The following is a 112313-nucleotide window of genomic DNA, read 5'->3' as shown; positions in this document are numbered from 1 at the left end:
CGGGCACTTTCCGTGTCGTGTTCGACCTTGCCGAATCGGTGGCGCCGTTCCGCCCGCAGATGCAGCGCGAGGGCAATGAATCCAAGCTGGTGATCGAATGGCCGGGTGATGGCCCTGCCGTGGCCACAACCAGCCGCCCGGCGACGCCACCGGCGGTGCAGCCGCAGGCGGCCGCTGCGGGGGGCTCAGTCGCGCCCACGCCGGCCGAGAACGCGCAGTCACGCACCGATGCTGCGCGGGCCACCGCCCTGCTGACCGCACAGGTGCAGCAGCAGGCCAGCGCCAGCGCCGCCGCACCCGCCACGCCGACCCCCGCACCGACCAGCGCGCCGGCCCAGGTTGCTGCGGCAGGCGTCGCGGCCAGCAGCACGCCCTCATCCTCGCCGGCTGCAATCCTCGCCGGCCAGCGCACTGCTGCGGTGGTGACCACGCCGCCGGCAACGGCCCCTACACCGGCGCCGACGCCGGCCGAGCCGCCGCGTCCGGCCATGCCCAGCGATGCATCGCGCATCCGCATGCAGCCCGGCATGCGCCATCTTGTGGTGGCGATCGATCCTGGTCATGGTGGCCAGGACCCGGGTGCGATCGGCCCGACCGGCAAGCGCGAGAAGGATGTCACCCTGGCCGTGGCGCGTGAGCTGGCCCGCCAGGTCAACGCCACGCCGGGCCTGAAGGCCTACCTGACGCGCGACAGCGACGTGTTCATCCCGCTGCCGATGCGTGCGCAGAAGGCGCGTGCGAACAAGGCGGACATCTTCATTTCGATCCATGCCGACGCGGCCGAGAACCGTTCGGCCACGGGTTCGTCGGTGTACGTGCTGTCGACCAAGGGTGCCTCTTCGCAGCGCGCCCGCTGGCTGGCAGACAAGGAAAACGCGGCCGATCTGGTCGGTGGCGTTCGCCTGCAGCAGACCGAGGGCACGCTTGCCAATGTGCTGTTGGACCTGGCGCAGAGCGGCTACATGAAGGCGTCCGAAGACGCCGCCGGCCACGTGCTGGGCGGCCTGAAGCGGATCGGCAACAACCACAAGCCGAACATCGAGCGCGCCAACTTCGCGGTGCTGCGCACGTCGGACATGCCAGCGATGCTGGTGGAAACGGCGTTCATTTCCAATCCGGATGAAGAGCGCCGCCTGACGGACCCGGCTTACCAGCGCAAGGTCGCTGGCGCTGTGCTGGATGGTGTGCACACCTTCTTCAGCCGCCAACCGCCGCCGGGCACGTTGTATGCCGCCCGCGCGCAGGCCGAGATCGACGCCGCAGCCACCATGGCCGGCGGCAGCAAATAACCCGCCGAAGGCGGGTTTCTGCTTTCTGCAGAGTCGAGCCGCGCTCGACTGGGCCTTGCGGGTAGCCCGTCAGTCGAGCATGGCTCGACTCTACCCTCGGCCGCTCCGTTATCATCCCCGCATGACGTCTGCTACCCATCCGCGCCCGATCCGGCCGTTGCCGGAGATCCTGATCAACCAGATCGCCGCCGGCGAAGTGGTCGAACGACCCGCGTCGGTGGTCAAGGAGCTGGTCGAGAACGCGATCGACGCCGGCGCCAGCCGCGTTGATATCGATCTTGAAGAGGGCGGCGTGCGCCTGATCCGCATCCGCGACAACGGCAGTGGCATCGCGCCCGAGCAGTTGCCACTGGCAGTGTCGCGCCATGCCACCAGCAAGATCGCCGATCTTGACGATCTCGAATCGGTGGCCACGCTCGGTTTCCGGGGAGAAGCGCTGCCGTCGATCGCATCGGTCAGCCGCTTCACCCTGTGCTCGCGGCGCGCGCACGACGAGCACGGTTCGGCACTGCAGATCGAAGGCGGCAAGATCGGCGAGGTGACCCCGCGCGCGCATGCGCCGGGCACCACGGTGGAAGTGCGTGAGTTGTTCTACAACGTGCCGGCGCGGCGCAAGTTCCTGCGCGCCGAGCGTACCGAACTGGGCCATATCGAAGAGTGGCTGCGTTCGCTGGCGCTGGCACGGCCGGATGTCGAGCTGCGCGTGTCGCACAACGGCAAGGCCTCGCGGCGCTACAAGCCAGGCGATCTGTATTCCGATGCACGCCTTGCCGAAACGCTGGGCGAGGATTTCGCCAACCAGGCCGTGCGCGTGGACCACAGCGGCGCCGGCCTGCGCCTGCATGGCTGGATTGCGCAGCCGCATTATTCGCGCGCGAGCGCCGACCAGCAGTACCTGTACGTCAACGGTCGCTCAGTGCGTGACCGCAGCGTCGCCCACGCAGTGAAGATGGCCTACGGCGACGTGCTGTATCACGGCCGCCAGCCGGCCTATGTGCTGTTCCTCGAACTGGATCCGACCCGTGTCGACGTCAACGTGCATCCGGCCAAGCACGAGGTGCGCTTCCGCGATTCGCGGCTGGTCCACGATTTCGTCTATCGCACGTTGAAGGATGCGCTGGCCGATACCCGTGCCGGCATGTCGGCGCAGGAGATCGGTGCCGGCCCCGCACATCCGGCGGACGCCGCCGCCGTCCCGACGGCATCGAGCGCCGGCGCGTCGGGGTTCGGGCTGGTGCGTGGGGCTGCGCCCGGCTCGGGAGGTGGTGGTGGCGGATTTTCAGGCTGGCGTCCGCAGCAGCCGCTGGGCCTGCAGGTGGCCGATGCACCGGCCGCCTACGCCGCGCTGTATGCCACGCCGGCCGGTGCCGAACGCGCAGCGGCGTTGCCGCCGATGCCGAGCGAGAACGGGTTGCCGGTAACCAGTGCCGACGCGGGTGTACCGCCGCTGGGCTACGCGATCGCGCAGCTGCATGGCATCTACATCCTGGCCGAGAACGCTGAAGGCCTGATCGTGGTCGACATGCATGCGGCCCACGAACGCATCGGCTACGAGCGCCTGAAGAATGCGCACGATGGCATCGGCCTGCAGTCGCAGCCGTTGCTGGTGCCGATCACGCTGGCGGTGGGCGAGCGCGAGGCCGACACCGCCGAAAGCGAAGCCGACACACTGGCGGCGCTCGGCTTCGAGGTGACTCGGGCCGGCCCCGGGTCGCTGCACGTGCGCAGCATTCCGGCACTGCTGGCGCATGCCGAACCGGAAGGACTGCTGCGCGACGTGCTGACCGACCTGCGCGAGCACGGCCAGAGCCGCCGCGTGGCCAGTGCACGCGACGAGCTGCTGTCGACCATGGCCTGCCATGGCGCGGTGCGTGCCAACCGGCGCCTGACCGTGCCGGAAATGAACGCGCTGCTGCGCGACATGGAAATCACCGAACGGTCCGGCCAGTGCAACCACGGCCGACCGACCTGGGCCCGTTTTTCGCTGGCGGAGATCGACCGCTGGTTCCTGCGCGGACGTTGAGGGGAGCATCGATGCGTTATCGGGGAGTGGCGGGCCTGCTGGCCGCCGTGGTGTTGGCCGCCTGCAGCCCGGCAACTCCGCCGGCGCCGACGGTCGCTGAAGATCCGGCCTACGCGGCCGCGCAGCAGCAATGGCGTGTAGCGCGCTACCAGGACCTGACCCGGCCCGATGGCTGGACGGCCCTGGTCGGCCTGCACTGGCTGCAGAACAAATCCCATTTCGTTGGCAGCGGCGCCACCAACGGCATCCGCCTGTCGGTCGGCCCGGACAGGCTGGGACTCCTGCGTCGCGACGGGACGCAGTGGTGGTTCACGCCTGAAGCCGGTGTCGATGTCAGCCACGACGGCCAGCCGGTGCGTGGCCGCATCCGCGTCGACACCGACAAGGACACGCAGCCGACGCTGCTGGCCTTCGATGGCGGCAAGGGCCAGCTCAGCATCATCCGCCGGGGGCCACGGGACGCGCTGCGGGTCAAGCATGCCGAGGCACCGGCGCGGCGTGATTTCGCCGGCCTGCGGTACTGGCCGGGCGGCGCGGACTGGCAGGTGCAGGCGCGCTTCATCGCGCATCCGCCGGGGAAGACCTTGCCGATCGTCGACATCACTGGCCTGACCACCGAGATGCCCAATGCCGGTGCGGTGGAGTTCGAACGTGATGGCCGCAGCTGGCGCCTGGAGGCGATCGGTGCGCCCGGGCAGCCACTGTTCCTGATCTTCGCCGACCGCACCAGCGGCCGCGGCAGCTATCCGGCCGGGCGCTATCTGGATACCGAGGCCCCCGCTGCAGACGGCACGGTGCGCATCGATTTCAACCATGCCTACAACCCACCGTGCGCGTTCACCGCCTACGCGACCTGCCCGCTGGCGCCGCCGGAAAACCGGTTGGACCTGCGCGTGGAAGCCGGCGAGAAGGCCTACCACCTGCCTGAAGGAGAAGGCTGACCATGCCGATCAAACACCTGTTCCGTACCGCGCTGTTGCTGGCGGCCTGCGCAGTGGCGCCACTGGCCACGGCCCGCGATGGCCAGGCCAGCCCTGCCGCGGCCGCGGCAGCAACGGCGGCCAAGCCGCCGGTACCCCTGTTGTGGAAAGTCACCGGCCCGGGCGATGCACGCGTGTACCTGCTGGGATCGTTCCATCTGCTGAAGCCACAGGACTACCCGCTGTCGCCCGATGTCGAGCAGGCGTTCGAAGCCTCGCAGCGGGTGGTGTTCGAACTGTCGCCGGAAGACATGCAATCGCCCCAGCTGGCCAGCCGCATGGTGCAGGCTGCGACCCGCACCGATGGCAGCGAGCTGAAGCGTGATCTGGATGCGGCCACCTGGCAGAAGCTGCAGGCCTTTGCTGCCCAGAACCAGTTGCCGCTGGCGCAGATGCAGGGCATGAAGCCGTGGTTCGTCGGTCTGAGCATTTCGATCGGGCAGATGCAGAAGCTGGGCCTGGACCCGGCGCTGGGCCTGGACCGCCACTTCATGGAACGCGCGCAGAAGACCGGCCGCAAGACCGCGGGACTGGAAGATATCGATACCCAGATCGGCATGCTGGACGGGATGACGGTGCAGGAACAGCGGCAGATGCTGGCCGAAGCACTGGACCAGGCCGGCAAGGCCGATGAGCAGGCGCGGCTGCTGCATGATGCATGGCGTCGCGGCGACGAGCGCCTGCTGTGGACCAAGATGGCGGCAGAGATGCGCCAGCAGTATCCGCAGCTGTACCAGCGCATCAACACCGGTCGCAACGATGCCTGGGTGCCGAAGCTGCAGCCGTACCTGCAGGCCGGGCAGGGCGGTACGCTGGTGGTGGTCGGCACGCTGCACCTGCTGGGCAGTGATGGCGTGGTCGAGAAGCTGAGGGCGAAGGGCTACAAGGTCGAGCGCGTGTGCACGGGGTGCAAGGCCAAACGCTGACGCACGGTTGGCGCGATGCCAAACAAGACGGCGCGCCAGGGGCGCGCCGTTTCCGTATCAGCCGTTGCTGCAGCTCAGCGGCGGGTCTTGCCGCCGGTGCCGGTACCGGTGCCGGGTTCGCCGGGCCTGTTGCCGGTTCCCGTTCCGGTGCCGCCCGGGCGCGGGCCACCGAAGCCGCTGCCCATGCTGCGCTGGAATTCCTGCCACAGCTCCAGGTTGCGCTCGGTCAGCTGGTTCATCATCGCCCACGGGGTCTGGCCCAGCAGGTTGCCCATCTGCTGGCGGAACTGCTGCTGCTGGTCGAGGAAGACCTGCATGCTGCGCTCCAGGTAGTTGCCCATGAAGCCCTGCAGGGAATCGCCGTAGAAGCGGATCAGCTGGCTCAGCAGCTGGGTCGAGAGCATCGGTTCGCCGTCCTGTTCCTGGTCGGCGATGATCTGCAGCAGGACCGAACGGGTGAGGTCGTCGCCGCTCTTGGCGTCGCGGACTTCGAAGTCTTCACCGTCCAGGATCAGCTGGCGCACGTCCTCGATGGTGATGTAGCTGGAGATCTCGGTGTCGTAGAGACGGCGGTTCGGATACTTCTTGATGATGCGGGTCGCAGCCATGAAGCGGTACTCGTCACAGTAGACGCGCAGCATGGCGCAGTGCAGCAGCGGTTGCAACCGCCCCAGCCCCCGCCAGGCTTGGCTTTCAGCAGCGATCATGTTGCGCAGCAAGGGTTTGCGTGCTGCGCAGCATGACCATCGGCAGGGGCCGTCAGCGCATGCCGCAGCGGCCCCTGCGCGGCTTACCAGCCCATGTGGTGGCCGCCGTTGATGTCCAAGTTGCTGCCGGTGATCCATGAGGCTTCCTCGGCCACCAGGAAGGACACGCCATAGGCGATTTCCTCCGGCCTGCCGAGGCGCCCGGTGGGGATGTCGGCGATGATCTTGGCGCGTACGTCCTCCGGAACCGCCATCACCATGTCGGTGGCGACGTAGCCGGGCGAAATGGTGTTCACGGTGATGCCGAAGCCGGCGTTCTCGCGGGCCAGCGAAATGGTGAAGCCGTGCATGCCGGCCTTGGCTGCGGCGTAGTTGGCCTGGCCGTACTGGCCCTTCAGGCCGTTGATCGAGCTGATCTGGATGACCCGGCCCCAGCAGCGGCGCCGCATGCCTTCGATCACCGGACGGGTGACGTTGAACACCGAATTGAGGTTGGTGTTGATCACATCGTGCCACTGGTCCGCGCGCATGCGGTGGAACGTCGTGTCGCGGGTGATGCCGGCATTGTTGACCAGGATCTCGACCGGGCCCAGCTCGGCCTCGACCGCACGCACCAGCGCCTCGGCGCTGCCTGGATCGGAGACATCGCCCGGGAAGATCGACACGTTGTAGCCGCGCTCGGTCATCGCCTGCTGCCATGCGCGGGCCTTGCCCTCGTCGCGGTAGTTGGTGGCGACCCGGTGGCCCTGGTCGGCCAGGCGTTGGCAGATGGCGGTACCGATGCCGCCGGTTCCGCCGGTGACCAGTGCGACGCGAGATGTCATGGAATGCTGTCCGGGAATCAGGTGGGGGAAGGGGGATTCTGCAACATCGGCGCGGAAAGTGCGCCGGCCGGCAACAGGATGTCGGTCCGCGGCAGTCGAACCGGGTCGAATGCCCGTTGCGCAGTGTGCAGCAGCGCATCCCGGTCATCGGCGCCGTCCAGTGCGGCAGGGGCCTGGCCCAGCAGCTGCCAGAGCGCGCGCAGTACCGGCACCGGCCGTGTACTGTCCACCGGCAGCGACGCCAGCGACTTGGACAGTTTGTGGCCGGGGGCGTCGAGCAGCAGCGGCAGGTGCCAGTAGCGCGGCACCGCCAGGCCCAGCGCCTGCTGCAGCAGGATCTGCCGCGCGGTGGAATCGAGCAGATCGGCGCCGCGCACCACTTCGGTCACCCCCTGCGCGGCGTCATCGACCACCACCGCCAGCTGGTAGGCCCAGCAGCCGTCGGCACGGCGCAGCACGAAGTCGCCGACTTCGGCATGCACGTCCTGCTGCTGCGGGCCACGCAGCCCATCGTCGAAGTGCACGACGCTGCCCGGTGGCACGCGGAAGCGGACGGCGGGGTCCGGTCGCGGTTGCCGCGCAACGCAGCGGTGGTGGATGCCGCCGCTGGCAGCCAGTTCGCTGCGGCTGCAGTGGCAGATGAAGGCCTGGTCGCTGGCCAGCAGCACGTCCAGCGCGGCCTGGTAGGCCTCGCCTCGAGCGCTCTGCCACAGGACCGGGCCGTCGTGGACCAGGCCGAACGCAGCCAGTGCCTGCAGCTGTGACTGCGCGGCGCCGGGCACGGTACGCGGCGGGTCAACGTCTTCGATGCGCAGCCGCCACAGGCCGCCGTGGTGGCGGGCCAGCAGCCAGCTGCCGAAGGCGGCAAGCAGGGATCCGGGGTGGAGCAGGCCGGTCGGCGAGGGCGCGAAGCGGCCGCAGGGAACAATGGCGGTCATGCAGGCTGAATCGTCGGTCAGGTTGGCGCTTGAATTCAAGCTGAGCGCACCGCAAATTGACGGATATCGACCCCTTCCGAGCCGGATTTTCCCATGTTCACCCGTATTGCCCTGTTCCTGGCGACCAACCTCGCGGTCCTGATCCTGGCCGGCATCGTCATGTCGATCCTGGGCGTGGACGCGCGTTCGATGAGCGGCCTGCTGGTGATGGCCGGCATCTTCGGTTTCGGTGGCTCCTTCATCTCGCTGCTGCTGTCCAAGTGGATGGCCAAGCGCTCCACCGGTGCGGTGGTGATCACCGAGCCGCGCAACCAGACCGAGCGCTGGCTGCTGGCCACGGTCGAGCGCCAGGCCAAGGCCGCCGGCATCGGCATGCCGGAAGTGGCCGTCTATGACGGCCCGGAGATCAATGCCTTCGCCACCGGTGCCAACCGCAACAACGCGCTGGTGGCGGTGTCCACCGGCCTGCTGCACAACATGAGCGAAGACGAGGCCGAAGCGGTGCTGGGCCACGAGATCGCCCACGTCGCCAACGGTGACATGATTACCATGGCGCTGCTGCAGGGTGTGCTGAACACCTTCGTGATCGTGCTGGCCCGCGTGGTCGGCGGCATCATCGACAGCGCGCTGTCGGGCAACCGCGAAGGCGGCGGCCGTGGGTTCGCCTACTACATCATCGTGTTCGTGCTGGAGATGGTGTTCGGCCTGTTCGCCACGATGATCTCGATGTGGTTCTCGCGCCACCGCGAGTTCCGCGCCGATGCCGGCGGTGCCTCGCTGGCCGGTCGCCAGAAGATGATCGCCGCGCTGGAGCGCCTGCAGCTCAACCATGGCCAGAGCACGCTGCCGACCCAGATTGCCGCCTTCGGCATTTCCGGTTCGACGGCCAAGAAGCTGTTCATGAGCCACCCGCCGCTGGAAGAGCGCATCGCCGCGCTGCGGGCGTCGACGGTGGCGTAAGCTTCTGCTTTCAAGGTAGTGCAGGAACGCCTGGCCGCGCGCCGGGCGTTTTTGTTGGCGCGCCGACGCATCTGTGGCGCCGGGTACGACCCGGCGAGAGTCATTTCCGCGACCGCGGAGGGGTGTCACTTTCTTTGCTCCTGCAAAGAAAGTAACCAAAGAAACACGCCGCCGGGGCGCGAGCCGTCGCTACGCGCCGGTACCCTGCGCTTCTCGGCGAATCAGGGGACGGCGCCGAACTCGCTGCGCTCAGACATCGGCGCCTCTTCGCCCCTGATTCCCCTGCGATGCTCTGCTCGCTCAAGGCGGACTGAAAGGTCAAGATCAAGATCAAGAACAACAGCATCCCCCGTCGCGAAGATGTACTGGGTGCAGCTGTGGCATTTGACCTTGGGTCCGCCTTGAGCGAGCCGAGCACCGCAGGTCCGGCGAGGGCGAAGAGGTGCGGGTGTCTGAGCGCAGCGAGTTCCCGCACCGTCCCTCGGCGGGCCGAGGAGCGCAGGGCACCGGCGTGCGCAGCACGTCGGCTCGCGCCCTGGCGGAGCGTTTCTTTGGTTACTTTCTTTGCGCGCAAAGAAAGTGACACCCCCCGCGGTCGCGGAAACGAATCTCCGTGCGCACAAACGAAAACGGCACCCTCGCAGGCGCCGTCTCCATGAACCGCTTTACGCAAAACCTCAGAACTTCGCGTCGAACTCGGCGGCGTAGCCGGTGTTCACCAGCACCTTCTGCAGCGACTCGGCCACCTTCAGGTTGCCGGCCACGATCTGGTGGGTCTCCGGGCCACGGTTGTCCATGCGGCCCAGGGTCGCGCCCTTGAAGTCACAGACCTTGCCGCCCGCCTCGCGGACCAGCAGCAGGCCGGCGGCGATGTCCCACGCCTTCACACCGGCCTCGAAGTAGGCGTCGGCACGGCCGCAGGCCACGTAGGCCAGGTCCAGTGCCGCCGAACCGGTGCGGCGGATGTCCTCACCGTGCACCAGCAGGGCGTCGACCGCCTTCAGCTGGGCGCTGGCGCGGCTGCGCTCGCGCGGGGCGAAACCGGTGTGGATCATCGTGCCTTCCAGATCCTTGCGCTCGGCCACGCGGATGCGGCGGTCGTTCAGCACGGCGCCGGCACCCCGGCTGGCGGTGAACAGCTCATTGCGCAGCGGGTCGAAGATGACCGCGTCGGTCGGCTCGCCGTTCTCTACCAGCGCGATCGACACGCAGTAGTGCGGCACGCCACGCAGGTAGTTGCTGGTGCCGTCCAGCGGGTCGATGACCCACATCTGGCGGCGCTCGCCCTGCACGCCACCTTCTTCGCCGAAGATGCCGTAGTCCGGGTAAGCGCGCTTGAGTTCCTTGACGATGACCTTTTCCGCGTCCGCATCCACTTCGCTGGCGTAGTCCATCCGGCCCTTCTGCACCACGTTCAGTGCCTCGAGCTTGTTGATGTTGCGCAACAGGACGTTGCCGGCGAGGCGGGCGGCCTTGACCATGACGGTGACGGCGGGTTTCTGCATGGCGTGGGCTCCCGGAAAGGCAGAAGAGATGGACTGGCGGGGGAAAAGAGCGGGTCCGGCGCAGTGGCCGGCCGCACAGTTTACCATTGGTCATCGTCCAGCTCGACCTTTTCCCTGTTCATGTCCCAGTTTCCTGCCACCACCCGCCTCCGATTCGTCCTGGTCGGTACCCAGCACCCCGGCAACATGGGGGCCGCCGCCCGTGCCCTGAAGACCATGGGCCTGGCCCGCCTGGTGCTGGTCGCCCCCGAGAAACCGCTGGACGAGGAGGCCTTCCGCCGCTCTGCCGGTGCCGAAGATGTGCTGGGGGACGCCCCGGTGGTCGCCACCCTGGCCGAGGCCGTGGCCGATTGCCGCCTGGTGCTGGGCTGCACCGCGCGTGCCCGCCGCGTGCAGCTGGAGGAGTACCTGCCGGCCGATGCCGCCGCTCGTGCGGTGGCCAAGGCGGGCGAGGGCGCCGAGGTGGCGCTGGTGTTCGGCCGTGAGCGCACTGGCCTGACCAACGAAGAACTGCAGCTGTGCCACGCGGCGGTGCACATCCCGTCCGATCCGGCGTTCAGCTCGCTCAACCTGGCTGCCGCCGTGCAGGTGCTGGCCTATGAGACACGCATGCAGCTGCTGGGCGCGCAGCCGGCCGCGGACGCCGAGCCCGGTTTCCGCGAACAGGCAGCAAGCCATGAACAGATGGAGAGTTTCTTCGCCCAGCTTGGCGACACCCTGGACGAGATCGATTTCCACAAGGGCCGCGCGCCGGAATCGGCGATGCGCAAGCTGCGCCGGCTGTTCCTGCGCAGCGAGCCGAGCGAGCAGGAAGTGCGCCTGTTGCGCGGCATCCTTGCCGACACCCAGCGGATGGCGCGGCTGGCGCAGGCGGGCAACAAGGACAGCTGACGACGTTCTCATTTTTTCGGGTAGTCTGTCCGGATACCCAGGGGGGATGAAGCCTGTGTCGGGTCTGCGAAGGGCAGTGCAGAGGGGACTGCTGAGCCTGGTCATGATCCTGCTGGCCGGGACGGTGCATGCAGCACCGGACCGGGTGCTGGTGCTGGGCCGGATCAGCGATGATCCCAAGGCCCATCACGAGCAGCTGCAACCGTTGCTGGACTATGTAGTGGCACGCATGCACGACGTCGGCATCACCGAAGGGCGGATCCTGATGGCACGCGACCCGCAGCAGATGGCCAGCTATCTGCGGCGGGGGCGGGTCGACTGGGTCACGGAAACGTCGGGTACGGCGGTGGCACTGGGCCAGCGCAGTGGCGCGCGGCCGCTGCTGCTGACCGAGCGCAATGGCGTGCGTGAGTACCAGACCGTGTTCTTCGTGCGTCGCGACAGTCCGATCCAGCGGATCCAGGACCTGCGTGGGCATCGCCTGGCGCTGCAGAACACGGCGTCCACCAGTGCCTACCTGGTGCCGGTGATGACACTGCTGCAGGAAGGGCTGGCGCCGCAGATCCTGGCCGGTGTGTGGGACGTGCCGGGCCGGGACAGCGTGGGGTACGTGTTCGCACGTAGCGAGTTGAACATCGCCACGTTCGTGCACAAGGGCATGGTCGAAGTGGGGGCGGTGAGCAGCGTGGACTGGAATGACGAGCGACGGATGCCTGCAGCATTCCGGCGCGACTTCCGCGAACTGCTGCGCACCGAACCCTACCCACGGGCGGTGGAAATGGTTCGCGCCGACCTTGACCCGCGGGTGCGTGACCGGCTGCAGGACGTCCTGCTGCAGGCGGCCAGCGACCCGCAGGCACAGGGGGCGCTGCATCGGTTTTTCGGCACTTCCGGTTTCCACCGCGTCGATGCGCATGCGCAGCAGCGGCTGGATGAATTGAAACAAGGATTGACGCGCGTGCGGATGGAAGTGGAATGAAGTGGCTCGGCTCGGGAATGCAGGCCCGGTTCCTGCTGGCGATGGGCGGGGCGATGGTCGTGGTGGTGGCGATCCTGGCGGTGTTGCTGGGGCGGCAGGCGGCGATGCAGCGCGAGGTGCGCAACCTCAGTGGTGGCGTCATCCATGAACTGTTCGACCGCAGCGTGCGCAGCCGCGGCGAAGCAATGGCGCGCGAGCTGTCCGACGCGCTGGCCAACCCGTTGTACTACCGCGACCTGGACCAGGTCGGTGCGCTTGTGCGCAGCACCGCACGGCAACCGGTCGTGCGCTATGTGCTGGTGTTCGACGAACGCGGCCGGCTGGTGCATGACGGCTCGATAGAGGTGTCCGGCTTCGGCCAGCCGATGACCGACCCGCTGGCCCCCAAGGCCGCGGTGGCGCAGGCGCTGGTGGTGCAGGAATCGCCCAAGGTGCTCGACAACACCATGCCGATCATGGTCGGCAACCAGCGCATCGGCGGCGTCCGCGTCGGCATGGCGCTGGACGAGGTGCAGCAGCGCGAACAGGCCGCCAATGCCACGCTCGGCGAGCGCCTGCAGCAGGTCGGCAGCCGCCACCTGGGCTGGCTGCTGCTGATGCTGGGCCTGCTGGTGGTGATCGGCGTGGTGGTGATCCTGTACGTGCAGCGCACCCTGGTGGCGCCGATCCGGGACCTGGCCGCTGCGGCGCGCCGCATCGAGGCTGGCGACTACCAGGCGCCGCTGGCCGAGAACACCCGCGACGACGAAGTCGGCGAGCTGGTGCGCGGCTTCGCCCGCATGCGCGATGCCATCGCCCGCCATGACCGCGAGGTGCGGCGCATGGCCTATACCGATGCGCTGACCGGGCTGACCAACCGGCTGGCATTCCGGGAAGCGCTGGACCATCGCCTGATGGCCGCGCGCGCATCCAATCATCGGCTGGGCCTGCTGTTTGCCGATATCGACGACTTCAAGCGCGTCAACGACACCCTGGGCCATGAGGCCGGTGACGAAGCGCTGTTGCAGTTCGCGCAGCGCATCGGCAGTGCGGTTACCGAAGCCGGTGGCGATGAAGCGCTGCTGGCCCGCTTTGGCGGCGACGAGTTTGTGATCCTGGTCGGTGATGGCGACGTGGCGGCCAACGCACGGCTGCTGGCCGAAGTGCTGGTGCGCGAGCTGGGCAAGCCGCTGGTGGTGCAGGGCCGGGAACTGTTCCTGGGCACTTCGATCGGCGTGACCCTGTTCCCGGACGATGCCGCTGATGCGACCACGCTGCTGAAGAACGGCGACATCGCCATGTACCAGGCCAAGATGGCCGGCAAGAACTGCTACCGCTATTACAGCCGTGCGATGGACCACGCGGTCGAGCGCCGCGTGCACATGGAGCAGGAGCTGCGCGGGGCCTGGGAGCGCGGCGAGCTGCGCCTGGCCTACCAGCCCATCTTCCGCATGCGCGACCGGCGCATGGTCGGCGTGGAAGTGCTGCTGCGCTGGCAGCATCCGACCCTGGGAACGATTCCGCCGTCGGTGTTCATCGAAGTGGCCGAGCAGAGCGGGTTGATCGAGCTCATCGGCCCGAAGGTGCTGCGTGCGGCCTGCATGGAAGCCTCGCAGTGGCCACGCGGGGCGGGCGGCGATGATCTGTTCGTGTCGGTGAATGTGTCGCCGCGGCAGCTGCGCGGCGGTGAACTGCCGGCATTGGTCGCGCAGTGCCTGCACGAGTCGGGGCTGCCGGCGTCGCGCCTGCACCTGGAACTGACCGAAACTGCGGTGATCGGCGACGAAATGGTTGCCGCGCAGCTGCTGGACAAGCTGCACCGCACCGGCGTGAAGGTCTGGCTGGACGATTTCGGTACCGGCTTCTCCGGTCTCAGCCATCTTCGCCAGGTGCCGGTGGACGGCGTGAAGATCGACAAGAGCTTCGTGGCCGACATGCAGCGCGATCCCGACGATCTGGCGCTGACCACGGCGATCATCGCCATGGCCCACGCACTGGGCATCACCGTGGTGGCCGAGGGCATCGAGCAGCAGGCGCAGTTCGAACTGCTGGTGCAGCGCGGCTGCGATCTCGGCCAGGGCTACTGGCTGAGCCACCCGGTGACCGCCACCGAAGTGGTGCGGATGATCGAGTCGGGCCTCTGACCGACACAAAAGGGGACGGAGGGGATTAAGTCGCTTATGCATTTGCGACTTAATCCCCTCCGTCCCTTTTTTTACAGCGGGCGCTTGCTCGGGTCGCCGGGCAGTTCGCGCACCAGTTTCGGGATCAGATAACCGGACAGGCGTGCGGTCAGGCCGGCAATCAGTGCCTTGGCCTGGGCATCATCCACTTCGAAGTGGGCCACGCCTTCGACCCGGTCCAGCTGGTGCAGGTAGTAGGGCAGCACGCCGGCGGCGAAGCTGCGCTCGCTCAGGTCCTGCAGGGCCTGCACGCTGTCGTTGACCCCGCGCAGCAGTACCGCCTGGTTCAGCAGCTGGGCGCCGACGCCGCGCAGGCGGGCCATCGCCGCGTCCACGCTGGCGTCGAATTCATTGGCGTGATTGGCGTGGACCACGATCGCCAGCGGCCATGGCAGGCTGCCCAGCCAGCACACCAGTTCATCGTCCACGCGTTCCGGCAGCACGATCGGCAGCCGGGTATGGATGCGCAGGCGGCGGATATGCGGAATCGCGCGCAGGGCGTCGGTCAGCTCGACCAGCTTGTGCGTGGCCAGTGACAACGGGTCACCGCCGGACAGGATCACCTCATCGATGTCCGGGTCGGCCGCGATGGCGGCTACGGCCTCCTGCCAGCCACCCTTGGCGGCGTTCTCCGCGGCATAGTCGAAGTGGCGGCGGAAGCAGTAGCGGCAGTTGATCGCGCAGCTGCCCGTGGCGACCAGCAGGGCGCGGCCACGGTACTTCTGGATGACGCCGGTGGCCTTCCTGGCGGCACCATCGCCCACCGCGTCGAAGCTGAACCCGGGCGCCGGGCGCATTTCCTCGTCGATCGGCAGCACCTGGCGCAGCAGCGGGTCGGCCGCATCGCCCACACGCATGCGGGCCACGAAGCCCTCGGGCACGCGCAGTGCGAACTGGTTCATGGCCGCCTCCGAGACACCCAGCGCCGCCGGGTCCAGCTGCAGCCGGGCCAGCAGGGCGTGGGGGTCGCGCAGCGCCTGGCGCCAGAGCTGCTGCCAGCGCACGGGCGCGCCTGGCGACTGGGGCCGGGGGAAGGCGGAAAGCTGCATGGAGAGGGGGCCTGCGGTTATCATGGGGGCAGAAAAACAGTCGCCCACCGGCATCCGGTGGGCTTTCCATTCTAACGGCTCGCCGCACCCGCGGCGTTTCTGCCACTCAGGAGTTTACGCATGGCCAGCTACGGCATGAACGACGTCAAGAACGGGATGAAGATCCTGGTCAACAACCAACCGGCCGTCATCATCGACACCGAATACGTCAAGCCGGGCAAGGGCCAGGCCTTCACCCGCGTGAAGTACCGCCTGATCAAGGACGGGCGTACCCAGGAAGTGACCATGAAGTCGACCGACTCGCTGGATGCAGCCGACGTCGTCGATACCGACATGAACTTCATGTACAGCGACGGCGAATACTGGCACTTCATGGATCCGGAGTCCTTCGAGCAGGTCCAGGCCACCAAGGCTGGCATGGGCGGCGCCGAGAAGTGGCTGAAGGGCGAAGAGTCCTGCGTGGTCACCCTGTGGAATGGCGAGCCGATCTTCGTTCAGCCGCCGAACTTCGTCGAACTGAAGATCACCGAAACCGATCCGGGCGTCCGTGGCGACACCTCGGGCGGCGGCGGCAAGCCGGCCACCCTGGAAACCGGTGCCGTGGTGCGCGTGCCGCTGTTCGTCAACCAGGACGAAGTGATCCGTGTCGACACGCGTTCGGGCGAATACTCCGCACGCGTCAAATAAGGTTCCGGCCGCAGGCCGACCTTGCTGTAGAGCCGAGCCATGCTCGGATACGCGCCAGTGCATTCGCGCTGGCGCTCCCATGATCTGCTTCGGCAGATCATGGGCCGCGCTTCACGGGTCTCCAGACCCCGCCGCTTCGCGGCAGCCCCTGACTCAGGGGCGTGTTCCCCAGAAGTATCTCGCCGCCCCCAGCCAGTGAGCCCGCATGAGCGATAGCCCGCACCTCCCCGAAGCCTGCGACCTGCTCATCGAAGCCGGTCATGTCGTTCCGATCGAGCCGCATGCGGTGGTGCTGGAAGACCATGCCGTTGCCGTGCGTGGCAGCGAGATCGTGGCCATCCTGCCGCGTGCCGAGGCGCGCGCACGCTTCCGTGCCGCACAGGTGGTCAGCCGCCCCGAGTCGGCGCTGATGCCGGGCCTGGTCAACGCGCACACGCACAACCCGATGACCCTGCTGCGCGGCGTCGCCGACGACCTGCCGCTGATGACCTGGCTGCAGCAGCACATCTGGCCGGTGGAAGCGGCGGTGATCGGCCCCGAGTTCGTCGCCGACGGCACCACCCTGGCCATCGCCGAGATGCTGCGCGGCGGCACCACCTGTGCCAACGAGAACTACTTCTTCGGCGACGTGCAGGCTGCGGTCTACAAGAAGCACGGTTTCCGCGCACTGGTTGGCGCGGTCATCATCGATTTCCCCACCGCCTGGGCCAGGACCGACGACGAATACTTCGCCAAGGCCGGTGAACTGCATGATCAGTGGCGCACCGATCCGCTGATCGGCACCGCGTTCGCGCCGCATGCGCCGTACACGGTCAACGATGCCAACTTCGAGCGGGTGCGGATGCTGTCCGACCAGCTCGACATGCAGGTGCACCTGCATACCCACGAGACCGCGCAGGAGATCAACGATTCGATCAAGCTGCACGGCCAGCGCCCGCTGGCGCGGCTGGATCGGCTCGGCCTGGTCAACGACCGCCTGATCGCGGTGCACATGACCCAGCTGACCGATGCGGAAATCCACCTGTGCGCCGAACGCGGCGTCAGCGTGGTGCATTGCCCGGAATCGAACCTGAAGCTGGCCTCCGGTTTCTGCCCGGCCTGCGCCCTGCAGCGCGCCGGCGTGAACCTGGCGATCGGCACCGATGGCTGCGCCAGCAACAACGACCTGGACATGTTCAGCGAGAACCGTACCGCAGCGATCCTGGCCAAGGCCGTGGCCGATGATGCCACCGCGCTGGACGCGGCCACCACGCTGCGCGCAGCGACGCTGGGCGGCGCCCGTGCGCTGGGCTTTGCTGACCGCATCGGTTCGATCGAAGTCGGCAAGCAGGCCGACCTGGTCTGTGTCGACCTGTCGGCGCTGGAAACCCAGCCGCTGCACAACGTGCTGTCGCAGCTGGTGTATGCCACCGGCCGCCAGCAGGTCAGCGACGTCTGGATCGCCGGCAAGCCGAAGCTGGTGCAGCGCGAGCTGGTCGGCATGGACCTGCCGGGCATCATCGCCAACGCGCGCCAGTGGCGCGAGCGCATCCGTCATATCCGCGCCTGATCCCTGGCGCCGCAAGGACCCCTCATGACTGCCCCCCACGCTTCCTCCAATTTCGATCAGGCCGAGCTGGACAAGTTCGCCGCGCTGGCCAACCGCTGGTGGGACGCTGACGGCCCGCAGAAGCCGCTGCATGCGCTGAACCCGGTGCGCCTGAAGTACGTGGCCGACCGCGTACCGTTGCGTGGCGCGCGCGTGCTCGACATCGGCTGCGGTGGCGGGCTGCTGAGCGAAGCGCTGGCGCAGGCCGGCGCCGACGTCACCGCCATCGACCTGGCCCCGGGACTGGTGAAGGTCGCGCGCCTGCATGCGCTGGAAAGCGGCGCCAAGGTCGACTACCGCGTGCAGGCCGCCGAGGATCTGGCCGCCGAGCAGCCGGGAAGTTTCGACGTGGTCACCTGCATGGAAATGCTGGAGCACGTGCCAGACCCGGGCGCGATCATCGACGCCTGCAAGCGCCTGCTGAAGCCGGGCGGCCACCTGTTCCTGTCGACCATCAACCGCACCGCGGCCGCCTTCGCGGTGGCGATTGTCGGCGCCGAGTACGTGGCGCGGCTGCTGCCCAGGGGCACCCACCACTACCAGGAATTCATCAAGCCGGCCGAGCTGGCGCGCTGGCTGCGCGAGGCCGACCTGCAGCTGGTGGATGTCAGCGGCATGGCCTACGAGCCGTGGCGCAACCATGCCCGCCTGAGCAGCCGCACCGACATCAACTACCTGGCCTACGCGGTCAAGCCGGCATGACCTCCGCCCGCTTCCCGCGTGCGGTGCTGTTCGACCTGGATGGCACGTTGCTGGACAGCGCGCCGGACTTCGTCGCCACCTGCAATGCGATGCTGGCCGAGCGGGGCCGGGCAGCGATCGATCCGGCGCAGCTGCGGCCGGTGGTCTCCAAGGGCTCGCGCGCGATGGTCGGGGCCGCTTTCCCGGACCTGGATGCCGCTGCGCGCGATGCATTGATCCCGGAATTCCTGCAGCGCTACGAAGCGCTGATCGGCCAGCACGCGGTGCTGTTCGACGGCGTGGCCGGCATGCTCGCCGCGCTGGATGAGGCCGGTACGGTATGGGGCATCGTCACCAACAAGCCGGAGTACCTGGCGCGCCTGATCCTGCCGCAGCAGGGTTGGCAGCAGCGCTGCGCGGTGCTGGTCGGCGGTGACAGCCTGGCCGAGCGCAAGCCGCACCCGCTTCCACTGCTGCACGCTGCGCAGGCCATTGGCATGGCCGCCGAAGACTGCGTGTACGTGGGTGATGACGAGCGCGACATCATCGCTGCACGTGCTGCCGCGATGCCGTCGGTGGCGGCGCTGTGGGGCTACCGCCTGCAAAGCGACGATCCGCTGGCCTGGCAGGCCGACGTGCTGGTCGAGAACGCTGAACTTCTGCAACTGGCCAGTCTCTGGCCGACCCGGCCGGCAGCCCCGGCCCAGCCGTAAGGAATCCCGTAGTGAGCAGTACCGCGCTGGACAGTTTCCTCGACAAGTGGCGCAGCCGTTGGCCGGAATGGTCGGTGGCCGCCCCGTTCGTGGCCGAACCGCAACGCGAGCTCGCAGTGGCGTGGTTTGCGCTGCTGCAGGAGTTCGACGACATGCTCAACACCAGCGGCGATCCGCTGCCCGCCGATGCCAAGCTGGCGTGGTGGGGCGAGGAGCTGCGCAGCTGGGCAGGGCATCGTTCGCGCCATCCGCTGGGCCGTCTGCTGGAGCCGGTGCGTGCGCCGTGGGTGCAACTGGCCGAAGCACTGCCGGACCTCGTTGAAGCGCGTACCGTTGCGCTGGATGCAGCCGGTGCCGAGCGTGCGCTGGTCAATTACGCCGACGCCGTGGCCGCAGTGGAAGCGGCCTTGTTTGCCGACAAGCCGCGCACCGGCGCCGGTCGTGCGGTGCAGCTGCAGACCCTGGCCCAGCGCCTGCAGGACGCCGGCGTGGCCGGTGTGCCGCGCAGCCTGTTGGATGAGGATTCCAGCACGGCCGCGCAGCGCTGGGCCCAGTACCTGTTGAAAGGATGGGGCAGCCGCGTGCCGGGCCCGCGCCCGCGGCGCGTGTGGTCGAGCCTGGCGCGCGCCCGCGTTGCCGCGCAGGCCGCAGGCAAGCCAATCGAAGCCACCCCGGTGCGCACGTTGCTGCGCGTGTGGTGGGCTGCCCGCGGTTGATCCAACTGTCTGGTAGTGCCGGCCGCTGGCCGGCAGCTCGGGCACTGCAGAATTCATGCGGTTGCCGGCCAGCGGCCGGCACTACCGTTATTTGCGTTCCAGCACCAGCAACGGGTCGATGCGGGTGTCGAACCAGTTCATGCCCCAGTGCAGGTGCGGGCCGGTGGCACGGCCGGTGGCGCCGACGGCAGCGATCACCTGGCCCTGCTCCACACGGTCGCCAACTTTTACGTCGATGCGCGAAAGGTGCAGGAAATTGGAACTGACCCCGAAGCCGTGGTCGAGCAGTAGCGTGCCACCGGTCAGGTACAGGTCCGGCCCAGCGAAGGTCACGATGCCGGCCGCCGGCGCCTTCACCGGGGTGCCGGTCGGCGCCGCGATGTCCATGCCGGAGTGGCCGGCCCCCGGCTGCCCGTTGTAGACGCGCGCATTGCCGAAGCGGCCGCTGATGCGGCCCTGTACCGGCCAGATGAAGGTCTGGGTGAAGTCGGTGCGGTCGTCATCGCGGGCACGTGCGGCGGTCACCTGCGCCTGTTCGCGCTTGATCCGCTCGGCAATCGCCGCCGGCGGATTGACCGTCTTCGGCGGCACGCCGTTCACCCGCTCGGTGGGCCAGTCGCGCGGCGTTACCGCAATGGTCGCGGTCTCGCTGCCACCATCGGGGCGTTGCACCTGTATGCGCAGCGGACCCTTCTCGTCGCGGCCGATGCCGAACACCACGCTGCCGTAGCCGCTCACCCGCAGCTGGCGGCCGGCGTACTGCACGCGACTGCCTGCGGGCACCTTGCCGATCACCAGCGCGCCCTGCGAGGCACTGGCCGGGAACACCACGCGGCTGTCGATCAGGCTGCCAATGCCATCCTGCGCGTTGGCCGAAGATGTGCAGAGCAGGGGCGCGGCCAGCAGCAGCGCCCCGATCATCAGTGCCGAACGCATCAGCGGTCGTAGGTCATGCGCTGGCCGGCGGGCTCACCCACCAGCTTGCTGCCGTCCCACACCAGCTGGCCGTTGACCCAGGTGGAGGCGATGCGCGAGCGGAAAGTGGTGCCTTCGAACGGCGACCAGCCGCACTTGGACAGCACGTCCTCGCGCTTGACGGTGAACGGCACGTCCTCCACCAGCACCAGGTCGGCAAAGTAGCCTTCGCGCAGGAAGCCGCGTTCTTCCACGTCGAACAGCTGCGCCGGCGCATGTGCGAATTTCTGCACCACCTGCTCGCGGGTCAGCTTGCCTTCGTGCACCCGCTCCAGCGCGGCCACCAGCGCGTACTGCACCAGCGGCAGGCCCGACGGCGCCTGCGCGTAGGGCTTCTGCTTCTCTTCCCAGGTATGTGGCGCGTGGTCGGTGGCCAGCACGTCCAGCACGTCATCGGCCAAGGCAGCGGTGATTGCCTCGCGGTCGGACACTTCCTTGATCGCCGGGTTGCATTTGATCAGGTTGCCCTTGGTCGCGTAGTCCGGGCGCGCGAAGTGCAGGAAGTGCACGCAGGTTTCGGCGGTGATCTGCTTGCGGCTGCCATCGGCGCGGATCAGCGGGCCCTTCTCGAACAGCGCCAGCTCATCGGCGGTGGAGATGTGCAGTACGTGCAGGCGGGTGCCGTGCTTGCGTGCCAGCGACATTGCCAGGCGGGTCGACTTGATGCAGGCTTCGCGCGAACGGATGTCCGGGTGCATGTCCGGGGTCAGCGCATCGCCGTACTTTTCCTGGAAGGCCTTGAGGTTGGCATCGATCATCGGCGTGTCTTCGCAGTGCGTGATGATCGGGGTCGGGCATTCGCGGAAGATCGCGTCCAGCGTTTCCGGGTTGTCGACCAGCATGTTGCCGGTCGAAGCACCCATGAACACCTTCACGCCCGGGGCCTTCTTCGGGTCCAGGGCACGGATCGCGTCCAGGTTGTCATTGCTGGCACCGTGGTAGAAACCGTAGTTGGCCCAGGCGCGGCCGCGCGCGAGCTCGTACTTGGCTTCCAGGATGGTTGAATCCAGCGTCGGCGGGTTGGTGTTGGGCATGTCCATGAAGCTGGTCAGGCCACCGGCCACGGCGGCCGCCGATTCGCTGGCGATGTCGCCCTTGTGGGTCAGGCCCGGTTCGCGGAAGTGCACCTGGTCATCGATCATGCCGGGCAGCAGCCAGCGCCCGGCCGCGTCCACCACCTGCTCGCCGTCGCGCGGCGCGAGCCCGCTGCCGATCTGCGCGATGCGGCCGTTCTCGATGCGCAGGTCACCATCGAAGGTGCGGCCTTCGTTGACCATGCGGGCGTTGGTGATGAGGGTGGAGGACATGTCAGTGTTTTCCTGTGCAACGGCAAGAGGGGGCGTTGGGGGACTCGGGCACGGGATCGAAGCCGCCGGGATGGAACGGATGGCAGCGGCCCAGCCGGCGCGCAGCCAACCAGCTGCCGCGCAGCGGGCCGTGCCGCGAGATGGCGTCCATCGCGTATTCAGAACAGCTCGGCACGAAACGGCAGCGCGGCCCCAGCAGGGGGCTGATGAAGCGCTTGTAGAAGCGCAGCAGGGCAATGAGCAGGCGCGAGATCACCCAGTCATCTTATGCCAGTTGGCATGAAGGACGCATTTGTGCAGGATGGGGCGTTGGTCGCATGTCGCCGATGGCCTGCGACCGGTACCAGCACCGTCGGGTGCTGGCCAGGTTCCGTACCGCGCAAGGCGGTCCGTGTTCGTCGGACTGCCCTCCAGGGCGCCTTGGCTCCAGGACTGAATGGAGCAGGGTGCCGAGGTTGCTGCTGCGGGTCGGGTAGGCTATAAAGGCCCGCTTTCCCGGGCCCCGGGAAATCCAAGGAAGAGCGTTTCGTGGCTGCTAAAAAAACTGCAAAGAAGGCCGCAACGGCCGCCAAGAAAACCGCCAAGCCTGTTGTGAAGAAGTTGGCGGCAAAGCCCGTTGCCAAGAAGCCGGCCAGCAAGCCGGCGACCAAGGCAGCGTCCTCGCAACCGGCGGCCAGGAAGGCCACCGCAAAGAAAACGCCGGTCAAGGCAACCAAGCCGGTGGCGAAGAAGGCCGCTGCGCCCGCCAAGGCCAAGCCAGCCGCCGCCAGCAAGAAGGCGCCGGTGAAGAAGACCGTCAGCAAGGCCGCGCCGGTGAAGAAGGCCGCCGCCAAGCCGGTGGTCAAGAAGGCCGCCGCCAAGCCAGCGCCGAAGGCGGTGGTGAAGAAGGCTGCAGCCAAGCCGGTCGCCAAGCCCGTAGCAAACAAGGTCGCTGCGGCTAAACCGGCCGCCACGCCCGCCGCTGTAAAGAAGGTTGCCAAGAACGTTGCCGCGCCGGCCGCAAAGCCGACCCCGGCCCCAGTAGTGAAGTCCGCACCGAAGCCTGCTGCCAAGCCGGCTCCGGCCAAGCCTGTCCCGGCCAAGACCGTGGCAGTGGCGGCAGCCCAGCCGGCCTCAACGCCGGCCCCGGCCGCCGCTCCTGTCGCTTCGAAGGCCCCGCAATCCAAGAATCCCGTGCCCGTTTCGAAATCGCCTGCCAAAACCGCCGTGAAATCCGATTCCGCCCCGAAGACCGTGTCGCGCCCTGTCGGCAAGGTTGCCGTGGCCGTCGCCGCCCGCTCGGCAGCACCGGCCCCGCGCAGCAAGTACAAGGTGGTCGAGTACAAGACCGACGAGGCCACTGGCCGCCCGATCCTGCCGGCTGGCTACAAGCCGTCCTCGGAAGAGGAATACATGAGCCCGCTGCAGCAGGAGTATTTCCGCCAGCGCCTGCAGAACTGGCGCGCGGACCTGGTGGAAGAGTCCAAGCAGACCATCGAGAACCTGCGCGAGGAAGTGCGTGACATCGGCGACGAAGCCGAGCGTGCGACCCGCGAGACCGAGAACTCGCTGGAACTGCGTACCCGCGACCGCTACCGCAAGCTGATCGGCAAGATCGACAGCACCCTGAAGCGCCTGGAAGCAGGCGACTACGGCTACTGCGTCGACACCGGCGAAGAAATCGGCCTGGAGCGCCTGGAAGCGCGCCTCACCGCAGAGCGCACCATCGACGCCCAGGAGCGTTGGGAGCACCTGCAGAAGCAGCAGGGCGACTGATTCCAGTTCGTTGTCTGGTCATGCGAAAAACCCGGCTTCGGCCGGGTTTTTTGTTGGGTTCGTGTTGGCTGCGTAGAGCGGCGCCTTGCGGGTATCGGCGTGAGCCTGCGGGTGGGTCCGGGCAGGACACGCTGCAAGTACATCCCTGTAAGCTCGGCCGCGGCATCCATGCCGCGGACGGTCCTGCCCGGACCCTCCCGCAGGCTCTCGACGGTTTCCTGCGTGCGCGGCCGATGTAGAGCCGAGCCCACGCTCGGCTCAGGCCGAAGCCGGAGGGCAAGGAAGAGCAAAAGCAAAAGCAGAAGCAGCCAAGCATGGCTTGGCTCCACCAGGAGCGGTCATGCGTGCGCTCGCGGCTGTTGGGTCCGCCTTGTAGCGAGCCGAGCACCGCAGGGGAGTCAGGGGCGAAGAGGCCGCTCGATCCTGTAGAGCCGACTGCTAGTCGGCTGGCTCTCCGCGCCGTCCCCTGATTCGCCGAGGAGCGCAGGGCACCGGCGCGCAGCGCCGGCTCGCGGATGGCGGCGTGTTTCTTTGGTGACTTTCTTTGCACGAGGAAAGAAAGGCACACCCCGCCGCGGTCGCGGAAGTAGCCCGCCGGGCGCGGCCCGGCGCAACCGCTGCGTGGGCGCACGGAAATACGCAGCCGAGCATGGGCTCGGCTCTACAGGTTCACTGCAGGTCGCGAAGATTCAGTTTCCGCAGCGTTGGGTTCTTCCACGCGGTGATCCCGGCCACGCTCAGCACCGCGAATCCGCCCAGCACCACCGCCGGCACCAGGCCGAGCAGCTTCGCCATCGTGCCGGCATAGAACGCGCCCAGCTCGTTGGACGAACTGATGAAGATGCCGTTGATCGACGATACGCGACCGCGCATCTCTTCCGGCGTAGCCAACTGCAGGATGGTCGAGCGGATCACCACCGAGACGCCATCGAACGCGCCGTAGAACAGCAGGATCAGCGCCGACAGCCAGAAATGCTGCGACAACCCGAAGCTGATCACGCACAGGCCGAAGCCGGCCACCGCGAACAGCAGGACGCGGCCGGCATTGCGCTGCAGCGGGTGGCGCGCCAGCCACAGGCCCACGCACACCGAGCCCAGCGCCGGCATCGCGCGCAGGATGCCCAGGCCTTCCGGGCCGTGGTGCAGGATCTCGTGCAGGAACGCCGGCAGCATCGCTACCACGCCGCCCAGCAGCACCGAGAACATGTCCAGCGCCATCGCGCCGACCATGATCCGGTTGCCGACCACGAAGCGCGCGCCTTCGGCGATGCTCTTGAAGATCGGTGCGGCCGGACCGGTATGCACCGGTTCTTCCACCTTCAGCGTGGCCAGGCAGGCCATCGCCACCAGCGCAAAGGCTGTAGCCACCGCGTAGGACAGGCCCTTGCCACCGAAGCCGACCAGCACGCCACCCAGTGCCGGGCCGGCGATCATGCCGGCCTGGAACACCACCGCGCCCAGGCCGGCGCCACGGGCGAACTGGTCACGGGCCAGCACGCGGGCGAACAAGGCGTTGTAGATCGGCGACAGGAAGGCGCGGACCATGCCGGTCAGCGCGATGGCCGCATAGATCGGCCACACGCCGTCAATCGGCAGCCAGCCCATGGCTACGCTGGTCAATACCAGTGCAGTGGCGATCAGCCCGCAACAGGCGACCATGCCCAGCCGACGGCGCGGCAGGTGATCCACCAGGTAACCGGCGAACGGAGCCACGCAGAAGAACGGCACGACCTCGGCCAGGCCGATCAGGCCCAGCGAGAACGGATTGCGGGTGACTTCGTAGATGTGCCAGCCGACAGTGACCGCGACCACCTGGTAGGACAGCATCGCGAAGATGCGGTAGGCCAGCAGCCTGGCGAAACCGGGGCGGGACAGCAGGCCCAGTGCACTGTCTTCGGCTGTGGCGGGTTCGCTCACGACGGGTCGCGCTGCAGCTGCGCCTGCGCCGTCTCGCGGATGAAGGCCAGCATCGCCGCCACACCATTGCTGCGGGTGGGCGAGAGGTGGCGGGCCAGGCCGATGTCCTGGATGTAGCTCGGCTCGGTGTCCAGGATCTCCTGCGCCGAGCGCCCGGAGTACACGCGCAGCGCCAGGAAGATCAGGCCGGAGACAATCGCCGAATCGCTGATGGCATGGAAGCGCAGCGACTGCGCGTTGCCCTCGGGCACGATCCAGACCATCGACTGGCAGCCGAGCAGGCGATGCTCTTCGGTCTTCCATTCTTCCGGGAAGGGCGGCAGCTTGCGGCCGAGGTCGATCAGGTACTGGTAGCGCTCGGACCAGTCGCCGAAGAAGCCGAATTCCTCGGCGATGGCGGCCTGGGCCTCGGCGGCGGTGGGTTCAAGCGGGAACGGGGAGTCGGTCACAACAGTCTCTACGGTGGGGGCGTGGCCGGCGGACCGGCCACGGGGCAGGGCAGGTCAGCTGCGCTTGCGCGACCAGCGAACGCCCTGCGGGGTGTCATCCAGCACGATGCCTTCGGCGGCCAGCTGGTCGCGGATGGCGTCGGCACGGGCGAAATCGCGTGCCTTCTTGGCCGCGGCGCGCTCGTCGATCAGGCCCTGGACGCGGGCATCGTCGTCCTCGTCGCCCGCTGCGGTGCCGAACCACTGCGCCGGGTCGGCCTGCAGCAGGCCCAGCACCAGGCCCGCACCGAGCAGCTCGCCCTTCAGGCGTGCCTGTTCGGCCGGGTCGGTGGCACGACGCGCGTCGGCGGCGATGCGGGCCACTTCGGCCAGCGCCTGGGGTGTGTTGAGATCGTCGTCCAGGGTCGCTTCGACGCTGGCGGGGATCACTGCCGTGGCCTCGATCGACGCCAGTTCGCGCAGGGTGCCGTACAGGCGGTCCAGGGTGCGCACCGATTGTTCGATCAGCGCATCAGACCAGTCCAGCGGCTGCCGGTAGTGGGCCGACAGCAGGGCCAGGCGCAGCGCCTCCGGCGGATGCTGGCGGACCAGGTCGTGTACGCGCTCGATGTTGCCCAGCGACTTGCTCATCTTGGCGCCGCCGAAGTTGAGCATGCCGTTGTGCAGCCAGAAACGGGCGAAGATCCTACCTCCGTGGGCGCATTCGCTCTGCGCGATCTCGTTCTCGTGGTGCGGGAACTGCAGGTCGACGCCGCCGGCGTGGATGTCGATGGTCTCGCCCAGGTGGGCTGCGGCCATCGCCGAGCATTCGATATGCCAGCCCGGACGACCCCGGCCCCACGGCGATTCCCAGCCGGGCAGGTCGTCGCTGGACGGCTTCCACAGCACGAAATCACCCGGGTCGCGCTTGTACGGGGCCACGTCGACACGGGCACCGGCCAGCATTTCTTCCGGGTCACGGCGCGAGAGCTTGCCGTAGCCGTTGAAGCTGGCGACCGCGAACAGTACGTGACCCTCGGCGGCGTAGGCATGACCATTGGCGATCAGCTGCTCGATCATGGTGATGATCTGCGGCATGTGCGCGGTCACCTCCGGCTCGATGTCCGGCGGCACCACGCCCAGCGCGGCCATGTCTTCACGGTAGGCGGCGGCGAACTTGCCGGTGATGGTGCTGATCGGCACGCCCTGCTCGCGCGCAGCGGCGTTGATCTTGTCGTCCACGTCGGTGATGTTGCGGGCGTAGCGCAGCGCGCCGAAACGGCGCCGCAGCAGATCGGCCAGCACCCCGAACACCACTGGGCCACGGGCGTTGCCGATGTGCACGTAGTTGTAGACCGTGGGGCCGCACACATACAGGGTCGGACAGGCCGGGTCGAGCGGAGTGAACGGTTCGAGCTGGCGAGTCAGGTTGTTGTGCAGGCGCAGGGTCATGGGGCTGTGGCTGGGGGACAAGCCTGTGATTTTAGAACGTGTCGGCCCCCTTTGGGGGCACTGGCTGCCACCGGTGGACGCCGGGTCCATCCTGGGTGGGGTGGGCAGGAGCAGCGTGGACGGGTAATGTTCAGCCCCTTGCGCTCGCCACTGCCTACACTATTGCCGTGTCCTTGCTCCCGTCGCCAATGAAATCCACCGCGTTGCTGACCCTGGCCTGCCTGTCGGCGCTGCCCGCCGTGGTGCTGGCCCAGGAGACCGAGCCCCGCAACCGGGTGGTGATCGTGGAGAACGTGAAGTTCGACTACGCCCAGGTGCTGAACGTCGAGCCGGTGTTCCAGACCCTGCGCGCGACCCGCACCGAGGAGCACTGCGAGCCGGTGTCGACACGGACCCTGGCCCCGGTGAACGTGACCGGCGAGGAGCCGGTCGAGGACAAGGGCCGGATCAGCCGCTTCTGGGATTCGGTGCGCTCGATGTTCAAGCGCAGCGACGAGGAGCCCTCCGAAGAGGCCGGCCCCGAAACGCCGGCCCCAGCGCCTGCCAACAATGGCCCGATGCTGACCCGCGACTGCCGCATCGTGCCGGTGGGGCGTGAATTCCGCCGGCCCATCGCCTACGACGTGGACTACGTCTACAGGGGCACCAAGTATCGGTCGCGGCTGCCGGAAGACCCGGGCAACCGGCTCAAGATCCGGGTGTCGATCACCCCCTGGGTCGGTCCGGAGCAGGGCGCCGCCGGCAATCCCTGATTCTGCGACCCCGGCCCCTTGCGCCGGTCACGGCCGCATGCAAAGATATTCGGCCATGAAGCTCACCGACTTCCAGCACGACAGCAGCGCAGCCCGACAGGCGTCTGGCATGACCTCGCGTGCGCGTCGACCGGAACCCCACATTCTCGCTGGGTAACCGGAGCTTTTTGCTGTTCGTCCGAAAAAAACCCAGCCCGCCGGCTGGGTTTTTTCGTTTCCGCGTTCTGAAAGCTGCAACTGCAACCTTTTCGTTTCACCTTTGCTTCCTGTTTTCCCTTCCACCGCGTCGAACCCGGCGCCGCCACGCAAGGAAAGATGATGTCCCCCAAGCACTTCCTGAACACCCAGGACTGGAGCCGCAGCGATCTCGACGCGCTGCTGACCCAGGCCGCGCTGTTCAAGCGCAACAAGCTCGGCGACCAGCTCAAGGGCAAGTCGATCGCGCTGGTGTTCTTCAACCCTTCCATGCGTACCCGCACCAGCTTCGAACTGGGCGCATTCCAGCTCGGTGCCCACGCGGTGGTGCTGCAGCCGGGCAAGGATGCGTGGCCGATCGAGTTCAACCTCGGCACGGTGATGGACGGCGATACCGAAGAGCACATCGCTGAGGTGGCCAAGGTGCTGGGCCGTTACTGCGACGTCATCGCCGTGCGCGCGTTCCCCAAGTTCTTCGACTGGGCCTACGACCGCCAGGACATCGTCCTCAACAGCTTCGCCAAGTACTCGCCGGTGCCGGTCATCAACATGGAGACCATCACCCATCCGTGCCAGGAGCTGGCCCACATCATGGCGCTGCAGGAGCACTTCGGTACCCAGGACCTGCGCGGCAAGAAGTACGTGCTGACCTGGACCTACCACCCCAAGCCGCTGAACACCGCCGTGGCCAACTCGGCGCTGACCATCGCCACCCGCATGGGCATGGACGTGACCCTGCTGTGCCCGACCGCCGACTACATCCTCGACGAGCGCTACATGGGCTGGGCCGAGCAGAACGTGGCCGAGAGCGGCGGTTCGCTGAAGATCAGCCATGACATCGACAGCGCCTACGCCGGCGCCGACGTGGTCTACGCCAAGAGCTGGGGTGCGCTGCCGTTCTTCGGCAACTGGGAACCGGAAAAGCCGATCCGCGACCAGTTCAAGCACTTCATCGTGGACGAGCGGAAGATGGCGCTGACCAACAACGGGGTGTTCAGCCACTGCCTGCCGCTGCGCCGCAACGTGAAAGCCACCGATGCGGTGATGGATTCGCCGCAGTGCATCGCCATCAACGAAGCCGAGAACCGCCTGCACGTGCAGAAGGCGATCATGGCCGCCGTTGCCGGGCGCTGATCCAACACTTCAGCCGACCAGCGGTCGGCTCTACCGAATTCCCATCCCCCAAGTGGACCTGATCCCCATGAGCAACAAAGACGTCGTTCTCGCCTTCTCCGGCGGCCTGGATACCAGCTTCTGCGTGCCCTACCTGCAGGAGCGTGGCTACAACGTGCACACCGTGTTCGCCGACACCGGCGGCGTGGATGATGAAGAGCGCGATTTCATCGAGAAGCGTGCCGCCGAGCTGGGCGTGACCAGCCATGTCACCGTCAATGGTGGCCCGGCCATCTGGGAAGGCTTCGTCAAGCCGTTCGTGTGGGCCGGCGAAGGCTACCAGGGCCAGTACCCGCTGCTGGTCTCGGACCGCTACCTGATCGTCGATGCCGCGCTGAAGCGTGCTGCCGAGCTGGGTACCCACATCATCGCCCACGGCTGCACCGGCATGGGCAATGACCAGGTCCGCTTCGACCTGGCCGTGAAGGCGCTGGGTGACTACCAGATCATCGCGCCGATCCGCGAGATCCAGAAGGAACACACCCAGACCCGCGCCTACGAGCAGAAGTACCTGGAAGAGCGCGGCTTCGGCGTGCGCGCCAAGCAGCAGGCCTACACCATCAACGAGAACCTGCTGGGCGTGACCATGTCCGGCGGCGAGATCGACCGTTGGGAAGCCCCGGGCGAAGGTGCGCGTGGCTGGTGCTCGCCGCGCAGCGAGTGGCCGGAACAAGCGCTGACCGTCACCCTGAAGTTCGTCGAAGGCGAAGCGGTTGAACTGAACGGCAAGGCGCTGCCGGGCGACCAGATCCTGGCCCAGCTCAACAAGCTGTTTGCCCCGTACGGTGTTGGCCGCGGCGTCTACACCGGCGACACCGTGATCGGCCTGAAGGGTCGCATCGTGTTCGAGGCCCCGGGCCTGGTCTCGCTGCTGGCCGCGCACCGCGCGCTGGAAGATGCCGTACTGACCAAGCAGCAGAACCGCTTCAAGCCGGACGTGGCACGCAAGTGGGTGGAGCTGGTGTACGAAGGCTTCTACCACGACCCGCTGAAGACCGACATCGAAGCCTTCCTGAAGTCCTCGCAGGCCAAGGTCAACGGCGAAGTGGTGCTGGAAACCCGCGGTGGCCGCGTCGACGCGGTGGCGGTGAAGTCGCCGCACCTGCTCAACACCAAGGGTGCCACCTACGCACAGTCGGCCGACTGGGGCGTGGAAGAGGCTGAAGGCTTCATCAAGCTGTTCGGCATGAGTTCGACTGTCTATGCGCAGGTCAATCGCGGTTGACCTGTGACGGGGGCGCCGGCCGCTGGCCGGCGCCTCGCAGCGTCAATGGAAGGTAGTGCCGGCCGCTGGCCGGCTCGTGGCACGGCTGGATCATTGCGGAGCCGGCCAGCGGCCGGCACTACCGATTTCGAACCCTACGGATATTCAGACACATGCTTGAACAGACGCTCGATCACCTGCAGGCCCTAGTGTCCTTCGACACTCGCAACCCGCCGCGTGCGATCACCACCGGTGGCATCTTCGATTACCTGCGCGCGAACCTGCCCGGCTTCAACGTCGAGGTGATCGACCATGGCGCGGGTGCGGTCAGCCTATACGCCGTGCGTGGGACGCCGAAGTACCTGTTCAACGTGCATCTGGATACCGTACCGGACTCGCCGCACTGGAGTGCCGATCCGCATGTGATGCGCCGCCTGGACGACCGTGTGGTCGGCCTGGGCGTGTGTGACATCAAGGGCGCCGCCGCTGCGCTGGTGGCGGCGGCCAACGCTAGTGATGGCGATGCCGCCTTCCTGTTCTCCAGCGACGAAGAAGCCAACGACCCGCGCTGCATCGCCGCGTTCCTGGCCCGTGGCCTGCCGTATGAAGCCGTACTCGTGGCCGAACCGACCATGAGCGAAGCGGTGCTGGCGCATCGTGGCATCAGCTCGGTGCTGATGCAGTTCGCCGGCCGTGCCGGCCATGCGTCGGGCAAGCAGGATGCGGCTGCCAGCGCATTGCACCAGGCCATGCGCTGGGGCAATCGCGCGCTGGATCATGTGGAATCGCTGGCCTCGGCGCGCTTCGGTGGACTGACCGGCCTGCGCTTCAACATCGGTCGCGTCGAAGGCGGTATCAAGGCCAACATGATCGCACCGGCTGCTGAGGTGCGCTTCGGGTTCCGCCCGCTGCCGTCGATGGACATCGATGGCCTGCTGGCGACCTTCGCCGGTTTCGCCGAGCCGGAAGCCGCCGTGTTCACCGAGACGTTCCGTGGTCCCAGCCTGCCCGCCGGTGACATCGCCGAGGCCGAGAACCGCCGCCTGCTGGCGCGCGACGTGGCCGATGCGCTGGAGCTGCCGATCGGCAATGCCGTGGATTTCTGGACCGAGGCGTCGCTGTTCTCGGCCGCTGGCTACACCACACTGGTATTCGGCCCGGGTGACATCGCCCAGGCACACACCGCCGATGAGTTCGTGACGCTGGACCAATTGCAGCGCTATACCCACGCCGTGCACCGGATCATCGCCGCCGGCGCCTGATCGACCCTACAACGCCGCCATGCCCCGGGCATGGCGGAACTGCAACGCGGCGACCGCCGCCTGTGACGAAACCGAAATGTCTCCTGCCCTCCAGCCCCACCGCCAGACCCGCCAGACCATCGTGCGCCTGCTTTCCAGCATGGCCAGCGCGAAGGAGATCAGCCAGTACCTCAAGCGTTTCTCGCAGCTGGACGCCAAGCGCTTCGCCGTGGTCAAGATCGGCGGCGCGGTGCTGCGCGACGATCTCGACGCGCTGACCTCTTCGCTGTCGTTCCTGCAGGAAGTCGGGCTGACCCCGATCGTGCTGCACGGCGCCGGCCCGCAGCTGGATGCCGAGCTGTCGGCGGCCGGCATCGAGAAGCAGACCGTGAACGGCCTGCGCGTGACTTCGCCGGAAGCACTGGCGATCGTGCGCCGGGTGTTCCAGCAGTCCAACCTGCGCCTGGTCGAGGCGCTGCAGCAGAACGGCGCACGTGCCACCTCGATTACCGGTGGCGTGTTCGAGGCCGAGTACCTGGACGTGGACACCTACGGCCTCGTCGGCGAGGTGAAGAAGGTCAACCTGGCACCGATCGAGGCCAGCCTGCGTGCCGGTTCGATCCCGGTCATCACCAGCCTGGGTGAAACCGCCGGTGGCCAGATCCTCAACGTCAACGCCGACTTCGCCGCCAACGAGCTGGTGCAGGAGCTGCAGCCGTACAAGATCATCTTCCTGACCGGCACCGGTGGCCTGCTGGACGAGGCGGGCAACGTGATCGATTCGATCAACCTGTCCACCGAGTACGACCACCTCATCGCGCAGCCGTGGATCCACGGCGGCATGAAGGTGAAGATCGAACAGATCAAGGACCTGCTCGACCGCCTGCCGCTGGAGTCGTCGGTGTCGATCACTCGCCCGGCCGACCTGGCCAAGGAACTGTTCACCCACAAGGGCTCGGGCACGCTGGTGCGCAAGGGTGAGAAAGTGCTGCGCGCCACCGCCTGGAGCGAGCTCGACCTGCCACGGCTGAAGGGCCTGATCGAATCCAGCTTCGGCCGCACCCTGGTGCCGGACTACTTCGAAAAGACCAGGCTGCTGCGTGCCTATGTCAGCGAGAACTACCGCACCGCGGTGATCCTCACCGACGAGGCCGAAGGCGTGTACCTGGACAAGTTCGCCGTGCTCGACGATGCGCAGGGCGAAGGCCTGGGCCGCGCGGTCTGGAACGTGATGCTGGAGGAGACCCCGCAGCTGTTCTGGCGCTCGCGCCACGGCAACCCGATCAACCACTTCTACTACGCCGAGTCCGATGGCTGCTACAAGCAGGACCATTGGAAAGTGTTCTGGTTCGGTGCCGATGGCATCGACCGCATCAAGACCTATGTCGACCACTGCGCCCAACGCGCGCCGAGCCTGCTGGGGTGAGCGATGAGTCCTCCTGACGTGTGGAACACGGTGCCTACCCTGCGCGGCCAGCACGTGGCGCTGCAGCCGCTTCAGCTTGAGCATGTCCCGGGCCTGCGCGCTGCCCTCGAAGGCAGCGGCCTGGACCAGCTCTGGTACACCCAGGTGCCGTCACCGCAGCAGGTCGAGCACTATGTGCAGGCCGCGCTGCAGGCGCACGCCGAAGGCAAGGTGCTGCCGTTCGTGATCCGCGACGCCGCCGGTGACATCATCGGCAGCACGCGCTTCTACGACATGGATGCCAGCGTGCCCAAGCTCAGCCTCGGCTACACCTGGTACACGCCGCGCGTGCAGCGCACCGGCGCCAACACCGAGGCCAAGCTGTTGCTGCTGCAGCACGCCTTCGAGGCCATGGGCTGCATCAGCGTGGTGCTGGAAACCAGCTGGTTCAACGTCACCTCGCGCACCGCCATCGCCCGCCTCGGCGCCAAGCAGGATGGCGTGCTGCGCAACCACAAGCGGCACGCCGACGGCACGCCGCGCGACACCGTCATCTTCTCCATCATCGATGCGGAATGGCAGGGCGTGAAGCGCCACCTGCAGTACCGCCTGGACAGTCACGCATGAACGATTCGACTTTTACCCTGGGCATCGTCGGTGCCCGCGGCCATACCGGCGCCGAGCTGATCAAGCTGGTGGCCGCCCACCCGCGGCTGAAGCTGGCTTTCGTCTCCTCGCGCGAGCGCGCCGGGCAGCGCCTGTCCGACCACCACCCGGAATTCCAGGGCGAGCTGCAGTACGAAAACCTGGACGCCGATGCGGTGGCGGCCAAGGGCGTGGACGCGGTGATCCTGGCCCTGCCCAACGGCCTGGCCGCGCCGTTCGTGGCCGCGCTTGAAACCGCGAAGCCGGACACCGTCATCGTCGACCTCTCGGCCGACTACCGTTTCGACAACAGCTGGTACTACGGCCTGCCGGAGCTGACCCGCGGCCGGTACAACGGCCAGAAGCACATCAGCAACCCGGGCTGCTATGCCACCGCGATGCAGCTGGCGGTGCATCCGCTGCTGGACCTGCTGGCGGGTCCGCCGCAGTGCTTCGGTGTCTCCGGCTACTCCGGTGCCGGTACTACGCCGTCGGACAAGAACAACGTCGAACTGCTGGCCGACAACCTGATGCCCTACGCGCTGACCAACCACGTGCACGAGCGCGAGGTGTCCGTACAGCTGGGCGTGGCGGTCGAGTTCATGCCGCACGTCGCGCCGCACTTCCGTGGCATCACGCTGACCGCCAACCTGTGGCTGAACCGCGTACAGACCCGCGAGCAGATCGTCGAGCGCTTCCAGCAGGCCTATGACGTTGAACCCTTGATCGAGGTGGTGGACGAAGCGCCGTGGGTCAGCCGCATCGCCGGCCGCCACGGTGCCCAGGTCGGTGGCTTCACGCTCGCGCCGGGCGGCAAGCGCGTGGTGGTGGTGGCGACGCTGGACAACCTGCTGAAGGGCGCGGCCACCCAGGCCATGCAGAACCTCAACCTCGCGCTGGGCATCGACGAACTGACGTCGATCCCGCACTGAACACGCCTTCCGGAGCCCCCATGGCAGACCTTCTTTGGCAGAAGCCCGGCGTCGCTGTCGACGTCCAGATCCAGTCCTTCCTCGCCGGCGACGACGTGATCCTCGACCGCGAGTTCTTCCTGCATGACATCGCTGCCAGCGCCGCGCATGCGCAGGGCCTGCAGCACATCGGCATCCTCAGTGCCGATGAGCTTGCCGGACTTCTGCGCGAACTGGAGATCCTGGCGCAGGACTTCCGCGAAGGCCGCTTCGTGCTGGATACGCAGTACGAGGATGGCCACTCGGCGATCGAAGCGCGCCTGACCGAACGCCTTGGTGATGCGGGTCGCAAGATCCACACCGGCCGCAGCCGCAACGACCAGATCCTGGTCGCCACGCGCCTGTGGCTGAAGGAGAAGCTGCAGCGCGTTGCCCAGCTCAGCACCGAAGTGGCAAAGGTCGCGCTGGACCGCGCGCAGGCCGAGAAGGATCTGCCGATTCCCGGTTATACCCACATCCAGCGTGCCGTGGTGTCCTCGGCCGGCATGTGGTGGGCGGGCTGGGCCGAGGCCTTCATCGACAATGCCATCCGTGCCCGCGACACCCATGCGCTGGTCGACGCCAATCCGCTCGGCACGGCTGCCGGCTACGGCGTGAACCTGCCGCTGGACCGCGAGCACACCACCGCCGCGCTCGGTTTCGCACGCATGCAGATCTCGCCGATCTACGCGCAGCTGTCGCGCGGCAAGTTCGAGCTGGCCGCGCTGGAAGCGCTCGGTGGCGCCACGCTGGACCTGCGCCGCATTGCGTGGGACCTGTCGCTGTTCACCAGCGCCGAGTTCGGCTTCGTCGCGCTGCCGGCGCAGTACACCACCGGCAGTTCGATCATGCCCAACAAGCGCAATCCGGATGTGATCGAGCTGATGCGCGCCACCCACGCCAGCGTCGCCGCTGCGCGCACCGAGATCGAGCAGCTGCTGTCGCTGCCGTCCGGCTACCATCGCGACCTGCAGTCGTCCAAGGGTGCCATCTTCCACGGCTTCGGCCGTGGCCTGGCCGCGCTGGAGCTGCTGCCGGCGCTGCTGGCCAACCTGGAATGGCGCGACGACAGGCTGCGTGCGGCGATCGATTCGGGCATGTATGCCACCGACGTGGCGGTGGAAGCGGCCGTGGCCGGTGTGCCGTTCCGCGAGGCCTACAAGGCGGCTGCGGCCGGTGCCGACAGCGCAGGGCAGGGACGCACGCCGGAAGGCAGCCTGGCCGCGCGTGTATCGCCGGGCTCGGCCGCTGACCTGCGCCTGGACGAACTGCGCGCGCGCTGGCAGGCGCTGTCCTGATGGCGGGCACGGTCTACCTGGTGTTGGCCATGCGCCGGTCGGACTTCAACGATGCAGCGGTGCAGCCGCATCGCGATTTCCTCGATGCGTTGCAGGCGCAGGGCAAGCTGCAGCTGACCGGTGGCTTCGCCGATGGCAGCGGTGGCGCCTACGTGCTGTGCAACGTGGACAGCCTGGCGCAGGCGCAGGCCATCGTCGCCACCGATCCGCTGGTGACGATGCAGGCCTCCGACCTGACCGTGCACGAATGGAACACCCGCTGAGAGCCTGACCGATGATCCAGCACGCTGCCCATGTCGCCTCGCCGTTCCCCGAACAAGCGCTGCCGCCGTGGCGGCGTGCGGTGCTCAAGGTTGGCAGCAGTCTGCTGGCAGCCGATGGCGGCGGCCTGTCGCCACGCCACGCGCTGGGCCTGGCGCAGTTCGTCTCAGCCAATGTCCTGGCCGGGCGCGAGGTGGTGATCGTGTCTTCCGGCGCGGTCGCTGCCGGGCGCGCAATCCTGCCTCGGGCCGATGAGCCTGGCGCGGCGATGGCGGCGAGGCAGGCCCTGGCCGCGCTCGGCCAGGCACAGCTGATCGGGCTCTGGCAGCGCTTCTTCGAGCGCCCGGTGGCGCAGGTGCTGCTGACCCACGACGACCTGCGCAACCGCCGCCGCTACCTCAATGCACGCGCCACGTTGAGTGAACTGTTGCGCCTGGGCGCATTGCCGGTGGTCAACGAGAACGACACCGTGTCGGTGGATGAGCTCAAGCTCGGCGACAACGACAACCTGGCTGCCACCGTGGCGGCGCTGGTCGACGCCGATGCGCTGTTCATCGCCACCGACATCGATGGCCTGTACAGCGCCGACCCGCGCACCGTGGCCGATGCGCGGCCGTTGCACGACGTGCCGGAGCTGGGTCACGAGGTGCTGGCGATGGCGGGCGGCGCCGGCTCGCGCGCCGGTACCGGCGGCATGAGGACCAAGCTGGAGGCGGCGGCGAAGGCCGGGCGCCTGGGCATCGAAACCTATCTGTTCAATGGCCGCAGCGGTGACGTGGTGCGCGCGCTGGCGCAGGATCGCCTGTTCGGCACCCGCATCCATGCCGCACGCAGCCGCGAGGCCGCCCGCAAGCACTGGCTGCGGCATGCACCGCTGGCCGAGGGCGTGATCGTCATCGATGCCGGTGCGGCACAGGCGATGCGCGAGAAGGGCGCCTCGCTGCTGCCCGGTGGCATCACCGGTGCAGAGGGCGTGTTCCGCCGCGGCGATATGGTACAGGTGTGCTGGAACGCGCCGCAGGGCCGTGTCTGCGTGGCCCGTGGCGTCAGCCAGTATGCTGCCGACGACGTACGCCGGATTGCCGGCCACCATTCGCGCGACATCCAGGCCGTGCTCGGCTACAACTACGGCGGCAGCGTCGTCCATCGCGACGACCTGGTGCTGCCATGACCGGATTGAAGGACACACCGATGAGCGAGATCGAAGCGCAGGCGCGTGCCTGCCGTGATGCGGCGCAGATCGTTGCCGGCCTGGACAGTGCGGCACGACGCACGCTGCTGCTGGCGATGGCGCAGGCGCTGGAAGTGAATGCAGGGTTGATCCTGGCCGGCAATGCACGTGACCTCGCCGCCGCGCGCGAGAAGGGCGTGGGCAGCGCCATGCTCGATCGTCTGGCACTGGACCCGCCGCGCCTGTTCGCGATGGCCGAAGCCGTGCGCGAAGTGGCTGGATTGCCAGATCCTGTCGGCGAGGTCACCCGCGATGACGTGCGCCCGAACGGCATCCGCGTGCAGAAGGTGCGCGTGCCGCTGGGCGTGATCGCGATGATCTACGAGGCGCGCCCGAACGTGACCGCCGAAGCCGCGGCGCTGTGCCTGAAGGCGGGTAACGGCGTGATCCTGCGCGGTGGTTCCGAGGCAATTCACTCCAACACCGCGATCGCGCGGGCACTCGCCGGTGCGTTGAAGGCCAACGGGGTACCGCCGGCCGCCGTGACCGTGCTGACTGACCTGCGCCGCGAGGCGATGCTGGAACTGCTGCAGCTGCATGAGCTGATCGACCTGGCGATTCCGCGCGGTGGCGAAGGCCTGATCCGTTTCGTTGCCGAGCATGCGCGGGTGCCGGTGATCAAGCACTACAAGGGTGTCTGTCATCTGTTCGTGGATGCCAGCGCCGACCTGGGCAAGGCCATCGACCTGCTGGTGGATGGCAAGTGCAGCCGGCCAGCCGCCTGCAATTCGCTGGAGACACTGCTGGTACACCGTGACGTAGCCGATTCCTTCCTGCCGCGCGTGGCGCAGGCGCTCGGCCAGCGTGGCGTGCAGCTGCGCGCCGATGCGCAGTCGCAGCCGCTGCTGCCGGGCAGCACGGCGGCGACCGAGGAGGACTACGCCGCCGAGTTCCTCGACCTTGTGCTGGCCGTGCGCGTGGTGGACGACCTCGATGCGGCCATCGCGCACATCCGCCGCTATACCTCCGATCACACGGAAGTGATCGCGACCGCAGACGCCGGCCATGCCGAGCGTTTCGTTACTGCGCTGCGCTCGGCGGTGGTGATGGTCAATGCCTCATCGCGCTTCTCCGATGGTGGCCAGCTGGGCCTGGGCAGCGAAATCGGCATTTCCACCACGCGCCTGCATGCCTATGGCCCGATGGGTCTGGAAGCGCTCACTGTCGAACGTTTCGTGGTGCGTGGCGAAGGGCAGACGCGCACATAAGTGGATCCACGCCATGCGTGGATGTTCTTCGCGGCAGACCCCGGTGCCGACCAAGGCGGGCATCCACCGGGCTGTCGGGCTACACCACCTCGCGGCGGATGCCGACCGGGCGTGCGTGATCATCCATGTGCAGCGTGGCGGCCTTGCAGCTCATCAGGCGTTCGGCCAGGCCGGTGCTGGCACCCAGATCGGCGGCTACTTCGTTGAGGCTGGCCAGTGGCCGCGGCAGGCGGCGCTCGCGGCCACGGAAGCGGGCACGGTTGTACTCGGCCCAACCGATCAGCAGCACGCTGGCGCACAACAGCATCAGCGGCAATGCCACCAGCACGTAGGGATCGAACTGGCTTTGCCGTTCGTACAACTGCTGCCAGGCCAGCTGGCCGCCAACCAACCACGAGAACAGGGTCACCAGGGGCGCCCACAGGTAGAAGTAGAAGCCCCAGAACGCCAGGGTGACGAATCCCCAGGCGGTGCGCTGGAAGCGCGGCTGGCGGTGTGGCTTGCGGATCATCCGTGAGTCGAAGCGGTTGGAGGGGCGTTGCGCGTTCATCGGATCCCCCGGTCAGGGCTGGTCCAGGTGGCGCGCTTGCTGCGACGGCGCAGCAGTGTCTTCGGCAGCGCCACCAGGGTGGTGGAAAGGCTGATCAGCCAGTACGCCATCGGGTACCAGATGACCCAGAAATAGTTGCGTCCAATCTGTGTTTCGTAACGCCGGTCGATGATCAGGCTGCTGGCGAACTGCAGCAGGCAGACCAGCGCCAGGATCACGCCATGCCACTGCGGCAGCAGGCTGGCGATATGCAGCTGCGGCGGCAGCTCGATGAACTTGCCCAGTGCCCACAGCAGCACGATGAACAACATGGTGTAGGCCCAGATCACGCTCAGCACGTACTCCAGCAGCACGCCCCACATGCGCCGCTCTTTCCAGTGCAGCAGCGAGCGCGCGTGGCGCAGCATCACCTCCACGCCGCCCTGGGCCCAGCGCAGGCGCTGCCGCCACAGGCCCTTGAGGGTCTCCGGCATCAGGATGAAGCACAGCGCATTGGGTTCGTAGCGGATGTCCCAGTGCGCGCGCTGCAGGCGCCAGCTGATGTCGATGTCCTCGGTCACCATGTCATCCGACCACCAGCCCACCTGGTGCAGGGCGGTACGGCGGAAGCCGGCGATCACCCCGGAGATGGTGAAGATGCGCCCGTATACACGCTGCGCGCGCTTGATCATGCCGATGATCGAGGAAAACTCGGCCACCTGCAGGCGCCCGAGCAGGGTGGAGCGGTTGCGGATGCGCGGGTTGCCGGTGACCGCACCGACCCGGTTGCCGCTGACCAGGTGCCAGACCATCCAGTGCAGCGCATGTTCCTCCAGCATTGCATCGCCGTCGATGCACACCAGGTACTCCGAGCGAGCGGCCAGTGCGCCCATGCGCAGCGCATTGGCCTTGCCCAGGTTACGGTCCAGGTGCAATACGCGCAGCCGCGGGTGCCTTGCCGCCAGCACATCCAGCCGCGCGCCGGTGTCATCGCTGCTGCCATCGTCGATGGCGATCACTTCGTAGTCGGCGGGGTAACGCTGGGCCAGCGCCGCAGTGAGTGTGTCATCCAGGTTCTCTGCCTCGTTGTGGCAGGGCACCAGCAGGCTCGCGAAGGGGGGATCGACCATCAATGGAGGGTCGTTGCGCGGCCGCGAGTGGCGTTCGCGCCGGTAGTAGTAGTAGAGGCCGCCGGACATCCAGAAGAACGCCATCACCATCGGGTAGTAGAAGGCGAACTGGAACAGGACCTGCAGCAGCGGATGCATGTCCATGTCACTTCTCCGGGTACGGGAAGGTGCCGGCGGACATCGCCGCGCGGGCATCGCGGGTGGAGGGCTGGTCGGCGATGAAGTCGTCCGGGTACCAGGCGAAGTGGTGCACGCCCTGCGCCTGCAACTGGCGGATCTGTGCGCGCAGGCGCTCGGCGGGAATCGGTTGCCCGTTGCGCCAATCGACGGTCTGCAGCTCGAACAGGGTGTGCTGCAGCTGCGGGTCATGTGCGCGTACTGCGGCCAGCAGCTGGTCCAGCCAGCGCTCGGGGTGCTGGCTGCCTTCCATCCACGGCATCGCCATCAGCGCGGTCTGGTCATAGGCCTTGTTGAACAGGTCCAGGCGCTGCGCGAACCAGGCCTCGCTCTGCGGGCGGAGCACCGGCTCAGCGTACAGGTTGCGCACGGTGGCCAGTTTCGGGCGCCAGCGTTGCGCGCTGTCGCGCAGCGCCAGGGTGAAGCTGATCAGCGCCTGCGTGCGCGCGCTGCCATCGCCCCCGGCTGCCAGTGTCGGCAGCTCGGTGTCGCGCAGGTAGCCGTCGTCATGGAACAGCAGGCCTTCAAAGTAGGAATTGACCGCCAGGTCCTCGTAGATGTCGAGCATGATCTGGCGGGCCTTCGGGTTGGTGAAGTCCAACCGGTACATGCCATCGGGATCGCCGTTGCGGATCGCCAGCGCCTTGCGCTGCGCCAGGTCGGGCAGCTCGAAGCCAAGCACCGGCAGCCATGCGTAGACCTTCACGCCGGCGCGGGATTTCAGTTGCCAGGCGACGCGGCTGAACAGGTCCGCCCGCATCGGCATGTGACGGTTGGGGAAGTACAGCGCATCGGCAGTGTTGTTGCCGTCCGGATCGGCGAATGCCTGCAGGTAGACGTGCGTCGGCGCGATGCGCTTGACCCGTTCGACCAGCGCATCGAGGTTGCGTGCCTGCTGCGTCGGGTCTGCGTCGTAGACATCATCCAGGTCGATCTGCAGGGCACGGATGCCATCGAGCGCGACATCGCGGCGCAGTTCGTAGGCCAGCCCTTCCACGGTCGGGTTGTCGCTGACCAGGAAGCGCGCCAGACCATGCAGGTCGCTGGCCACCGGCGTGCTGCGGCCCTCCAGATCGAAGGACACCGGCATGCCCAGCTGTTCGGCGATGTCGTTGCCCAACTGGTTGTAGGCGGCGTATGGCCAGACGATGGCGCGCGGGCGCACGCCCAGGTGCTGCTTGATGCGCTGCACGCTGCGCGAGAGATCGGCGCGCAGGCGCTGCTCATACTGCGTTTCAGTCTCGTACCTGTGCGTGGCCGGGCTGTAGATGCGGGTGACCACGGCGGGCGTTGAATTGCCCTGTGGATTGGCGAGCACGCCGTGGTGCAGGTCGTCGGTGTGGCTGGCCACTTCGATCAGGCCGCTGTCGTGCATCTGCTTCAGCTGCGCCCAGGTGACGAAGTCATCGCGGCCGAACGGCCGGTAGCCGTAGTCGATGGTGCGGCCCGGAGCCATGTCCACGTAGTCGGTGATCACCGCCACCAGCGCCGGGTAGCGGTAGGCCTGCAGCAATGGGAAGGCCTTGTCGTAGACGCTGCGCAGGCCGTCATCGAAGGTCAGCAGCACAGGCTTGGGCGGCAGCGTGGCCCGCCCCTGCGAGGCATCGATCACCTGCGACAGCGAGACCGGGTGATAGCCATGCGCGCCCAGCCAGTCCAGGTGTGCGGCAAAGTTCTGCGTGCTCACCGCATAGGTATCGGCATCGCCCTTGGCCGCGACCTGGTCGCGGATGTCGTGGTAGCTGAGGATCAGCAGGCCATTGTCGATCGCATCGAGATGCGCGGCCTGCTGCGCCAAGGCCGGTGGCGTGATGGCCAGCAGCAGGAGCACGATCAGTCGCAGGAAGCAGGCCATGTCAGTCTCCCCAGCGCAGTGCGGCTTCGAAGCCGATATGACGCTCGCGGTGGCCGTCGTAGACCGGCCGCGACCAGCGCACGCCGTACTCGAACACGCGGCCCGGGCCCAGCTGCCATTCGTGCATGTACGACACCGACGGCACCAGCGCACTGCCGAAGCCGTCCTGCCAGTAGTCGCCCAGCGAGACCGTCAGCCGGTGGCGGAAGTGGCGTTCGTAGTGCCGCCACAGCTGCTGGTCGATGCGCAGCCCGATCTCGACCATGCGGTCGCGCTTCGGGTTGAAGTAGGGCGCATCGTCGCGGCTGCCACGACTGGTGTAGGCACTGGCGAGGCCATCGATCAGCCAGCGCGGGCGGGTCAGCAGGCGCTGTTCAAGGCGGGTGCTGAACAGTTCGCGGTGGTTGCCATCGTCATAGCGGAAGCGGCTGGCGCCGAACGTCCAGTGGGTGAGCTCGCTGCGCCGGTAGTCCACCTGTGCGCTCATGCTGTCGGCGGTGATGCCGGCCGCGCGCGCCTGCATCGAGGCTTCTGGATCATTGCGCGCGGCCACCAGGCCGGCGTGCCAGTAATCGTTGAACTGCCAGCCGACGCCGGCCCGCAGGCCGGTATCGCCGATGTGGTCGTTGGCGCGCAGGACGGCCGCTTCCGCATCCAGCTGCCCGAAGCGGTAGCGCACGCCCGCACCCAGCCACAGGGGATCGATGCGCTGGTCCTGGAAATCGGTCGAGCGCCGGTCGGCCAGGGCGAACAACCGCCAGCGGTCATCAAGGATCGGTGTCTCCACTTCCACACCGTAGTGGCGATCGTTGTTGCCCAGTGGCGAGGTGCCACCGCCACCGGAGCTGCGGCCGATGTCGGTCCATGCCTTCAGCTGCCAGCCGCGATGCGCACGCCAGGCCTGGTCCATGCGTTCGACGGCCGGTTGGGTGGGATAGCGTGCGACCAGGTCATCGTGCAGCGGCCGCGCCAGGTCGTCGCGCTGCAGGGCGACGTAGGCCTCTTCCATGCCCAGCCGCGGTTCGATGTCACGCGGGTCCAGCGCGTGTGCCATCTGCTGTCGCTGCAGTGCCCTGCGTGGCCAGCCGCGCATCATGTAGACGCTGCCCAGCGCACTCTGCAGGCCTCCGTTGCCGGCTGCGATGTCCACCATCGACTCCAGATCGTGCTGCGCAGTGACCAGGTCGCCGCTGTAAGCGCGCACCATTGCCAGGTTGAGATCGGCCTCGTAGCGTGACCAGTTCACGTACGGTGATTTGCCATTGCTCCAGCGCCACGCCGGCTCCTTGTCGCGCCATGCCTGCAGCAGGTCGATCGCCTTTTCCTGCTGCTCGCTTTCCAGGTAGGCGTAGGCCAGTTCCGAATGCGAGGCGTCGCGCGCCGGATCGCCAGCGACGGCCGCCTGCAGTACCGGAATGGCTTCTTCCGGGTGCAGGGTGCCCATCAACGAATCGCCCACGGCAGGCAGCACGTAGTCGGGCAGGGTGTGGCCTTCGGCCTGCAGGGCTCGTGCTTCCTCACGCACCTGTACATGGCGGCCCAGCCGGTTGAGCAGGATCAGCCGGTCCATGCGGATGCGCAGTGGCGCCTGCGAGGGTGGGGTGCCTTCGCCGCCAACGTAGCGCTGCATGCGCGCCAGGGTCGACTCGGCTTCTTCCAGGCGGCTGTCCTCGCTGCTGCTGTAGGCCAGGCTCCAGACCACGAGTTTGGCCAGGTAGTCGCCTTCCAGGCGCTGCTTCTGGGCGTCGTCGAACAGCTGCGGCCGCTGCTGGTACAGCTCCCAGGCGCGCCAGGCATTGCCGATGTCGCCCAGGGTCAGCACGCGCAGCTTGAACAGCAGATCGTCGTTGGGCTGCTGCTGGCTGGCGCGCTCGATTGCGCCGAGCGCATCCAGCCAACGGGCCTGGTCGCGGTAGCGGCCGATCTCGGCCAGGGCCGCGTCGCGGTCGGTCGGAGCCGCGCCGCTGGCCCAGGCCAGAGCGGTGCATGCGAGGCCGACGCAGAGCGCCAGCCGGCGGTGGACGACCATTGGGGACCCCCTTGGCTTCCGAACCAGACAACCTGTGAAAATGTGACGCAAATCACATGCCAGTATTTGGCGTGGCCGTGGCCCGCGTCACTCCCTTCGTGCATTCCCGCCCATTGAAGACGGATACAACCCGGACAGCGACCTGCAATGTCTTGTCTGAAACGAGAGTCCCCCGCACACCGAGTGGTGGCCTGGGCGGCGCCGCCGCCCCCATGCCCGATGCCGGCACGCGGCAAGGAAGGGCATTCGTGGGCACTATCCGCCCGCAATTGTCAGTCCGGCGTCAAAATTTCCCGGGTGTCTGACGAGCGGTAGGCGGGGCCCTCTGGCGGCCCCGGCCGGGCTACCAGAGATCTTCCAGCTTGCGGGGCTTGCAGGCGACCCACGAAGCGCACAGCATCAGGGTGGCGCAGCCGAACAGGAAGCTGAACGGGAGCGTCCAGCCATTGCTGACGGTATGCAGCCAGCCGACCAGGAACGGGCCCAGGCAGCTGAAGCTGTAGCCCACGCCCTGCATGAAGCCCGACAGCGCGGCCGAGCCGGCCGGGGTGCGGGTGCGCAGGTTGATCAGGGTCAGCGCCAGCGGGAAGGTGGACGGGCCGACGCCGAGCAGGCAGGCCCACAGCAGGGGCGCCTTCATCGGCGCCAGCAGCAGCCCGGTGAAGGCGATCACGAACGAGAAGAAGCCGATCAGCACCAGCGGGAACGGGTTCTGCATGCGTACCGCCATCGACGGAATGACCAGTGACGGCAGCAGGCCCAGTGCCGAGAACACGGCCACCATCACGCCGCCGAACGCGGGCGTGCCACCGGCCTCGACCACGATGCGCGGCAGCCAGGTGAACATCGAATAGGTCATCAGCGAGGTCATGCCGAACATCAGCGTCATGCTCCAGCCCAGCGACGTGCGCCAGACCTTTCCGTGCGGCTGCGCGGTGGGATCGGCGGCGTCGGCCAGCGGCTTCGGTGCGCGCCTGGCCAGCAGCAGCCACGGCAGCGCGGCGGCCAGTGCAAGCAGCGCCCACATGCCCAGCGACACGCGCCAGCCTGCAGCGTTGGCCATCGGTACTGCCAGTAGCGCCGGCAGCATCGTGCCCAGCTGCAGCACGCTGATGTAGAGCGTGCTCATGGTGCCGACCTTGTTGGCGAAGTAACGCTTCACCAGCGGCGGCACCACCACGTTGCCGATGCCCATGCCGGCCAGCGCGATTACCGAGCCCAGCAGCAGCGTGCCGACGTTGCCGGCGCTGGAGCGCAGCAGCAGGCCGGCCATCGCCATCGCCATCGCCAGCAGTGTGGTGCGTTCCAGGCCCAGGCGCCGCGCCAGTGCCGGCGTGGCCACGCCGAACAGCGCGAACGAGGCGGTCGGCAGCATGCCCAGCACGCCGGTCATGGTGGTGCCGAAGCCGAACTGCTGGCCGAGCACGTCCAGCAGCGGGGTGATCGAGGTGACCGCAGTGCGCAGGTTGACTGCTGCCAGCAGGATCGCGGCAAACGCGAGGACGCGACCGTGCAGCAGCGACGGCGAATCGGAAGTGGAGGAACTCATCGATGGTCCTTGCAGGTGTCGCACGCCGCAGCAACGGCATGCAGCGCCGGCATCGGTCTACGCCGAAGCGGCAGGTGGGGGGGGGGGCTGCAGGTGGGCCGGCAGCGCGGCCATTGTACGTGTGCGCTCCGGCAAGGTCCCGTCATGCGGGCGGCCTGGCGCGGGGTACAAAAAAACCCGGAGGACAGTGATGTCTTCCAGGCTTCTTGGTGACCACCGAAGTGGTCGGGGAGACAGGATTCGAACCTGCGACCTCTACGTCCCGAACGTAGCGCTCTACCAGACTGAGCTACACCCCGAAGGGAGCCGCCTATTCTAGCGATTCACCCCGATGGCGGCAAGGGGTGAATGCTGTTTTCTTCACACCGCCGAAGCAGTGCCACCTCAGGGAACAAAAAAGCCTGGATGACTTCACCAGGCTTCAATGCGACCACGTGAGTGGTCGGGGAGACAGGATTCGAACCTGCGACCTCTACGTCCCGAACGTAGCGCTCTACCAGACTGAGCTACACCCCGAAGGAGCCGCCTAAGATACCGTGTGAAGGCCAGGGCGGCAAGGCTTTTTTACAGCTCAGCGACGATTTCCGTTCTCGATGCGGTTCTGCTCGCGGGCTTCGAACCACATGCCGTTGAGGATGGCCACCGTCGAGGCGAGGCCGGCACCGAGAATCCAGGCGAAGTACCACATAGTCAATCTCCATTGTTCAAGGGTGTGCCGACCGTCGGCCGGCACACCGGCAATCAGTAGGCGTTCGGGTTGTTGCCCATCTCTTCGGTGGTGGTCTTGCCCTTCAGCACACGGTACACCCAGGTGGTGTAGGCGAGGATGATCGGCAGGAACACCGCCGTGGCCAGCAGCATGATCCACAGGGTCAGGTGGCTGGACGAGGCATCCCACACGGTCAGGCTGGAGGTGGGCTGGCTCGAGGACGGCAGCAGGAACGGGAAGATGGCGAAGCCGACGGTCAGGATGATGCCGGCGATAGCCGCACCGGAGGCGATGAAGGCCAGGCCACCACGACGGGCACGCAGCAGCACCGCACTGGCCAGCAGGCCCGCCAGGCCGAGCAGCGGGGCCAGGATCGTGGCCGGCATCGCGCTGTAGTTGCGCATCCAGCCACCGGCGGCGCCGAGTTCGGCGGTCTTCAGCAGCGGATTGGTGGCGCCATCGGTAACCACCTGCGAGGTGATCTGGTAACCCGGCAGGCCGAAGGCCACCCAGGCGCCACCCACTGCGAACAGCACGAAGGCGATGATTGCCGCGATGCTGCCGAAGCGGGCAGCACGCTCGGCCACCGGGCCGTCGGTCTTGATCACCAGCATGGCCGCACCGTGGGCGACCAGCATCGACACGCTGAGCAGGCCGGCCAGCAGCGCGAAGGGCATCAGCAGGCCGAAGAACGAGCCGGTGTAGAAGATGCGCATGCTGTCATCGAAATGGAACGGAACGCCCAACAACACGTTGCCCACGGCCACGCCCATGATCAGTGCGGGAATGAAGCCACCGATGAACAGCGCCCAGTCCCAGGTGTTGCGCCAGCGTTCGCTGGGCATCTTGCTGCGGAACTTGAAGCCGACCGGACGCAGGATCAGGGCGAACAGGATCACGAACATCGCCAGGTAGAAGCCAGAGAAGCTGACCGCATACAGCGGCGGCCAGGCGGCAAAGATTGCGCCACCGCCCAGGATCAGCCACACCTGGTTGCCTTCCCAGACCGGGCCGATGGTGTTGATCACCCGGCGGCGTTCGGCATCAGTGCGGGCGACGAAGGGCAGCAGGGTGCCCACGCCCAGGTCGAAACCATCCATCACGGCGAAACCGATCAGCAGGATGCCGAGCAGCAGCCACCAGATCACGCGCAGCGTGGTGTAGTCCAGAAGAATGAAATCCATCTTGGTTCTCCTGCCTCAGGCCTGGCCGGCGGCGGGCGCCGAGGCATTGTGGGAAGCATGCGGCTGGGGCGACTGCAGCGAAGGCAGCAACTCGTCCGGACCCTTGCGGATCGCCTTGAGCATCAGCTTGATCTCGACCACGATCAGCGCGGTGTAGATCGCGGTGAAGCCGGCCAGGGTCAGCACGATTTCATGCAGGGCCAGGCCCGATGCCGCATAGAAGGTCGGCAGCACGCCATCGACCGCCCACGGCTGGCGACCATACTCGGCCACGAACCAGCCGCACTCGATCGCGATCCACGGTGCCGGCAGCGTCCACAGGGCCAGCTTGAGGAACCAGCGCTTGTCCTGGAAGTTGTTGCGGCACGAGTAGTAGAAGGCCAGCGCGAAGAAGGCGATCAGGTAGAAGCCCAGGCCGGCCATCACGCGGAAGGTCCAGAACAGCGGCATCACGCGCGGCACGGTATCCATCGCCGCCTGCGAGATCTCCTGCGGGGTGGCGTTGAGGATGTCATCGCGGTAGCGCTTGAGCAGCAGGCCGTGGCCCAGGTCCTGCCAGTGGCGGTCGAACATCTCGCGTGCTTCCACGTCGTTCTTGTTCGCACGCAGGCGTTCCAGCGCGCCGTAGGCGAGCTGGCCGCCGCGCACGCGGTGTTCGGCGCGCTCGACCAGTTCCAGGATGCCTGGAATCGGCTGGTTCAACGAACGGGTGGCGATCAGGCCCATCAGGTAGGGGATCTTCACCGCATAGTCGTTCTGGTGGGTGTCCTGGTTCGGGATGCCGAAGGCGGTGAAGTCGGCCGGCGCACGCTCGGTCTCCCACATCGCTTCGATCGCGGCCAGCTTCATCTTCTGGTGTTCACTGGCGGCGTAACCGCTCTCGTCACCCAGCACCACCACCGACAGCGATGACAGCAGGCCGAACGCTGCGGCCACCGCGAACGAACGACGGGCCAGGTCCTTGTGCTTGTTGCGCAGCAGGAACAGGGCACTGATCGCCATCACGAACACCGCACCGGTCACATAACCGGCGCTGACGGTGTGCACGAACTTGGCCTGCGCCACCGGGTTGAACACCACCGCCATGAAGTCGACCACTTCCATGCGCATGGTTTCCGGGTTGAACACCGCACCGGTCGGGTTCTGCATCCAGCCGTTGGCGACCAGGATCCAGATCGCCGACAGGTTGGTACCCAGCGCCATCAGCCAGGTCACCATCAGGTGCTTGACCTTGGTCAGGCGGTTCCAGCCGAAGAAGAACAGGCCGACGAAGGTGGCTTCCAGGAAGAAGGCCATCAGGCCTTCGATGGCCAGCGGCGCACCGAAGATGTCACCGACGTAGTGGCTGTAGTAGGACCAGTTCATGCCGAACTGGAATTCCATGACGATGCCGGTGGCGACGCCCATGGCGAAGTTGATGCCGAACAGGACGCCCCAGAACAGGGTCATCCTGCGCCAGATCTCCTTGCCGGTCATCACGTACACGCTCTCCATGATGGCCACCATGAAGGACAGGCCGAGGGTGAGCGGTACGAATAGGAAGTGGTACATCGCGGTCAGCGCGAATTGCAGCCGCGACAGTTCTACGACTGTCTGATCAATCATGGCCTGGCTACCTCGTTGGATAGTGCCGTTGCAGGTGGCGGGAAGGGTGGTCTACGACGTGAATGATGTGACCGACTACTTCAAACAGCCTTGATCCAGATCAATGTATGAACAGGTGCCCCGGTCGATCGTATGCCAACCTGATGAAGACTGCGACTGCTGGCCGCAGAGGCCGGCCATTGCCTGCGCCTACAATGCCGTGTCTCCCCCGTTGCCCGTGAAGACCCCTTGAGCGCTGCCGAAACCTCCTCCGTCGCCCTGTCCCAGGACGCCGAAACGACCCGCCAGCGGCGCGCCCGCAGCGCGTGGCTGGCCGATCTGGCGCGGCCTGCTCGAGGCCGCCAGCGGCTGGCGGCACTGTGCATCAGCCTGTCCGGTGCCCTGTTGATCGGCCAGGCGGCCGCCATCGCCTGGCTGGTGCAGCAGGTGCTGGTAGAGCGCGCGCCGCTGGCCTCGGGGTTGCCGGTGCTGGGCGGTCTGGCGGCGATCCTGGTGGCGCGCACGCTGCTGGGCAGCGCCACCCAGGCCGCCGCCGGTGATGTGGCCGATGCCGCGCGGTTGGCCCTGCGTGAACGCGTGTTCGGACGCCTGCTTGGCCTGGGGCCGCTGTGGCTGCGCCAGCGCCGCACCGGCGAACTGGGCGAACTGATGCTGCATCACGCTGATGCGATCGAGAGCTATTACAGCGGTTTCCTGCCGGTACGCACCGAAGTAGTGGTGGTGCCGCTGCTGATCCTGGCCGCCGTAGCCTGGGTCGACTGGGTGGTGGCGCTGATCCTGCTGTTCACTGCACCGTTGGTACCGTTCTTCATGATGCTGGTGGGCTGGGGGGCCGAAGCGGCCGGCCGCGCGCAGCTGGGTGAGCTGGCGCGGATGAGCGGCCATTTCGCCGACCGCATCAAGGGCCTGGGCCTGCTGCGCCTGTATGGCCGCGGCGAGGCTGAGCTGGAGGGGATCGAGGCGGCTGCCGAAGGCGTGCGCGTGCGCACCCTGAAGGTTCTGCGCATCGCTTTCCTGTCGTCCACGGTGCTGGAGTTCTTCGCCTCGGTCAGCGTGGCGATGGTCGCCCTGTACCTCGGGCTGAGCTATCTGGGCATGATGTCGCTGCATGCAACGGTACCGACGCTGGGGGCGGGCCTGTTCTGCCTGCTGCTGGCGCCGGAATTCTATGCGCCGTTGCGACGGCTGGCCGCCCACTACCACGACCGTGCCAATGCGCTGGCTGCCGCTGCCGAGGTGGAGCGCCTGCTGCAGTCGCTGCCCGATGAGCAGGGCCTGATCGAGAACGAAGCTGCGCCGCTGGCGGTGGAGCCGGCCGAGGCCGCGCTGCCACCGCTGCGGGCACAGGGTCTGGTGCTGCGTCCGCTGGGCGCGCCGCACGATGTGCTGCAGGATCTGGACGTGCTGCTGGAACCGGGCCAGCGCCTGGCCCTGGTCGGTCCCAGCGGGTCCGGCAAGAGTACGTTGCTGGAGGCGCTGGCCGGTTGGCTGCCGCCGCGTGCCGGCAAGCTGCAGGTGCGTCCCGGCGTGCAGGTGGCCTATGCCAGCCAGCGTCCGTACCTGTTCCACGGCAGCATCGCCGACAACCTGCGCCTGGCCGATCCCGGCGCCAGCGATGCGCGCCTGCGCGCGGTGGCCGAGGCGTCGCAGGTACTGCAGTTTGCGCAGCGCCTGCCGCAGGGGCTGGATACGGTGATCGGCGAACGTGGCTTCGGCCTGTCCGGTGGTGAGGCGCGTCGCATCGGCCTGGCCCGTCTCCTGCTGCGTGATCCGCAGGTGCTGCTGCTGGACGAACCCACCGCGTTCCTGGATGCCGATACCGAAGCGGCATTGCTGCGCAGCCTGGCCGCATATGCACGTGGCCGCAGCGTGGTGGTCGCCACCCACAGCCCGGCGGTGATCGCCTGGGCCGATCGTTGCCTGCTGCTGCCGGAAGGCCGCCTGGTAGAACCGGCACAGGCGGTGCGCGCATGAGCCGTTCACCTGATTCGCTGCGCGCGGTGTTCCTGCGTCATCGTCCACGCCTGTTGCTGACGATCCTGTTGTTGTGGACCACGATGCTGGCCGGCACTGCATTGCTGGGCCTGTCCGGTGGTTTCCTCACCGCGGCCGCGCTGGCCGGTGCCGCAGGCCTGGGGCAGGGATTCAATTTCTTCTCGCCGTCTGCGGGTATCCGTGGCTTGACCATGGCGCGCATCGTGTCGCGCTACTTCGAAAAGCTGGTGGGCCACGATGCCACCCTGCGCATCGCCCGCGATCTGCGCGTCTGGTTCTTCCGCCGCGCGCTGCCACTGGCGCCGGCACGGCTGGGGGCTACGCGTACCGGCGAGTTGCTGGCGCGACTGCTGGGCGACATCGGCGAAGTGGATGGCCTGCTGGTACGTGCGATCGGGCCGCTGGTGGCGCTGGGTGCGCTGTCGGTGGTGGCGGTTGCATCGGCGGCGCTGATCCTGCCGTCGGCGGCAGTGCTGCTGGCGGTGCTGGCGCTGCTGATCGCCTTCGGTGTGCCGTGGCTGGGCGTGCGTGGCCACGATGATGAAGAAGCCGACCGCGCCGCACATCGCGCCGCATTGCGCACCGCGGCCTTTGAGGGGTTGGAGGGGGCGGGAGATCTGGCCGCGCTGCATGCCGATGCCGCGTGGCAGCTGAAGGTGCGCGTGGCAGCCAAGCAGTTGGCCTCGCGTGACCGCCGCCGTCGCTGGCGCCTGATCGCGGCCTCGACCCTGCACGGCCTGGTGGCCGGGCTGGGCCTGGTGGCGATGCTGGCGTTGGCCCTGCACGCCGCCGAACAGCAGCGCATCGCGCCGGAGATGGCGGCGGGCCTCGTGTTCCTGACCGTGGCGTTGATCGAACTGTGGGCCGGCATGGGCCTGGCCTGGCAGTCGCTGCAGTCCGGGCGCATTGCCGCAGATCGCCTGCAGGCGATCGTCGAGCAACCGCCGACGGTGGACGATCCGCAAGTGCCACAGCCGGTGCCGCAAGCCGCGCGCGTGCATTGGGACGATGTGCATTTCCAGTGGCCGGGCGCGGCGCGGCCGGTGCTGTCCGGCCTCCAGCTGACCCTGGCGTCAGGCGAACGCATCGCCATCCGCGGCGACAGCGGCAGTGGCAAGACCACGCTGTCCAGCCTGCTGCTGCGGCTGTGGGATCCGCAGCAGGGGCGAATCACCTATGGTGGCCGCGATCTGCGCGACGTCGCCCAGGCTGAGTGGCACCAGCAACTGGCGTGGCTGCCACAGAACGCACCGGTGTTTGCCGGCAGCGTGGCAGAAAACCTGCGGCTGGGCGATCCCGATGCCAGCGACGCCGCCTTGTGGGCGGTCCTCCGTCGCGTGCGCCTGGGCGACTGGGCCGAGCGCAACGGTGGCCTGCAGGCCTGGGTGGGCGAGAACGGCGCGACGATGTCGGCCGGCCAGGCGCGACGGCTGGCGCTGGCGCGGGCGCTGCTGCGCAACGCGCCGATCCTGCTGCTGGACGAACCAACCGAAGGGTTGGACGTGGATACCGCACGTGCGCTGCTGCACGATCTCTCCGGGTTGCTGGACGGGCGCAGCCTGTTGATGATCACCCACGACGACCTGCCCGAAGGCGTGGTCGATGCGCAGTACCGGTTGCGTGATGGGGTGTTGATTCGCGAATCGTGACGATGGTCCGGTAGTGCCGGCCGCTGGCCGGCAATTGAAGCGTCTGAGGTTGCCGGCCAGCGGCCGGCACTACCGATGGCGAGGGTTATCGCGAAAATTCGCGCAGCAGTACCGCGATCGAGGCCACGTTGGCCAGCACGCACAGCCAGAACACCCATTGGAACGCGGCCTTGCGGTGCTTGTGGCGGAACATCGCCTGGCCCAGCAGCGCGCCGGGCCAACCACCGGCAAAGGCCAGCAGCTGCAGGGTGCGCTCGGGAATCCGCCACTGCTTTCGCTGCGCCGCGCGCTTGTCATGGCCATAGAGCCCGAACGACACCGCGCTGGCCAGCACGCACCAGCCGCCCAGCCACAGCGGCAGCACGCCGCTGATCATCAGCGCGATCAACGCGCCGAAGGCAGCCAGCGCGAGATTACGCCGCCACGCCACTTACAGCGCGTCGAGGAAGCCGCGCACGGCCGGGCCGAAACGCTCGAAATCGACGAGGAAGGCGTCGTGGCCCTGCGGCGATTCCAGGCCGATGAAGTGCGCATCGGCACCGCCGGCGCGCAGGCCATCGGCAATCTGTTGCTGCTGCTGCACGGGGAACAGGATGTCGGTGTTGGCGCCGATCGCCAGCGCCTTCTCCACACGGATCTTCGCAAGCCCGGCCAGCACGTTGCCGTCGGCATACTCGGCCAGGTCGAACCAGTCCATCGAGCGGCTCAGGTACAGGTAGCAGTTGGGATCGAAGAAACGCACGAAGCGCCGTGCGTGGCCTTCCAGATAGCTTTCCACCTGGAATTCCAGGCCGAACGGATCGTCGTCGGTCTGGTCCGAATCCAGCCGCACGCGGCCGAAGCGGCCATCCCACTCCAGCGCCGAGCGGTAGGTGATCACGCCCAGCTTGCGCGCCATGCGCATGCCGGACTCGGGGTACTCGGCATCGTCGTAGTGGCCGCCATTCCAGCGCGGGTCAAGGCGGATTGCCTCGCGCTGCAGCGAGCGGATCGCGATCGAGAACGGCAACGCCTGCGCGCTGCCGGAAATGTTGACGTGGCTGCGCGCGATGCCCGGATGCAGCATCAGGATGGCAAGGGCCGTCATGCCGCCCATCGAGTTGCCGACCACGCAGGCCAGCCGCTCGATACCGAGTGCACGCACGACGTCGACGGCGGCGCGGGCACCGTCTTCGATCGACAGCTCGGGGAAGTCCAGGCGGTAGGGCTCACCGTTGGCCGGGTTGAGCGAAGCGGGGCCGGTCGAGCCCTTGCAGCTGCCCAGCGAATTCACGCATACCACGAACCAGCGGTTGGTATCGATCGGCTTGCCGGGGCCAACCATCGCTTCCCACCAGCCCGATGCCGGGTTGGCCTCGTTGGCCGCTGCATGCGCGTCTGGGGACAGGCCGGTCACGATCAGGATCGCATTGCTGGCATCGGCCGCCAGCGTTCCCCAGGTCTCGTAGGCCACGCGCGCGCCGTGCAGGGCGCCACCGCGCTTGAACGGGAACGGCGAAGGCAGGGCGTGGAAGCGGGTGCCGGGCGGGATGAATTCGGTCATGCACGCATTCTAGCGGGGCGGCATGTGGAGCTGGCGACACGCTGGATTCCAGCAGCGGGTGGACGCGGACCGGACCGTCGTATCCACGCATGGCGTGGATCTGCTGTAGAGCCGAGCCGATGCTCGGCTGGCGGGCGTCGGCAACCCAATCGCAGCCGAGCGTGGGCTCGGCTCTACAAGTCAGGGAAACCGCAGTTCCACCACGCCTTCATGCGGCAGGCTTACCTTCACTGGAACGCTCTGCAGGTCGCCCTCGCTGCGATTGGCGCTACCAGTACGCGAGATGCGTGCCAGCACTTCCACTTCGCGATGGGCCGACAGCGGTGCGGTTGGCATCGGACTGTCACCGTCGCCGAGCCCGACCGTGTCCGGGAATCCGCTCAGCGGCAGCTTGCGAGCGGCCACCGGCATCGGCGGGCCGCCGACGGCACGGGCCAGCACGAACACCTGGGTGCTGGCGGGCCACTCGGCGTTGTTCAGTGCCGGCAGCTGCACGCGCACCTGCAGCAGCGCCGGTGGCGCCGCAACGCCAGCATCGGGCGCATGGCCGGCGGCCTCGCGGGCAATCGCGATCTGCGCCTGCAGCGCCTGCGCGGCACCCGGTTCCAGTCGCGGCAGCAGGCCGCTCCACACGTCCGCAGCCTCGGCATTCCTTCCACGTTGCCGCAGGGCGATGCCCAGCAGCCAGCTGGCGCGCTCGGCGTCGGGGGCCTGTGTACGTGCCTGCTGCAACCAGGTCATCGCGGTGTCATCGAACTGCTTGCCGGCATCAGCCTGCGCGCGCGCCTGCGCGGCTTCCACCAGCACGCCCGGATCATCCGGTGCCAATTCGGCGGCCTTCGCGAAGGCGTCTGCCGCAGCTGAGGCATTGCCCAGTTCGGCCTGCGAACGCCCGAGCAATGCCCAGCCATCGGCACGCTGAGGGTCGCGCTTCAGTGCATCCTGCAGGGCCTGCACGCCATCGCGCAGGGTGGCCACCGACGGCGTCGGTTGTACCTGTGCTGCACGCGGATCACCGACCAGCAGGTACAGGCAGGCACCGGCCACGCCCAGTGCGAACACGCCGACCACGAAACCGCGACGACCGTGGTGGCGCAGCGGCCACAGCACCAGTGCTGCCATCAGGGCTGCAACCAGGCCGGCCAGCACCGGCAGCCAAGGGTTCACCATTCGTCTCCTTCATCGGCCTTGCCGGCCGGCGCCGCGCCGACGGTGCGTCCACGTCGGCGGACGATGCCCAGCACCACCAGTGCACCGGCGCCGAGCACCAGCAGGGGGCCACCCCACAGCAGCCAGGTGCCCGGCTGCAACGGTGGTTGATAGAGCACGAACTCACCGTAGCGGGCGACCAGGAACTGCTTGATCTGTGCGTCGTCGTGGCCCTGCTGCATCAGCTGCAGCACCTCGCGACGCAGGTCCTGCGCGATCTGTGCGTTCGAATCGGCCAGCGACTGGTTCTGGCACTGCACGCAGCGCAGTTGTGCGGCCAGGTCATGGAAGCGGCGCTCCTCGGCATCGTCGCGGAACTGCAGCGGCTGTGGATCGTGCAGCGGCTGCTGGGCCAGCACGGCCAGCGGCAGCATCAGGAGCAGCAGCGCCAGCAGCCAGCGCATCGGCTCAGGGCGCCGTATGCAGGGTGTTGCCGGCACTGCCCTGGGCCTTCTCGATCTTCTCCAGTGCCGGGATCAGCTTCTCATCGATCACGCGCTGGGTCATCGCGCCACTGTACTTCCAGCGCACGATGCCGCTGCCATCAACCAGGAAGGTTTCTGGCGCAGCGGTCACGCCCCAGTCGATCGCGGTGCGGCCCTCGACGTCGCTAAGCACCACCATGAACGGGTTGCCCAGCTGCTCCAGCCAGTGCAGCGCGTCGGTCGGATCATCCTTCCAGTTGTAGCCGATCACGCGCACGCGCTTGCTCTCGGCAAAGCGGGTCAGTACCGGGTGTTCTTCGCGGCAGGCCGCGCACCAGCTGCCCCAGACGTTCAGCAGATAGGGCGCGCCGCGCAGCTCGTCGCTGTGTACGATCATTTCCGGGTCATGCAGCACCGGCAGCGCGAACGCCGGCGCCGGCTTGTCGATCAGCGCCGACGGCAGCACGTCGCGCTGCGGGTCGCCCGATTTCATCACCCCGTAGATCATCAGCCCGAGCAGGCCGAAGAAGAACAGCACGCCGATCACGATGGCTACCGGCGGCAGCGGGCGGGAGGGGCGCGGGGCGGGGGACTCGGACATGGGAACTCCTACGGACGACGGAAACGGCGGTCGGCGGCGGTGATGAATCCGCCCAGGGCCATCAGCAGCGCGCCGAGCCAGATCCAGCGCACGAACGGCTTGATGTGCACCCGGACCGCCCATGCATTGTTGCCCAGCGGCTCGCCCAATGCCACGTAGACATCACCGTCGAAGCGTGCATCGATGCCGGCCTCGGTCATCACCTGGCCGCCACTGGCGTACTGGCGCTTCTCGGGATGCAGCAGGGCCTGCTCGCGGCCGTTGCGGAACACCCGCAGGTGGCCCCGATCAGCGATGAAATTCGGCCCTTCGCGATGGTCCACGCCTTCGAAGCGGACTTCGTAGCGACCGACCACCAGCTGCTGCCCCGGTGCCAGCGCCACTTCGCGCTGCACGTTCAGCGCTTCGACCAGCAGGGCGCCGGCCAGGAACACGGCGATGCCGGCGTGGGCGACGATCATGCCGAGCATTTCGGCGGTGAAGCGGCCGTTGCCGCGCAGGCGCTGCCAGACGAAGCGTGCGGTGCCGAGTGCGACCCAGGTCGCAGCGGCGACGCCGATGCCGGCCTTCCAGCCATTCTGCGGTGCCTGCCACCAGACCAGCGCGCCCAGCAATACCGCCAGGCCCAGCCAGGGTACCAGCAGCGCGAAGGCGCGCGAGGGCTGGTCACGCTGCCATTTCACCAGCGGGCCGAACGGCAGCAACAGGATCATCGGTGCCATCAGCAGCAGGAACAGGCTGCCGAAGTAGGGCGGACCGACCGAGATCTTGCCCAGCGACAGCGCATCGGCCAGCAGCGGGTACAGCGTGCCGAGCAGCACCATCGCGCAGGCGGTGGCCAGCAGCAGGTTGTTCGCCAGCAGCAGGGTCTCGCGCGAGGTGGCGGTGAAGCCACGGCGCGGATCATCGGCATCCACGCTCAGCTGGCTGGCACGCAGCGCATACAGCAGCAGGCTGCCGCCCACCAGTACCGACAGGAACACCAGGATGAACAGGCCGCGCGAGGGATCGGCAGCGAACGAATGCACGCTGGTCAGCACGCCCGAGCGCACCAGGAAGGTGCCCAGCAACGACAGCGCGAAGGCGGCGATCGCCAGCAGCAGGGTCCAGCTGCCGAAGGTGCCGCGCTTTTCGGTGACGGCCTGTGAATGGATCAGTGCCGCACCGACCAGCCACGGCATGAAGCTGGCATTTTCCACCGGGTCCCAGAACCACCAGCCGCCCCAACCCAGCTCGTAGTAGGCCCACCAGCTGCCCAGTGCGATGCCCAGGGTCAAAAAGCCCCAGGCGACGTTGGTCCACGGCCGCGTCCAGCGCAGCCAGCGCGCATCCACGCGACCTTCCAGCAGCGCGGCCACTGCGAATGCGAAGGGCACCGCGAAGCCTACGTAGCCCAGGTACAGCATCGGTGGATGGATGATCAGCCCCGGATCCTGCAGCAGCGGATTGAGGTCGCGGCCTTCCAGCGGCGCCGGGTTCAGGCGCAGGAACGGATTGGAGGTGAAGATCAGGAAGGCGAGAAAGCCGACGCTGACCACGCCCATCACTGCCAGCACGCGGGCCTGCACCGGTGCCGGCAGGTGCCGCGAGAACAGCGCCACCGCGCCGGTCCACAATGCCAGCACCAGCGCCCACATCAGCAGCGAGCCCTCGTGCGCGCCCCACACCGCCGAATAGCGGTAGATCAGCGGCAGCAGCGAATTGGAGTTCTCGGCCACATAGCGCACCGAGAAATCCTGCTGCACGAACGCGGCGGTCAGCACCGCGAAGGCGCCGGCCAACAGCAGCAACTGCGCGAAGGCGGCAGGCCGCGCCACTGCCATCCATGCCGCGTTGTTGCGATGCGCACCGGCCAGCGGCAGGCCGGCCTGCAGCAGCGAGGCCAGCAACGCACACAACAGCAGGATCTGACCCAGTTCGGGCAGCACTCAGCGCACCTCGGGGGCTGTCACCGGCACGTCGTGCTTGCGATGGACATCGCCCATCTTGTCGGCCACTTCCTTCGGCACGTACTTCTCATCGTGCTTGGCCAGCACTTCGTCGGCGACGAAGACACCGTCCTGCAGGCGGCCACTGGCGACCACCGCGGTGCCTTCGGCGAACATGTCCGGCAGGATCCGCGAGGTGGTCACCGCCAGCTGTGCATCGCCGTCGGTCACGTCGAAGCGCGCCTCCAGCGAGCCGACCGGGCGGTTGAAGGAGCCCTTTACCACCATGCCGCCCAAGCGGAAACGCGACTGTGCATCGACATCGCCGCGCAGCACTTCCGAAGGGGTGTACAGGTAGGCGATGTTGCGTTCCAGCGCCATCGCCACCAGCGCGGTGGCCAGGCCGGAGGCGAGCAGGGCCAGCAGCACCCACACCAGGCGGCGACGCTGCACCGGGGTCATCGTTCCAGCTCCGTCGACAGCGGCGTCGCAGCGTCCTGCCTGCCAGCGCGGGTCTGCTGCCGCTGCTGGCGGGCCAGTGCCAGCCGGCGCGCCACGCGCAGGCGCAGCCACGAACCGAGGGCATCGGCGCTGAGCACCAGCACGAATACGGCGTAGGCGCCGATCACATAGGGCAGGTGTGTCATGGCTGGGCCTCCCGGGTGGCGCGCGCGGCATCGACACGGCAGCCGACCCAGGCCTTGCCGGCCTCGCGGTCGAGATTGTCGGCGCGGGCCTTGGCCAGCACCGAACCGGCGAACCAGAACTTGGTGCCGATCACCATCCACCACAGCGGCGCGATCATCGCGCTGCTGATCGCCGATTCACCGAACACGTTGATCGACTGGCGCTGGTGCAGGCCACCCCACCAGTCCACCGAATAGCGGATCACCGGCAGCAGGCTGACACCTACAATGGCCAGCAGGCCAGCGGCGCGCGCGGCGCTGCGGCGGTCTTCGATGGCGTGGTACAGGCCGATCACGCCCAGGTACAGGAACAGCAGTACCAGTTCGCTGGTCATGCGCGGGTCCCAGTCCCACCAGGTGCCCCAGGTGCCCTTGCCCCAGATGCTGCCGGTCAGCAGGGTGATGAGGGTGAAGCCGGCGCCCATCGGCGCGCAGGCCATGGCCAGGATCTCGCAGACCTTGATCCGCCAGATCAGCGCGATCGCGGCATACAGCGCCATCAGCGCGAACACGAACAGGCTCATCCAGGCACTGGGAACGTGGATGTAGAGGATGCGGAAGCTGTCCAGCTGCTTGGCTTCCGGCGGCACCACCAGCAGCGCCTGCCACATGCCGACCAGCAGCACCGGCACTGCAGCAAGGTAGAACACCCGCGACCAGCGGGCAGCGAAACGGTCGAACGTGGGAGGCGAACCGAGTTGGTGGAACCAGCGGACAATCGGATTCATGCGTGGCGGCTATCCAGCAGGGGTGGATTGGCTCTCAGCTCGGTCAACTCAGAGAAATACGTATTGCAGCGGCGGTGGCCAGCGGCGCCAGCACAAGCGCGACCAGCAGGCCAGCGCCCAGCATCAGCAGCGCACCGACCGGATCCTGCCCGCGCCCGGCTGCCGCCAGGCTGCCTGCGCCGAACACCAGCACCGGCACGTACAGCGGCAACGACAGCAACGCCACGAGAATACCAGAGCGCCGGATGCCAACGGTCAGTGCAGCGACCACGCCACCGATCAGGCTCAGCAACGGCGTTCCCAGCAGCAACGATGCCAGCAACATCGGCAGCTGGTCATGCGGCAGATGCAGCATTTCGGCCAGCAGCGGGCTGACCACGATCAGCGGCAGTGCCGTGGTGGCCCAGTGCAGCAGCACGCGCACCAGTACCAGCCAGGCCAGCGGCACCGGCGCCAGCAGCCACTGTTCCAGCGAGCCATCTTCGGCGTCGGAACGGAACAGCGAATCCAGCGACAGCTGTCCCGCCAGCAGCACGGCCAGCCACAGCACGGCGCCGGCGGTGGCGGCCAGAAGTTGCGGCTCACGACCCTGGGCCAGCGCGAACAGCACCACCACCAGCACCGCGAACAGCAGCGGCTGCAGCGCGTCGCCGCGGCGGCGCCAGAGCAGGCGCAGGTCGCGCTTGAGCAGGGCGCCTGCGGTCTGCCACAGGCCCGGTTCGGTACCCGGCGCGATCATGCGGCACCGCCGAGATCGAGCTGGCGGGTACGCACCGGTGGTGCGGCATAGGCGCCGTGGGTGGTGACCAGCGCAGCGCCACCGGCGCGCAGGTGCGCCGAAATCATCCGGTTGACCAGGGTGATGCCCTCCAGGTCGAGGTTGGCGTAGGGTTCGTCGAGCAGCCACAGTGGCGCCGGCGACAGCCAGATGCGCGCCAGTGCCAGCCGCCGCTTCTGCCCGGCCGACAGGTGGCGTACCAGAGTGTCCTCGTAACCGGCCAGGCCGACGATGGCCAGCGCGTTGCCGGGCATCTGCCGCGCACGGCGGCCGTGCAGGCCACACAGGAAGTGCAGGTTCTCCAGCGTGCCGAGGTCCGGCTTCAGCGCCGGCAGGTGGCTGAGATAGGCGACATAGCGCGCACGCTCGGCGTTGCTGGCCGGCTTGCCGTCGATCCGCACCTGGCCGGCGCCGGGCCGGGCCAGGCCGGCCAGCACGCGCAGCAGAGTGGTCTTGCCGGCGCCGTTGCCACCCTGCACCAGCAGGGCTTCACCCGCGTCCACATGGAAGTCCAGCGGGCCGAACACCGGCTCGTCATTGCGGGAGAAGCTCAGGCCGCTGGCGGCCAGCAATGCAGGGGTGTTCAAGGGGCAGGGGTCTTCATGCCGGAGTGCGGTGGCAATTGTAGCGGTGAATTCACAGGGTAGTGCCGGCCGCTGGCCGGCAATTTCGCCATCTGCCAGCCGAGGTTGCCGGCCAGCGGCCGGCACTACCGACGCGCGGATTGCGTAAACTCGGAGGCCTTGTTCCCCACAGTCCAGGCCGATGCAACCCACCACCAAGCTGCCCAAGGTCGGTACCACGATCTTCACCGTGATGTCCCAGCTCGCCGCCGAACACGGCGCGGTCAACCTGGGCCAGGGTTTCCCGGACTTTTCCGCGCCGCAGCGCCTGATCGATGAGACGGCCAAGGCGATGGCCGCCGGGCTGAACCAGTACCCGCCGATGACCGGCGTGGCGCCGCTGCGCCAGGCCATCGCCCAGAAGGCGCTGGACTGCTACGGCGCGCAGGTGGATGCGGACAGCGAGATCACCGTCACCAGTGGCGGTACCGAGGCCATCTTCAACGCCATCCACGCCGTGGTGCGTGCCGGCGAAGAAGTGATCGTGCTCGACCCGGCCTATGACTGCTATGAACCGGCGATCGATCTGGCCGGTGCCAAGGCCGTGCATGTGTCGCTGGATCCGCAGACCTTCGCCGTCGACTGGGACCGCGTGCGTGCGGCGATCACCCCGCGCACACGCATGCTGATCGTCAACACCCCGCACAACCCGTCCGGCGCGATGCTGTCGGCGCAGGACATGCAGGCGCTGGCCGAGCTGCTGCGCGGCACGCAGATCTACCTGATCTCCGATGAGGTGTATGAGCACATCATCTATGACGGCCGCCGCCATGAATCGGCGCTGCGCTACCCGGAACTGCGCGAGCGCGCGTTCGTGATCTCCAGCTTCGGCAAGACCTACCACTGCACCGGCTGGAAGATCGGCTATGCGATCGCCCCGCCGGCGCTGACCGCCGAGTTCCGCAAGGTGCACCAGTACAACACCTTCACCAGCTTCGGCCCGGCGCAGTACGGTTTCGCCGCGATGATCCGCGATGAGCCGGAACACCACCTGGAACTGGGCGCGTTCTACCAGGCCAAGCGCGACCGTTTCCGCGAGCAGCTGGCCAGCACCCGCCTGAAGGCGCTGCCGGTGCCGGGCGGCTACTTCCAGCTGGTCGACTACTCGGCCATCAGCGACCTGCCGGACCATGAGTTCGTGAAGTGGCTGACCATCGAGAAGGGCGTGACCGCCATCCCGCTGTCGCCGTTCTACGAGACTCCTCCGGCCGGCCAGCGCCTGGTGCGCCTGTGCTTCGCCAAGAACGAAGCGACCATGGACGCGGCGATCGAACGCCTGCGCCTGCTGTGAGCGGAGGCGTGGACATGCAGGATCTGCGTATTTCCCTCGTCCAGGGCGACACCCGCTGGCACGACCCGGCCGGCAACCGCGCTTACTACGGCGCGCTGCTGGCACCGCTGGCCGGCACCACCGACCTGGTGATCCTGCCGGAGACCTTCACCAGTGGTTTCTCCAACGAGGCCATTGCCCAGGCCGAAGGCATGGACGGCCCGACCGTGGCCTGGGTGCGCGAGCAGGCCAGGGCCTTGAACGCGGCGGTGATCGGCAGCGTGCAGCTGCGTGATGGCGAAGGCGTCTACAACCGCCTGCTGTTCGCCACGCCCGATGGCACGCTGGAGTACTACGACAAGCGCCACCTGTTCCGTTACGGCGGCGAGCACGAGCGTTATGCCGCCGGCCGCGAGCGCCTGAGCGTGGAATGGAAGGGCTGGCGGATCAATCCGCAGGTCTGCTACGACCTGCGCTTCCCGGTGTTCTGCCGCAACCGCTACAACGTCGAGCGTCCGCAGCAGCTGGACTTCGATCTGCAGATCTTCGTGGCCAACTGGCCGTCGGCGCGCGCCTATGCGTGGAAGACCCTGCTGCGCGCGCGCGCGATCGAGAACCTGTGCTTCGTGGCGGCGGTGAACCGCGTCGGCGTGGACGGCAACCAGCTGCACTACGCCGGCGACAGCGCGGTGATCGACTTCCTCGGCCAGCCGCAGGTGGAGATCCGCGAACGCGAACAGGTGGTGACCACCACCATCTCGGCCGATGCCTTGGCCGCGCATCGCGCGCGCTTCCCGGCGATGCTCGATGCCGATGCCTTCCACCTGGATGAACAGGCCTGAGCCACGGCCTGAACACCGCCGCACCAGCGCGCGCGCCTGCATCCAACGTGCACGCGCGCACTGCTAGATTCGCCGTCAGTCCGACCGAACTGGAAGTCCTGCCATGAACAAGCCTTTCGCCGTGCTGCTGGCCCTGTCTGCTGCAACGCTGGCCCCGGCTGCGCACGCTGCCGGCAATCTCGATTGCCAGCTGCGCTACAACCTGTCCGGCTGGTCGCTGATCTACAAGACCGCCTCCGGCAACGGCACCGTCACCTGCAGCAATGGCGCCAGCATGCCGGTACGTATCGAAGTGAAGGGCGGCGGCCTGACCGTGGGCAAGTCGAAGATCACCAATGGGCGTGGCAGCTTCACCGGTGCGGTCAGCGTCAACGAACTGCTGGGTACCTACGCCTCGGTGGGTGCGCATGCGGGTGCGGTGAAGTCCAGCAACGCGCAGGTGATGACCAAGGGTGACATCTCGCTGGCCCTGTCCGGTACCGGCAAGGGCTGGGACCTGGGCGTGGACGGCGCCGCCTTCACCATCAGCCGGCGCTGAGGCGCGTCGGCTCGGCAGTTCCCCAGCTGATGCGGATGTAGTGCTGTTCGGAGTCGCTCAACAGCCGTTCGACAACGAAACCATTTTTCAGCAATTGTGCGACCGCGTCTTCGACGAGCTGCTCGCTGGCCATTACCTGGCTGAAGCCGAACACGATGTAGCGACGGCCATTTTCCGAGCCGGCCTGGATGGCGTTGTCGAGGTCGCGGTAGAACAACTCGATCGGGCGCTTGGCGGCGTCAGCATTGGCGCGGGCCTGTTCGGCGGTGATGGTGATCATGGGCATCTGCCTTGGGTGGGGCAGCGCGCACGATAGCCAGCGAATCAAAGCCGTTCCCGGAAGCCGCGCACAGTGCGCTCCATTTGCAGCCATTCCTAGGTTGCAGCGGGACGCCGTCGCTGCAGCCACAAGGCCAGCAGGCCACACACGATAACGGTCGGTGCCAGCAGCTGCACTGCACCAACCAACGCCATTGCCGCACCGATCAACAGGTAGTAGAGCAGGCCGAACAGCGCGCCTGCGCTGCCGAGACAGTGTGGATAGCCGCGCAGGGCCTGGCCGAGCACATTGGGAATGGCCAAGCCGAAGCCCGTCACCCCCGGCACCATCGCCGCGACCAGGGCAGGGTGATCATGCAGCAGCGCAGCCAGCAGGCCTCCCGTCAGAACCAGGCCTGCGGCGATGCGGATGCGCGTGGCCGCGGCAACGCCGGCACGCAGCAGGCGGCCATTGCCCCACGCGCCCAGTGCCGAGCCCAGTGCCAGCACCGCGCCGCTTGCACCGAACCAAGCCAGCGGCCAATGCAGTCGTTCAAACACGAACGGACCCAGCGCGTACCAGCTGTACATGGCCACGTTGAACGCCGTCACCAGCAGCGCCTGTGACCAGATCCAGCGATCGCGCAGCAGTTGCCGCAGCAGCGGCAGCATGGGTGTGTGCGCGACTTCGGCAGGGCGGCTCTCGTGCAGGCCGGATGTGCATCCGAGCATCAGCAGGATGACCATCAGCAGGAGGCCGGCCTGCACACCGGCATAGCCATGGCGGCCCACCAGCAGCGTGCCCAGTGCAAGGCCGATGGCCGGACTCAGGGCCAGGGCCATGCCGATCCAGGAGAATGCCTGCGCCAACGCCGGCCCCTGCAGATGGTCGCGCAGCACGGTCTGGGTGACCACCGAAGCGGCCGCGGCGCCGACCGCGGCCAGCGCTTGGGCCAGCAACACCGGGCCGAAGCTGCCAGCCAGCAGGCCGCCCAGTGCAGCCACGGCAAAGACGCCGAGGCCACAGAGAATGGCCGGGCGACGACCGATACGATCGGCCAGGCGCCCCCACAGCAGCACGCCTGCAGCGAAGCCGAACAGATACAGGCTCATGGCCTGGCTTGCGGTACCCGGCGGCAGGGCGAAGCGTTTGCCCAGATCGGCCAGGGCCGGGCTGTACAGGGTCTGCGCCAGCTGGGGAAACATCAGCAGCGCGATGGTGAGCAACAACAGGCGACGCGACATGCGGGCGCTCCACGAACAGGGCCGCGCATTGTGGTCGCGCCTGCAATGGCGCACTCTCTCCATCCTGTCATTGGATATATGAAATCGGACATGGCCTGGTTGCAGCCGGACGCGCCCTTCGACGCTGATGCCTGGAGCGCTCCGGTGCTGGGGATCGCGGCGTCACTGGCGGATCACGATTCGGGTTGGCACCAGCATGCACGCGCGCAGCTGCTCTACACCCGGCAGGGCTGTACGCGCCTGACCTACGGTGATCGCATCAGCCTGCTGCCGCCTGCGCGCGCGGCGTGGATTCCGGGCGGGCTGCGCCATCGCGCGCAGATGCGCCAGGCGGTCGACTACCGTTCGTTGTACTTCGACGCCACCCTGTCGGCCCAGCTGCCCCGGCAACCGGCGATCATCGGCGTAGGTCCGCTGCTGCAGGCCTTGCTGGAGCCGATCGCGCAGGCACCGTTCGACCATGACTGGCAATTGCCGCGCGCGCACCATCAACTGGCGTTGTGCGTGCTGGAAATCGCCGCTGCACCGGTGGCGCCGATGGACCTGCCTTTGCCGCGTGATCCACGCATTGCACGTTGCCTGCCGCTGGCCGAACAGCTGCCGCCCGAACTGGGCGAGCTGGCCGAGCGCGCGGGTCTGAGCGTGCGCACCATTGGCCGGCTGATGCAACGTGATACCGGCATGGGCTATCAGGCTTGGCGCCAGCAATGGCGCCTGATGAGGGCCATGGAGCTGTTGCTGCTCGGGCATCGCGTCGCGCATGTGGCGCAGGACACTGGCTTTTCCGCCGAGAGCCCGTTCATCGCCTTCTTCCGCAGCATGGCCGGCACCACGCCCGCCGCTTTCCAGCGCCACGCAAAAGGGGACGGAGGGGATTAAGTCGTTTTCGCCCCTTCGACACATGGCGTGGCGAAAACGACTTAATCCCCTCCGTCCCCTTTTTAAAGAAAAACCCCGGCCTGGGCCGGGGTTTCTCATTTCAGCGTGGCCTGTGATCAGCCGCCGCGTGGGCCGCTACGGCGCGGGCCGCCCGGGCCGCGGTTGCCGCCGGGACCACGGTTGCCACCCGGACCGCCGGGGCCGCGGTTACCTCCGGGGCCACGGTTGCCACCGCCCGGGCCGCGACCGCCCGGACGGGCGCCGTGTGCCGGCTTCGGGCTGCCATACGGGTTGAAACCCGGGGTTGCATGGTCGGACGGGAAGCTCGGAGCGTTGCCCGGATGACCGTACGGGTGCTTGTTGCCCTGGCCCTGCGAGCGGTTGCCGGCACCGGCCGGACGACCCTGGCCGCCTGCGCCGCCACGGCCTTCACCACCGAAACCGCCACGGCCCTGGCCGCCGGCGGCACCCGGGCCCTTCGGCTTGCCGTACGGACGGCCCTGGCCGCCCGCGCCCGGTCCACGGGCACCCGGGCCACGTGCGCCCGGGCCGGCATTGCGGTGCCCGCTCGGGCCAGTGCTCACGCCATCGGGCACGTACCAGGTGCGGAACGCGGCCGGATTGCCTTCCGGCAGCGAACGGTCATTCTTCGGCGCGCGCTGCTTGAACGGCTTCTGCGACTGCTTGGCTGCTGCTTCACCGCTGACCGTCAGGCCGCCCTTGAAGCCGCCACCCTTGCCGCCGCGACCACGGCCGCGGTCTTCGCGGACGTTGTCGAAACGGCGCAGCTCGCGACCTTCGTCAGCGGTGTTGTGGCCATTGACGTAGGCATTGCCGCGGCCACCTTCGCGCACGCGCACGGTGGTCTTTGCGGCGCGGCGCTGGCCGATCACCGGCTGCAGCGTCAATGCCGACGGAGCGCCTTCTTCCAGCTTCAGCTGCGCACGCAGCGCTTCCACCTGAGCGGTGCCCAGTTCCACCGAATGGCCACGGGCCAGTTCGCGCGGCAGGCTCACCTTGCCATAGCGGGTGCGCTTCAGGCGGCTGACCTGGCAGCCCTGCGATTCCCACAGGCGGCGCACTTCGCGGTTGCGGCCTTCCTTCACCACGACGCGGAACCAGTCGTGAGAATCGGTGCCGCCGATGCGTTCGATCTCATCAAACTTGGCCGGACCGTCTTCCAGTGCGACGCCACGGCTGAGGCGGTCGACGATGGCGTCGGAGACCTTTTCCTCGCCTTCCGGTGCACGCACGCGCACCACGTACTCGCGCTCGACCTCGAACGACGGGTGCATCATGGCGTTGGCCAGCTCACCGTCGGTGGTGGCCAGCAGCAGGCCGGTGGTGTTGATGTCCAGGCGGCCGATGGCGATCCAGCGCGCGCCCTTCAGCGGCGGCAGCGACTCGAACACGGTCGGGCGGCCTTCGGGATCTTCGCGGGTGGTCACCTGGCCTTCCGGCTTGTTGTAGACCAGCACGCGCGACGGCTCGGCCAGGGCAGTGGCGACGAAGCCACGGCCATCCAGTTCGATCCTGTCGCCGCTCTTGACCGACATGCCGGTCTGCGCGACTTCACCGTTGACCTTGACCAGGCCTTCGGCGATGCGCTGTTCCAGCGCGCGGCGCGAGCCGAGGCCGGCCTGGGCCAGCACCTTGTGCAGGCGCTCTTCCAGCTTGAACTGTTCGGAGGTGGCTTCGCGCTTCAGCGAGAGCTTGTTACGGGGGGTGTCACTCATCAGTTTTGCTCCGGCCGACGGTTTCGAGGTCGGCCTCTGGTTCGGAATCGGCTTGGTCAACAGCCACGGTCGTCATCGCGACGGCGTTGTCTTCGCGTTCGTTCACTGGCACCGCGCGCTCGCCCGGCGCGGAATCGGGGTGCCCATCATCGAGGGGCGAAGGTGCTTGCTCATCGGAGGCCGATGCAGGGGCTGCATTGGCGGAATCGGGGGTGTCACTGCCGGCCAGGCCGGCGTCATCGTTCGCGGCAACGCCATCGGCGCCGGCCGAGATGTCCGGACCCTCGGCACCGGCCACGGCCGGTGCATCACGGTCCAGGGCCAGCTGCGGTTCCAGCTCACCCAGGTCCTTCAGTTCCGACAGCGGCGGCAGTTCGTCCAGCCGCTTCAGCCCGAAGTAGTCCAGGAAGCCCTTGGTGGTGCCGAACAGCGCCGGCTTGCCGGGCACGTCGCGGTGGCCGACCACGCGGATCCATTCGCGTTCTTCCAGCGCCTGGATGATGTTGCTGCTGACCGCCACGCCGCGCACTTGCTCGATCTCGCCGCGGGTGATCGGCTGCCGGTAGGCGATCAGCGCCAGGGTTTCCAGGGTGGCGCGGGTGTAGCGGGTCTTGCGTTCGGTCCACAGCCGGCTGATCCAGCCATGTACTTCGCCGGTGACCTGGTAGCGGAAGCCGGAGGCGACCTCGACCAGTTCCACGCCACGACCTTCGCAGGCCTCGCGCAGGCGCTCCAGCGCACGTTCGATGCTGCCCGGCGGTGCCGGTTCCTCTTCCGGAAACAGGTCCTTCAGCTGGGCCAGGGTGAGTGGCTGGCTGGAGGCCAGCAGGGCACCCTCGACAATGCGGTCGATCAGCGATTGATCCATCGGCAGTCAGCGCTCACTCGTTGGCATTGGCGGCGTCGTTGTCGTCGAACTCGCTGCTGAACTGCAGCGGCGCGTTGGTGTTTCCAGCGGCCAGCGACTTCACGTAGATCGGCGCCAGCGGTTCTTCCTGGACGATGTCCAGCAACTGTTCCTTGGCCAGTTCCAGCACCGCCAGGAACGTGACCAGCACGCCCAGCTTGCCTTCTTCGGCGGTGAACAGCCCTTCAAAACGATAGAACTTGCCGTCTTCCAGGCGTCCCAGTACTTCGCCCATGCGTTGCCGCACGCTCAGTGCTTCGCGCTTGATGGCGTGGCCGCTGAACAGCTCGGCGCGCTTGAGCACGTCGTGCAGGGCCAGCAGCATTTCCTTCAGGTCCACCGGCGGCGGCAGCTTCACCGTGGCGCGCTCGGGCATGAAGGCATGCGCCACCGTCGTGTCGCGGTCCTGGCGGGGCAGGGCGTCGATGTCCTCGGCGGCCTGCTTGAAACGTTCGTACTCCTGCAGCCGGCGCACCAGCTCGGCGCGCGGGTCGGCCTCATCGCCTTCCTCGCTGACCGGGCGCGGCAGCAGCATCCGCGACTTCACCTCGGCCAGGATCGCGGCCATCACCAGGTACTCGGCCGCCAGCTCGAAGCGCAGCTCGCGCATCACGGTGATGTATTCCACGTACTGCCGGGTGATTTCGGCCACGGGAATGTCCAGCACATCCAGGTTCTGGCGGCGGATCAGGTACAGCAGCAGGTCCAGCGGGCCTTCGAAGGCGTCCAGGATGACTTCCAGCGCGTCCGGCGGGATGTACAGGTCCTGCGGGATCTGCAGGACCGGTTGCCCATGCACCACGGCCAGCGGCATTTCCTGCTGCTGGGGGGCGGGCGGCCGGGTTGGCGGGTTCGCGTCGAGCGCGAGTTCGGAAGTCATCTAATGGACATCAGGATTGCAACGGACCAGTCGCGGCACCGGGTTCGCCGGGCCAACGCCACGGAGCCCCAGGGCACCAGACACGCCGGGATCGGCGCGATTCCACACATATCAAACAGCAGGACGCGCCGCAGTAAACGGCAGCGACAGAACTACGGGGAGGTCGTCTACGTGGCCCGGCCAAGTGGTCCGGTTTGAAGCAGCGGATCTGTCGTCGGGGGCTGCGTGGCTGCAGAATCCGACGGGCTGCTGCATCCAGCCACGTGCAATGGAGTCTAGGGTAAGCCTTTGCTGCGCCAGTGTCCAGCCGGACCGGGGCAGGGGCTGCATTGGCTAGAATCGGCGGACCCGACAACGCGAGCGAGGAAATGCCGGTGTGGTATGTGATCGAAGGGTATGACGGCCAGGATGTGCTGGCGCAGCGGCTGCAGGCGCGGCCGGAGCATCTGGCGCGGCTGCATGCGCTGCGCGACGCGGGACGCCTGCTGCTGGCCGGGCCGTGCCCGGCGGTGGACAGTGAAGACCCGGGCCCGGCCGGTTTCAGCGGTTCGGTGGTGATCGCGCAGTTCGAGTCGCTGCCGCAGGCCCAGGCCTGGGCCGATGCCGACCCGTACGTGGCTGCAGGCGTCTACACCCGCGTGCAGGTCCGCCCGTTCCGCAAGGTGCTGCCGTGAACGCGGAACGGATCGAGCGGATCCGTGATGCGCTGCAGCAGGCGCTGGCGCCGAGCGTGCTGGAGATCGAGGACGACAGCCATCGTCACGCCGGCCATGCCGGTGCGCGCGACGGGCGCGGCCATTTCAACGTGCATGTGGTCAGTGAGCGCTTCGCCGGGCTGGGGCCGCTTGCCCGGCACCGCGCGGTCTATGCCGCGCTGGGGTCGATGATGGAGACCGATATCCACGCGTTGTCCATCCGCGCGCAGACCCCGTCAGAACAGGGCTGAGCCCTTGTCCCACGCTGTCCTGGCGGGTCCTTCATGGCCTCGCTACGGACAGGTTTTCATGTCCATTTCGGGACATTCGCCTAACGGACTGTTTACAAGCCTGGATGGAAACGCTTACATTCCGCGCCAATGCTGGTAGGTCCAAGCCGTGGAGGGCGGCTTCGTGAACAAGGCAGCTATCACAATCAAAGACGTCGCACGCGAAGCCCGGGTCTCCGTGGCCACGGTTTCCCGCGCGCTCAACGGGCATGAAAATGTCGCCGAACCGGTCCGCCAGCTTGTGCTGGAGGTGGCCGCACGGCTGCGTTACACCCCGCACGCCGCCGCCCGCAGCCTGAGCAGCCGCCGCACCAATACGGTGGGCGTGGTGCTGCCTGACCTGTACGGCGAATTCTTCTCCGAGCTGATGCGCGGCATTGACGGCGTGGCCCGCAACCGCCGCCAGCACCTGCTGGTGTCCAGCTACCACGGTGACCAGGAACAGCAGGGCGCCGCCCTGCGTGCCATGCGCGGCCGCGTCGACGGCCTGCTGGTGCTTTCGCCCTATGCCGAGAGCCCGGGCTTCCTGACCGACAACCTGCCGCAGTCGTTGCCGACGGTGTTGATCAACACCTATCTGCCCGGCCAGGATCACCCGGTGCTGAGCATCGACGACCACGCCGGCGCAATGGCGATGACCCGCCACCTGCTGGATGCCGGCCACCGCCGCATTGCCTTCATTTCTGGTCCGGACCTCAACTTCGACGCGCGCGAGCGCCTGCGCGGCTTCCGTGACGCGCTGGCGGCTTCTGGCGGTGGCGCCGAAGGCATCGAGTTGCCCGGTGATTTCGACGAAGCTTCCGGCCATCGTGCCGGTCAGGAGTTGCTGGCAGCCGGAGCGCTGCCCGATGCCGTATTCGCCGCCAACGACATGATGGCCCTGGGCTGCCTGTATGCGTTCACGCAGGCAGGGGTCCGTGTGCCGGCCGATGTGGCCCTGGCGGGTTTCGATGACATTCCACTGGCGCGTTTCGTCCACCCGTCGCTGACCACCATGCAGGTCAGCATCGCCGAGCTCGGCGACCGGGCCATGACGCGTCTGATGCAGTTGATGGACGGCACCTCCACGGATGGGGCAGGGGACAAGCAGACCCTGGTTCCCCGCTTGATTGTTCGCGATTCCACCACTCCGCCATCCGGCCGTTGAAGCCAGAGGCGTTTCTTCTTTTTTTTGACTGATCGCAGGGACCGCGCAAGCGGTTACCGCCACCCGGAGATTGAGTTGATGATGCATACCACCTTCCGCATGCCGGCGCGCCGGCTGCTGAGCACCGCTCTGGTCAGCTGCCTGATGCTGGCTGCCGCCCCGAACGTCATGGCGCAGTCGGCCAACGCCAGCCTGCGCGGCCAGGTTGCCGGTGCCCAGGCCGGCACCGAAGTGACCGCCACCAACGTGGCCACCGGTACCGTCCGCCGTGGCACCATCCGCGCCGACGGCAGCTACTCGCTGATGGGCCTGGATCCGGGCACGTACAACGTGGTCGCCAACGGCCAGACCCAGAAGGTCACCGTCACCGTGGCTTCGACCGCGACGCTGAACTTCGCTGGCGCAGCCAGCAGCACCCCGGGCTCGACCGCGGCCACCAACCTGGACACCGTCAACGTTGTTGCGCCGACCCTGCTGCAGGAAGTGCGCACCTCCGAAGTTGGCAAGACCGTCAGCCTGCAGCAGATCCAGACCACCCCGCAGGTGTCGCGCAACTTCCTGGAGTTCGCCGACGCGGTGCCGGGCCTGATCTTCACCCGCGATGCCAAGGGCAACACCTCGCTGCGCGGCGGCGCCACCAATGCAGATGGCACCAACGTCTACATCGACGGCGTCGGCCAGAAGAGCTACGTCAAGGGCGGCGGCGTGGCCGGCCAGTCCGGCAGCGCCGGTAACCCGTTCCCGCAGCTGGCCATCGGCGAATACAAGGTCATCAGCGGCAACTACAAGGCCGAGTATGGCCAGGTGTCGAGCGCCGCAGTGACGGCTGCGACCAAGTCCGGTACCAATGAGTTCAAGGGTGAGGCGTTCTACCGCTACACCGATGAAGACATGCGTGCCAAGACCCCGGCCGAGCGGCAGGGCGGCAAGGAGAAGATGGTCTCGGCCGAGAAGGAATACGGCTTCGCCCTGGGCGGCCCGATCATCCAGGACAAGGCGCACTTCTTCGTGACCTACGAAGCCAAGCGCTTCGACCTGCCGGTCACCATCGCGCCGGATGGCGCGGTCACCGGCGCTGCCGGCCTGCTGCCGCCCGCCGGTGCCGCCGGCCTCGGCCCGGCCAGCCAGCCGTTCCAGCAGGATCTGATCTTCGGCAAGATCGACTTCGAGCCGACCGACAACGACCGCATCGAGCTGACCTTCCAGGACCGCGACGAAACCCAGTCGCAGTTCAGTGGCCAGACCTCGCCGGAAGCCGGCCGTGAAGTGGTCAACACCGACCGTCGTTATGCCCTGCGCTGGAACCACAGTGGTGAGCGCTACTACAACGAGTTGATGGTCACCCACGAAGACTCGTTCAACAACCCGACCCCGCTGACGCTGGCCAACGGCATCACCTACACCGCACCGGACGGCCCCGAAGACCGCACCATCGTGAAGATCGGTGGCGCCTCGGCACTGGATTCGCAGGTGAAGGGCCAGAAGGGCTGGTCGATCGAAGACAACCTGACCCTGGATGGCATCCAGTGGGCCGGTGACCACACCATCAAGATGGGCGTGAAGTACAAGGCGATCGATCTGTACGCATCCGATGCGGCGCAGATCAATCCGACCTTCACGTACTCGCTGGGCGATCCGGACTTCCCCGATTCCATTCCGTACAAGGCGCAGTTCGTCAAGCCGGTGACCGGCGTGACCGGCGTGTCCGGCGAAGTGCGTTCGAAGTCCAAGCAGTACGGCGTGTTCATCCAGGACGACTGGCAGGTCAACGATCACCTGCAGCTGAACATCGGCCTGCGCTGGGACTACGAAAAGACCCCGTCCTACCTGGACTTCGTGACCCCACAGCAGGTGGTCGACGCCATCTATTCGCAGGATCCGCGCGCCCCCGCTGGCCAGACCTATGCCGATTCGCTGGCACTGGGCGGCCTGGACATCAGCGACTACATCAGCAACGGCCACAACCGCAAGGCGTTCAAGGACGCCTGGCAGCCGCGCCTGGGCTTCTCGTATGACATCAACGCCGACGAGCAGCACGTGATCCACGGTGGTGCCGGCCGTTCCTACGACCGTGACCTGTTCGACAACCTGCAGCTGGAAACCACCAAGCTGGCCCTGCCGCAGCCGACCATCTACTTCCGCAACCCGGCCACCGGCGCCTGCATCAACGGCCAGGCCGCCTGCTATGACTGGAACCCGAACCTGCTCAACGGGATCGGCAACCTGCAGGCCCTGGTCGGCGCGACCAGCAATGCCGGCCTGGAAGTGGACCTGCTGAACAACAAGCTGAAGGCGCCGTACTCGGATCAGTTCAGCCTGGGTATGAGCAACCAGATCGGCGACTGGCTGACCGACGCCACCATTGCCCGTACCCTGAGTTACGACGGCTTCGCCTTCACCCTGGGCAACCGCTACCCGACCGGCCAGTTCTTCGATGATCCGCGCCTGTGTGGTGGCACCTCCCCGGGCCTGAGCCAGGCCTGGAGCTGCAACGTGCCGGGCTTCGGCAGCCTGATCATCGGCCAGCAGGGCATCAAGACCCGTGCCACCCAGGTCCTGTTGTCGGCACAGAAGCCGTTCACCAAGGAAAGCGGCTGGGGCACCTCGATCGCCTACACCTGGACCACCGCGCGCCATAACCGCGACATCAACGAGAAGTACGCCTTTGACCGCGGCCTGATCGGTGACTACCCGACCATCCGCTCCAACGGCGCACCGCGCCACCGCCTGGTGGTGACCGGTTCGTACGCGGGCTTCTGGGGCATCACCTTCGGCGGCAAGATCACCCTGGCAACCCCGACCGCCGTCAACGACTGGTACCCGGTGATGCAGGCCAGCGGCTACACCCTGCCGACCCCGCAGGCGGCCGTGCCCAACGCAACCGGCAAGTTCCTGGTGGGTGGCAAGATCTTCGGCTACCGTTCGGTTGACCTGCAGGCGACGAAGACGTTCAAGCTGGCGGGCAACACCGAGCTGTACGCCCGTCTGGACATCATCAACGTGTTCAACTTCGACAACTTCTCCACCTACAACTACGTCAAGACCAACGGCAAGCTGCAGGCCAGCTACAACGAGACCGGCGACATCATCGGCACTCCGCGCCAGGTGAAGGCCGAGGTGGGCTTCCGCTTCTAAGCGGCGCCGCCTGCTGCTGTATCCGATGCCGCCGGTCCGCCGGCGGCATCGATTGTGTGAGAACGGCAATGGCCGGCCCCGTGCCGGTCCATTGCCCACGCCGCTGCCGGGCAGGGGGCAGCGGCGTGGGCAATGATCGCGGTGTCAAACCACGTTTTTCGTGGTTTTTTAAGAGCGCATCTTGTAAACGATTTCAGATCATTGGACGGTATGCTTTCCCATCGATCAGACCACCGGAGGAACCGCGCCATGCAGGCACGCCATCTGTTGTCCGCCGCAATGCTGTGCTTGGCGGTGGCCGCCTGCCAGCCGGCCCAGCAGGAACCTGCCAAGCCGCGCCCGCCGGTGATCCTGATCGAGGCCGATGCACCGCCGCGGCCGATGAAGCCGGAGTTGCCGCCGCTGTTCGATGACATCGAGCGCCGCACCTTCCAGTTCTTCTGGGACACCACCAACGAGATCAATGGCCTGACCCCGGACCGCTATCCATCGCGGCCGTTCGCCAGCATCGCGTCGGTGGGTTTCGCGCTGACCGCCTATCCCATCGGTATCGAGAACGGCTGGGTCAGCCGCAACCAGGCGATCGACCGGACCCTGACCACGCTGAAGTTCTTCCGCGACGTGCCGATGGGCCCACAGCGCACCGGCAAGGCCGGCCACAAGGGCTTCTACTACCACTTCCTGGACATGCAGGAAGGCCGTCGCTACGACAGCTGGGTCGAACTTTCCTCCGTGGATACCGCACTGCTGATGATGGGCGTGCTGTTCGCGCAGTCGTACTACGACGGTGACGATCCGCGCGAGAAGGAAATCCGCCAGATTGCCGATACCTTGTACAAGAAGGTCGACTGGCCGTGGCTGCAGCAGCGTGCACCGCTGATCTCGATGGGCTGGTTCCCGGAGAGCGGCTTCATCGACCACGACTGGATGGGCTACAACGAGGCGATGATGGTCTACATCCTCGCCCTGGGCTCGCCCACGCACCCGGTCAGCCCGGACGCGTGGACAGTGTGGACGCGCACCTATGACAACGACTGGGGTGTCTACCAGGGCCAGGAATACCTGTCCTTCGGCCCGCTGTTCGGCCACCAGTACAGCCACGTCTGGATCGATTTCCGCGATATCCAGGACGCGTACATGCGCGAGCGCGGCAGCACCTATTTCCTCAACAGCCGCTCGGCCGCGCTGGCCCAGCGCGAGTACGCCATCGCCAACCCGATGCAGTGGAAGGACTATGGCGAGAACGTGTGGGGCCTGACCGCCAGCGATGGCCCGCAGAACACCACGCAGGAGTACCGCGGCGAACAGCGCCAGTTCCGCCACTACTCCTCGCGCGGCGCCGGCCTGCGCGAGAACTTCGATGACGGCACCATTGCCCCGACTGCGGCGATCGCCTCGGTGGTGTTCGCGCCCGAGCAGGTGATCCCGGCGACGCTGGAAATGCACAAGCGTTACGGCGACTACATCTATTCCAGCTACGGCTTCCTGGATTCGTTCAATCCCAGCTTCAACTACGACATCCCGATCAAGACCGGTCGCCTGGTGCCGGATCGCGGCTGGGTCGCCAGCGACTACATCGCCATCGACCAGGGGCCGATCCTGACCATGATCGCCAACTACCGCAACGACTTCGTCTGGGAAGTGATGAAGAAGAATCCGTACATCCGCAAGGGCCTGGAGCGGGCCGGATTCAGCGGCGGCTGGCTGGCGCCGGAAGGGTCGTTCCAGCCGCTGGAACTGCAGAAGGACGAAAAGGCCGCGGCAGCACGCGCGGTGGGTATCGCCGAATCACGCGCGGCTGCCGCGCAGGAACAGAAGAACAATGCCAACCGCACCACAGGCCAGGGCAAGTAACCCGATGCCGAACTGGATCGACCGCCTGCGCCGCTGGGCGCTGCCTGCCCTGGCCACCCTGGCCGTGGCCGGCTGCGCCCGCACCGAACCGGGCACCACCACCGTGCGCTTCTGGGCGATGGGCCGCGAAGCCGAGGTGGTCAGCGAGCTGATCCACGAGTTCGAGGCCGAGAATCCCGGCATCAAGGTGGATGTGCAGAACATCCCGTGGACCGCCGCGCACGAAAAGCTGCTGACCGCGTTCGCCGCCGATGGCCTGCCGGACGTGTGCCAGCTCGGGAACACCTGGGTGCCGGAGTTCGCCGAACTCGATGCATTGACCCCGCTGCAGTCGTTCGTGCAGCGCTCCACTGTGGTCGATCCGAAAGATTACTTCCAGGGCATCTGGGATACCAACGTGATCCACGGCGAGCTGGTCGGCGTGCCGTGGTACGTCGATACGCGCCTGATCTACTATCGCAAGGACCTGCTGGCCAAGGCCGGCTACGACCACCCGCCGCGTACCTGGGCCGAGTGGGACGAGCAGATGGCGGCGATCAAGCGCATGCAGGGCCCGAACCGCTACGCAGTGCTGATGCCGATCAACGAGTTCGAGCAGCAGCTGTCGCTGGCCCTGCAGCAGCCCGACCCGCTGCTGCGCGACGACGATACCCGCGGCAATTTCGCCAGCCCGGGGTTCCGCCGCACGCTGTCCTTCTACGCCAACATGTTCGAGCAGGGCTGGGCGCCGAAGATGTCCGAGACGCAGATCTCCAACGTCTGGGATGAATTCTTCCGCGGCTTCAACGTGTTCTACATCTCCGGCCCCTGGAACATCCGCGAGTTCAAGAAACTGCAGCCGAAGGAACTGGAAGGACAGTGGGGCACCGCTGCGCTGCCGGGGCCCGACGGTCCGGGCGCGGGCATCGCCGGCGGCACCAGCCTGGTGATCTTCCGCAAGTCGCAGCAGAAGCAGGCGTCCTGGAAGCTGATCGAATTCCTGTCGCGCCCGCAGATCCAGGCGCGCTTCCATTCGATCATCGGCGACCTGCCGCCGCGCCGCAGCGCCTGGAACGCGCCGTCGCTGGCCAACGATCCGCTGGCCGCCGCGTTCCGCGATCAGCTGGAGCGGGTCAAGCCGACGCCGAAGGTGCTCGAATGGGAGCGCATCGTGCAGGAAATGCGCATTGTCACCGAGAAGGTGGTGCGCGGTGGCCTGCCGCAGGACAAGGCCGTGGCCGAACTGGACCAGCGCGTGGACAAGGTGCTGGCCAAGCGCCGCTGGATGCATGAACAACAACGCCTGCAGGAGCGCGCGCCGTCGCCGCAATCGAGCAGCGCAGTGGCCGCCGGGAGCGCGCAATGAAACGTACTTCGCTGGCCGGCTGGATCTTCGCCGGCCCCTCGCTGATCGTGCTGGGCGTGTTCTTCGGCCTGCCGGTCGCCTCGGCGCTGGCACTGAGCGTGACCGACTTCGACCTCTATGCACTGGCCGACAGCAGCAACCTGCGCTTCGTCGGCCTGGGCAACTACATCGACCTGCTGCAGACGCCGATGTTCTGGAAGTCGCTGTGGAATACCACCTACTTCGTGCTGATCGGCGTACCGTTGTCGATCGGTGTGTCGCTGGGCGCGGCCATGCTGCTCAACGCACCGGCCGCACGCTTCAAGGCCCTGTTCCGTACAGCACTGTTCGCGCCGGTGGTGACCACGCTGGTGGCGGTGGCGGTGATCTGGCGCTACCTGTTCCATACCAGCTATGGCCTGGTGAACTACGGGCTGGGCCATCTGGGCATCAGTCCGATCGACTGGCTGGGTGATCCCAACTGGGCGATGCCGACCATCATGCTGTTCGCGGTGTGGAAGAACTTCGGCTACAACATGGTGATCTTCCTCGCCGGCCTGCAGGCGATCCCGCATGACCTGTACGAAGCCGCGCGCATCGACGGCGCTTCGCGCTGGAAGCAGTTCCTGCACATTACCCTGCCGATGCTCGGCCCGGTACTGCTGGTGGTCGGGGTGATCACCGTGTCCGGCTACTTCCAGCTGTTCGCCGAGCCGTATGTCATGACCCGCGGCGATCCGCTGCAGAGCACCGTCAGCGTGCTGTATTTCATGTTCGAGGAAGGCTTCAAGTGGTGGAACCTGGGGCGCGCCTCCGCGGTGGCGTTCCTGCTGTTCCTGATCATCCTGGCGGTGACCACCGTGATGCTGCGTTTCGGCCGCAAGAGGCAGTTGGTATGAGTCGTGAAATCGGCCAGTCGCGCTGGTATCCGTGGATGATCAATGGTGCGTTGCTGGTGCTGGCCCTGGTCAGCCTTGCACCGCTGCTGTGGATGCTCTCGGTCTCGTTCATGCCGCAGGGCGAGGCCAGTCATTTCCCGCCGCCACTGCTGCCTTCGAGCATCACCACGCACAACTACCACGAGCTGTTCGCGCGCACCGGCATGGGGGGCAACTTCGCCAACAGCCTGCTGGTGTCGCTGGCTATCACGCTGGGTTCGCTGCTGCTCAACACCATGGCTGGCTACGCCTTCGCCAAGCTCAACTTCGTTGGCCGCGAACGCCTGTTCCAGGTGCTGATGGCAGCGCTGGTGATTCCGGCGCAGGTGGCGATGCTGCCGCTGTTCCTGCTGATGAAGCAGCTGGGCCTGGTCAACAGCTTTGGCGGGGTGATCGTGCCAGCGCTGGCCAGCGTGTTCGGCATCTTCCTGGTGCGCCAGTACGCGCGTTCGATCCCGGACGAGCTGCTTGAAGCGGCCCGCATCGATGGCGCGGGGGAGCTGCGCATCTTCTTCCAGATCGTGCTGCCGATGCTCAAGCCGGTACTGGTGACCCTGGCGATCTTCACCTTCATGGGGGCATGGAACGATTTCATGTGGCCGCTGATCGTGTTGACCGACCAGGAGCACTACACTTTGCCGGTGGCGCTGGCCACCCTCTCGCGCGAGCACATCATGGACGTGGAAATGATGATGGCTGGCGCGGTGGTCACCGTGGTCCCGGTGCTGGCACTGTTCCTGGTGCTGCAGCGGTATTACATCCAAGGTCTGTTGCTGGGGAGCGTCAAGGGATGAAGCGAGCGATCGCCGTTGGACTGGGCCTGTTGTGGACTTCCCTGGCGATCGCCGCACCACCGGCACTGCCGGCGCCGAAGGTACTGGACGATTTCGACGACATCGGCGCCTGGAAGCTGGTGCTGTCCGACCAGGTCAGCGGTTCGCTGCGTCCGGTGAGCGGTGCCGGTGGCGGCCGCGCGCTGTGCCTGGACTACGATTTCCACAAGGTGTCGGGCTACGTCGGCATCCGCCGCGCGCTGGGCATCGAGTACCCGGCCAACTACCGCTTCGGCTTCCAGCTGCGGGGAGATTCGCCGGGGAACGACCTGCAGTTCAAGCTGATCGATGCCAGCGGCGATAATGTCTGGTGGGTCAACCGTCCGGGCTACAGCTTCCCCAAGGCGTGGACGCCGGTCGAATACCGCCGTCGCCAGATCGACAAGGCATGGGGGCCATCGCCGGAGAAGGAGATGGCGCGCAGCGCTGCGGTCGAGTTCACGATCTACAGCAAGGTCGGCGGCCGCGGCACGGTGTGCTTCGACAAGCTGACCCTGCAGGGCCTGCCGCCGCAGGATGATTCGGCGCTGGTGCCATCGGTGATCGCCGACACCGCCACCGCGCTGCAGGACCGGATGATCGACGGAAAGAGCGATACGTTCTGGATCAGTGGCGGGGTCAAGCAGCAGACCATCAGCCTGGACCTGCACAAGAGCCGCGAGATCGGCGGCGCGGTGATTGACTGGCTGCCGAACCTGGAAGCCAATCGCTACACCGTGCGGACGTCCGAGGATGGCCGGGACTGGCGCACCGTGCGCGAGGTGACCGGCGGTGCGGGCGGCCGCGACTGGCTGGCGCTGCCGGATACCGACGCGCGCTACGTGCGCTTCGATCTACACGATGGCCCGAACTGGCGCTATGGCATCCGTGACATCACGCTCAAGCCGCTGGCGTTCGCGGCCACGCCGAACGCATTCCTGTCCTCGGTGGCGGCCGACCTGCCGCGCGGCTCGCTGCCCCGTGCATATGTGGGCGAACAGCCGTACTGGACCCTGCTCGGCCTCGATGGCGGCCAGGAGCAGGCACTGATCAGCGAGGACGGTGCGCTGGAACCGGCCAAGGGCAGTTTCAGCATCGAGCCGTTCATCCGCGTGGACGGCAAGTTGCTGGACTGGTCGACAGTGGCCATCACCCAGTCGCTGCAGGATCGCTACCTGCCCATCGCCAATGTCGACTGGGTGCATGAGAAGGCCGGCCTGGCGGTAACCAGCTTCGTGCAGGGCACGCCGGAGCGCGCGCAGCTGATCGGCCGCTACCGGTTGAGCAATCCGGACAAGGTGGCGCACGAGTACACCCTGGCGCTGGCGATCCGGCCGTGGCAGGTGAACCCGCCGACCCAGTTCCTCAATACCGTCGGCGGCTTCAGTCGCATCGATGCGCTGGATGTGGGCGAACAGCTGGTGCGCATCAACGGTGAGCCGCGCATCTATCCGTTGCAGGTGCCGGATGCGCGCTTTGCCAGCACGTTCGATGGCAAGCTCGACGCGATGCATCTGGCCTCCGGGAAATACCCGGCCAGCACGGCGGTGAAGGACAGCACCGGCATGGCGTCCGGTGCGCTGCTGTATACGATCAAGCTGGAGCCTGGCCAGAGCCGAGAAGTGGCGGTGGTGTTGCCACAGACCGGAGGCTGGGCGCCGCAGGCGCTGGATGTGGCCAAGGCGCAGGCACAGGTCGCAGAGCAGTGGCGGCAGAAGCTGGGGGGGGTCTCGTTGCAGGTACCGGCTGCGGGCCAGGCACTGGTCGATACCCTGCGCACCGCCGTGGCGCACATGCTGATCTCGCGGGTCGGCCCGCGCCTGCAGCCGGGCACGCGCTCGTACGCGCGCAGCTGGATCCGCGATGGCGCGATGATTTCAGAGGGCCTTCTGCGCATGGGGCGCAGTGATGCGGTGCGTGATTACATCAACTGGTATGCGCCTTATCAGTTCGAGAATGGCAAGGTGCCGTGCTGTGTCGATGCACGTGGCAGCGATCCGGTGCCCGAGAACGACAGCCATGGCGAGCTGATCTACAGCATTGCCGAGTATGGGCGCTATACCGGTGACAGCACCTTCGCCGAACTGATGTGGCCGCATGTGCAGGGCGCCTACAACTACATGGAGCAGCTTCGCGCCAGCGAGCGCACGGACGAGAATCGGGCGCGCAATCCGGCGTTCTACGGGATGATGCCGGCCTCGATCAGCCACGAAGGCTATTCGGCCAAGCCGATGCATTCGTACTGGGACAATTTCTGGGCCTTGCGCGGCTACAAGGATGCGGCATCGCTGGCGGCCCAGCTGGGCAAGGTCGAAGCCATGCAGATTGCCGAATCGCGTGACCAGTTCCGTGATGACCTGCAGGCCTCGCTGCTGTCGGCGATGCAGCAGCACAACATCGATTACCTGCCGGGCTCGGCCGAGCTGGGCGATTTCGATGCGACCTCGACCACCATCGCGCTGGCTCCGGGCGGTGAACAGGGGCGCCTTCCGCAGCAGGCGCTCGATGCCACTTTCGAGCGCTACTGGAAGGAATTCGTGGCCCGTCGGGACGGCAAGCGCGAGTGGAAGGACTACACGCCCTACGAGTGGCGCAACGTGGCCGCCTTCGTCCGCCTTGGCTGGCGCGATCGCGCCTGGCAGGCGACTGAGTTCTTCTTCAAGGACCGTGCGCCGCAGGCCTGGAACCAGTGGGCCGAAGTGGTCTCGCGCACGCCGCGCAAGCCGTTCTTCGTCGGTGACCTGCCGCATGCCTGGGTCGCTTCGGACTTCGTGCGCTCGGCCCTGGACATGTTCGCCTACAGCCGTGACATGGACGATGCGCTGGTGTTGGCCGCCGGCATTCCGACCGCCTGGCTGCAGGGCGAGGGCATCGCTGTGCAGGGCCTGCGCACGCCGCAGGGCCAGCTCAACTACCGCCTGCAGCGCAGCGACAAGCAGCTGGTGCTGGAGGTGCAGCCGGGCCTGGTGCCACCGGTCGGTGGCGTGGTCTTGCCGTGGCCGTACGCCGGTGATCCGGGCGAGGCGACCATCAACGGCGAAGCGGCCGAATGGACCGACAGGGAACTGCACGTGCACCAGCTGCCGGCGCGGGTCGAGATCGATGTACCGGGCGCGGTGCGCCGCGCCGAGCGCAAGGGGCAGTAACGATGAAGCAGCAGGGGGGAAGGGTGCGCACGGCCGTGCGTGCCCTGGGACTGGCCATTGCATTGGCATTGCCGGGTGCCGTGATGGCAGCCGTGCCAACCGCCGCGACAGCGGCTGACATCGCCAGCGCACCAGGCATGAGCATGGTGACCTTCAACCTGCATCACGACCGCGAGGACTGGCCGAGCCGCCGCCGCACCATCCTGGCCGAGCTCAAGCGCCTGCAGCCGGATGCGGTTGCCCTGCAGGAGGTGATCCAGCGCCGCAACGTGCGCAACCAGGCGCAGTGGCTGGCCAGCCAACTCGGCTACAAGTACGTGTTCGTGTCCACCGATCCGGTGGGTGCGCCGAAACGTTACGGCAATGCGCTGCTGACCCGGCGGCCGATCCTCGCCCAGGGTGAGCACCTGCTACAGCCGCTGGACGACTACCGGACGGTCGCCCATCTGCGCATCAATGTGGACGGCAAGGCGGTCAACGTCTATGCCACCCACTTCAACGAGCGCAGCGACGAAAATGGCCAGCGCATCCGTCGCACCCAGGTCGAGGACCTGCTGCGCTTCATCGCCAGCACCTCAGCCGGCGCACCGGTGGTGATCGCGGGCGACTTCAACGCGCTGGTCGATGCCAGTGACCTGAGCGAGCTGCGCAGCCATTACGGTGACAGCTACGGCAGCGTGCACGTCAACACCGACCTGGCCGGGGTCAGTACGCTGAACAGGCACTACTACCCGGTGGCCTCGCGGATCGACCACATCTTCTTCCAGCAGGACGCGATGGTCGCACGTGAGGCCAAGCTCCTGTTCGACCAGCCCGATGACAGCGGTCGCTGGGCCTCGGACCATTATGGCGTGTGGACCCGCCTGCAATTCGCTCCGGCGCACTGATGTCCTGGTAGGTGCCACCTTTGGTTGGCACGGACGTGTCCGCGTTCGCTCCAACAACGGCGCCGACCAGGGTTGGCCTCTACCAGAGCGCTGCACGCGCCCGGCGCACAAACAGAAACGGCGGGGATCATCGATCCCCGCCGTTCTTTCACGCGATCAAAGCGCGATCAGTTCGCCGGCGGCGTGCGCTTGGCGCCTTCTTCGTCTTCTTCGTCGGCCTTGGCTTCGGCCGCCTGGGCTGCCGCTTCGGCGTGGCCATCGGCGACCGGATCGATCGACGGTGTCACCACTGCATCGGCGACCGGGGCCGCAGCTTCCACCGGTGCAGCTTCAACTGCCACCGGAGCGACCGGCTGTTCGGCCACCGGCGCGGTCTCGACGACCGGCTTGGCTTCAACCACCGGAGCAGCCTCAACGATCTCCGGCTTGGCTTCTGCCACCGGAGCGGCTTCGGTAGCGGCCGGCTTGGCTTCAGCCACCGGTGCAGCCTCGACTGCCGCCGGCTTCGCTTCGATCGCCTGAGTGACTTCAGCCACCGGGGCTGCTTCCACCGCGACCGGCTTTGCTTCGACCGCCGGTGCGGCAACAGCCACCGGTTGCGCCGGGGTTGCTGCGTCGATGGCATCGAGCATGCTGGTCTGCACCGGCGAGGACACCGGCTCTGCCTTGGCTGCGGCTTCAACCGCCGCCGGCACTTCGGCGGTGATCGGTGCGGCAGTCTCGACCACGGCGCTGCTCACCACCGCCACCGGTGCGGCGACAGCAGCGGCGGCAGTACGGACCGGCTTCTCGGCTTCGACAGCAACCGGTTCGGCTTCGTCATCGAAATCGAATTCCGGCTGCGCACGGGTCGGCTGTGCGGCGGCGACCGGAGTGGCCGGGGCGGCACTGTCGACGTTCGGCTCGACGCCCTCGGCGTCATCACCCTCGTCACCCTCGTCCTGGTCATCGCCCAGGCCGTCACCACCGGCAGCGTTCTCGGCGCCACCGCGACGACGACGACGGCCGCCACGACGGCCGCGACGGCGGCGGGTTGCACCTTCGCCAGCCTGCTCGCCATGGGCGTCGGCTGCAGTCTCTTCACCGGCAACCGCAACCACTTCGGCCTCGCCGGCAGCGGTCTCGACCGGCACTGCGTCCACCGGAGCGGCGGCCACCGGGGCAACCGGGGCGACCGGTGTAGTGGCTTCCTGCGCGGTCACCACGTTGGCGGCGACGGCGTTGGCGGCCACAGCTGCTGCCGCGGTCACACCTTCAACCGGGGCTTCGGCGACGCTGCGCTGCGGCTTCTCGGCCGGCTTGTCACCGTCCTGCTGCTGGCGCGGCTGCTTGGGCTGCTTCAGCTTCGGCTGGTTCTGGTTCTGGTTCTGGCCCTGCTGCTCGTTGCGCGGCTTGTGCTGCTGCTGCGGCTGCTGCTGGCCATCCTTCTGCTGCGGTTCTTTCTGCCTGCCCTGCTGTGGCTGCTGCTGGGCATTGCCGTTGTTGCCGTTGCGGCCGTCCTTGTTGCGCTGCTCACCACGGTCCTTGCGGTTGCCGCCATCCTTCTGCTGCTGCGCGTTGCCGTTGCCACCGTTGCCACGGTTTTCGTCGCGACGGTCCTTGCGATCCTTGTTGCGATCCTTGTTGCGGTCCTTGCGACCACCGTCCTGCTGCTGGCGCGGAGCCGGGGCGGCCGGAGCCGGCGCCGGCGCCGGCTCGCCACCGAACACGCGCTTGAGCCAACCGATCACGCCGCCGCTCGAAGCCGGCGCCACTGGCGCTGCCACGACCGGAGCCGGAGCGGCTGCAGCCGGAGCCGCTTCCTCGCGCACCGGGGCGGGAGAGGTGTGCTTGACCTGGGTCACCGCCGGCGGCGGGATGTTCAGCTGGCCCTTGGTCAGGGCGTGCACCGGCAGCTTGCGCGGGGTGCCGCGCTGGTAGCTGGGCTTGCTGCTCTCTTCACCGAGCTCGTTCTCACGCAGGCGGGTGACCGCATAGTGCGGGGTGTGCAGCTGCTCGTCGGCGACGATCACGATCGGCGCTTCGTGGCGTTGCTCGATCTCGCGCAGGGCGCTGCGCTTCTCGTTCAACAGGTAGTTGGCGATCTCCACTGGCGCCTGGACCAGCACCTGCCCGGTGTTCTCCTTCATCGCGTGCTCTTCGGCGACGCGGATGATCGACAGCGACAGCGACTCGACGCTGCGCATGCGGCCGTGGCCGTCGCAACGCGGGCAGACGATCTGGCTGGATTCGCCCAGGCTCGGGCGCAGGCGCTGGCGGCTCATTTCCAGCAGGCCGAAGCGCGAGATGCGGCCGACCTGCACGCGGGCACGGTCGTACTTCAGCGCGTTGGCCAGGCGATTCTCGACCTCGCGCTGGTGCTTGTTGGAGGCCATGTCGATGAAGTCGATCACCACCAGGCCGCCCAGGTCGCGCAGGCGCAGCTGGCGGGCCACTTCCTCGGCCGCTTCCAGGTTGGTCTGGAACGCGGTGTCCTCGATGTCGCTGCCCTTGGTGGCGCGCGAGGAGTTCACGTCGACTGCGGTCAGTGCTTCGGTCTGGTCGACCACGATCGAGCCACCCGACGGCAGGCGCACGTTGCGCTCGTAGGCACCTTCGATCTGCGACTCGATCTGGAAGCGGTTGAACAGCGGGATGTCGTCCTTGTAGTGCTTGAGCTTGCGCAGGGTCTGCGGCATCACCTGCTGCATGAACTCGCGGGCGTGCTCGTACATCTCCTCGGTGTCCACCAGGATCTCGCCGATGTCGGCGCGCAGGTAGTCACGCAGGGCGCGCACGATCAGGCGCGATTCCTGGTAGATCAGGAACGGGGCCGGCTTGCTCAGTGCGGCTTCGGCGATGGCGCGCCAGACGTTGAGCAGGTAGTCCAGGTCCCACTGCAGCTCTTCCGCATCGCGACCGACGCCGGCGGTACGGATGATCACTCCCATGTCGTCGGGAATGTTCAGCTTGTCCAGGGCCTCCTTCAGCGCGGCACGGTCTTCGCCCTCGATGCGGCGGGACACGCCGCCGGCGCTGGGCGAGTTCGGCATCAGCACCATGTAGCGGCCGGCCAGCGAGATGAACGTGGTCAGGGCGGCGCCCTTGTTGCCACGCTCTTCCTTGTCGACCTGGACAACGATCTCCTGACCTTCCTTCAGCAGCTCGCGGATGCCGGCCTTGTTGTGGTCGACACCGGCCTGGAAGTAGTCACGGGAGATTTCCTTCAGCGGCAGGAAGCCATGGCGGCCACCGCCGTACTCGACGAAGGCGGCTTCCAGCGAGGGCTCGATGCGGAAGATCCGGCCCTTGTAGATGTTGGACTTCTTCTGTTCCTTCGACGGCTGTTCGATGTCGATGTCATACAACGACTGGCCATCCACGATGGCAACACGCAGCTCTTCAGCCTGCGTGGCGTTGATCAGCATTCGCTTCATTGTTGCGTTCCTCGCAAGCGGCTACCGCGCGGAACGCCATGGGGTTTCGCCTCTGGACACGGCTCGCCGCCCATTCGCGCAAGCGCGGGGAGGGCGGCTTGGGTTTCCAGCGCTACGACACCACGGCAGGCCGCGGGAGCGCTTCACTCTTATGGGTTTTGGGTGTTGCAGGGCCGCAGGCAGCTGTCAGCCAGGCTGGAGCGCCACGCGGGACATGTTCAGCACGGTTGCGTGTCAGGCATCCGGCGATGGCCGGGAAGGCCGGTGAGCCGCTAACATGGCCGCCCCGCGGGCGGTGGTCGCGCACTGTGCCGGATTCGTCGGAAGCTGGGCTTCTGGCCCTGAGTAACTTCCAACGAAATCAATCCCTTATCTCGCCCCCCGAGTGTAACAGAATAAACAGCCTGATGACCGCCCAAGACCCGACCAAACCCGCTGGCGACAAGCCTTCCGTGCGCATGATCACCGTTCCCGCCGACCGCGCCGGCCAGCGCCTGGACAACTTCCTGCTCGGCCAACTGAAGGGAGCCCCGCGCAGCCTGGTGTACAAGCTGGTGCGCAGCGGGCAGGTTCGGGTGAACGGCGGCCGCGCCAAGGCCGAGCGCAAGCTGGAGGCGGGCGATGAGGTGCGTGTGCCGCCGGTCCGTCTCAGTGAGGAAGGAGACAAGGCCGGCCCGCCAGAGGCGTTCATGCGGCGCCTGGAGCAGGCCATCGTCTTCGAGGACGCCCGGCTGCTGGCCCTGAACAAGCCCTCCGGCGTGGCCAGCCATGGCGGCAGCGGCATCAGCTTCGGTGCCATCGAGACTCTGCGCGCCTTGCGCCCGGGACAGACACTGGAGCTGGTCCATCGGCTGGATCGCGACACCTCGGGCCTGCTGATCGTGGCCAAGAAGCGTTCGGCGCTGAGCGAACTGCAGGCGCTGTTGCGTGAAGACCACGGCGCCGGCATCCGCAAGCGCTACCTGACCCTGCTGGCCGGCCGCATGCCGGACGGCGTGATGACCGTCGACGCGCCGCTGCACGTGGGCCTGCGCCAGGGCGGCGAGCGCCATGTACAGGTCAACGCGATCGGCAAGGAATCGATCAGTCACTTCCGGGTGCTGGAGCGCCGCGGCGGCCATTCGTACTGCGAGGTGCGCATCGAAACCGGCCGCACCCATCAGATCCGCGTGCATGCCCAGCATCTGGGCCATCCGGTGGCCGGTGACGACAAATACGGCGATCCTGCGGTCAACAAGCGGCTTCGTGAGCAGATCGGGCTGAAGCGCCTGTTCCTGCACGCGGCCTCGCTGGAGTTTGCACTGGACGACGGCAAGAGCCCGTATGTGCTGAACGCGCCGCTGGCGGATGAGCTGGTCGAGGCGCTGGACCGCCTGCGCTGACGGCGGTTCGGCGGCGCCGGGTGCTCGGTCGGCGCCGTCGCTTCCCTGCGGAGAGTGGGCTTGTCACTTTCTTTGCTCGTGCAAAGAAAGTAACCAAAGAAACACGCCGCCATCCGCGAGCCGGCGCCGCGCGCCGGTGCCCTGCGCTCCTCGGTCCGCCGAGGGACGGCGCGGAACTCGCTGCGCTCAGACACCCGCGCCTCTTCGCCCTCGCCGGACCTGCGGTGCTCGGCTCGCTACAAGGCGGACCCGGACATCCGCAGCGTAGGCCCATACCCGCCCGTGACCTCTCGATACTGTGGGACGTACCAGCCGCGAAGGGGCTCAGCCCGTCGGCCGCAAACCCCTCACCATTTGAACAGCACCAGGCTGATCGCCAGCGTGCCCATGCCGGCCACGAGCCCATAAACGGTCTCGTGGCCCTTCGCATAGCGCTTGGCGGCCGGCAGCAGCTCGTCCAGTGCCAGGAACACCATCACGCCGGCAATCAGCCCGAACACCCAGCCGAAGGTGGCGTGCGACAGCGACCCGGACAGCAACCAGTAGCCGAGCGCCGCGCCCACCGGCTCGGCCAGGCCCGACAGCAGGCTGGCGCTGAATGCATAGGCCTTGTTCTGGGTGGCGAAGTACACCGGCACCGCGATCGCGATGCCCTCGGGGATGTTGTGGATGGCAATCGCAAAGGCCAGTGGCATGCCCACCGACGGGCTTTCCAGCGTGGCGAAGAAGGTCGCCAGCCCTTCCGGGAAATTGTGCGCGGTGATCGCGACGGAAGTCAGCAGCGCCACCCGCTTCAGGTACTCGCGGCTGTTCTCGCGGAACGCGGGATCCTGCTTGTCCAGGCTGTCATGCGGGTTGGGAATGAAGTGGTCGATCATCACGATCACGATCACGCCCAGCAGGAACGCGAGGGTGCCGTAGGTGAAACCGGTGCGCTCGCCATGGGCCAGTGCGAACGAAGCAATGGACTTGTTGAGGATTTCCGACAGCGACACATAGACCATCGCGCCGCCGGCGAAGGCCAGGCCGAAGGCCAGCAGGCGCGGGTTGGGGCGGCGCGAGAACAGCACCAGCAGGCTGCCGATCGCAGTGGCGAGGCCGGCCGCGAGGGTGACCGCCAGCGCAATCCAGATGTTTTCGGCGGGAATCTGCAGCATCTACCGACGCAGTCCTGGTCAACAGACAACCGCCCCGGACAGGACCGGGGCGGCGAGGGCGAGGCGGGCGCCGGCTGGCCTCGTCGGGTTGCGTGCGATCAGCCGCCGCGGCGCAGGCGCTCTTCAATGGCGAAGCACTGGTCCGGCTTCGGCTGCGGCGGGTTGAAGCTGACCGGCACCTGGATGGTGGCCGGCACCGGCTGGCCATTGCGTGTCGCGGCCTTGAACTGCCAGCCCTGCACGGCGGTTTTGGCCAGTTCGTCCAGCTGCGGGTTGCCCGCGCCAGTCAGCAGGGCGACCTCGCTCGGCTTGCCGTCGGTGCCGATGGTCACCTTGAACGTACTGGTGCCGCCCACGCCCATGCAGGCCAGTTCAAGCGGGTACTGCGGCGGCGGCGTCTTCACTGCTGCGACTTCGGTCGGCGGTGGCGGCGGTGGTGCCGGCGGTTCGGACGAGCCGCAGCCGGCCAGGCCGGTCGCAGCGATCAGGGACAGGCTCAGCAAGCGTACGTTCATGGCAGTTGCTCCGTCAGGGCCGAAGTCTTTGCCGCGCAGATGAAGTCGTTCTCGCTCAGACCGCCCACGTCATGGGTGGAAAAGCGCACGACCGCGCGGTCGTAGTGCACGCCCAGGTCCGGGTGGTGGTCCTCGCGATGGGCAATCCAGGCCAGCGCGTTCACGAAGGCCATGGTGGCGTAGTAATCCTTGAAGCGGAAGGTGCGCGTCAGGGCCTGCCCGCCCTCGCTCAGCTCCCAGCCGGGAACCTGCGGCAGCAGTTCGGCCAGGCGGGCTTCGCCGAGCTTGTGGTCGCTGCCTTTGCGTGGCACGCAACGGGCCTGGGCCAGTGGAATCAGGTCGGCCATGGGAATCTCCACCTCGTGTTGACTGAACAATGCGCCGGACGGTGTATAAACCGAATGAGCGGCTGACGCTTACTTGGCTAGAATAGCCTGATGATCCAGATCTCCGACACTGCCCAGACCCATTTCCGCAAGCTGATCGAACGCGAGGGCGTGCCTGGCATGGGCGTGCGCCTGAGCGCGGTCGACCCCGGTACCCCGCGCGCCGACGCCCGGCTGGAATTCGCCGAACCCACCGACCTGCTGGGCGACGAGTGGGCGGTGGACTGCGATGGCTTCACCCTCTATGTCGATGCCGGCAGCGTTGGCTGGCTCGACGGCGCAGAGATCGACATCGTCGCCGGCACCGCCGGTGCCCAGCAGTTGACCATCAAGGCGCCGCGCATCAAGGGTGAAGCGCCCGGTGATGCGGCCTCGCTGGTCGAGCGCGTGCACTGGGTGGTGGAGAACGAAGTCAATCCGCAGCTGGCCTCGCATGGCGGCAAGGTGGCCGTGCAGGAAGTCTCGGCCGACGGCGTGGTGCTGCTGCGCTTCGGTGGTGGCTGCCAGGGCTGCGGCATGGCCGACGTGACGCTCAAGCAGGGCATCGAAAAGACCCTGATGGGCCGCGTGCCGGGCGTGACCGCCGTGCGCGACGCGACCGACCACGACAGCGGCCACGCGCCGTACATTCCGCGCGACAACGTCGCCTGATCGCTGACGCGTGCCTCTGACCCGGGCCGAGCAACTCATCGATCTGCTGCTGGCCCGCCAGCAGCCCCGCGCCGTCCTTGAGAAGACCACGCGCCTGCCTTATGGCTGGGCGTTGTGGCTGCGCTCGCTGGGGCCGCTGCCGCGGCCGTTGCATGCCGGCGAAGTAATTGCGGTGTTGCTGCCGCGTCCGCTGCCCGGCCGGCCAGGCCAATCGCCGCAGCTGTCGCTGTGGCAAGCGTTGCGCCGTCTGTTCTGGCAGGACTGGGACGCTGCGCCGCGCGACCAGCGCTGGATGCGCTGGACCTCGGCACTGATCAGCGCACTGCTGCACCTGCTGTTCTTCATGCTGCTGCTGTGGGTGGCGGTGATCCGCACCACTGCGCCAGACGAAGAGGGTGCCGAGGGTGAGCGCGTGCAGGTGGAGTTCGTCGGCCGCGCGACCCAGGAAGGCGGGGGCGATCAGCCAGGCGCCGAAGTCGCTGCGGCCGCTGCGGCAGGTCGGGTTGCGACGGGGCAGCAGACGGGTGCCGCCACAGCTCCTGCCCCGCACCCGGCGGCTGCCGAAGCCGCCGCATCTTCCCCTGCATCCGCGCCGACCGCCAGTGTTCCTCCGCCGCCTGCCGAAGCCGAGCCGGCGCCGGTTGCCGCGCCGCCGCCTTCGCCGGTCCAGGCCACCGAGGTGGCGCAGGCCAGCACGGATTTCGTGGTGCCGCCGGTCAGCGTGCCTCGAACCGAAGTCAGCGTCGTACCGCGTGACAGCACGCCCGTTGTGCGCGAGCGCAGCGTGCAGCCGGTGCAGGCGCCGCCGACGCCAAGCCAGATGCGCAGCCCGGAACTGGCCGTGCGCACGCCGCAGGTGCGTGACATCCAGGTGCGCGAACGCGAAGTCAGCATCGTCGAAGCGCCCGTCGCACCCAAACCGCTGCGCAGCCCTGAAATGCAGGTGCGCGTGCCACAGCAGGACGTGCAGGTGCGTGAACGTGAAGTGCAGGCCGTGGCCGATCCGCAGGTGCGGATGGCGGCGGTGGCCGGGCGTGAGCCCGCCGTACGCGCGCCCACCGGCCGTGATGTACAGGTGCGGGAGCGTGAAGTGGCCCCGGCACCGGCGGCGGCACCGGCATCCTCCAGTGGCAGTGCCTCCGTGACGCCTGCGGCTGCGGCGCAAGGCAGCGCGGCGCAGACGAGCAGCAGCACGCGTCCGTCGGCCTCCAGCAGCACGGCAAACGCCGGAGCGCGCCCGGCGCGCAATCCAGGCAACTGGGCCACGCCTGCCAAGGGCGACGACTGGGGTTCATCCAGCCGTAACCGTAACGGTGCCAGCAGTGGCGCCCGCCAGGCCAGCACTGCCGGCAAGGGCAATGGCCTGTTCAATGCCGATGGCAGCGTGCGCGTGCCGGGCCAGGACGGCGATGGCCACGCCGAGCGCGGTGCGCCCGGTGGCGCCAACGACGGCTGGAGCAAGGAGCGCATCGCGCAATCGGGCACCTGGCTGAAGCGCCCGCCCTACGACTACACGCCGACCTCGTTCGACAAGTACTGGGTGCCGCAGGAATCGCTGCTGGCCGAATGGGTGCGCAAGGGCGTCAAGGCGATGGAGATTCCGTTGCCGGGCACCAACTCGAAGATCTCCTGCGTCATTTCGATCCTGCAGGCCGGCGGTGGCTGTGGCCTGACCAACCCCAACATGCAGGACCAGCCGGCCGTGGCACGGCCGCCGCCGGACATTCCGTTCAAGAAGGAACTGCAGGAAGACAACGGGAGCCGCTAGGACGGCGCATCCACGCATGGCGTGGATCTACTGTGCATCCAGCTGCGCCGGGTAGATCCACGCCATGCGTGGATGATCCATGGGGGCACGCCAATGCCGACCAAGGTCAGCCTCTATCAGGGCGTTGCCCTTACGCGCTCTGTGACAGGAACACCCAGAATGGCACATCGCGACCGACCCAATCGCGGCTGGCTTCATCCATCACGTCCAGCAGGGTGTCGAAGTCCTTCTGTGCGTTGGCACGCAGTGCATCCACGTCGGCCAGGAACAGCGCGTAGCCGTTGGCTGGCAGCCATTGCAGATCACGCAGGTTGTCCGACAGTGCATCCCAGTTGCCGCCGAAACCGGCCGGGAAATCCAGTTGCGCGGCGAGCCGGGCGAGCAGGGTGCGCTTGTCCGTCACGCCTTCCAGATCGATGCGGATCACCTTGAGGCTGGCATCGCGCATTGCTGCGGCCAGTGCGCCGATGTCATCGCTGTCGATGGCATAGACGCCGGCATTGTTGATGTCATGCAGGCCGAGGCCGAAATCATCGTGGCTCATCACTGCGCTCCCTGGGCCGGTACGGTGAAGCTGCGGAACGATTCGTAGTGGTCGTCGGTGTAGTACCACGCCTCCGGCGGATCGCCGCCGGTGACGATGCGGCGCGTGCCACGCGTGCGTGCACCGGGGGTGTCGACGGTGTACTCGCGGTAGTAGCCACGCGGACGTTGTGGCAGCTGCTGCTCGCGGTTGCCGAAGGTAGTGCCGTCCTGGCGGTGCGGGAATGGACCGCCTCGCTGGATCAGGGCAATGGTCTGGCGTGCTTCGGTGGGCAGGAACGCGGGCAGGCCGTTGTCCCGTCCGGGCGTTGCCGTGGCAGGGGCCCGTGCGGTCGGTGTTCCCTGCAGGTCCGGTGCGAACTGTGGCGCCGGCGGCCGCTGCAGGAAATGGTTGGCGACCAGGCCGAGCAGCAGCAGGGCGATGGCGGTGATCAGCAGCCGGGGGTTGCGCATGGGCAGGGGCGGGCGAGGGTGGTACATGCACTGTAGCGCCTGCGCGCTGCATGGCGCATGAGGAGGGTGCCGCGTCACTGCTGCGTAACAATTGCCGTCGTGCTCACTGGCAGGACGCAATTTCCTTTACATCCCCCTTGGTAATCTGCGGGTCTGTCCCCATCATTCACGCGCACCGCCCGACATCGTCGGGTGCCCTCGCAATCAGGAGATGCATCATGGCCTACACCCTGCCCAAGCTGTCCTACGCCTACGACGCGCTGGAGCCGCATATCGATGCGGCGACGATGGAAATCCATCACACCAAGCATCACCAGACCTACATCAACAACGTCAACGCGGTGCTGGAAGGCACCGAATACGCTGACCTGCCGGTCGAAGAGCTGGTGAAGAAGCTCAAGTCGTTGCCGGAGAACCTGCAGGGTCCGGTGCGCAACAACGGTGGTGGCCATGCCAACCACTCGCTGTTCTGGACCGTGATGGCCCCGAACGCAGGTGGCAACCCGGTGGGTGACGTGGCCAAGGCCATCGACAAGGACCTGGGCGGTTTCGACAAGTTCAAGGACGCCTTCACCAAGGCGGCGCTGACCCGTTTCGGCAGCGGCTGGGCGTGGCTGAGCGTGACCCCGGACAAGAAGGTGGTGGTCGAGAGCACCGGCAACCAGGACAGCCCGCTGATGGAAGGCAACACTCCCATCCTCGGCCTGGACGTGTGGGAACACGCGTACTACCTGAAGTACCAGAACCGCCGCCCGGAATACATCGGCGCGTTCTTCAACGTCATCGACTGGAATGAAGTCGAGCGCCGTTACCAGGAAGCGATCGCCTGATCGCGGTGACGGGATGAGTGGAAAGGCCGGGGGAGACCCCGGCCTTTTCTGTTGCAGGATCCCGGCACGACCTATTCCGCCGTGGCCGTAGCGTCCTGCAGGCGCAGGGTTGCCAACACGCCCAGGCGCAGTCCGGGCAGGTCGCCGTCGGCGGGCAGCAGGATCGGCTGCTGGCGGATGCCGCCGAAGTGCTTGACCTGGAACAGCACGTCCAAGCCGTGGCCACTGGCGCCGCCGCCACTGGCCGCAGGCGGCTCGGGGCGGCCGCCGGGATTGCGCCGTGCCGGCTGGAAGCCGGGCGTGCTCCGCACCAGCTCCACCGTGCTGGCCGAAAAGTCGCCCGCGATCAGGCTCGGCATGCCTTCGGCGGTGGCGCCGATCCAGGTCATCAGGTCGCTGGTCTGGTGTTGGCGGGCAGTGGCCTCGTCCGGGTCCGGGCGCAGCCGCGCCACATAGATGTTGACCAGCGCCTCGCCCAGCTTCAGCCGCATCATGCCGGCCGCACTGAAGGTGCCGGGAGGATGCAGCAGGGTCACGCCGTCCTCGCTCACCGGCAGCCGGGTCAGCATGGCGTTGCCATGGCGCAGTGGCTGGCTGGGTGGGTCGGCGGTGACGAAGTCGCAGCTGTAGCGCAGCCGGCTGGCCAGCCAGCAGGCCGGGTTGCGGCCTTGCTGCTGCAGCACCTGCTGCACCGAGATCACGTCCGGCTGCAGGTCGGTCAGCAGTTGTGCGACCTGCTCGCGGCGCTGCTTCCATTGCGCGTCATCGCGGCTGGGCAGCTCCAGCGCGGCTACCGTCAGCTGCCGAGGTTCGCTCTCACTGGCAACGGCGGCCGGCGCCTGTGGTCGTGCCTGCGCCTGCAATGCCAGCAACAGCGCAAGGCAGCTGAGCAGGAGGCGGGCGGGGGCGAGGGGGCGCATAACGATAAGTTTACGCTTTTGCCGTGCAGGTGCCGTGACTTCCGGCAGGGCCTGCACTGCCTGCCACGGATTGGCACCGTTGTCATGCAGCCCTGCAGCGTGCTTCGCAAGCCCCGGTTCCGGTAACCTTGCGCCTTTCGCTTTGCAGGAATGCCTTACAGGATGAGCCACGACGCAGTCGCCCCCATCGCCGGCCAAGGAAAGATGCCGCGCCAGATTCCGTACATCATCGGCAATGAGGCCTGCGAACGGTTCAGTTTCTACGGGATGCGCAACATCCTGGTGCAGTTCCTGATCACCTCGCTGCTGCTGCAGGAAATCACTGCGGAAGGCCGTGCCGGTGAAGCCAAGGACATCATGCACAGCTTCATGATCGGCGTGTATTTCTTCCCGCTGCTCGGTGGCTGGCTGGCCGACAGGTTCTTCGGCAAGTACCACACGATCCTCTGGTTCAGCCTGGTCTACTGCGCCGGCCACCTGTGCCTGGCGCTGTTCGAGAACAGCCGCGAGGGCTTCTTCCTCGGCCTGGGCCTGATCGCGCTGGGTGCCGGTGGCATCAAGCCGCTGGTGGCCTCGTTCATGGGCGACCAGTTCGACCAGAGCAACAAGCACCTGGCCAAGATCGTCTTCGACGCCTTCTACTGGATCATCAACTTCGGCTCGCTGTTCGCCTCGCTGCTGATCCCGCTGGCACTGAAGAACTGGGGGCCGCAGTGGGCGTTCGGTATCCCGGGCATCCTGATGTTCATTGCTACCTTCGTGTTCTGGCTGGGCCGCAAGCGCTACGTGCTGGTGCCGCTGCCGCCGAAGGATCCGCATTCGTTCGCCAACGTGGTGCGTACCGCGCTGACCACGCGCGTGGCCGGCCAGGGCCGTCCGGGCCTGGTGATCGCCGTGCTCGGCCTGGCGCTGGCGGCGGCCTCGTTCGGCCTGGTCGGCTCGCTGGGCATCGTGATCTGCCTGTGCCTGGCGCTGGTGGCCATCCTCGCCGGCATCGGTGGCGGTACCTGGTTGCAGCTGGACCGCGCCCGTGGCCAGCATCCGGCCGAAGCCGTGGAAGGCGTGCGCTCGGTGCTGCGCGTGCTGGTGATCTTCGCGCTGACCACGCCGTTCTTCTCGCTGTTCGACCAGAAGGCCTCGACCTGGGTCCTGCAGGGCCAGCAGATGCAGATGCCGAGCTGGTTCACCGCCTCGCAGATGCAGGCGCTGAACCCGCTGCTGGTGATGATCCTGATTCCGTTCAACAACCTGGTGCTGTACCCGGCCCTGCGCCGCTTCGGCTTTGAGCCGACCGCGCTGCGCCGCATGACCGCCGGCATCGCCTTCAGCGGCCTGGCCTGGATCGTGGTCGGCGGCATCCAGGTGGTGATGGACGGCGGCAACGCCATGTCGATCTTCTGGCAGATGCTGCCGTATGCGCTGCTGACCTTCGGTGAGGTGCTGGTCTCGGCCACCGGCCTGGAGTTCGCCTACAGCCAGGCGCCACAGGCGATGAAGGGTGTGGTGATGAGCTTCTGGAACCTGACCACCACCATCGGCAACCTGTGGGTGCTGCTGTCGAACGCTGCCGTGCGCAACGATGCCGTGACCCACAGGATTGCCAGTACGGGCCTGAGCGAAGCGGCGTTCCTGATGTTCTTCTTCGCCGGTTTCGCCTTCGTCGCGGCGTTGGCCTTCGGTTGGTACGCGAAACGCTATCGTATGGTCGACAACTACCGTAGCGCCTGAGCCTGACATGACCCCCGTCAATCTGCTGTTGATCGCCATCACCGCCATCCTGTCGTGGATGGCGTTCAACAACCGCAAGCTGGCCGATCGCCTGATCCTGTGGCCGCCGGCCGTCGACCGCCATCGCCAGTACGACCGGCTGGTGACCTATGGCTTCATCCACGCCGACTGGTCGCACCTGATCTTCAACATGATCACCCTGTTCTTCTTCGGGGGATTCATCGAGAGCGTGATGGTGCAGCTGACCGGCAGCTACCTGACCTACCCGGCGTTCTACATCGGCGCGCTGCTGGTCTCGATCCTGCCCAGCTACTTGAAGAACCAGAAGAACCCGAACTACCTCAGCCTCGGGGCATCCGGTGCGGTGTCGGCGGTGCTGTTCGCCTTCATCCTGATCAAGCCGTGGTCGATCATCCTGGTGTTCTTCATCCCGGCACCGGCGATCATCTATGCCGCGTTCTACGTCGGCTACAGCATCTGGATGGACAAGCGCGGCGGCGACCGCATCAACCACAGCGCGCACCTGGCAGGTGCGGCGTTCGGCGTGATCTTCATGCTGGCCATGCAGCCGAGCATCTTCAACCACTTCCTGCGCGAACTCTCCAACCCGACCTTCCGCCTGGGCGGCTGAAGCGTGCCGGGGTCGGATCCTGTGGATCCGGCCCCGGCGTATCCGGTTTCAGGCCTGGGTCGTGTGGCCGTAGGTATCCAGCAGGCGGGCGAATACTTCCTCGCCGATGCGCTGGAAATCCTGATCCTCGGTCTGCCCTTCCACCGCCAGTTGCAGCAGGCCCTCCAGCAGGGCGCGGTCGGTATCGGAATGGGAATCGCTGGCGTGCATGGGAGCCTCCACGGTGGTGCGCATGATCAACGGTCGCAAGGGTCGTGCCAGCCTGGCCGTACCCCGCCATAGGCGATAGCGGCCGGCGACCCTCCAGCTTGAGGGCGAAAACTGACGTGAATGGACTGGACTTGCCCCTGTTCAGGCTTCACGCGATCATGGCGCCCGGCTGCGCACCATCCACGCAGTCGCCGCAGGAGACAGTTCCATGGCTTCGGTCACGCCCCCCGGTCTGGCCTACGAGGTCGAACACGACCTGGCCAACCACCGCTTCACCGCCCGTGTGCGAGGACAGCTGGCGGTGCTGGACTACCAGATCAAGCGCAAGCGCATGGTGATCACCCACACCGAGGTGCCCGAGCCGATCGCCGGCCGTGGCATCGCCGGTGAGCTGACCCGCGTGGCACTGCGTTTCGCCCGCGAGCAGAAGTACAAGGTGGTGCCGGCATGTTCCTACGCCGAGGCTTTCCTGCAGCGGCACGAGGAGTACCACGACCTGCTCGTTGGCTGAGTGCCAGCGGGCCACGCTTCAGCCATGGCAGGCGATGATGTACAAACATGAACAGGGGATCCCGATGAAGATTGGAAACAACCGGCCACTGCACGTCAGCGTGCTGGCCGGCGTGGTGGGCGTGCTGTTGCTGGCCGGTTGCCAGCGTGAAAGCGAGCCGACGCCGGTGACCGACGCGGCGCCCGCCGCCGAAGCCACCGCCGCCGGCGAGACGCCAGCCACGGAAGCGCCGCTGGACCTGCGCGACGTGATCGAAAACAACGAGCGTGAGGTGGTGGGCATCAGCTACCCGGCGGGTATCGACCGCTACCCCGGCCTGGCGCGCGCGCTGCAGAGCTATGCCACCAGCGCACGCAGCGACCTGCAGCAGGCGCTGGACGGGCTGGGCAACGACAAGCCGACCATGCCCTACGAGCTGTCGCTGAGCTTCGAGAAGCTGCTGGAAACGCCGCAGCTGGTGGTGGTCAGTGCTGATGGCAGCCGCTATACCGGTGGCGCCCATGGCGAACCGCTGGTGGCGCGCTTCGTGTGGCTGCCGCAGCAGCAGCAGATGCTCAGCGCCGACAAGCTGGTGGCCGATGCCAAGGGCTGGAAAGTGATCAGTGAGTTCGTCGCCGACCAGCTGCGCGAACGCGTGGCCACGCGGCTCAGCGGCGAGGACATGGACCCGGCCCAACTGCAGGAATCGCTGCGCAACGCATCGCGCATGATCGCCGACGGTACTGGCCCGCAGGCCGACAATTTCAGCCAGTTCCAGCCACTGACCGACGACAAGGGGCAGATCACCGCGCTGCGCTTTGTTTTCCCTCCGTACCAGGTGGGTCCATACTCGGACGGCACCCAGACCGCCGATGTACCGGCGGCGGTGCTGTTGCCGCACGTGGCCAAGGACTACGTGGAGCTGTTCGCACGCGGTTGACCGCAGTCGAGGAGGTGACGTGGATACAGGGTTGCAGGAGCGGGTCGCCGGCCTGCTCCACGAAGCCGGGGTCCGCATCGGCGGTACCCAGCCTCAGGACATCCAGGTGCATGACCCGCGCTTCTTCGCGCGGGTCATGGGCCAAGGCTCGCTCGGCCTGGGCGAGAGCTACATGGAAGGGTGGTGGGATGCGAACGTCCTGGATGAATTCCTCGCCCACCTGATGCAGGCGCACCTGGATGAACGGGTGCACGGCTGGCGCGAAGTGGCCGATGCGCTGAAGGCGCGCCTGTTCAACCTGCAGGCGGGGCAGGGCAGCTACGAGGTCGGGCGCCGTCATTACGACCTGGGCAACGATCTCTACCAGGCCATGCTCGGCCAGCGCCTGGTCTACAGCTGCGGCTATTGGCGCAACGCCGATGATCTCGACGCCGCACAGGAAGCCAAGCTCGACCTGGTCTGCCGAAAGCTGGGCCTGCGCCCGGGCCAGCGCGTGCTGGACATTGGCTGCGGTTGGGGCGAAGCGCTGAAGTTCGCCGCTGAGCGCTACGGTGTGAGTGGCGTCGGCGTGACGATTTCGCAGGAGCAGGCCGAGTTCGCGCGGAACCTGTGCGCGGGCCTGCCGATCGAGATCCGATTGCAGGACTACCGCGAGCTGGACGAACCGTTCGATGCGATTTTCTCGATCGGCATGTTCGAGCACGTCGGTGACAAGAACTACGCGGGCTTTTTCGAGGTGGCCAAGCGTTGCCTGTCGCCGCGCGGCCTGCTGCTGTTGCACACCATCGGCACCAACATCTCCCGGCATCGCACCGATCCGTGGATCGCGCGCTACATCTTTCCCAACTCAATGCTGCCGTCGGCGGCGCAGATCACCCGGGCGTTCGAAGGCCGTTTCGTGCTGGAAGACTGGCACAACTTCGGCACCGACTACGACCTGACCCTGCAGGCATGGCGGCGCAACGTGGAAGCAGCGTGGCCGCGGCTGGATGCGCACTACGACGAGCACTTCCGGCGAATGTGGCGCTTCTACCTGGCCGGGTCGATGGCCACCTTCCGCTGCCGGCATGCGCAGCTGTGGCAGCTGGTGCTGTCGCCGGAAGGCGTGCCGGGCGGGTACGTGGCGCCGCGATGAAGCCAGCGCGGGGTCGGAGACCCCGGGGTCAGATCCCTTTTCACAGAAAAGGGCTCTGACCCCAACCACAACAAAAAAACCGCCCGGTCTCCCGGGCGGTTTTCGTTTCACGCTAGCGCGCAGGCGATCAGTTGCCGGCGCCGGTCAGGCCACGCTTTTCCAGCAGCGGTTCGATCTGCGGCTCGTGGCCGGCGAAATCGCGGAACAGCTGCATCGCGTCGACGCTGCCGCCCTTGGACAGCAGGGTGGCACGGAAGTGGTCGCCGTTCTTGCGGCTCAGGCCGCCATTGTCCTTGAACCACTTCTGGGTGTTGGCATCAAGCACTTCCGACCAGATGTAGGCGTAGTAGCCGGCCGAATAGCCGCCCATGATGTGACTGAAGTACGGGGTCCTGTAACGCGGCGGAACCGGAGCGTAGTAGATGCCGTCCTTCTCCAGTGCGGCGCGCTCGAAGGCCATCACGTCCTTGGCTGCCGGCACCTGGTCCGGGCCGATCTGGTGCCAGCGCTGATCCAGCATGGCCGCACCCAGGTACTCGGTGGTGGCGAAGCCCTGATTGAACTTGGCCGCCGCCAGCACCTTGTCCAGCAGCGCCTGCGGCATCGCCGAACCGTTCTGGTAGTGCTTGGCGTAGTTCTTCAGGATGACCGGGTTGTCAGCCCACATCTCGTTGACCTGAGAGGGGAACTCGACGAAGTCACGCGGCACCGAGGTGCCCGAGAAGTACGGGTACTTCACGTTGGAGAACATGCCGTGCAGGGCGTGGCCGAACTCGTGGAAGGTGGTGTTCACCTCATCCCAGGTCAGCAGGGTCGGCTGGCCGGCCGGCGGCTTCGGGATGTTCAGGTGGTTGGCGACCACCGGCTTGAAGCCGGTCAGCTTGGACTGCGAGACGTAGGAGTTCATCCACGCACCACCGCGCTTGGAGGCGCGTGCATACGGGTCGAAGATGAAGATCGCCAGCTGGCTGCCGTCGGCATCGAACACGTCGTAGACGGTGACGTCTTCGTGATAGACCGGCAGGTCGGTGCGCTGCTTGAAGGTCAGGCCGAATTCCAGGTTGGCGGCATGGAACACGCCGTTCTCCAGCACGTTCTTCATTTCGAAGTACGGCTTCAGCTGCGACTCGTCGAAGTTGTACTTGGCCTGGCGCACCTTCTCGCTGTAGAAGGCCCAGTCCCACGGTTCCAGCTTGAACGTCGGCTTGCCGGCCGCCTTCTGTTCCTGGTCGATCATCGCCTGCAGGTCGGCAGCTTCGCGCTTGGCGTTGGCCACGGCGGCCGGAGCCAGCTTGCCCAGCATCGCGTTGACCGCTTCGGGGGTCTTCGCGGTCTGGTTGGTCAGGTTGTAGGCCGCGAAGTTCGGGAAGCCCATCAGCTTGGCCTTGTCGGCACGCAGCTGCATGATGCGCGAGACCAGCGCGGTGTTGTCGAACTCACCGCCACGGCTGCCACGGCTGACCGACGCTTCGTAGATCTTCTGGCGCAGGGCGCGGTTGGCCAGGTTGGTCAGCGGCGGCTGGCCGGTGGTGTTGAGCAGGGTGATCACGTACTTGCCGTCCTGGCCGCGGGCCTTGGCAGCTTCGGCGGCGGCGGCGATCTGCTCCTTGGACAGGCCGTCCAGCTCCTTGACGTCGTCGACGGTGATCGCCGAAGCGTTCACTTCCGACTGCACGTTCTGGCTGAACTTGGTACCCAGGTTGGCCAGCTCGGCGTTCATCTCCTTCAGCTTGGCCTTGTCGGCTTCGGACAGCTTGGCACCGGCGCGCACGTAGTTGTCGTAGTACTTCTCGACCAGGCGTACGCCTTCGGCGTCCAGGCCCAGCTGGCCGCGGGTGTCGTACAGCGCCTGGATGCGGGCGAACAGCTTGCCGTTCAGCGCGATCGCATCGCTGTGCGCGGCGAACTTCGCCGAGTAGTCGGCCTGCAGCTTCTTGCGGGTGTCATTGGTATCGGCACCGACCAGGCTGAAGAACACGGTGGTCGCACGGTCGAGGATGTCACCGCTCTTTTCCAGGGCGATGATGGTGTTGTCGAAGGTCGGCTTGGCCTTGTTGTTGGCGATGGCCTCCACTTCCTTCAGCTGCTGCGCCATGCCGGCGTCGAAGGCCGGGGCGAAGTCGCTGTCCTTGATCCTGTCGAACTGCGGATAATGCAGGGGCAGCGGGCTTTCGGCGAAGAACGGATTGGCCTGCTGGGCATGGGTGCTGGCAGCCGGGGTGACGGCGCCGGCCGAGAAGGCGGGCAGGGCAAGGCCGAGGGACATGGCCACGGCAAGGGCAAGGCGGGTGGTCAAGGCAGGAACTCCGGTAAGGCAAACAAGGGCCCGAGGGTAACCCGGCCGGCGGCGCCCGCACTTGTGTCAAAAGGCATGTTGCCGGCTCCGGGCGCGGGTACCATGCATTCACCGCCCACGGCCCGCCCTCATGACCAGCGCCTACGATTTCAGCTTCCGTGACCTCGACGGCCAGCCGCAGGCGCTGGCCCGTTATCAGGGCCACCCGTTGCTGCTGGTGAACGTTGCCAGCCGCTGTGGGTTCACCCCGCAGTACACCGGGCTGGAACAGCTGTGGCAGGACTACCGCGAACGCGGCCTGGTGGTGATCGGCTTCCCGTGCAACCAGTTCGGTGCGCAGGAGCCGGGGGACGCGGCGCAGATCCGGCAGTTCTGTTCGCTGGACTATCCGGTCAGCTTTCCGCTGTCGGAGAAGATCGAGGTCAACGGCGAGGGCGCTGATCCGTTGTGGGCCTGGATGACGCACGAAAAGCGTGGCCTGCTCGGCAGTGCCCGCATCAAGTGGAATTTCAGCAAGTTCCTGGTCGATCGCCAGGGGCAGGTGGTGTCGCGGCATGCGCCCACCACCCGGCCGGAGCAGTTGCGCAGCGCGATCGAAGCGCTGCTGTAGAGCCAAGCCCACGCTCGGCTGCTTTTCCGGCTGACTCCGAGAGCGCGCGCCGCGCGCAAGCCGAGCGCGGGCTCGGCTCTACAGATGCGATGGGTTATTTCTCGACGAACGCGCGTTCGAACACGTAGTGGCCCGGTTGGCCGATGCGCGGCGAAACCTGGAAACCCCGGGCATCGAGCACGGTGCGAAGGTCGGCCAGCATCTGCGGGCTGCCGCAGATCATCGCGCGGTCGTTTTCCGGGCTCAGTTCCGGCAGGCCGAGGGTGCGCTGCATCTCGCCGCTCTCCATCAGCTGGGTCAGGCGGCCCTGGTTGGCGAACGGCTCGCGGGTGACGGCCGGGTAGTACAGCAGCTTGTCGCCGATCATTTCGCCGAGGAACTCGTGCTCACGCAGTTCCTTCTCGAAGTAATCGCGATAGGCCAGGTCCTTCTCGTAGCGCACGCCGTGGCAGAGGATCACCTTCTCGAAGCGCTCGTAGGTTTCCGGGTCCTTGATGACCGACAGCCACGGCGCCAGGCCGGTGCCGGTGCCCAGCAGGTACAGGTTCCTGCCGGGATGCAGGTCGCTGATCAGCAGGGTGCCGGTGGGCTTCTTGCCGACCAGTACCTTGTCGCCCGGCTTGATGTGCTGCAGGCGCGAGGTCAGCGGGCCGTCCTGCACCTTGATGCTGAAGAACTCCAGTTGTTCTTCCCAGTTGGCACTGGCAATGGAATAGGCGCGCAGCAGCGGTCGCGCCTCGGTTTCCAGGCCGATCATCACGAACTGGCCGTTCTCGAAGCGGAAACCGCTGTCGCGGGTGGTGGTGAAGCTGAAGTAGGCATCGGTCCAGTGACGGACCTCAAGCACCGTTTCGGCGCCGAAAGCGGAGGACATGGGCGTATCTATCGAAAGTCGTCGGGGGTGATTCTATCTCAAATGAGACAAGTTCTCATTGGGCGGAACGAGAGGCGTTCTCAGCGGTAACCCGCCGCCTGCAGCTCGAACAGCTCGGCATAGCGGCCGCCCTGCGCCATCAGCTGCGCATGGGTGCCGCTGGCCTCGATCCGGCCATCGGCCAGCACCAGGATGCGGTCGGCCATGCGTACCGAGGAAAAACGGTGGGAAATCAGTACTGCGGTGCGATTATCCGCCAGTTCCCTGAACCGCTGGAACACCTCGAACTCACTGCGGGCATCCAGCGCTGCCGTTGGCTCATCCAGGATCATCACCTGCGCATTGCGCATCCATGCGCGGGCAATGGCGATCTTCTGCCATTGGCCACCGGATAGGTCCACGCCCTGCTTGAAGCGGCGGCCGATCTGCTGGTCGTAGCCGCCGGGCAGGTCGTCGATGACTTCCTCGGCCATGCCGCGTCGCGCCGCGTCAGCGATGCGTGCCTGGTCGTCCATCGCCTCGACCTGGCCGACGCCGATGTTCACGCCGGCGCTGAGGTTGTAGCGCACGAAGTCCTGGAAGATCACCCCGAGGTTGGCGCGCAGGTCATCCAGGTCGTAATCGCGCAGGTCGCGGCCGTCGAGCAGGATGCGGCCTTCGTCCGGTTCGTACAGCCGCGCCAGCAGCTTCACCAGGGTGGTCTTGCCGGCGCCGTTCTCGCCGACCAGGGCCAGCACTTCGCCGGCGTGCAGCTGGAAATCCAGATGGCGCACCGCCCACTGTTCGGCATCGGGGTAGCGGAAGCCGACGTTCTCGAATACGAAGCCCTGGCGGATCGGTTGCGGCACGCGCACGGCCCCATCGCGCGAGTGGATTTCCGGCTGGATCTGGAAGAAAGAGAACAGGTCATCCAGGTACAGCGCCTGGCTGGCCACCTGCGAGAAGCCGATCAGCAGGCCTTCCAGCAGCTGGCGCAGGCGCAGGAAGCTGCCGGCGAGGAAGGTCAGGTCGCCGATCGAGAAGTCCCCGCGCACCGTGCGCCATGCGATGTAGGCGTAGGCGGTGTAATACCCCAGCGTGCCCAGCGCAGCCAGCAGCGTGCCCCAGAACGCGCGGCGCCGTGCCAGGGCGCGGTTGGCCTGGAACAATGCCACCGACAGGCGCCGGTAGCGCTCCACCAGGAAGCGGTGCAGGTTGTAGATCTTCACTTCCTTGGCCGTTTCCACGCTGGCGCCCAGCTGGCGCAGGTAGTCGAGCTGGCGGCGCTCGGGCGTCCACTGGAAGTTGAGGCTGTAGCCGGCCGCGTTGAAGTGCGATTCGCCGATGAAGGCCGGCACCAGTGCCAGCGCCAGCAGCAGGATCAGCCACGGCGCGTAGACCAGCAGGCCGACGGCGAGGCTGGCCACGGTGATCGCGTCCTGCGCCTGGCCGAACAGCTGGCTCATCAGGTTCATCCGGCCCATGGTCTGGCGCCGCGCACGGTCCAGCTTGTCCTGCAGGTCCGGGTCTTCGAAATCCTCCAGGTCCAGCGTCGCGGCGTGTTCCATCAGGCGGATGCTGGTGGCGTTGGCGAACAGTTCGGAAAGCAGAGCGTCGGCGTAGCTGACCAGCCGGCCGAGCAGGTCCGAGGCGATGGCCAGGCCGAATTCCAGTGCCAGCAGGCCCAGCAGTGGATTGAGCAGGCCGCTGGACAGCGCCTCGCCCAGCGGCGGGTAGCCGGCATCGTGCTGGCTCAGGTGCAGGGCGCTGTCGATGATCAACTTGCCGACGTACAGCATCGCCACCGGCAGCAGGGCACGGATCAGGCGCAGCCCCAGGCTGGCCAGGGTGAGCGCCGGACTGGTCTTCCAGACCATGCGCAGGAAAGGGGGCAGATTGCGCATCGCCCTGAAGCGCTGGCGCAGGCTGGGTTTCTTCGCGGCGGCAGCGCCAGCGGTGGGGGAAGCAGGCATGCGCGTATTGTGCGCGCCTGATACGTGCAGATGGGGTCAGTGCAGCCGTGTGGCCGGCACCGGGGTCAGATCCCTTTGCCACACAAAGGGATCTGACCCTCCCGTATCCATGCACGGCGTGGATCGACCGTGTCGACCACGGTCGACACCTACCAGCAGCTCCAGTGAACTATCGAAGGCGGGGTGGGTCAGGTCGCAGGGGCGTGAGCCGCATGGATGCGGCGACCGAGCTTACATGGACGTACTTGCAGCGTCCCCTGCGACCTGATCCACCCCGCCAACCCACAGTAGCGCCGGCTTTTGATGTTGCTCTGGTTGTTGCCTCTGCGGGTGCCGGGCGGCAGCCCGGCCAGCCCCCCGTTACGGCAGCGGCGGCAGCAGCCCCGCACCCAGCCGGTTCCAGGCATTGATCACCGCAATGCCCATGCTCAGGTCACTGATGCCCTTCTCATCGAAGTGCGGCGCCAATGAATCGAACGCCGCCTGCGACGGCGCACCGTCGGTCAGCCGGGTCAGCGCCTCGGCCCAGCCCAGCGCCGCACGTTCGCGCGCATCGAAGAAGCGGCTTTCGTGCCAGGCGGGCAGGGTGTCCAGCTTGCGCGGCTCGATGCCGCCCTTGCGCAGCGCCGTGCCGTGCATGTCCATGCAGTAGCCGCAGCCGTTGAGCTGCGACACGCGCAGGAACACCAGTTCCATCAGGGTCGGATCAATCGAGCTGTCATGCACCGCCTGGCTGGTGGCCAGCAGGCCCTTGAAGGCCTCGGCGGCCAGGCGGGTGTAGGGGACGCGGGGGGAGGTGTGATCGGACATCGTGGGCTCCACGGCGGCCACGATGGCCGCCTTCATCACAAGGACGCCGCAGCGTTGCGGTGCGTGACAACCTTCGGCAATTTTTCTGGATTCAGCACGCTGTACACGTTGGCGATGCGGCCATCGACCACTTCGATGGTGGTGACCGAGTGCAGGCGGTCGCCCTGGAAGCGCAGGATCGCCGGTTCGCCGTTGACGTAGCCCAGCTGCGCCGGATGCACCGCGCCGCGGCGGGCGATGGCCCAGAACAGGCGACCGATGCGCTCGGCGCCCAGCAGCGGGCGGATCGCGGCGGTAACCACGCCGCCACCGTCGGAGACCAGTTGCGCGTTGGCGTGCAGCAGGGCCTGGATCGCCTCGCTGTCGCCGCGCTGCGAGGCATCCATGAAGCGCGCCAGCAGCTGCCGGTGCTGGCTGGCGTCGGCGTTGAAGCGCGGCCGCCCGGCCTGCAACCGCTGCCGGGCGCGATGCACCAGCTGCCGGCAGTTGGCTTCGCTGTGGCCGATCAGCTCGGCGATCTTACGGTAGTCGTGGTCGAAGGCCTCCTTCAGCAGGAACGCGGCGCGTTCCTCGGGGCCGAGCTGTTCGAGCAGGGTCAGGAAGGCGACCGAGACGTCGTTGGCCAGCGCATGCAGTTGGGCCGGTCCGGGTGCCGGGTCGGGCTGCAGGGTGACCGCCAGCGGTTCAGCCAGCCACGGGCCGACATAGTGGACACGCTCGCGCCTGGCCGCGCGTAGCCGGTCCAGGCCGAGCCGGGTGGTGGTGGTGACCAGCCACGCCTCGGGGTCGCGGACGCTGGCCGGATCGGCGCCGGACCAGCGCAGCCAGGCGTCCTGGACCACGTCTTCGGCGTCGGCGCGGCTGCCGAGCAGGCGATAGGCCAGCGCCATCAGGCGCGGGCGGTGGGTCTGGAAAACGGTTTCGGCGTTCATGTGGGCAAGGACGCCGCAGTGGCGCGTGGCGTGACAGAGCGTCGGGGGAATCTTGCCGGCCAGCGGCCAGCACGACCACCCCGGGGCCGGGGGAGGGGGTAAAATGGGCGGATTACCCCCGCCAGCCTCGAGCAAGCGAGCAAGCCGTGACATCGATCAAGCAGGAAGACCTCATCCAGTCCATCGCCGACGCGCTGCAGTACATCTCGTACTACCACCCGGTCGACTACATCAAGAACCTCGCCGCCGCGTACGAGCGCGAGGAGTCGCCGGCCGCGAAGGAAGCGATGGCCCAGATCCTGATCAATTCGCGGATGTGCGCCGAAGGCCACCGCCCGATCTGCCAGGACACCGGCATCGTCACCGTGTTCCTGGAAATCGGCATGGACGTGCGTTGGGATGACGCCACCATGGGCGTGGAAGACATGGCCAATGAGGGCGTTCGCCGCGCCTACATGCATCCGGACAACAAGCTGCGCGCCTCGGTGCTGGCTGATCCGGCCGGCAAGCGGATCAATACCAAGGACAACACCCCGGGCGTGGTCAACGTCAAGGTGGTGCCGGGCAACAAGGTCGACGTCATCGTTGCCGCCAAGGGCGGTGGTTCGGAAGCGAAGACCAAGTTCGCCATGCTCAACCCGTCCGACTCCATCGTCGACTGGGTGCTGAAGACCGTGCCGACCATGGGCGCCGGCTGGTGCCCGCCGGGCATGCTCGGCATCGGCATCGGTGGCACCGCCGAGAAGGCGATGCTGCTGGCCAAGGAGGCGCTGATGGAACCGATCGACATCACCGAGCTGCAGGCCCGTGGTGCCTCCAACCGCATCGAGGAGCTGCGCCTGGAGTTGTATGAGAAGGTCAATGCGCTGGGCATCGGCGCGCAGGGCCTGGGCGGCCTGACCACTGTGCTGGACATCAAGATCAACGACTATCCGACCCATGCGGCCAACCTGCCGGTGGCGATGATCCCGAACTGCGCCGCAACCCGCCATGCGCACTTCACCCTGGATGGCAGTGGCCCGGTGATGCTGGACCCGCCGTCGCTGGAAGACTGGCCGAAGCTGACCTATGACGCGTCCAAGGGCACCCGGGTGGACCTGGACACGATCACCCCGGAAGACGTGGCCAGCTGGAAGCCGGGCCAGACCCTGCTGCTCAACGGCAAGCTGCTGACCGGCCGCGATGCCGCGCACAAGCGCATGGTCGACATGCTCAACAAGGGCGAGGAACTGCCGGTCGACCTGAAGGGCCGCTTCATCTATTACGTCGGCCCGGTCGATCCGGTGCGCGACGAAGTGGTGGGCCCGGCCGGCCCGACCACGGCGACCCGCATGGACAAGTTCACCGAGCAGGTGCTGGCGCAGACCGGCCTGCTGGGCATGGTCGGCAAGGCCGAGCGCGGCCCGGCCGCCATCGAGGCGATCAGGAAGCACAAGTCGGCCTACCTGATGGCCGTTGGTGGTTCGGCCTACCTGGTGTCCAAGGCGATCAAGGCGGCCAAGGTCGTTGGTTTCGCCGACCTGGGCATGGAAGCGATCTACGAGTTCACCGTGCAGGACATGCCCGTGACCGTGGCGGTGGATTCCACCGGCGAATCGGTGCACAAGACCGGCCCGCGCGAATGGCAGGCCCGCATCGGCAAGATTCCGGTGGTTGTGGAGTAAGCCCTCCATCCCGGACCAGACAACGGCGCCCCTGTGGCGCCGTTGTTGTGTGGGCAAAAATATTGATGTTCCGGTAGCGGTTGTTCTGCTACGGTCGGAACACCCTCGCACAGGACGTGTCCATGGCCCTGCATCGGTTCATCGTGGTAGGCGTGCTGCTGGCCCTGGCCGGTTGCAGCACCCCGGCGTCGTACGAAGGCGCGGATTTCCCCGCATCGGCGCAATGCCGCGTGCAGTGCCAGGCCGGCTATCGCAGCTGCATGGCGCAGAATGACTCCCTCGGCAGCCGCCAGAGCAACTGCGAGCAGCAGGTGGTGCCGGCGCCGGACAAGCGCTGCAAGGACGTGGACAATCCGGACCTGCGCCGTGCCTGCGAACTGAAGACGCACGACTGCGCGATGCGCGCGCCGATGATGTCCTGTGGCGAGCGCCGGGATTCCTGCATGAGCAGCTGCGGCTGAGCAATGATCGCGCGCGTGGGCGCATAATCGGCTGATCCACCCGCACAGGATCTTCCGCATGAGCACCACGCTGTATGGTTCGACCAGTACCGCCGCGCTGGTCGTGCACTGGCTGCTGATCGAGCTCGGCATCGAGCATGAACTGGTGCTGCTGGATTTCGACGCGCGCGAGCACAAGTCGGCGCAGTACCTGGCGCTCAATCCGGCCGGTGTGGTGCCGACACTGTTGATCGATGGCCTGGTACTGACCGAAGCGGCGGCCATCGCCCTGTACCTGGCCGATCGCCACCCGGAGGCCGGCCTGCTCCCGGTGCCGGGCACGCCGCAGCGTGGCGATGCCTACCGCTGGATGTTCTGGTGTGCCAATACGCTGCAGCCGGCCTATCGGGCCTGGTTCTATCCGCATGAAATGGCCGGCCAGGCGAACGTCGAGGCCAGCCGCGAGAGGGCGCGTCAGCGGCTCGAAGCGGCCTGGCAGCACGTTGCCGCTCACCTGCAGGCGCACGGCCCGTACCTGCTGGGCGCCACGCCCTGCGTGGTCGACTACATGCTGGTGATGCTGATGCGCTGGTCGCGCAACATGCCCAGGCCCAGTGACACCTGGCCGGTGCTCAAGGCGCATGCCACCTCGATGAAGGCGCGCCCGGCGTTCGCCGAGGTCTACCGCCGCGAAGGCATCACCGACTGGCGGTAACCAAAAAAGGGGACGGAGGGAATTAAGTCGTTTGTGCACAAACGACTTAATTCCCTCCGTCCCCTTTTTCGGGTTACAGGATCTCCAGCACTGTTTCCGGTGGGCGGCACAGCCGCGTGCCCTTGGCCGTGCGCA

The 112313-nt window shown here is 67.1% G+C and carries 102 protein-coding genes and 2 tRNA genes (1 of these 104 running past the window's edge); 54 read left to right on the top strand and 50 right to left on the bottom strand.

Annotated features, from left to right (window positions below):
• The 4 genes from A7X97_RS11235 to A7X97_RS11220 all read left to right on the top strand — a co-directional run.
• Positions 1-1289, top strand: the 3' portion of a protein-coding gene (locus A7X97_RS11235) for an N-acetylmuramoyl-L-alanine amidase (RefSeq protein ID WP_061478062.1). It extends 283 nt beyond the left edge of the window; the window shows 1289 of its 1572 coding nt (coding positions 284-1572); its start codon lies off the left edge, out of view; the stop codon is at positions 1287-1289.
• Between the two features lie 121 nt (positions 1290-1410).
• Entirely contained in the window at positions 1411-3312 is a 1902-nt protein-coding gene (gene mutL, locus A7X97_RS11230) for a DNA mismatch repair endonuclease MutL (RefSeq protein ID WP_061478061.1), read from the top strand.
• An 11-nt stretch (positions 3313-3323) separates the two neighbouring features.
• Entirely contained in the window at positions 3324-4253 is a 930-nt protein-coding gene (locus A7X97_RS11225) for a DUF1684 domain-containing protein (RefSeq protein WP_111007928.1), read from the top strand.
• Between the two features lie 2 nt (positions 4254-4255).
• Complete coding sequence (locus tag A7X97_RS11220) at positions 4256-5218, top strand: TraB/GumN family protein (protein WP_005417757.1); 963 nt, start codon at positions 4256-4258, stop codon at positions 5216-5218.
• 74 nt (positions 5219-5292) lie between these two features.
• On the opposite strand, the gene phaR is transcribed toward A7X97_RS11220, so the two are convergent.
• From phaR to gluQRS, 3 genes are all read right to left on the bottom strand, one after another.
• Positions 5293-5826 (bottom strand): polyhydroxyalkanoate synthesis repressor PhaR, encoded by a 534-nt coding sequence (gene phaR, locus A7X97_RS11215; protein WP_072168416.1) that lies wholly within the window; start codon positions 5824-5826, stop codon positions 5293-5295.
• Between the two features lie 182 nt (positions 5827-6008).
• Entirely contained in the window at positions 6009-6749 is a 741-nt protein-coding gene (gene phbB, locus A7X97_RS11210) for an acetoacetyl-CoA reductase (RefSeq protein ID WP_072168407.1), read from the bottom strand.
• 17 nt (positions 6750-6766) lie between these two features.
• Complete coding sequence (gene gluQRS / locus A7X97_RS11205; protein ID WP_072168406.1) at positions 6767-7687, bottom strand: tRNA glutamyl-Q(34) synthetase GluQRS; 921 nt, start codon at positions 7685-7687, stop codon at positions 6767-6769.
• A 93-nt stretch (positions 7688-7780) separates the two neighbouring features.
• On the opposite strand from gluQRS, the gene htpX reads away from it, so the two are divergent.
• On the top strand, positions 7781-8647 hold the full coding sequence (gene htpX / locus A7X97_RS11200) for a protease HtpX (protein WP_049415827.1): 867 nt from the start codon (positions 7781-7783) through the stop codon (positions 8645-8647).
• A 677-nt stretch (positions 8648-9324) separates the two neighbouring features.
• Here the strand turns inward: htpX and A7X97_RS11195 are convergent.
• On the bottom strand, positions 9325-10152 hold the full coding sequence (locus A7X97_RS11195) for an inositol monophosphatase family protein (protein ID WP_049468091.1): 828 nt from the start codon (positions 10150-10152) through the stop codon (positions 9325-9327).
• 120 nt (positions 10153-10272) lie between these two features.
• On the opposite strand from A7X97_RS11195, the gene A7X97_RS11190 reads away from it, so the two are divergent.
• The 3 genes from A7X97_RS11190 (at position 10273) to A7X97_RS11180 (ending at position 14145) form a co-directional block, all read left to right on the top strand.
• Positions 10273-11043 carry an RNA methyltransferase gene (locus A7X97_RS11190; protein WP_072168405.1) on the top strand — a complete coding sequence of 257 codons (771 nt, stop codon included), beginning with the start codon at positions 10273-10275 and terminating at the stop codon, positions 11041-11043.
• 103 nt (positions 11044-11146) lie between these two features.
• Complete coding sequence (locus A7X97_RS11185; protein WP_245884984.1) at positions 11147-12022, top strand: phosphate/phosphite/phosphonate ABC transporter substrate-binding protein; 876 nt, start codon at positions 11147-11149, stop codon at positions 12020-12022.
• Positions 12019-14145 carry a putative bifunctional diguanylate cyclase/phosphodiesterase gene (locus tag A7X97_RS11180; protein ID WP_072168404.1) on the top strand — a complete coding sequence of 709 codons (2127 nt, stop codon included), beginning with the start codon at positions 12019-12021 and terminating at the stop codon, positions 14143-14145. Before A7X97_RS11185 ends, A7X97_RS11180 begins: the two co-directional genes overlap by 4 nt.
• A gap of 71 nt (positions 14146-14216) precedes the next feature.
• On the opposite strand, the gene epmB is transcribed toward A7X97_RS11180, so the two are convergent.
• Positions 14217-15257, bottom strand: coding sequence for an EF-P beta-lysylation protein EpmB (gene epmB / locus A7X97_RS11175; protein WP_111007931.1), 1041 nt, complete (start codon positions 15255-15257; stop codon positions 14217-14219).
• Positions 15258-15353: 96 nt separating this feature from the next.
• On the opposite strand from epmB, the gene efp reads away from it, so the two are divergent.
• The 5 genes from efp (at position 15354) to A7X97_RS11150 (ending at position 19618) form a co-directional block, all read left to right on the top strand.
• Complete coding sequence (gene efp / locus A7X97_RS11170) at positions 15354-15920, top strand: elongation factor P (RefSeq protein WP_005410381.1); 567 nt, start codon at positions 15354-15356, stop codon at positions 15918-15920.
• A gap of 205 nt (positions 15921-16125) precedes the next feature.
• Positions 16126-17469: a TRZ/ATZ family hydrolase gene (locus A7X97_RS11165; RefSeq protein ID WP_053500540.1), complete on the top strand. Its 1344-nt coding sequence runs from the start codon at positions 16126-16128 to the stop codon at positions 17467-17469.
• Between the two features lie 24 nt (positions 17470-17493).
• Positions 17494-18210: a bifunctional 2-polyprenyl-6-hydroxyphenol methylase/3-demethylubiquinol 3-O-methyltransferase UbiG gene (gene ubiG / locus A7X97_RS11160; RefSeq protein WP_111007926.1), complete on the top strand. Its 717-nt coding sequence runs from the start codon at positions 17494-17496 to the stop codon at positions 18208-18210.
• Positions 18207-18902, top strand: a complete 696-nt coding sequence (locus A7X97_RS11155; protein ID WP_088497645.1) for a phosphoglycolate phosphatase — start codon at positions 18207-18209, stop codon at positions 18900-18902. Before ubiG ends, A7X97_RS11155 begins: the two co-directional genes overlap by 4 nt.
• Positions 18903-18913: 11 nt before the next feature.
• Positions 18914-19618 (top strand): squalene/phytoene synthase family protein, encoded by a 705-nt coding sequence (locus A7X97_RS11150; RefSeq protein WP_072168401.1) that lies wholly within the window; start codon positions 18914-18916, stop codon positions 19616-19618.
• 87 nt (positions 19619-19705) lie between these two features.
• Here the strand turns inward: A7X97_RS11150 and A7X97_RS11145 are convergent, their stop codons facing one another.
• The 3 genes from A7X97_RS11145 to yidD are packed head-to-tail and all read right to left on the bottom strand — an operon-like array spanning position 19706 to position 22156.
• Positions 19706-20554: a M23 family metallopeptidase gene (locus A7X97_RS11145; protein ID WP_111007925.1), complete on the bottom strand. Its 849-nt coding sequence runs from the start codon at positions 20552-20554 to the stop codon at positions 19706-19708.
• On the bottom strand, positions 20554-21900 hold the full coding sequence (locus A7X97_RS11140) for a dihydroorotase (RefSeq protein WP_061478048.1): 1347 nt from the start codon (positions 21898-21900) through the stop codon (positions 20554-20556). The genes A7X97_RS11145 and A7X97_RS11140 overlap by 1 nt, the downstream gene beginning before the upstream one ends.
• A 1-nt stretch (position 21901) precedes the next feature.
• On the bottom strand, positions 21902-22156 hold the full coding sequence (gene yidD, locus A7X97_RS11135) for a membrane protein insertion efficiency factor YidD (RefSeq protein WP_014037867.1): 255 nt from the start codon (positions 22154-22156) through the stop codon (positions 21902-21904).
• A gap of 272 nt (positions 22157-22428) precedes the next feature.
• Here yidD and dksA point away from each other — a divergent pair, with 272 nt between their 5' ends.
• Entirely contained in the window at positions 22429-23655 is a 1227-nt protein-coding gene (gene dksA, locus A7X97_RS11130; RefSeq protein ID WP_111007924.1) for an RNA polymerase-binding protein DksA, read from the top strand.
• 669 nt (positions 23656-24324) lie between these two features.
• Here dksA and A7X97_RS11125 read toward each other — a convergent pair.
• Genes A7X97_RS11125 through cysS form a run of 3 tightly spaced genes read right to left on the bottom strand, consistent with a single transcriptional unit; the run spans position 24325 to position 27452 of the window.
• Positions 24325-25572: an MFS transporter gene (locus A7X97_RS11125; protein ID WP_072168398.1), complete on the bottom strand. Its 1248-nt coding sequence runs from the start codon at positions 25570-25572 to the stop codon at positions 24325-24327.
• Complete coding sequence (locus A7X97_RS11120; RefSeq protein ID WP_061478045.1) at positions 25569-26021, bottom strand: SufE family protein; 453 nt, start codon at positions 26019-26021, stop codon at positions 25569-25571. Before A7X97_RS11120 ends, A7X97_RS11125 begins: the two co-directional genes overlap by 4 nt.
• A gap of 54 nt (positions 26022-26075) precedes the next feature.
• Positions 26076-27452, bottom strand: coding sequence for a cysteine--tRNA ligase (gene cysS / locus A7X97_RS11115; RefSeq protein ID WP_072168397.1), 1377 nt, complete (start codon positions 27450-27452; stop codon positions 26076-26078).
• 188 nt (positions 27453-27640) lie between these two features.
• Between cysS and A7X97_RS11110 the strand changes: the two genes are divergently transcribed.
• The 11 genes from A7X97_RS11110 (at position 27641) to A7X97_RS11060 (ending at position 39015) form a co-directional block, all read left to right on the top strand.
• Entirely contained in the window at positions 27641-28204 is a 564-nt protein-coding gene (locus tag A7X97_RS11110; protein WP_111007923.1) for a glycine zipper 2TM domain-containing protein, read from the top strand.
• 318 nt (positions 28205-28522) lie between these two features.
• On the top strand, positions 28523-29533 hold the full coding sequence (locus tag A7X97_RS11105; RefSeq protein WP_088497656.1) for an N-acetylornithine carbamoyltransferase: 1011 nt from the start codon (positions 28523-28525) through the stop codon (positions 29531-29533).
• Between the two features lie 67 nt (positions 29534-29600).
• Complete coding sequence (locus A7X97_RS11100) at positions 29601-30797, top strand: argininosuccinate synthase (RefSeq protein ID WP_072168394.1); 1197 nt, start codon at positions 29601-29603, stop codon at positions 30795-30797.
• 152 nt (positions 30798-30949) lie between these two features.
• Positions 30950-32038 (top strand): acetylornithine deacetylase, encoded by a 1089-nt coding sequence (locus A7X97_RS11095; RefSeq protein WP_049412643.1) that lies wholly within the window; start codon positions 30950-30952, stop codon positions 32036-32038.
• Positions 32039-32114: 76 nt separating this feature from the next.
• Positions 32115-33443, top strand: coding sequence for an acetylglutamate kinase (locus tag A7X97_RS11090; protein WP_111007922.1), 1329 nt, complete (start codon positions 32115-32117; stop codon positions 33441-33443).
• Positions 33444-33446: 3 nt separating this feature from the next.
• The gene (locus A7X97_RS11085; RefSeq protein WP_088497649.1) at positions 33447-34049 is read left to right on the top strand and encodes a GNAT family N-acetyltransferase; all 603 of its coding nucleotides are present in this window, start codon (positions 33447-33449) and stop codon (positions 34047-34049) included.
• Positions 34046-34999, top strand: a complete 954-nt coding sequence (gene argC, locus A7X97_RS11080) for an N-acetyl-gamma-glutamyl-phosphate reductase (RefSeq protein WP_088497650.1) — start codon at positions 34046-34048, stop codon at positions 34997-34999. The genes A7X97_RS11085 and argC overlap by 4 nt, the downstream gene beginning before the upstream one ends.
• 20 nt (positions 35000-35019) lie before the next feature.
• On the top strand, positions 35020-36315 hold the full coding sequence (gene argH / locus A7X97_RS11075) for an argininosuccinate lyase (protein WP_111007921.1): 1296 nt from the start codon (positions 35020-35022) through the stop codon (positions 36313-36315).
• On the top strand, positions 36315-36578 hold the full coding sequence (locus A7X97_RS11070; protein WP_072168391.1) for a YciI family protein: 264 nt from the start codon (positions 36315-36317) through the stop codon (positions 36576-36578). The genes argH and A7X97_RS11070 overlap by 1 nt, the downstream gene beginning before the upstream one ends.
• 11 nt (positions 36579-36589) lie before the next feature.
• Complete coding sequence (gene proB / locus A7X97_RS11065; protein ID WP_072168390.1) at positions 36590-37747, top strand: glutamate 5-kinase; 1158 nt, start codon at positions 36590-36592, stop codon at positions 37745-37747.
• Entirely contained in the window at positions 37744-39015 is a 1272-nt protein-coding gene (locus A7X97_RS11060; RefSeq protein WP_111007920.1) for a glutamate-5-semialdehyde dehydrogenase, read from the top strand. The genes proB and A7X97_RS11060 overlap by 4 nt, the downstream gene beginning before the upstream one ends.
• Positions 39016-39094: 79 nt before the next feature.
• On the opposite strand, the gene pgaD is transcribed toward A7X97_RS11060, so the two are convergent.
• The 10 genes from pgaD to A7X97_RS11010 all read right to left on the bottom strand — a co-directional run bounded on the left by pgaD (position 39095) and on the right by A7X97_RS11010 (position 49782).
• Complete coding sequence (gene pgaD / locus A7X97_RS11055) at positions 39095-39565, bottom strand: poly-beta-1,6-N-acetyl-D-glucosamine biosynthesis protein PgaD (protein ID WP_072168388.1); 471 nt, start codon at positions 39563-39565, stop codon at positions 39095-39097.
• Complete coding sequence (pgaC, locus tag A7X97_RS11050) at positions 39562-40818, bottom strand: poly-beta-1,6-N-acetyl-D-glucosamine synthase (RefSeq protein WP_061478032.1); 1257 nt, start codon at positions 40816-40818, stop codon at positions 39562-39564. The genes pgaD and pgaC overlap by 4 nt, the downstream gene beginning before the upstream one ends.
• 1 nt (position 40819) lies before the next feature.
• Positions 40820-42706: a poly-beta-1,6-N-acetyl-D-glucosamine N-deacetylase PgaB gene (gene pgaB / locus A7X97_RS11045; RefSeq protein WP_111007919.1), complete on the bottom strand. Its 1887-nt coding sequence runs from the start codon at positions 42704-42706 to the stop codon at positions 40820-40822.
• 1 nt (position 42707) lies between these two features.
• The gene (gene pgaA / locus A7X97_RS11040) at positions 42708-44735 is read right to left on the bottom strand and encodes a poly-beta-1,6 N-acetyl-D-glucosamine export porin PgaA (protein WP_111007918.1); all 2028 of its coding nucleotides are present in this window, start codon (positions 44733-44735) and stop codon (positions 42708-42710) included.
• Positions 44736-45078: 343 nt separating this feature from the next.
• Positions 45079-46284, bottom strand: a complete 1206-nt coding sequence (locus A7X97_RS11035) for a CynX/NimT family MFS transporter (RefSeq protein ID WP_072168385.1) — start codon at positions 46282-46284, stop codon at positions 45079-45081.
• Positions 46285-46506: 222 nt separating this feature from the next.
• Positions 46507-46583: transfer RNA gene (locus tag A7X97_RS11030), tRNA-Pro, on the bottom strand.
• A 140-nt stretch (positions 46584-46723) separates the two neighbouring features.
• Positions 46724-46800, bottom strand: a tRNA-Pro gene (locus A7X97_RS11025).
• Between the two features lie 55 nt (positions 46801-46855).
• Positions 46856-46972, bottom strand: a complete 117-nt coding sequence (gene cydX / locus A7X97_RS11020; protein WP_072168384.1) for a cytochrome bd-I oxidase subunit CydX — start codon at positions 46970-46972, stop codon at positions 46856-46858.
• A 53-nt stretch (positions 46973-47025) separates the two neighbouring features.
• On the bottom strand, positions 47026-48177 hold the full coding sequence (gene cydB / locus A7X97_RS11015; RefSeq protein ID WP_053501030.1) for a cytochrome d ubiquinol oxidase subunit II: 1152 nt from the start codon (positions 48175-48177) through the stop codon (positions 47026-47028).
• A gap of 15 nt (positions 48178-48192) precedes the next feature.
• Entirely contained in the window at positions 48193-49782 is a 1590-nt protein-coding gene (locus A7X97_RS11010; protein ID WP_053501033.1) for a cytochrome ubiquinol oxidase subunit I, read from the bottom strand.
• 228 nt (positions 49783-50010) lie between these two features.
• Between A7X97_RS11010 and cydD the strand changes: the two genes are divergently transcribed.
• Positions 50011-51756, top strand: a complete 1746-nt coding sequence (gene cydD, locus A7X97_RS11005; protein WP_088497654.1) for a thiol reductant ABC exporter subunit CydD — start codon at positions 50011-50013, stop codon at positions 51754-51756.
• Positions 51753-53426, top strand: a complete 1674-nt coding sequence (gene cydC / locus A7X97_RS11000) for a thiol reductant ABC exporter subunit CydC (protein WP_088497655.1) — start codon at positions 51753-51755, stop codon at positions 53424-53426. Before cydD ends, cydC begins: the two co-directional genes overlap by 4 nt.
• Before the next feature lie 85 nt (positions 53427-53511).
• Here the strand turns inward: cydC and A7X97_RS10995 are convergent, their stop codons facing one another.
• From A7X97_RS10995 to ccmA, 11 genes are all read right to left on the bottom strand, one after another.
• Positions 53512-53856, bottom strand: a complete 345-nt coding sequence (locus A7X97_RS10995; RefSeq protein WP_061478025.1) for a DUF1294 domain-containing protein — start codon at positions 53854-53856, stop codon at positions 53512-53514.
• Positions 53857-54969 carry a homoserine O-acetyltransferase MetX gene (gene metX, locus A7X97_RS10990; RefSeq protein ID WP_088496661.1) on the bottom strand — a complete coding sequence of 371 codons (1113 nt, stop codon included), beginning with the start codon at positions 54967-54969 and terminating at the stop codon, positions 53857-53859. It abuts the gene before it with no gap.
• A 180-nt stretch (positions 54970-55149) separates the two neighbouring features.
• On the bottom strand, positions 55150-56139 hold the full coding sequence (locus A7X97_RS10985; RefSeq protein WP_088496662.1) for a tetratricopeptide repeat protein: 990 nt from the start codon (positions 56137-56139) through the stop codon (positions 55150-55152).
• The gene (locus tag A7X97_RS10980) at positions 56133-56582 is read right to left on the bottom strand and encodes a cytochrome c-type biogenesis protein (protein ID WP_072168379.1); all 450 of its coding nucleotides are present in this window, start codon (positions 56580-56582) and stop codon (positions 56133-56135) included. Before A7X97_RS10980 ends, A7X97_RS10985 begins: the two co-directional genes overlap by 7 nt.
• Before the next feature lie 4 nt (positions 56583-56586).
• Positions 56587-57204: a DsbE family thiol:disulfide interchange protein gene (locus A7X97_RS10975; protein WP_072168378.1), complete on the bottom strand. Its 618-nt coding sequence runs from the start codon at positions 57202-57204 to the stop codon at positions 56587-56589.
• Positions 57205-57212: 8 nt separating this feature from the next.
• Positions 57213-59132 (bottom strand): heme lyase CcmF/NrfE family subunit, encoded by a 1920-nt coding sequence (locus A7X97_RS10970; RefSeq protein ID WP_111007917.1) that lies wholly within the window; start codon positions 59130-59132, stop codon positions 57213-57215.
• The gene (gene ccmE, locus A7X97_RS10965) at positions 59133-59594 is read right to left on the bottom strand and encodes a cytochrome c maturation protein CcmE (RefSeq protein WP_111007916.1); all 462 of its coding nucleotides are present in this window, start codon (positions 59592-59594) and stop codon (positions 59133-59135) included.
• Positions 59591-59779, bottom strand: coding sequence for a heme exporter protein CcmD (locus A7X97_RS10960; protein ID WP_061478018.1), 189 nt, complete (start codon positions 59777-59779; stop codon positions 59591-59593). Before A7X97_RS10960 ends, ccmE begins: the two co-directional genes overlap by 4 nt.
• Positions 59776-60546 (bottom strand): heme ABC transporter permease CcmC, encoded by a 771-nt coding sequence (gene ccmC, locus A7X97_RS10955; RefSeq protein WP_111007915.1) that lies wholly within the window; start codon positions 60544-60546, stop codon positions 59776-59778. Before ccmC ends, A7X97_RS10960 begins: the two co-directional genes overlap by 4 nt.
• A 43-nt stretch (positions 60547-60589) precedes the next feature.
• Entirely contained in the window at positions 60590-61285 is a 696-nt protein-coding gene (gene ccmB, locus A7X97_RS10950) for a heme exporter protein CcmB (RefSeq protein ID WP_006456616.1), read from the bottom strand.
• Positions 61282-61851, bottom strand: a complete 570-nt coding sequence (gene ccmA, locus A7X97_RS10945; protein ID WP_414616775.1) for a heme ABC exporter ATP-binding protein CcmA — start codon at positions 61849-61851, stop codon at positions 61282-61284. The genes ccmB and ccmA overlap by 4 nt, the downstream gene beginning before the upstream one ends.
• Positions 61852-62089: 238 nt before the next feature.
• Here ccmA and A7X97_RS10940 point away from each other — a divergent pair, with 238 nt between their 5' ends.
• The 3 genes from A7X97_RS10940 to A7X97_RS10930 all read left to right on the top strand — a co-directional run bounded on the left by A7X97_RS10940 (position 62090) and on the right by A7X97_RS10930 (position 64597).
• Entirely contained in the window at positions 62090-63238 is a 1149-nt protein-coding gene (locus A7X97_RS10940; RefSeq protein WP_072168376.1) for a pyridoxal phosphate-dependent aminotransferase, read from the top strand.
• A 14-nt stretch (positions 63239-63252) separates the two neighbouring features.
• Entirely contained in the window at positions 63253-64059 is an 807-nt protein-coding gene (locus tag A7X97_RS10935) for an amidohydrolase (RefSeq protein WP_061478015.1), read from the top strand.
• A gap of 103 nt (positions 64060-64162) precedes the next feature.
• Positions 64163-64597 carry a hypothetical protein gene (locus A7X97_RS10930; protein WP_061478014.1) on the top strand — a complete coding sequence of 145 codons (435 nt, stop codon included), beginning with the start codon at positions 64163-64165 and terminating at the stop codon, positions 64595-64597.
• On the opposite strand, the gene A7X97_RS10925 is transcribed toward A7X97_RS10930, so the two are convergent.
• Positions 64584-64877 (bottom strand): hypothetical protein, encoded by a 294-nt coding sequence (locus A7X97_RS10925; RefSeq protein WP_111007914.1) that lies wholly within the window; start codon positions 64875-64877, stop codon positions 64584-64586. The two genes, A7X97_RS10930 and A7X97_RS10925, sit on opposite strands and share 14 nt — an antisense overlap.
• Before the next feature lie 95 nt (positions 64878-64972).
• Positions 64973-66100: an MFS transporter gene (locus tag A7X97_RS10920; RefSeq protein WP_111007913.1), complete on the bottom strand. Its 1128-nt coding sequence runs from the start codon at positions 66098-66100 to the stop codon at positions 64973-64975.
• A gap of 90 nt (positions 66101-66190) precedes the next feature.
• On the opposite strand from A7X97_RS10920, the gene A7X97_RS10915 reads away from it, so the two are divergent.
• Positions 66191-66979 carry an AraC family transcriptional regulator gene (locus tag A7X97_RS10915; RefSeq protein WP_088496669.1) on the top strand — a complete coding sequence of 263 codons (789 nt, stop codon included), beginning with the start codon at positions 66191-66193 and terminating at the stop codon, positions 66977-66979.
• Positions 66980-67095: 116 nt separating this feature from the next.
• Here A7X97_RS10915 and A7X97_RS10910 read toward each other — a convergent pair whose 3' ends face one another.
• Genes A7X97_RS10910 through A7X97_RS10900 form a run of 3 tightly spaced genes read right to left on the bottom strand, consistent with a single transcriptional unit; the run spans position 67096 to position 70502 of the window.
• Positions 67096-68715: a pseudouridine synthase gene (locus A7X97_RS10910; protein ID WP_072168372.1), complete on the bottom strand. Its 1620-nt coding sequence runs from the start codon at positions 68713-68715 to the stop codon at positions 67096-67098.
• Complete coding sequence (scpB, locus tag A7X97_RS10905) at positions 68708-69583, bottom strand: SMC-Scp complex subunit ScpB (RefSeq protein WP_072168371.1); 876 nt, start codon at positions 69581-69583, stop codon at positions 68708-68710. Before scpB ends, A7X97_RS10910 begins: the two co-directional genes overlap by 8 nt.
• 13 nt (positions 69584-69596) lie before the next feature.
• Positions 69597-70502 (bottom strand): segregation and condensation protein A, encoded by a 906-nt coding sequence (locus A7X97_RS10900; RefSeq protein WP_005417635.1) that lies wholly within the window; start codon positions 70500-70502, stop codon positions 69597-69599.
• A 374-nt stretch (positions 70503-70876) separates the two neighbouring features.
• On the opposite strand from A7X97_RS10900, the gene A7X97_RS10895 reads away from it, so the two are divergent.
• The 10 genes from A7X97_RS10895 (at position 70877) to A7X97_RS10850 (ending at position 84730) form a co-directional block, all read left to right on the top strand.
• Positions 70877-71176, top strand: a complete 300-nt coding sequence (locus A7X97_RS10895) for a YciI family protein (protein WP_005417634.1) — start codon at positions 70877-70879, stop codon at positions 71174-71176.
• Positions 71173-71448: a BolA family protein gene (locus A7X97_RS10890; protein ID WP_005417632.1), complete on the top strand. Its 276-nt coding sequence runs from the start codon at positions 71173-71175 to the stop codon at positions 71446-71448. The genes A7X97_RS10895 and A7X97_RS10890 overlap by 4 nt, the downstream gene beginning before the upstream one ends.
• 148 nt (positions 71449-71596) lie before the next feature.
• On the top strand, positions 71597-72634 hold the full coding sequence (locus A7X97_RS10885) for a LacI family DNA-binding transcriptional regulator (RefSeq protein WP_005417630.1): 1038 nt from the start codon (positions 71597-71599) through the stop codon (positions 72632-72634).
• A gap of 78 nt (positions 72635-72712) precedes the next feature.
• Complete coding sequence (locus A7X97_RS10880) at positions 72713-75769, top strand: TonB-dependent receptor (RefSeq protein ID WP_061478011.1); 3057 nt, start codon at positions 72713-72715, stop codon at positions 75767-75769.
• 249 nt (positions 75770-76018) lie between these two features.
• A complete protein-coding gene (locus A7X97_RS10875) occupies positions 76019-77623 on the top strand; it encodes a glucoamylase family protein (protein WP_088496671.1) in 1605 nt (534 codons plus the stop codon).
• 4 nt (positions 77624-77627) lie between these two features.
• Positions 77628-78968, top strand: a complete 1341-nt coding sequence (locus tag A7X97_RS10870; protein WP_088496672.1) for a sugar ABC transporter substrate-binding protein — start codon at positions 77628-77630, stop codon at positions 78966-78968.
• On the top strand, positions 78965-79846 hold the full coding sequence (locus A7X97_RS10865; RefSeq protein WP_005410323.1) for a carbohydrate ABC transporter permease: 882 nt from the start codon (positions 78965-78967) through the stop codon (positions 79844-79846). The genes A7X97_RS10870 and A7X97_RS10865 overlap by 4 nt, the downstream gene beginning before the upstream one ends.
• The gene (locus A7X97_RS10860; RefSeq protein WP_005417620.1) at positions 79843-80679 is read left to right on the top strand and encodes a carbohydrate ABC transporter permease; all 837 of its coding nucleotides are present in this window, start codon (positions 79843-79845) and stop codon (positions 80677-80679) included. Before A7X97_RS10865 ends, A7X97_RS10860 begins: the two co-directional genes overlap by 4 nt.
• On the top strand, positions 80676-83843 hold the full coding sequence (locus A7X97_RS10855; RefSeq protein ID WP_088496673.1) for a discoidin domain-containing protein: 3168 nt from the start codon (positions 80676-80678) through the stop codon (positions 83841-83843). The genes A7X97_RS10860 and A7X97_RS10855 overlap by 4 nt, the downstream gene beginning before the upstream one ends.
• A gap of 2 nt (positions 83844-83845) precedes the next feature.
• Positions 83846-84730: an endonuclease/exonuclease/phosphatase family protein gene (locus A7X97_RS10850; protein ID WP_032954315.1), complete on the top strand. Its 885-nt coding sequence runs from the start codon at positions 83846-83848 to the stop codon at positions 84728-84730.
• Positions 84731-84897: 167 nt separating this feature from the next.
• Here the strand turns inward: A7X97_RS10850 and A7X97_RS10845 are convergent, their stop codons facing one another.
• Positions 84898-88146 (bottom strand): Rne/Rng family ribonuclease, encoded by a 3249-nt coding sequence (locus A7X97_RS10845; protein WP_088496674.1) that lies wholly within the window; start codon positions 88144-88146, stop codon positions 84898-84900.
• Positions 88147-88553: 407 nt separating this feature from the next.
• Between A7X97_RS10845 and A7X97_RS10840 the strand changes: the two genes are divergently transcribed.
• Positions 88554-89528: an RluA family pseudouridine synthase gene (locus A7X97_RS10840; protein ID WP_031269982.1), complete on the top strand. Its 975-nt coding sequence runs from the start codon at positions 88554-88556 to the stop codon at positions 89526-89528.
• A gap of 347 nt (positions 89529-89875) precedes the next feature.
• On the opposite strand, the gene zupT is transcribed toward A7X97_RS10840, so the two are convergent.
• The 3 genes from zupT to A7X97_RS10825 form a co-directional block, all read right to left on the bottom strand.
• Positions 89876-90685, bottom strand: a complete 810-nt coding sequence (gene zupT, locus A7X97_RS10835) for a zinc transporter ZupT (protein WP_088496675.1) — start codon at positions 90683-90685, stop codon at positions 89876-89878.
• Positions 90686-90783: 98 nt separating this feature from the next.
• Positions 90784-91200 carry an energy transducer TonB gene (locus tag A7X97_RS10830; RefSeq protein ID WP_005417613.1) on the bottom strand — a complete coding sequence of 139 codons (417 nt, stop codon included), beginning with the start codon at positions 91198-91200 and terminating at the stop codon, positions 90784-90786.
• Positions 91197-91547 (bottom strand): 4a-hydroxytetrahydrobiopterin dehydratase, encoded by a 351-nt coding sequence (locus tag A7X97_RS10825; protein ID WP_021203009.1) that lies wholly within the window; start codon positions 91545-91547, stop codon positions 91197-91199. Before A7X97_RS10825 ends, A7X97_RS10830 begins: the two co-directional genes overlap by 4 nt.
• A 90-nt stretch (positions 91548-91637) precedes the next feature.
• On the opposite strand from A7X97_RS10825, the gene A7X97_RS10820 reads away from it, so the two are divergent.
• Both A7X97_RS10820 and A7X97_RS10815 read left to right on the top strand, forming a co-directional pair.
• Positions 91638-92237 (top strand): NfuA family Fe-S biogenesis protein, encoded by a 600-nt coding sequence (locus A7X97_RS10820; protein ID WP_049417239.1) that lies wholly within the window; start codon positions 91638-91640, stop codon positions 92235-92237.
• Between the two features lie 10 nt (positions 92238-92247).
• Positions 92248-94005: a dermokine domain-containing protein gene (locus tag A7X97_RS10815; protein ID WP_088496676.1), complete on the top strand. Its 1758-nt coding sequence runs from the start codon at positions 92248-92250 to the stop codon at positions 94003-94005.
• Between the two features lie 130 nt (positions 94006-94135).
• Here A7X97_RS10815 and A7X97_RS10810 read toward each other — a convergent pair whose 3' ends face one another.
• Both A7X97_RS10810 and A7X97_RS10805 read right to left on the bottom strand, forming a co-directional pair.
• Positions 94136-94549: a barstar family protein gene (locus A7X97_RS10810; RefSeq protein ID WP_088496677.1), complete on the bottom strand. Its 414-nt coding sequence runs from the start codon at positions 94547-94549 to the stop codon at positions 94136-94138.
• Entirely contained in the window at positions 94549-95001 is a 453-nt protein-coding gene (locus A7X97_RS10805; protein ID WP_061478000.1) for a guanyl-specific ribonuclease, read from the bottom strand. The genes A7X97_RS10810 and A7X97_RS10805 overlap by 1 nt, the downstream gene beginning before the upstream one ends.
• A gap of 218 nt (positions 95002-95219) precedes the next feature.
• On the opposite strand from A7X97_RS10805, the gene A7X97_RS10800 reads away from it, so the two are divergent.
• Positions 95220-95831: a superoxide dismutase gene (locus A7X97_RS10800; RefSeq protein WP_088496678.1), complete on the top strand. Its 612-nt coding sequence runs from the start codon at positions 95220-95222 to the stop codon at positions 95829-95831.
• 71 nt (positions 95832-95902) lie between these two features.
• Here A7X97_RS10800 and A7X97_RS10795 read toward each other — a convergent pair whose 3' ends face one another.
• Positions 95903-96751 carry an endonuclease/exonuclease/phosphatase family protein gene (locus A7X97_RS10795; RefSeq protein WP_072168362.1) on the bottom strand — a complete coding sequence of 283 codons (849 nt, stop codon included), beginning with the start codon at positions 96749-96751 and terminating at the stop codon, positions 95903-95905.
• A gap of 162 nt (positions 96752-96913) precedes the next feature.
• On the opposite strand from A7X97_RS10795, the gene A7X97_RS10790 reads away from it, so the two are divergent.
• The gene (locus tag A7X97_RS10790; protein WP_061477998.1) at positions 96914-98479 is read left to right on the top strand and encodes a POT-type proton-dependent oligopeptide transporter; all 1566 of its coding nucleotides are present in this window, start codon (positions 96914-96916) and stop codon (positions 98477-98479) included.
• Between the two features lie 7 nt (positions 98480-98486).
• A complete protein-coding gene (locus A7X97_RS10785; RefSeq protein ID WP_005417591.1) occupies positions 98487-99110 on the top strand; it encodes a rhomboid family intramembrane serine protease in 624 nt (207 codons plus the stop codon).
• Between the two features lie 48 nt (positions 99111-99158).
• Here the strand turns inward: A7X97_RS10785 and A7X97_RS21910 are convergent, their stop codons facing one another.
• Complete coding sequence (locus A7X97_RS21910; protein ID WP_162911592.1) at positions 99159-99320, bottom strand: hypothetical protein; 162 nt, start codon at positions 99318-99320, stop codon at positions 99159-99161.
• A gap of 208 nt (positions 99321-99528) precedes the next feature.
• Between A7X97_RS21910 and A7X97_RS10775 the strand changes: the two genes are divergently transcribed.
• The 3 genes from A7X97_RS10775 to cfa are packed head-to-tail and all read left to right on the top strand — an operon-like array spanning position 99529 to position 101885.
• On the top strand, positions 99529-99831 hold the full coding sequence (locus tag A7X97_RS10775; RefSeq protein ID WP_005417588.1) for a GNAT family N-acetyltransferase: 303 nt from the start codon (positions 99529-99531) through the stop codon (positions 99829-99831).
• Positions 99832-99868: 37 nt separating this feature from the next.
• Positions 99869-100750, top strand: coding sequence for a DUF3298 and DUF4163 domain-containing protein (locus A7X97_RS10770; RefSeq protein WP_088496687.1), 882 nt, complete (start codon positions 99869-99871; stop codon positions 100748-100750).
• A gap of 19 nt (positions 100751-100769) precedes the next feature.
• Positions 100770-101885: a cyclopropane fatty acyl phospholipid synthase gene (cfa, locus tag A7X97_RS10765; RefSeq protein ID WP_072168359.1), complete on the top strand. Its 1116-nt coding sequence runs from the start codon at positions 100770-100772 to the stop codon at positions 101883-101885.
• 127 nt (positions 101886-102012) lie between these two features.
• Here the strand turns inward: cfa and A7X97_RS10760 are convergent, their stop codons facing one another.
• Positions 102013-104181: a M3 family metallopeptidase gene (locus A7X97_RS10760; RefSeq protein WP_072168358.1), complete on the bottom strand. Its 2169-nt coding sequence runs from the start codon at positions 104179-104181 to the stop codon at positions 102013-102015.
• A gap of 130 nt (positions 104182-104311) precedes the next feature.
• On the opposite strand from A7X97_RS10760, the gene A7X97_RS10755 reads away from it, so the two are divergent.
• Complete coding sequence (locus tag A7X97_RS10755) at positions 104312-104791, top strand: glutathione peroxidase (RefSeq protein ID WP_053497833.1); 480 nt, start codon at positions 104312-104314, stop codon at positions 104789-104791.
• A 94-nt stretch (positions 104792-104885) separates the two neighbouring features.
• On the opposite strand, the gene A7X97_RS10750 is transcribed toward A7X97_RS10755, so the two are convergent.
• The 4 genes from A7X97_RS10750 to A7X97_RS10735 all read right to left on the bottom strand — a co-directional run bounded on the left by A7X97_RS10750 (position 104886) and on the right by A7X97_RS10735 (position 109359).
• A complete protein-coding gene (locus A7X97_RS10750; protein ID WP_049439380.1) occupies positions 104886-105665 on the bottom strand; it encodes a ferredoxin--NADP reductase in 780 nt (259 codons plus the stop codon).
• Positions 105666-105745: 80 nt separating this feature from the next.
• The gene (locus tag A7X97_RS10745) at positions 105746-107617 is read right to left on the bottom strand and encodes an ABC transporter ATP-binding protein (protein WP_111007912.1); all 1872 of its coding nucleotides are present in this window, start codon (positions 107615-107617) and stop codon (positions 105746-105748) included.
• Between the two features lie 360 nt (positions 107618-107977).
• Positions 107978-108427: a carboxymuconolactone decarboxylase family protein gene (locus A7X97_RS10740; protein ID WP_088496688.1), complete on the bottom strand. Its 450-nt coding sequence runs from the start codon at positions 108425-108427 to the stop codon at positions 107978-107980.
• A gap of 35 nt (positions 108428-108462) precedes the next feature.
• Positions 108463-109359 carry an RNA polymerase sigma-70 factor gene (locus A7X97_RS10735; protein ID WP_088496679.1) on the bottom strand — a complete coding sequence of 299 codons (897 nt, stop codon included), beginning with the start codon at positions 109357-109359 and terminating at the stop codon, positions 108463-108465.
• 146 nt (positions 109360-109505) lie between these two features.
• Between A7X97_RS10735 and A7X97_RS10730 the strand changes: the two genes are divergently transcribed.
• The 3 genes from A7X97_RS10730 (at position 109506) to A7X97_RS10720 (ending at position 112178) form a co-directional block, all read left to right on the top strand.
• Positions 109506-111023, top strand: a complete 1518-nt coding sequence (locus A7X97_RS10730; protein WP_005417564.1) for a fumarate hydratase — start codon at positions 109506-109508, stop codon at positions 111021-111023.
• A gap of 122 nt (positions 111024-111145) precedes the next feature.
• Positions 111146-111484: a hypothetical protein gene (locus A7X97_RS10725; protein WP_005417563.1), complete on the top strand. Its 339-nt coding sequence runs from the start codon at positions 111146-111148 to the stop codon at positions 111482-111484.
• 58 nt (positions 111485-111542) lie between these two features.
• Positions 111543-112178: a glutathione S-transferase family protein gene (locus tag A7X97_RS10720; protein ID WP_005417555.1), complete on the top strand. Its 636-nt coding sequence runs from the start codon at positions 111543-111545 to the stop codon at positions 112176-112178.
• Positions 112179-112313 lie beyond the last annotated feature (135 nt).

Origin of the sequence: Stenotrophomonas sepilia (assembly GCF_003244875.1) — a bacterium.
GTDB lineage: Bacteria > Pseudomonadota > Gammaproteobacteria > Xanthomonadales > Xanthomonadaceae > Stenotrophomonas > Stenotrophomonas sepilia.
Note: the sequence above shows the minus strand (reverse complement) of the source record. Positions and strands in the feature narration are given on the sequence as shown.

What these genes read in the sequence shown, in the direction of transcription:
- htpX (WP_049415827.1), top strand. Translation starts at nt 7,781, where the DNA reads ATGTTCACCCGTATTGCCCTGTTCCTGGCGACCAACCTCGCGGTCCTG.
- argH (WP_111007921.1), top strand. Translation starts at nt 35,020, where the DNA reads ATGGCAGACCTTCTTTGGCAGAAGCCCGGCGTCGCTGTCGACGTCCAG.
- A7X97_RS10930 (WP_061478014.1), top strand. Translation starts at nt 64,163, where the DNA reads ATGAACAAGCCTTTCGCCGTGCTGCTGGCCCTGTCTGCTGCAACGCTG.
- A7X97_RS10960 (WP_061478018.1), bottom strand. Translation starts at nt 59,779, where the DNA reads ATGACACACCTGCCCTATGTGATCGGCGCCTACGCCGTATTCGTGCTG.
- A7X97_RS11180 (WP_072168404.1), top strand. Translation starts at nt 12,019, where the DNA reads ATGAAGTGGCTCGGCTCGGGAATGCAGGCCCGGTTCCTGCTGGCGATG.
- A7X97_RS10775 (WP_005417588.1), top strand. Translation starts at nt 99,529, where the DNA reads ATGGCTTCGGTCACGCCCCCCGGTCTGGCCTACGAGGTCGAACACGAC.
- ccmE (WP_111007916.1), bottom strand. Translation starts at nt 59,594, where the DNA reads ATGACCCCGGTGCAGCGTCGCCGCCTGGTGTGGGTGCTGCTGGCCCTG.
- A7X97_RS10805 (WP_061478000.1), bottom strand. Translation starts at nt 95,001, where the DNA reads ATGCGCAACCCCCGGCTGCTGATCACCGCCATCGCCCTGCTGCTGCTC.
- argC (WP_088497650.1), top strand. Translation starts at nt 34,046, where the DNA reads ATGAACGATTCGACTTTTACCCTGGGCATCGTCGGTGCCCGCGGCCAT.
- A7X97_RS10810 (WP_088496677.1), bottom strand. Translation starts at nt 94,549, where the DNA reads ATGAGCCACGATGATTTCGGCCTCGGCCTGCATGACATCAACAATGCC.
- A7X97_RS11085 (WP_088497649.1), top strand. Translation starts at nt 33,447, where the DNA reads ATGAGTCCTCCTGACGTGTGGAACACGGTGCCTACCCTGCGCGGCCAG.
- A7X97_RS11105 (WP_088497656.1), top strand. Translation starts at nt 28,523, where the DNA reads ATGTCCCCCAAGCACTTCCTGAACACCCAGGACTGGAGCCGCAGCGAT.
- A7X97_RS10740 (WP_088496688.1), bottom strand. Translation starts at nt 108,427, where the DNA reads ATGTCCGATCACACCTCCCCCCGCGTCCCCTACACCCGCCTGGCCGCC.
- A7X97_RS11095 (WP_049412643.1), top strand. Translation starts at nt 30,950, where the DNA reads ATGCTTGAACAGACGCTCGATCACCTGCAGGCCCTAGTGTCCTTCGAC.
- A7X97_RS10745 (WP_111007912.1), bottom strand. Translation starts at nt 107,617, where the DNA reads ATGCCTGCTTCCCCCACCGCTGGCGCTGCCGCCGCGAAGAAACCCAGC.
- A7X97_RS10925 (WP_111007914.1), bottom strand. Translation starts at nt 64,877, where the DNA reads ATGATCACCATCACCGCCGAACAGGCCCGCGCCAATGCTGACGCCGCC.
- phaR (WP_072168416.1), bottom strand. Translation starts at nt 5,826, where the DNA reads ATGGCTGCGACCCGCATCATCAAGAAGTATCCGAACCGCCGTCTCTAC.
- cydC (WP_088497655.1), top strand. Translation starts at nt 51,753, where the DNA reads ATGAGCCGTTCACCTGATTCGCTGCGCGCGGTGTTCCTGCGTCATCGT.
- A7X97_RS10975 (WP_072168378.1), bottom strand. Translation starts at nt 57,204, where the DNA reads ATGTCCGAGTCCCCCGCCCCGCGCCCCTCCCGCCCGCTGCCGCCGGTA.
- A7X97_RS11155 (WP_088497645.1), top strand. Translation starts at nt 18,207, where the DNA reads ATGACCTCCGCCCGCTTCCCGCGTGCGGTGCTGTTCGACCTGGATGGC.
- A7X97_RS10985 (WP_088496662.1), bottom strand. Translation starts at nt 56,139, where the DNA reads ATGGTGAACCCTTGGCTGCCGGTGCTGGCCGGCCTGGTTGCAGCCCTG.
- A7X97_RS10790 (WP_061477998.1), top strand. Translation starts at nt 96,914, where the DNA reads ATGAGCCACGACGCAGTCGCCCCCATCGCCGGCCAAGGAAAGATGCCG.
- cysS (WP_072168397.1), bottom strand. Translation starts at nt 27,452, where the DNA reads ATGACCCTGCGCCTGCACAACAACCTGACTCGCCAGCTCGAACCGTTC.
- A7X97_RS11195 (WP_049468091.1), bottom strand. Translation starts at nt 10,152, where the DNA reads ATGCAGAAACCCGCCGTCACCGTCATGGTCAAGGCCGCCCGCCTCGCC.
- A7X97_RS11100 (WP_072168394.1), top strand. Translation starts at nt 29,601, where the DNA reads ATGAGCAACAAAGACGTCGTTCTCGCCTTCTCCGGCGGCCTGGATACC.
- A7X97_RS10750 (WP_049439380.1), bottom strand. Translation starts at nt 105,665, where the DNA reads ATGTCCTCCGCTTTCGGCGCCGAAACGGTGCTTGAGGTCCGTCACTGG.
- A7X97_RS11090 (WP_111007922.1), top strand. Translation starts at nt 32,115, where the DNA reads ATGTCTCCTGCCCTCCAGCCCCACCGCCAGACCCGCCAGACCATCGTG.
- A7X97_RS10785 (WP_005417591.1), top strand. Translation starts at nt 98,487, where the DNA reads ATGACCCCCGTCAATCTGCTGTTGATCGCCATCACCGCCATCCTGTCG.
- pgaA (WP_111007918.1), bottom strand. Translation starts at nt 44,735, where the DNA reads ATGGTCGTCCACCGCCGGCTGGCGCTCTGCGTCGGCCTCGCATGCACC.
- A7X97_RS10940 (WP_072168376.1), top strand. Translation starts at nt 62,090, where the DNA reads ATGCAACCCACCACCAAGCTGCCCAAGGTCGGTACCACGATCTTCACC.
- metX (WP_088496661.1), bottom strand. Translation starts at nt 54,969, where the DNA reads ATGACCGAATTCATCCCGCCCGGCACCCGCTTCCACGCCCTGCCTTCG.
- A7X97_RS11060 (WP_111007920.1), top strand. Translation starts at nt 37,744, where the DNA reads ATGACCGGATTGAAGGACACACCGATGAGCGAGATCGAAGCGCAGGCG.
- A7X97_RS10755 (WP_053497833.1), top strand. Translation starts at nt 104,312, where the DNA reads ATGACCAGCGCCTACGATTTCAGCTTCCGTGACCTCGACGGCCAGCCG.
- zupT (WP_088496675.1), bottom strand. Translation starts at nt 90,685, where the DNA reads ATGCTGCAGATTCCCGCCGAAAACATCTGGATTGCGCTGGCGGTCACC.
- A7X97_RS10830 (WP_005417613.1), bottom strand. Translation starts at nt 91,200, where the DNA reads ATGAACGTACGCTTGCTGAGCCTGTCCCTGATCGCTGCGACCGGCCTG.
- A7X97_RS11165 (WP_053500540.1), top strand. Translation starts at nt 16,126, where the DNA reads ATGAGCGATAGCCCGCACCTCCCCGAAGCCTGCGACCTGCTCATCGAA.
- A7X97_RS10980 (WP_072168379.1), bottom strand. Translation starts at nt 56,582, where the DNA reads ATGCGCTGGCTGCTGGCGCTGCTGCTCCTGATGCTGCCGCTGGCCGTG.
- A7X97_RS11070 (WP_072168391.1), top strand. Translation starts at nt 36,315, where the DNA reads ATGGCGGGCACGGTCTACCTGGTGTTGGCCATGCGCCGGTCGGACTTC.
- A7X97_RS10880 (WP_061478011.1), top strand. Translation starts at nt 72,713, where the DNA reads ATGATGCATACCACCTTCCGCATGCCGGCGCGCCGGCTGCTGAGCACC.
- A7X97_RS11185 (WP_245884984.1), top strand. Translation starts at nt 11,147, where the DNA reads ATGATCCTGCTGGCCGGGACGGTGCATGCAGCACCGGACCGGGTGCTG.
- pgaC (WP_061478032.1), bottom strand. Translation starts at nt 40,818, where the DNA reads ATGGACATGCATCCGCTGCTGCAGGTCCTGTTCCAGTTCGCCTTCTAC.
- A7X97_RS10915 (WP_088496669.1), top strand. Translation starts at nt 66,191, where the DNA reads ATGGCCTGGTTGCAGCCGGACGCGCCCTTCGACGCTGATGCCTGGAGC.
- A7X97_RS10845 (WP_088496674.1), bottom strand. Translation starts at nt 88,146, where the DNA reads ATGAAGCGAATGCTGATCAACGCCACGCAGGCTGAAGAGCTGCGTGTT.
- A7X97_RS10800 (WP_088496678.1), top strand. Translation starts at nt 95,220, where the DNA reads ATGGCCTACACCCTGCCCAAGCTGTCCTACGCCTACGACGCGCTGGAG.
- A7X97_RS10770 (WP_088496687.1), top strand. Translation starts at nt 99,869, where the DNA reads ATGTACAAACATGAACAGGGGATCCCGATGAAGATTGGAAACAACCGG.
- A7X97_RS11145 (WP_111007925.1), bottom strand. Translation starts at nt 20,554, where the DNA reads ATGCGTTCGGCACTGATGATCGGGGCGCTGCTGCTGGCCGCGCCCCTG.
- A7X97_RS10850 (WP_032954315.1), top strand. Translation starts at nt 83,846, where the DNA reads ATGAAGCAGCAGGGGGGAAGGGTGCGCACGGCCGTGCGTGCCCTGGGA.
- A7X97_RS10720 (WP_005417555.1), top strand. Translation starts at nt 111,543, where the DNA reads ATGAGCACCACGCTGTATGGTTCGACCAGTACCGCCGCGCTGGTCGTG.
- A7X97_RS10900 (WP_005417635.1), bottom strand. Translation starts at nt 70,502, where the DNA reads ATGACTTCCGAACTCGCGCTCGACGCGAACCCGCCAACCCGGCCGCCC.
- A7X97_RS11010 (WP_053501033.1), bottom strand. Translation starts at nt 49,782, where the DNA reads ATGATTGATCAGACAGTCGTAGAACTGTCGCGGCTGCAATTCGCGCTG.
- ccmB (WP_006456616.1), bottom strand. Translation starts at nt 61,285, where the DNA reads ATGATCGCGCCGGGTACCGAACCGGGCCTGTGGCAGACCGCAGGCGCC.
- phbB (WP_072168407.1), bottom strand. Translation starts at nt 6,749, where the DNA reads ATGACATCTCGCGTCGCACTGGTCACCGGCGGAACCGGCGGCATCGGT.
- cydB (WP_053501030.1), bottom strand. Translation starts at nt 48,177, where the DNA reads ATGGATTTCATTCTTCTGGACTACACCACGCTGCGCGTGATCTGGTGG.
- A7X97_RS10840 (WP_031269982.1), top strand. Translation starts at nt 88,554, where the DNA reads ATGACCGCCCAAGACCCGACCAAACCCGCTGGCGACAAGCCTTCCGTG.
- A7X97_RS21910 (WP_162911592.1), bottom strand. Translation starts at nt 99,320, where the DNA reads ATGCACGCCAGCGATTCCCATTCCGATACCGACCGCGCCCTGCTGGAG.
- scpB (WP_072168371.1), bottom strand. Translation starts at nt 69,583, where the DNA reads ATGGATCAATCGCTGATCGACCGCATTGTCGAGGGTGCCCTGCTGGCC.
- A7X97_RS10735 (WP_088496679.1), bottom strand. Translation starts at nt 109,359, where the DNA reads ATGAACGCCGAAACCGTTTTCCAGACCCACCGCCCGCGCCTGATGGCG.
- mutL (WP_061478061.1), top strand. Translation starts at nt 1,411, where the DNA reads ATGACGTCTGCTACCCATCCGCGCCCGATCCGGCCGTTGCCGGAGATC.
- A7X97_RS10820 (WP_049417239.1), top strand. Translation starts at nt 91,638, where the DNA reads ATGATCCAGATCTCCGACACTGCCCAGACCCATTTCCGCAAGCTGATC.
- efp (WP_005410381.1), top strand. Translation starts at nt 15,354, where the DNA reads ATGGCCAGCTACGGCATGAACGACGTCAAGAACGGGATGAAGATCCTG.
- ccmC (WP_111007915.1), bottom strand. Translation starts at nt 60,546, where the DNA reads ATGAATCCGATTGTCCGCTGGTTCCACCAACTCGGTTCGCCTCCCACG.
- A7X97_RS11140 (WP_061478048.1), bottom strand. Translation starts at nt 21,900, where the DNA reads ATGTCCTCCACCCTCATCACCAACGCCCGCATGGTCAACGAAGGCCGC.
- A7X97_RS11225 (WP_111007928.1), top strand. Translation starts at nt 3,324, where the DNA reads ATGCGTTATCGGGGAGTGGCGGGCCTGCTGGCCGCCGTGGTGTTGGCC.
- epmB (WP_111007931.1), bottom strand. Translation starts at nt 15,257, where the DNA reads ATGATAACCGCAGGCCCCCTCTCCATGCAGCTTTCCGCCTTCCCCCGG.
- A7X97_RS10910 (WP_072168372.1), bottom strand. Translation starts at nt 68,715, where the DNA reads ATGAGTGACACCCCCCGTAACAAGCTCTCGCTGAAGCGCGAAGCCACC.
- A7X97_RS11190 (WP_072168405.1), top strand. Translation starts at nt 10,273, where the DNA reads ATGTCCCAGTTTCCTGCCACCACCCGCCTCCGATTCGTCCTGGTCGGT.
- A7X97_RS10870 (WP_088496672.1), top strand. Translation starts at nt 77,628, where the DNA reads ATGCCGAACTGGATCGACCGCCTGCGCCGCTGGGCGCTGCCTGCCCTG.
- A7X97_RS10860 (WP_005417620.1), top strand. Translation starts at nt 79,843, where the DNA reads ATGAGTCGTGAAATCGGCCAGTCGCGCTGGTATCCGTGGATGATCAAT.
- A7X97_RS10865 (WP_005410323.1), top strand. Translation starts at nt 78,965, where the DNA reads ATGAAACGTACTTCGCTGGCCGGCTGGATCTTCGCCGGCCCCTCGCTG.
- ubiG (WP_111007926.1), top strand. Translation starts at nt 17,494, where the DNA reads ATGACTGCCCCCCACGCTTCCTCCAATTTCGATCAGGCCGAGCTGGAC.
- A7X97_RS10795 (WP_072168362.1), bottom strand. Translation starts at nt 96,751, where the DNA reads ATGCGCCCCCTCGCCCCCGCCCGCCTCCTGCTCAGCTGCCTTGCGCTG.
- pgaD (WP_072168388.1), bottom strand. Translation starts at nt 39,565, where the DNA reads ATGAACGCGCAACGCCCCTCCAACCGCTTCGACTCACGGATGATCCGC.
- pgaB (WP_111007919.1), bottom strand. Translation starts at nt 42,706, where the DNA reads ATGGCCTGCTTCCTGCGACTGATCGTGCTCCTGCTGCTGGCCATCACG.
- cydX (WP_072168384.1), bottom strand. Translation starts at nt 46,972, where the DNA reads ATGTGGTACTTCGCCTGGATTCTCGGTGCCGGCCTCGCCTCGACGGTG.
- A7X97_RS10920 (WP_111007913.1), bottom strand. Translation starts at nt 66,100, where the DNA reads ATGTCGCGTCGCCTGTTGTTGCTCACCATCGCGCTGCTGATGTTTCCC.
- gluQRS (WP_072168406.1), bottom strand. Translation starts at nt 7,687, where the DNA reads ATGACCGCCATTGTTCCCTGCGGCCGCTTCGCGCCCTCGCCGACCGGC.
- A7X97_RS10875 (WP_088496671.1), top strand. Translation starts at nt 76,019, where the DNA reads ATGCAGGCACGCCATCTGTTGTCCGCCGCAATGCTGTGCTTGGCGGTG.
- A7X97_RS11035 (WP_072168385.1), bottom strand. Translation starts at nt 46,284, where the DNA reads ATGAGTTCCTCCACTTCCGATTCGCCGTCGCTGCTGCACGGTCGCGTC.
- A7X97_RS11220 (WP_005417757.1), top strand. Translation starts at nt 4,256, where the DNA reads ATGCCGATCAAACACCTGTTCCGTACCGCGCTGTTGCTGGCGGCCTGC.
- A7X97_RS10825 (WP_021203009.1), bottom strand. Translation starts at nt 91,547, where the DNA reads ATGGCCGACCTGATTCCACTGGCCCAGGCCCGTTGCGTGCCACGCAAA.
- proB (WP_072168390.1), top strand. Translation starts at nt 36,590, where the DNA reads ATGATCCAGCACGCTGCCCATGTCGCCTCGCCGTTCCCCGAACAAGCG.
- A7X97_RS11110 (WP_111007923.1), top strand. Translation starts at nt 27,641, where the DNA reads ATGAAATCCACCGCGTTGCTGACCCTGGCCTGCCTGTCGGCGCTGCCC.
- A7X97_RS10855 (WP_088496673.1), top strand. Translation starts at nt 80,676, where the DNA reads ATGAAGCGAGCGATCGCCGTTGGACTGGGCCTGTTGTGGACTTCCCTG.
- A7X97_RS10935 (WP_061478015.1), top strand. Translation starts at nt 63,253, where the DNA reads ATGCAGGATCTGCGTATTTCCCTCGTCCAGGGCGACACCCGCTGGCAC.
- A7X97_RS10725 (WP_005417563.1), top strand. Translation starts at nt 111,146, where the DNA reads ATGGCCCTGCATCGGTTCATCGTGGTAGGCGTGCTGCTGGCCCTGGCC.